86 protein-coding genes and 6 tRNA genes (2 of these 92 only partly in view) are annotated in these 115,343 nt (G+C 37.6%); 66 read left to right on the forward strand and 26 right to left on the reverse strand.

Annotation, left to right across the window (positions count from 1 at the left end; all coding sequences use genetic code 11):
• The 3 genes from FLEMA_RS0106415 to FLEMA_RS67725 form a co-directional block, all read left to right on the forward strand.
• Positions 1–668: the 3' portion of a phosphoribosylaminoimidazolesuccinocarboxamide synthase gene (locus FLEMA_RS0106415; protein WP_026994756.1), read on the forward strand. The gene continues 277 nt to the left of window position 1, outside the view; only the last 668 of its 945 coding nucleotides appear in the window; its start codon lies beyond the left edge, outside the window; its stop codon occupies positions 666–668.
• Between the two features lie 90 nt (positions 669–758).
• Positions 759–1,181 carry a hypothetical protein gene (locus tag FLEMA_RS0106420; RefSeq protein WP_026994757.1) on the forward strand — a complete coding sequence of 141 codons (423 nt, stop codon included), beginning with the start codon at positions 759–761 and terminating at the stop codon, positions 1,179–1,181.
• A gap of 126 nt (positions 1,182–1,307) precedes the next feature.
• Complete coding sequence (locus FLEMA_RS67725) at positions 1,308–2,228, forward strand: ribonuclease Z (protein WP_044170992.1); 921 nt, start codon at positions 1,308–1,310, stop codon at positions 2,226–2,228.
• 6 nt (positions 2,229–2,234) lie between these two features.
• Here FLEMA_RS67725 and FLEMA_RS0106430 read toward each other — a convergent pair whose 3' ends face one another.
• The gene (locus FLEMA_RS0106430) at positions 2,235–4,442 is read right to left on the reverse strand and encodes a T9SS type B sorting domain-containing protein (protein WP_026994758.1); all 2,208 of its coding nucleotides are present in this window, start codon (positions 4,440–4,442) and stop codon (positions 2,235–2,237) included.
• 840 nt (positions 4,443–5,282) lie between these two features.
• Between FLEMA_RS0106430 and gltB the strand changes: the two genes are divergently transcribed.
• Both gltB and FLEMA_RS0106445 read left to right on the forward strand, forming a co-directional pair.
• Complete coding sequence (gene gltB / locus FLEMA_RS0106440) at positions 5,283–9,851, forward strand: glutamate synthase large subunit (protein WP_026994759.1); 4,569 nt, start codon at positions 5,283–5,285, stop codon at positions 9,849–9,851.
• A gap of 110 nt (positions 9,852–9,961) precedes the next feature.
• Positions 9,962–11,452: a glutamate synthase subunit beta gene (locus FLEMA_RS0106445; protein WP_026994760.1), complete on the forward strand. Its 1,491-nt coding sequence runs from the start codon at positions 9,962–9,964 to the stop codon at positions 11,450–11,452.
• 248 nt (positions 11,453–11,700) lie between these two features.
• Here FLEMA_RS0106445 and FLEMA_RS0106450 read toward each other — a convergent pair whose 3' ends face one another.
• Positions 11,701–12,744, reverse strand: coding sequence for an NHL repeat-containing protein (locus tag FLEMA_RS0106450; RefSeq protein WP_026994761.1), 1,044 nt, complete (start codon positions 12,742–12,744; stop codon positions 11,701–11,703).
• Between the two features lie 359 nt (positions 12,745–13,103).
• Between FLEMA_RS0106450 and FLEMA_RS0106455 the strand changes: the two genes are divergently transcribed.
• From FLEMA_RS0106455 to FLEMA_RS0106530, 15 genes are all read left to right on the forward strand, one after another.
• A tRNA-Ser gene (locus tag FLEMA_RS0106455) sits at positions 13,104–13,193 on the forward strand.
• 28 nt (positions 13,194–13,221) lie between these two features.
• Positions 13,222–13,296 (forward strand) — tRNA-Pro (locus tag FLEMA_RS0106460).
• A 79-nt stretch (positions 13,297–13,375) separates the two neighbouring features.
• Positions 13,376–13,449, forward strand: a tRNA-Arg gene (locus FLEMA_RS0106465).
• A 77-nt stretch (positions 13,450–13,526) separates the two neighbouring features.
• Positions 13,527–13,601: transfer RNA gene (locus FLEMA_RS0106470), tRNA-Pro, on the forward strand.
• Between the two features lie 697 nt (positions 13,602–14,298).
• Positions 14,299–15,942 carry a TldD/PmbA family protein gene (locus FLEMA_RS0106480; protein ID WP_026994762.1) on the forward strand — a complete coding sequence of 548 codons (1,644 nt, stop codon included), beginning with the start codon at positions 14,299–14,301 and terminating at the stop codon, positions 15,940–15,942.
• Between the two features lie 21 nt (positions 15,943–15,963).
• Positions 15,964–17,280 (forward strand): TldD/PmbA family protein, encoded by a 1,317-nt coding sequence (locus FLEMA_RS0106485; protein ID WP_026994763.1) that lies wholly within the window; start codon positions 15,964–15,966, stop codon positions 17,278–17,280.
• Between the two features lie 297 nt (positions 17,281–17,577).
• Complete coding sequence (locus tag FLEMA_RS0106490) at positions 17,578–19,218, forward strand: TldD/PmbA family protein (protein WP_026994764.1); 1,641 nt, start codon at positions 17,578–17,580, stop codon at positions 19,216–19,218.
• Between the two features lie 77 nt (positions 19,219–19,295).
• On the forward strand, positions 19,296–20,633 hold the full coding sequence (locus tag FLEMA_RS0106495) for a TldD/PmbA family protein (RefSeq protein WP_026994765.1): 1,338 nt from the start codon (positions 19,296–19,298) through the stop codon (positions 20,631–20,633).
• Positions 20,634–20,831: 198 nt separating this feature from the next.
• A complete protein-coding gene (locus tag FLEMA_RS0106500; protein WP_026994766.1) occupies positions 20,832–21,446 on the forward strand; it encodes a DUF4159 domain-containing protein in 615 nt (204 codons plus the stop codon).
• A gap of 3 nt (positions 21,447–21,449) precedes the next feature.
• Entirely contained in the window at positions 21,450–22,424 is a 975-nt protein-coding gene (locus FLEMA_RS0106505; protein WP_026994767.1) for an AAA family ATPase, read from the forward strand.
• 260 nt (positions 22,425–22,684) lie between these two features.
• Positions 22,685–23,551: a DUF58 domain-containing protein gene (locus FLEMA_RS0106510; protein ID WP_026994768.1), complete on the forward strand. Its 867-nt coding sequence runs from the start codon at positions 22,685–22,687 to the stop codon at positions 23,549–23,551.
• Between the two features lie 84 nt (positions 23,552–23,635).
• Positions 23,636–24,835 (forward strand): BatA domain-containing protein, encoded by a 1,200-nt coding sequence (locus FLEMA_RS0106515; RefSeq protein ID WP_026994769.1) that lies wholly within the window; start codon positions 23,636–23,638, stop codon positions 24,833–24,835.
• Positions 24,832–27,042, forward strand: a complete 2,211-nt coding sequence (locus FLEMA_RS0106520) for a hypothetical protein (protein WP_026994770.1) — start codon at positions 24,832–24,834, stop codon at positions 27,040–27,042. The genes FLEMA_RS0106515 and FLEMA_RS0106520 overlap by 4 nt, the downstream gene beginning before the upstream one ends.
• A 3-nt stretch (positions 27,043–27,045) precedes the next feature.
• Positions 27,046–28,716, forward strand: coding sequence for a hypothetical protein (locus tag FLEMA_RS0106525; protein ID WP_026994771.1), 1,671 nt, complete (start codon positions 27,046–27,048; stop codon positions 28,714–28,716).
• A 182-nt stretch (positions 28,717–28,898) separates the two neighbouring features.
• Positions 28,899–28,982, forward strand: a tRNA-Leu gene (locus FLEMA_RS0106530).
• A 242-nt stretch (positions 28,983–29,224) separates the two neighbouring features.
• Here the strand turns inward: FLEMA_RS0106530 and FLEMA_RS67730 are convergent.
• A complete protein-coding gene (locus FLEMA_RS67730; RefSeq protein WP_044170996.1) occupies positions 29,225–29,842 on the reverse strand; it encodes a 2OG-Fe(II) oxygenase in 618 nt (205 codons plus the stop codon).
• A 92-nt stretch (positions 29,843–29,934) separates the two neighbouring features.
• A complete protein-coding gene (locus FLEMA_RS0106550) occupies positions 29,935–31,452 on the reverse strand; it encodes a malate:quinone oxidoreductase (protein ID WP_026994772.1) in 1,518 nt (505 codons plus the stop codon).
• Between the two features lie 539 nt (positions 31,453–31,991).
• On the opposite strand from FLEMA_RS0106550, the gene FLEMA_RS0106555 reads away from it, so the two are divergent.
• Entirely contained in the window at positions 31,992–32,879 is an 888-nt protein-coding gene (locus FLEMA_RS0106555) for an SMP-30/gluconolactonase/LRE family protein (protein WP_026994773.1), read from the forward strand.
• A gap of 276 nt (positions 32,880–33,155) precedes the next feature.
• On the opposite strand, the gene FLEMA_RS0106560 is transcribed toward FLEMA_RS0106555, so the two are convergent.
• From FLEMA_RS0106560 to FLEMA_RS0106595, 7 genes are all read right to left on the reverse strand, one after another.
• Positions 33,156–34,076: a sugar phosphate isomerase/epimerase family protein gene (locus tag FLEMA_RS0106560; RefSeq protein WP_026994774.1), complete on the reverse strand. Its 921-nt coding sequence runs from the start codon at positions 34,074–34,076 to the stop codon at positions 33,156–33,158.
• Between the two features lie 231 nt (positions 34,077–34,307).
• On the reverse strand, positions 34,308–36,023 hold the full coding sequence (locus FLEMA_RS0106565) for a GMC oxidoreductase (protein ID WP_026994775.1): 1,716 nt from the start codon (positions 36,021–36,023) through the stop codon (positions 34,308–34,310).
• Positions 36,024–36,152: 129 nt separating this feature from the next.
• The gene (locus tag FLEMA_RS67735; RefSeq protein WP_044170998.1) at positions 36,153–37,133 is read right to left on the reverse strand and encodes an alpha/beta hydrolase; all 981 of its coding nucleotides are present in this window, start codon (positions 37,131–37,133) and stop codon (positions 36,153–36,155) included.
• Between the two features lie 257 nt (positions 37,134–37,390).
• Positions 37,391–38,653, reverse strand: a complete 1,263-nt coding sequence (locus tag FLEMA_RS67740; protein ID WP_052353990.1) for a lipoprotein N-acyltransferase Lnb domain-containing protein — start codon at positions 38,651–38,653, stop codon at positions 37,391–37,393.
• A 167-nt stretch (positions 38,654–38,820) separates the two neighbouring features.
• Positions 38,821–39,495 (reverse strand): 16S rRNA (cytidine(1402)-2'-O)-methyltransferase, encoded by a 675-nt coding sequence (rsmI, locus tag FLEMA_RS0106580; protein WP_026994776.1) that lies wholly within the window; start codon positions 39,493–39,495, stop codon positions 38,821–38,823.
• A 28-nt stretch (positions 39,496–39,523) separates the two neighbouring features.
• Positions 39,524–39,763 carry a 4a-hydroxytetrahydrobiopterin dehydratase gene (locus tag FLEMA_RS0106585; protein ID WP_159102657.1) on the reverse strand — a complete coding sequence of 80 codons (240 nt, stop codon included), beginning with the start codon at positions 39,761–39,763 and terminating at the stop codon, positions 39,524–39,526.
• A 186-nt stretch (positions 39,764–39,949) separates the two neighbouring features.
• A tRNA-Ser gene (locus FLEMA_RS0106595) sits at positions 39,950–40,034 on the reverse strand.
• 181 nt (positions 40,035–40,215) lie between these two features.
• On the opposite strand from FLEMA_RS0106595, the gene msrB reads away from it, so the two are divergent.
• From msrB to hemF, 3 genes are all read left to right on the forward strand, one after another.
• The gene (gene msrB / locus FLEMA_RS0106600; RefSeq protein ID WP_044171001.1) at positions 40,216–40,692 is read left to right on the forward strand and encodes a peptide-methionine (R)-S-oxide reductase MsrB; all 477 of its coding nucleotides are present in this window, start codon (positions 40,216–40,218) and stop codon (positions 40,690–40,692) included.
• 160 nt (positions 40,693–40,852) lie between these two features.
• Positions 40,853–43,450 carry a penicillin-binding protein 1A gene (locus FLEMA_RS67745; protein ID WP_044171004.1) on the forward strand — a complete coding sequence of 866 codons (2,598 nt, stop codon included), beginning with the start codon at positions 40,853–40,855 and terminating at the stop codon, positions 43,448–43,450.
• Positions 43,451–43,699: 249 nt separating this feature from the next.
• A complete protein-coding gene (hemF, locus tag FLEMA_RS0106610; protein WP_044174408.1) occupies positions 43,700–44,599 on the forward strand; it encodes an oxygen-dependent coproporphyrinogen oxidase in 900 nt (299 codons plus the stop codon).
• A gap of 122 nt (positions 44,600–44,721) precedes the next feature.
• Here the strand turns inward: hemF and FLEMA_RS0106615 are convergent, their stop codons facing one another.
• The 3 genes from FLEMA_RS0106615 to FLEMA_RS0106625 form a co-directional block, all read right to left on the reverse strand.
• Positions 44,722–45,525: a L,D-transpeptidase family protein gene (locus tag FLEMA_RS0106615; protein WP_052353991.1), complete on the reverse strand. Its 804-nt coding sequence runs from the start codon at positions 45,523–45,525 to the stop codon at positions 44,722–44,724.
• 42 nt (positions 45,526–45,567) lie between these two features.
• On the reverse strand, positions 45,568–45,972 hold the full coding sequence (locus FLEMA_RS0106620) for a hypothetical protein (protein ID WP_026994781.1): 405 nt from the start codon (positions 45,970–45,972) through the stop codon (positions 45,568–45,570).
• Between the two features lie 196 nt (positions 45,973–46,168).
• The gene (locus tag FLEMA_RS0106625) at positions 46,169–47,263 is read right to left on the reverse strand and encodes an o-succinylbenzoate synthase (RefSeq protein WP_026994782.1); all 1,095 of its coding nucleotides are present in this window, start codon (positions 47,261–47,263) and stop codon (positions 46,169–46,171) included.
• A gap of 323 nt (positions 47,264–47,586) precedes the next feature.
• Here FLEMA_RS0106625 and lpxK point away from each other — a divergent pair, with 323 nt between their 5' ends.
• From lpxK to FLEMA_RS0106650, 5 genes are all read left to right on the forward strand, one after another.
• Entirely contained in the window at positions 47,587–48,639 is a 1,053-nt protein-coding gene (gene lpxK / locus FLEMA_RS0106630) for a tetraacyldisaccharide 4'-kinase (RefSeq protein WP_229359365.1), read from the forward strand.
• 82 nt (positions 48,640–48,721) lie between these two features.
• Positions 48,722–50,671 (forward strand): putative porin, encoded by a 1,950-nt coding sequence (locus FLEMA_RS0106635; protein ID WP_052353992.1) that lies wholly within the window; start codon positions 48,722–48,724, stop codon positions 50,669–50,671.
• Positions 50,672–50,932: 261 nt separating this feature from the next.
• Positions 50,933–51,514, forward strand: coding sequence for a MiaE family protein (locus FLEMA_RS0106640; protein ID WP_026994785.1), 582 nt, complete (start codon positions 50,933–50,935; stop codon positions 51,512–51,514).
• 227 nt (positions 51,515–51,741) lie between these two features.
• Positions 51,742–54,756, forward strand: a complete 3,015-nt coding sequence (locus FLEMA_RS0106645; RefSeq protein ID WP_026994786.1) for a PD-(D/E)XK nuclease family protein — start codon at positions 51,742–51,744, stop codon at positions 54,754–54,756.
• Positions 54,757–55,085: 329 nt separating this feature from the next.
• A complete protein-coding gene (locus FLEMA_RS0106650) occupies positions 55,086–56,207 on the forward strand; it encodes a D-TA family PLP-dependent enzyme (RefSeq protein WP_026994787.1) in 1,122 nt (373 codons plus the stop codon).
• A 223-nt stretch (positions 56,208–56,430) separates the two neighbouring features.
• Here FLEMA_RS0106650 and FLEMA_RS67750 read toward each other — a convergent pair whose 3' ends face one another.
• Positions 56,431–56,868: an FKBP-type peptidyl-prolyl cis-trans isomerase gene (locus tag FLEMA_RS67750; RefSeq protein ID WP_044171010.1), complete on the reverse strand. Its 438-nt coding sequence runs from the start codon at positions 56,866–56,868 to the stop codon at positions 56,431–56,433.
• A 345-nt stretch (positions 56,869–57,213) separates the two neighbouring features.
• Here FLEMA_RS67750 and FLEMA_RS0106660 point away from each other — a divergent pair, with 345 nt between their 5' ends.
• The 12 genes from FLEMA_RS0106660 to FLEMA_RS67755 all read left to right on the forward strand — a co-directional run bounded on the left by FLEMA_RS0106660 (position 57,214) and on the right by FLEMA_RS67755 (position 69,299).
• The gene (locus tag FLEMA_RS0106660; protein ID WP_026994788.1) at positions 57,214–58,236 is read left to right on the forward strand and encodes an oxygenase MpaB family protein; all 1,023 of its coding nucleotides are present in this window, start codon (positions 57,214–57,216) and stop codon (positions 58,234–58,236) included.
• 94 nt (positions 58,237–58,330) lie between these two features.
• The gene (locus FLEMA_RS0106665; protein WP_026994789.1) at positions 58,331–58,615 is read left to right on the forward strand and encodes an SCP2 sterol-binding domain-containing protein; all 285 of its coding nucleotides are present in this window, start codon (positions 58,331–58,333) and stop codon (positions 58,613–58,615) included.
• A gap of 103 nt (positions 58,616–58,718) precedes the next feature.
• The gene (mnmE, locus tag FLEMA_RS0106670) at positions 58,719–60,074 is read left to right on the forward strand and encodes a tRNA uridine-5-carboxymethylaminomethyl(34) synthesis GTPase MnmE (protein ID WP_026994790.1); all 1,356 of its coding nucleotides are present in this window, start codon (positions 58,719–58,721) and stop codon (positions 60,072–60,074) included.
• 229 nt (positions 60,075–60,303) lie between these two features.
• The gene (locus FLEMA_RS76515; RefSeq protein ID WP_026994791.1) at positions 60,304–60,855 is read left to right on the forward strand and encodes a helix-turn-helix domain-containing protein; all 552 of its coding nucleotides are present in this window, start codon (positions 60,304–60,306) and stop codon (positions 60,853–60,855) included.
• 26 nt (positions 60,856–60,881) lie between these two features.
• Entirely contained in the window at positions 60,882–62,039 is a 1,158-nt protein-coding gene (locus FLEMA_RS0106680) for a site-specific integrase (protein WP_026994792.1), read from the forward strand.
• A gap of 6 nt (positions 62,040–62,045) precedes the next feature.
• Positions 62,046–62,915 carry a hypothetical protein gene (locus FLEMA_RS0106685; RefSeq protein ID WP_026994793.1) on the forward strand — a complete coding sequence of 290 codons (870 nt, stop codon included), beginning with the start codon at positions 62,046–62,048 and terminating at the stop codon, positions 62,913–62,915.
• A 61-nt stretch (positions 62,916–62,976) separates the two neighbouring features.
• Positions 62,977–63,357: a helix-turn-helix domain-containing protein gene (locus FLEMA_RS0106690; RefSeq protein WP_229359367.1), complete on the forward strand. Its 381-nt coding sequence runs from the start codon at positions 62,977–62,979 to the stop codon at positions 63,355–63,357.
• Complete coding sequence (locus FLEMA_RS0106695; RefSeq protein WP_026994795.1) at positions 63,350–63,718, forward strand: hypothetical protein; 369 nt, start codon at positions 63,350–63,352, stop codon at positions 63,716–63,718. Before FLEMA_RS0106690 ends, FLEMA_RS0106695 begins: the two co-directional genes overlap by 8 nt.
• A 7-nt stretch (positions 63,719–63,725) precedes the next feature.
• Entirely contained in the window at positions 63,726–65,276 is a 1,551-nt protein-coding gene (locus FLEMA_RS0106700) for a DNA primase family protein (protein WP_144080049.1), read from the forward strand.
• Between the two features lie 82 nt (positions 65,277–65,358).
• Positions 65,359–66,420, forward strand: a complete 1,062-nt coding sequence (locus tag FLEMA_RS0106705) for a DUF6371 domain-containing protein (protein WP_026994797.1) — start codon at positions 65,359–65,361, stop codon at positions 66,418–66,420.
• Positions 66,421–66,440: 20 nt separating this feature from the next.
• A complete protein-coding gene (locus tag FLEMA_RS0106710; protein ID WP_026994798.1) occupies positions 66,441–67,031 on the forward strand; it encodes a hypothetical protein in 591 nt (196 codons plus the stop codon).
• 99 nt (positions 67,032–67,130) lie between these two features.
• On the forward strand, positions 67,131–69,299 hold the full coding sequence (locus tag FLEMA_RS67755; RefSeq protein ID WP_052353993.1) for an ATP-dependent helicase: 2,169 nt from the start codon (positions 67,131–67,133) through the stop codon (positions 69,297–69,299).
• Positions 69,300–69,350: 51 nt separating this feature from the next.
• Here FLEMA_RS67755 and FLEMA_RS0106720 read toward each other — a convergent pair whose 3' ends face one another.
• Entirely contained in the window at positions 69,351–69,920 is a 570-nt protein-coding gene (locus FLEMA_RS0106720) for a DUF4468 domain-containing protein (protein WP_026994799.1), read from the reverse strand.
• A 60-nt stretch (positions 69,921–69,980) separates the two neighbouring features.
• A complete protein-coding gene (locus FLEMA_RS0106725; RefSeq protein WP_026994800.1) occupies positions 69,981–70,796 on the reverse strand; it encodes a PH domain-containing protein in 816 nt (271 codons plus the stop codon).
• A gap of 540 nt (positions 70,797–71,336) precedes the next feature.
• Here FLEMA_RS0106725 and FLEMA_RS0106730 point away from each other — a divergent pair.
• The 9 genes from FLEMA_RS0106730 (at position 71,337) to FLEMA_RS0106770 (ending at position 83,349) form a co-directional block, all read left to right on the forward strand.
• Positions 71,337–72,629, forward strand: a complete 1,293-nt coding sequence (locus FLEMA_RS0106730; protein WP_026994801.1) for a hypothetical protein — start codon at positions 71,337–71,339, stop codon at positions 72,627–72,629.
• The gene (locus FLEMA_RS0106735; RefSeq protein ID WP_026994802.1) at positions 72,626–73,312 is read left to right on the forward strand and encodes a hypothetical protein; all 687 of its coding nucleotides are present in this window, start codon (positions 72,626–72,628) and stop codon (positions 73,310–73,312) included. Before FLEMA_RS0106730 ends, FLEMA_RS0106735 begins: the two co-directional genes overlap by 4 nt.
• Positions 73,291–75,018: a hypothetical protein gene (locus tag FLEMA_RS0106740; RefSeq protein ID WP_144080050.1), complete on the forward strand. Its 1,728-nt coding sequence runs from the start codon at positions 73,291–73,293 to the stop codon at positions 75,016–75,018. Before FLEMA_RS0106735 ends, FLEMA_RS0106740 begins: the two co-directional genes overlap by 22 nt.
• A gap of 146 nt (positions 75,019–75,164) precedes the next feature.
• Positions 75,165–76,175, forward strand: a complete 1,011-nt coding sequence (locus FLEMA_RS0106745; RefSeq protein ID WP_026994804.1) for a vWA domain-containing protein — start codon at positions 75,165–75,167, stop codon at positions 76,173–76,175.
• Between the two features lie 16 nt (positions 76,176–76,191).
• Positions 76,192–77,346: a hypothetical protein gene (locus tag FLEMA_RS0106750; RefSeq protein WP_026994805.1), complete on the forward strand. Its 1,155-nt coding sequence runs from the start codon at positions 76,192–76,194 to the stop codon at positions 77,344–77,346.
• Positions 77,347–77,421: 75 nt separating this feature from the next.
• Positions 77,422–78,297, forward strand: a complete 876-nt coding sequence (locus tag FLEMA_RS0106755) for a hypothetical protein (protein ID WP_026994806.1) — start codon at positions 77,422–77,424, stop codon at positions 78,295–78,297.
• On the forward strand, positions 78,294–81,167 hold the full coding sequence (locus FLEMA_RS0106760) for a tetratricopeptide repeat protein (protein WP_026994807.1): 2,874 nt from the start codon (positions 78,294–78,296) through the stop codon (positions 81,165–81,167). Before FLEMA_RS0106755 ends, FLEMA_RS0106760 begins: the two co-directional genes overlap by 4 nt.
• A 4-nt stretch (positions 81,168–81,171) precedes the next feature.
• Positions 81,172–82,302, forward strand: coding sequence for a hypothetical protein (locus FLEMA_RS0106765; protein ID WP_026994808.1), 1,131 nt, complete (start codon positions 81,172–81,174; stop codon positions 82,300–82,302).
• 99 nt (positions 82,303–82,401) lie between these two features.
• Complete coding sequence (locus tag FLEMA_RS0106770; protein ID WP_026994809.1) at positions 82,402–83,349, forward strand: TolB family protein; 948 nt, start codon at positions 82,402–82,404, stop codon at positions 83,347–83,349.
• 400 nt (positions 83,350–83,749) lie between these two features.
• Here the strand turns inward: FLEMA_RS0106770 and FLEMA_RS0106775 are convergent, their stop codons facing one another.
• Positions 83,750–83,944, reverse strand: coding sequence for a hypothetical protein (locus tag FLEMA_RS0106775; RefSeq protein ID WP_026994810.1), 195 nt, complete (start codon positions 83,942–83,944; stop codon positions 83,750–83,752).
• A gap of 331 nt (positions 83,945–84,275) precedes the next feature.
• On the opposite strand from FLEMA_RS0106775, the gene FLEMA_RS0106780 reads away from it, so the two are divergent.
• Positions 84,276–84,848, forward strand: a complete 573-nt coding sequence (locus FLEMA_RS0106780) for an RNA polymerase sigma factor (RefSeq protein WP_026994811.1) — start codon at positions 84,276–84,278, stop codon at positions 84,846–84,848.
• Positions 84,845–85,555, forward strand: a complete 711-nt coding sequence (locus FLEMA_RS75950) for a tetratricopeptide repeat protein (RefSeq protein ID WP_052353994.1) — start codon at positions 84,845–84,847, stop codon at positions 85,553–85,555. Before FLEMA_RS0106780 ends, FLEMA_RS75950 begins: the two co-directional genes overlap by 4 nt.
• Here the strand turns inward: FLEMA_RS75950 and FLEMA_RS0106790 are convergent.
• Positions 85,515–88,133 carry a CHAT domain-containing protein gene (locus FLEMA_RS0106790; RefSeq protein ID WP_026994812.1) on the reverse strand — a complete coding sequence of 873 codons (2,619 nt, stop codon included), beginning with the start codon at positions 88,131–88,133 and terminating at the stop codon, positions 85,515–85,517. The genes FLEMA_RS75950 and FLEMA_RS0106790 overlap by 41 nt on opposite strands.
• Positions 88,134–88,572: 439 nt before the next feature.
• On the opposite strand from FLEMA_RS0106790, the gene FLEMA_RS75955 reads away from it, so the two are divergent.
• A complete protein-coding gene (locus FLEMA_RS75955; protein WP_052353995.1) occupies positions 88,573–89,565 on the forward strand; it encodes a matrixin family metalloprotease in 993 nt (330 codons plus the stop codon).
• 14 nt (positions 89,566–89,579) lie between these two features.
• Here the strand turns inward: FLEMA_RS75955 and FLEMA_RS0106800 are convergent, their stop codons facing one another.
• On the reverse strand, positions 89,580–90,662 hold the full coding sequence (locus FLEMA_RS0106800; protein WP_026994813.1) for a PorP/SprF family type IX secretion system membrane protein: 1,083 nt from the start codon (positions 90,660–90,662) through the stop codon (positions 89,580–89,582).
• A gap of 78 nt (positions 90,663–90,740) precedes the next feature.
• Here FLEMA_RS0106800 and FLEMA_RS0106805 point away from each other — a divergent pair, with 78 nt between their 5' ends.
• The 4 genes from FLEMA_RS0106805 to FLEMA_RS0106825 all read left to right on the forward strand — a co-directional run bounded on the left by FLEMA_RS0106805 (position 90,741) and on the right by FLEMA_RS0106825 (position 97,033).
• Positions 90,741–94,121, forward strand: a complete 3,381-nt coding sequence (locus tag FLEMA_RS0106805) for a PKD domain-containing protein (protein ID WP_159102658.1) — start codon at positions 90,741–90,743, stop codon at positions 94,119–94,121.
• 93 nt (positions 94,122–94,214) lie between these two features.
• Positions 94,215–94,703, forward strand: coding sequence for a hypothetical protein (locus FLEMA_RS75960; RefSeq protein ID WP_026994815.1), 489 nt, complete (start codon positions 94,215–94,217; stop codon positions 94,701–94,703).
• Between the two features lie 254 nt (positions 94,704–94,957).
• Positions 94,958–95,962, forward strand: a complete 1,005-nt coding sequence (locus FLEMA_RS0106820; RefSeq protein ID WP_052353996.1) for a LacI family DNA-binding transcriptional regulator — start codon at positions 94,958–94,960, stop codon at positions 95,960–95,962.
• A gap of 99 nt (positions 95,963–96,061) precedes the next feature.
• Positions 96,062–97,033, forward strand: coding sequence for an aldo/keto reductase (locus tag FLEMA_RS0106825; protein ID WP_026994817.1), 972 nt, complete (start codon positions 96,062–96,064; stop codon positions 97,031–97,033).
• A 239-nt stretch (positions 97,034–97,272) separates the two neighbouring features.
• Here the strand turns inward: FLEMA_RS0106825 and FLEMA_RS0106830 are convergent, their stop codons facing one another.
• Entirely contained in the window at positions 97,273–97,641 is a 369-nt protein-coding gene (locus FLEMA_RS0106830; protein WP_044174426.1) for a DoxX family protein, read from the reverse strand.
• A 90-nt stretch (positions 97,642–97,731) separates the two neighbouring features.
• Here FLEMA_RS0106830 and FLEMA_RS0106835 point away from each other — a divergent pair, with 90 nt between their 5' ends.
• Positions 97,732–98,073 (forward strand): winged helix-turn-helix transcriptional regulator, encoded by a 342-nt coding sequence (locus FLEMA_RS0106835; RefSeq protein ID WP_026994819.1) that lies wholly within the window; start codon positions 97,732–97,734, stop codon positions 98,071–98,073.
• A gap of 111 nt (positions 98,074–98,184) precedes the next feature.
• Here the strand turns inward: FLEMA_RS0106835 and FLEMA_RS0106840 are convergent, their stop codons facing one another.
• The 4 genes from FLEMA_RS0106840 to FLEMA_RS76750 all read right to left on the reverse strand — a co-directional run bounded on the left by FLEMA_RS0106840 (position 98,185) and on the right by FLEMA_RS76750 (position 101,114).
• On the reverse strand, positions 98,185–98,622 hold the full coding sequence (locus FLEMA_RS0106840) for a Fur family transcriptional regulator (RefSeq protein ID WP_310587206.1): 438 nt from the start codon (positions 98,620–98,622) through the stop codon (positions 98,185–98,187).
• A gap of 308 nt (positions 98,623–98,930) precedes the next feature.
• Complete coding sequence (locus FLEMA_RS0106845) at positions 98,931–100,535, reverse strand: PepSY-associated TM helix domain-containing protein (RefSeq protein ID WP_026994821.1); 1,605 nt, start codon at positions 100,533–100,535, stop codon at positions 98,931–98,933.
• Positions 100,532–100,813 carry a hypothetical protein gene (locus tag FLEMA_RS0106850; RefSeq protein ID WP_026994822.1) on the reverse strand — a complete coding sequence of 94 codons (282 nt, stop codon included), beginning with the start codon at positions 100,811–100,813 and terminating at the stop codon, positions 100,532–100,534. The genes FLEMA_RS0106845 and FLEMA_RS0106850 overlap by 4 nt, the downstream gene beginning before the upstream one ends.
• Position 100,814: 1 nt before the next feature.
• Positions 100,815–101,114: a hypothetical protein gene (locus tag FLEMA_RS76750; protein ID WP_144080051.1), complete on the reverse strand. Its 300-nt coding sequence runs from the start codon at positions 101,112–101,114 to the stop codon at positions 100,815–100,817.
• Positions 101,115–101,211: 97 nt separating this feature from the next.
• Between FLEMA_RS76750 and FLEMA_RS0106855 the strand changes: the two genes are divergently transcribed.
• The 6 genes from FLEMA_RS0106855 (at position 101,212) to FLEMA_RS0106880 (ending at position 110,502) form a co-directional block, all read left to right on the forward strand.
• Complete coding sequence (locus tag FLEMA_RS0106855) at positions 101,212–103,536, forward strand: TonB-dependent receptor (RefSeq protein ID WP_044171025.1); 2,325 nt, start codon at positions 101,212–101,214, stop codon at positions 103,534–103,536.
• A 6-nt stretch (positions 103,537–103,542) separates the two neighbouring features.
• A complete protein-coding gene (locus tag FLEMA_RS0106860) occupies positions 103,543–104,850 on the forward strand; it encodes a DUF4374 domain-containing protein (RefSeq protein WP_026994824.1) in 1,308 nt (435 codons plus the stop codon).
• A gap of 389 nt (positions 104,851–105,239) precedes the next feature.
• A complete protein-coding gene (locus FLEMA_RS0106865; protein ID WP_026994825.1) occupies positions 105,240–106,094 on the forward strand; it encodes an ABC transporter permease in 855 nt (284 codons plus the stop codon).
• 7 nt (positions 106,095–106,101) lie between these two features.
• Positions 106,102–107,331 carry an ABC transporter ATP-binding protein gene (locus FLEMA_RS0106870; protein WP_026994826.1) on the forward strand — a complete coding sequence of 410 codons (1,230 nt, stop codon included), beginning with the start codon at positions 106,102–106,104 and terminating at the stop codon, positions 107,329–107,331.
• Positions 107,332–107,342: 11 nt separating this feature from the next.
• A complete protein-coding gene (locus tag FLEMA_RS75965) occupies positions 107,343–109,406 on the forward strand; it encodes a glycosyltransferase (protein WP_052353997.1) in 2,064 nt (687 codons plus the stop codon).
• Positions 109,407–109,506: 100 nt separating this feature from the next.
• Complete coding sequence (locus tag FLEMA_RS0106880; protein WP_026994827.1) at positions 109,507–110,502, forward strand: glycosyltransferase; 996 nt, start codon at positions 109,507–109,509, stop codon at positions 110,500–110,502.
• 95 nt (positions 110,503–110,597) lie between these two features.
• Here the strand turns inward: FLEMA_RS0106880 and FLEMA_RS0106885 are convergent, their stop codons facing one another.
• Positions 110,598–111,305 carry a FadR/GntR family transcriptional regulator gene (locus tag FLEMA_RS0106885; RefSeq protein WP_044171028.1) on the reverse strand — a complete coding sequence of 236 codons (708 nt, stop codon included), beginning with the start codon at positions 111,303–111,305 and terminating at the stop codon, positions 110,598–110,600.
• Between the two features lie 354 nt (positions 111,306–111,659).
• On the opposite strand from FLEMA_RS0106885, the gene FLEMA_RS0106890 reads away from it, so the two are divergent.
• A complete protein-coding gene (locus FLEMA_RS0106890) occupies positions 111,660–114,932 on the forward strand; it encodes a SusC/RagA family TonB-linked outer membrane protein (protein WP_026994829.1) in 3,273 nt (1,090 codons plus the stop codon).
• Between the two features lie 18 nt (positions 114,933–114,950).
• Positions 114,951–115,343, forward strand: partial view of a SusD family outer membrane lipoprotein NanU gene (gene nanU / locus FLEMA_RS0106895; protein WP_044171030.1) — the beginning only. The gene runs 1,143 nt beyond the window's last position; the window shows 393 of its 1,536 coding nt (coding positions 1–393); it begins with the start codon at positions 114,951–114,953; its stop codon lies beyond the right edge, outside the window.

The raw sequence follows: 115,343 nt of genomic DNA on the forward strand, positions 1-115,343 counted from the left end.
CTTTCCCTGTAGAAATGGTAGTAAGAGGCTATTTGGCTGGCCATGCGGCTCGTACGTACAAATCGGGCTTACGCACACTTTGTGGAGTAACTTTGCCAGAGGGATTAAAAGAAAATGATAAATTGCCTCAGCCAATTATTACACCAACCACCAAAGCTCATGAGGGTCACGACGAGGATATTTCTCGTGAAGATATTCTAGCAAAAGGCTTGGTTTCGGAAGAGGATTATGTTCAGCTTGAAAAATATACGCTAGCTCTTTTTGAAAAAGGTACTCAGATGGCAGCCCAACAAGGCTTGATCTTGGTAGATACCAAATACGAATTCGGTAAAATAGATGGCAAAATTGTTTTGATAGACGAAATTCATACGCCAGATTCATCTCGCTATTTTTACCTAGATGGTTATCAAGAACGTCAAGATAACAACGAAGCTCAAAAACAGCTTTCTAAAGAATTTGTAAGAGAATGGCTTATAGCCAATGGTTTCCAAGGAAAAGAAGGACAAACTGTACCTGCGATGTCGCCAGAATGGGTCAATCAGATTTCGGCAAGATATATCGAATTGTTTGAAAAAGTAACGGGTAAAGCATTTGAAAAATCGGAATCAACCAATATTCTGGAAAGAGTAGAACAAAATATTCTAACATTTTTGAACGCCAAAGCATAGTTATTGTCAATACAAAAGTGGAGTTTTGTTGTTGTGGGTTTCCCCGATTAGCTAAACTATCATAAACTTGTATTCATAAAGTAGTATAATATGAATTTCAAAATTGAAAAAAATGAACAGTATGCTCTAGTCGAGCTAAACGAAACGGCTTTAACACAAGACAATTATGCCGATTTGGAAAACTTGGTTCGCCAGTTATTTCGTGCAGGCTATGGCAATATAATTATAAAATTCGATTCTATCGTTGAATTGGATGGACACGGTATTTCTGTGATTCGTAAAGCCAATAAAATATGCTTGAACGAATTGGGATTATTGATTATCGTAACCAAAAACGAGGAAATTGTCGACCAGTTGGATAGAGCCAAAATCGAAGATTTAACAATTATGCCAACCGTCCAAGAGGCTATTGATGCCGTATTCTTGAACGAACTCGAAAATGATTTTCAGTCAGAAGATGAAGATGAGTTTGGTGGAGGTGAGTATGGCGAGTCGTCTGAAGATGACTATTAGGCTATTTTTCGCTAAAAAGTTTCTGAACAAAAAAACCTTATTCGACGTTAGTCTGATAAGGTTTTTTTATATCTTGTGAGTCGGCACAATAATTTTTGTTCATAATACTATTAAAATAAGTATATTTTGAGTTTTCAACTTACCATTTTAGGCACGGGTTCTGCTAATCCTGTTTTGTCTCGGAATCCAACAGCTCATCATTTAATGATTGAGCACGACGGCTATTTGATAGATTGTGGCGAGGGTACACAAATACAGTTGCTTAAATACAAAATTAAGGCTACTCGCATCAAGTATATTTTTATTACACATTTGCATGGCGACCATTTTTTTGGCTTAATTGGCTTGCTTTCAACCCTCAATATGCACCATCGCCTAGAGGACTTATATATTTATGGCCCCGCAGGCTTGGCCGATATTATTACGATACAACTCAAGTATTCTGACACAAGGCTCAACTTTAAAATACATTTTGAAGAAACGCGTTCAAACGAATCCTATATGCTTCTCGAAAATGAACACGTCAAGGTAACAACCATTCCGTTGATTCATCGTGTGCCTTGTTGTGGTTTTTTGATAGAAGAAAAAACTAAACCTCGCAAAATTGTTAAGGAGCTACTACCCGCCGATGTTACTATCGAACAAATCAAACAACTGAAAGAGGGTATAGATGTTTTGGACGACAATGGTAAGGTACTGTATGCTACCAAGCATTATACTACTGCCGCTCCTCAGGCCGATAGCTACGCTTTTTGTTCAGATACACTGTATCATGAAAGTATCATAGATATTGTAAAAGGAGTAAAGCTTTTGTATCATGAGGCTACTTTTTTGCACGAACTAGAAGAACGTGCTGCCGAAACTTTCCATACAACGGCTCATCAGGCTGGACTGATAGCTCAGAAGGCAGGAGTTGGTAAATTATTAATAGGGCATTTTTCGTCGAGATACCGTGATATTACACCATTTTGGACTGAAGTTCAGGCCATTTTCCCCAATGCCGAAGTGGCTGAGGATGGACGTGTAATCGATTTTCGAGATTTTTAAATAGCTTTACCTGAGTAAAGTAATCCACCCTTTAAATTCTTTCTTGGTAAACTTTAATACATAATAGTAGTCGCTGGCAGGGAGGTTCTCGCCATACCACTGAAACAACCTATCGAAAGATTGGTATACCGACTGCCCCCAGCGATTGAAAATTTGGATATATTCAAATTTTTCAAAACAACTGTTTTCGGGCAAATCATCGATAGCAAAATAGTCATTTTTCCCGTCGTTGTTAGGTGTAAAAACATTGGCAGGCTTAAATTCATAGTCCATTATTTTGTTCTTTAATACAACTTCTACTTGTACAGTATCAAATCGTATAGGGCTACACGAATTATCTTCTGTAACAAAGTTGATGGTAAAAGTTTTTGCATCACTATCTTGTAATAAATCGCAGCTTAATTGCCAGCTAAATGGAGCATTGATACTACCGATACCATCTTTATTGGCCCAATTAGCCCCAACAGCACTTAGGCTAAAATTAATTGGCTGAGCATATACCTTAATAGGGTCATTTTCGGGGTCTTTCGACAAAACATCAAAGTTGAGTAAATGCGTTTTTTCGCCATCCAAAATAATTTCTAACTGATTTTTAGGCAAAGTCGTACTAATACTAGGAGCTTTGCTATCGATAGGCAGTGGCTTGAATGCCACAGCAATCGTATCTTGTTGGCTTCGGTTGCATCGGGTATCTGTTACCATAAAATCAACAATATAATCGTCTTTACGAATACTACTACATAAAGGACTCCAAACAAATGGAGAGCTAGCCGAACCTATACCACTAGCTCCTGCAAAGCTCATACCTGCCTGTGCCAAACTAAACCCTCGTCCTATGGCTTCAATCTTGATTTGGTCGTTATCAATATCATTTCCTAATACATTAAATTTCAGCGTAGTATTGATCGTAGCCTCTGCACGGTTTTTACCTAAATCTGTACTAATACTAGGCTTGTTGTTGGTTTGAGGCTCAACAATCACTTTTACGGTTAGGGTATCGATAAGCTGCTGAGGACAGCCATTGTCGGCCGTAATTAATTGAAATACCAAAGGCTTGCCATCAATACTTTCCGAACACGCATCTAAGCAAACCTGTGTTTTGAGGGTATCCTTGCTTGTTTGTACAAAATAGGTATTAGGTATTTTTATCAAATTAGCATCTGTAAAGTTGGTAGCAATCGCCTTGATAGTAAGTTCTGTAGAAGGATTAGGGTCGGTAAAATATAGGTTAAAACATTTATCCTTATTCTCTTTTTTTAGATAAATCGTTTGTGAAGGTTTATAGAAGGCACTTTCTCCTGCTACTTTGACAAAGCTTTGAGGAGCATCGTTTGAAGCACAGTCTACTACCTTCAACTGAAAATCTCGGCGAACAGCTCCTATTTTTTTCCCATTTCGATACTCTTCGGTAAGCACACAAAACACAAATAGCCCTAACTGCCCAGCAGTAACAGTTAAAAGCCCAGTTCTGCGATTAACACTCAGCGGGCGACTTCCAGGTATGGCATTGGTATTGCTATAGCCCGAAGCCCAATTAATAACAGGATAATTACTACTTCCTGTTGGCAAATCTGGTTTGGGAACTTGTGTGGTGCTAAAACCACTCAAAGGAGTTACAAGGCTATACACAAGGCTGTCGCTATCGGCATCGGTAGCACTAAAGTCGAAAGTAAAAGGGCGATTAATACAGATATAGTCACCTTTAAGCTCTTTGAATTTGGGCGAAGAGTTGTCTATCGTAAGCGGAGGAAATTCGAGATAAAACAACGATGATGCCTGAGCAGGATTGACAATATTGGAAATAATATTGTTGCGGCAACACCTATCCCAAACAATGTAGTACCCGTCGGGGTCGTTAAATACGCTGGCCTGTAGTACAATAAGAGTGCTGTATTGAATAAGTCGTGTTCTGAGCGTAGATATACCTCCACATTGAGGATTAGTATAACCAATAAGATTATTGTTGGTTATAGGCATGGTTACATAGCCCATAACCTGATTGTCTTTTTTGCGGAAAAAGCCTAATGTAATGGTATTATCAATAGCGGGTAAATTACCGTTAATATCATCAAAATAAAGGTTTAAGGATACCCTATGTGTATAAGTTCCTTGATTATTGACCCTCTGTAGGTCAATTTCTCCACCAACAATATGCGTAGCTATTGCAGGGTAAGTCCAAAAAGCCAGTAGAATTAGCAGTAGATTTTTTTGCATGTGTTAAAAGGTTGAGCTTTGGCTAAGACGGCAATTGTATGAGGTTAATCTATTGTGATATAGAAGATTATTCGTAAATTTAATACGATTATTACAAGAAACAAATGTAATTAATCATAGGACTACTTGCAGGCTGAAAAGGTTGCTTAGGAATAACAAAAAATTATCAATCTTGATATAACGCCAGTAACAAGTAAATTATTTTATGGGTCACTTCAAATCTTCATCTCAAGCTATACAATTTTAGTAAAATAGCACTAGAGTACTGATTCTACTAGGCCATGCCATAACCTACTAAATGTGGGGCTAAATACCGCTAAAAGAAGAAATATATAGATTTTTTCAAAAAAAAACCGATTCTTTATTTTAAAAATGGCGATGTTAGTTTTTTGTATAAAAAATACTGAAAAAATGATTTTTATGAAAAAACAGGTTTGTTTTTGGTTGTTAAAAGTAGTATATTTTGGTAAATATTCATTTTTAGGTTGTGTTTTTTGACTTTTTTGCAAAAAAAGCCTTTGAGGTTTAAATTGTATCTAACTAAGATTATTTTTTGCAAAATCTTGATTTTATTCAATACAGACGATTATTCGGCAAAATGCTATTTTGTCCAAATATTTTTTTGTATATCTTTGTAAAAGCGAAATAGAGTGGAGTAAATATTGCTAATATCACAAAGAAAGGTCGGAATAAATTATACGTAAAAATTTTGATATTTTCAAATAAACGTAAGTTTTAATTCAAACTTTTCAATAGACTAGGGATAAAAATACCACTAACACAAATAAAGGCTACCTAGACAGGTTAAAATTTTAAACTTAAAAAACAAACCCCATTACCATGACTAACTTTGATAATCAAGGGTTGTATCGCAAGGAATTCGAACATGATGCTTGTGGTATCGGTTTCGTAGCGAACATGAAGGGCAGAAAGTCGCACAAAGTAGTGGCCGATGCTATTCAAATGCTTATTCGCATGGACCACCGTGGAGCTTGCGGCTGCGACCCTAATTCTGGTGACGGTGCTGGTATTCTAGTACAGATTCCTCATGAATTTTTCCTTGAAGAGTGTACAAAACTTGGCATTGATTTGCCGGCTGCCTTAGAATATGGCGTCGGTATGGTTTTCTTTCCAAAAGATAAGACTACTCGTGACGAGTGTAAAGAAATCATTGCCCGAAAAGCCAAGAAGTTAGGTCTGGAAATTTTGGGCTATCGTGTTGTACCATGCGACAATTCGGAAATTCAGGGTGCTGAATCTGGAAATACCGAACCTCAAATGGAACAATTGTTTATCAAACGTCCTGCTGGACTTGAAGAACAGGCTTTTGAACGCAAATTGTACGTATTCCGCCAGTTTGCTGCTAGAGTAATCAACGAAACGGTGAAAGCCGTAGAGGGTAAATTCTATTTTGCTTCACTTTCGGCTCGTACTATCATTTATAAGGGTATGCTCACTACGATGCAAGTACCTGGTTATTTTGATGATTTGCGTCGTGAAGAGTTTACTTCTGCTTTGGCCATTGTTCACTCTCGTTTCTCTACCAATACTTTCCCTGAATGGCGTTTGGCTCAGCCTTTCCGTTACATCGGTCACAATGGCGAAATCAATACCGTAAAAGGAAACTCTTCGTGGATGCAGGCTCAATCGGCATTGTTCCAGTCTGAGTTGTTTACGAAAGAAGAAATGGATATGATTTTGCCTGTTTGCCAATTAGGCCAGTCAGATTCAGCCATTCTCGATAATGCTATCGAATTATTGACGCTTTCGGGGCGTTCATTGCCACACGTAATGATGATGTTGATTCCTGAAGCATGGGATGGCAACGAACAAATCGAAGAATATAAACGTGATTTCTACGAATATCATGCTGCCATGATGGAGCCTTGGGACGGCCCAGCTTCTATTTCATTCACAGATGGTAAAATTATTGGTGCTACCCTCGACCGTAACGGCTTGCGTCCTTCTCGTTTCTGGGTAACCAACGATGATTTTGTAATCATGGCTTCTGAGGCAGGTGTATTGGATATCGACCAGTCGACTGTTATCAAAAAAGGACGTTTACAGCCTGGTAAAATGTTTATTGTAGACATGGAGCAAGGTCGTATTATTCCAGATGAAGAGCTAAAAGAAAAAATCTGTAAGCAACAGCCTTATGGCGAGTGGCTAAGAAACAACAAAATCAAAGTTGAGAATTTGCCAGCTGCAGGAGCCGAATACCGTGTTCCTTTTGAAAGAGAATTGTTGTTGCGTCAGCAAGTATTTGGCTTTACTACCGAAGATTTGCGTGTAGTATTGGCTCAGATGGTTGAAACTGGTAAGGAAGCTTTGGGCTCGATGGGTGTCGATACTCCTTTGGCTATTCTTTCAGACCAAGCTCAGCATTTATCATATTATTTCAAACAGCTTTTTGCACAAGTTACCAACCCCCCAATTGACCCTATTCGCGAGCGTACTGTAATGTCGTTGCTTTCTGATATTGGAGGTTTGAAAAACTTGTTGAAAGAAACACCAGAACATTGTCGTCAGATTGAAATTCGTCAGCCTGTACTGACCAATGCTGAAATAGAAAAAATTCGTTGGATAGACCACCAAAACTTCCAAACGAAATCTATTCATACTACTTTCAGAGCAAACGGTGAAAAAGGACAACTCAAACGTGCCTTAGATAGAATTTGTCAATATTCTGAAGATGCCGTTGACGATGGTTACGCTATCTTGTTGTTGACCGACCGTGGTGTTGATAGCTCTCATGCACCAATTCCTTCATTATTGGCAGTAGCAGCGGTGCATCATCACTTAATTCGCAAAGGCAAAAGAGCACAAGTAGGCTTGATTGTTGAAGCGGGCGATGTTTGGGAAACACACCATTATGCTACCTTAATTGGTTTTGGGGCTTCTGCCGTAAACCCTTATATGGCTTTTGAAACCATTCGTGGTATGAAAGACAAAGGTATTTTGCAGGTAGATTATCCTTATGAAAAATTACAACAAAACTATATCAAAGCTGTTAATGGTGAGTTGTTGAAAATATTCTCGAAAATGGGTATTTCAACGCTTCAATCTTACCAAGGTGCACAAATCTTTGAAATAGTTGGTTTGGCCAAAGAGGTAGTAGATAGATATTTCTCAGGAGCAATTTCTCGTATCGGAGGTATTGATTTGGAAGGTATTCAGAAAGAAGCCCTTATCAAACACCGCAACGGTTATCCTGAATTGCCTGTTCCTAATCCAAAATTAGAAGTAGGTGGGGTGTATCAGTGGAAACACCGTGGAGAGGCTCACTTGTTTAATCCTGAAACCATTCACTTATTACAACAGTCGACCAAAACAAACAACTATCAACTGTTTAAGAAATATTCAAAATTGGTGGATGACCAAACTGAAAAAGCAATGACCCTTCGTGGTTTGTTGAAATTCAAAAAAGGCACACCAGTACCAATTGAAGAAGTAGAACCTGTCGAAAATATCTTCAAACGTTTTGCTACAGGGGCTATGTCATTTGGTTCTATTTCTTACGAAGCTCACACAACTCTTGCTATTGCGATGAACCGCATTGGTGGTAAATCGAATACAGGTGAAGGAGGAGAAGACCCAATTCGTTTTGAAAAAATGGCGAATGGCGATTCAATGAACTCTGCTATCAAGCAAGTGGCTTCGGGTCGTTTTGGTGTAACTGCCAATTATTTGACCAATGCTCAAGAGCTTCAAATCAAAATGGCTCAGGGGGCAAAACCAGGTGAAGGAGGACAATTGCCTGGCCATAAAGTAGATGATTGGATTGGTAAAACTCGTCACTCAACACCAGGTGTTGGGTTGATTTCGCCACCACCACACCATGATATTTATTCAATTGAAGACTTAGCTCAGCTAATCTTCGACTTGAAAAATGCCAACCGTGCTGCACGAATCTCTGTAAAGTTGGTGTCGGAAGCAGGTGTTGGTACAATTGCAGCAGGGGTTGCCAAAGCTCATGCCGACCATATTTTGATTGCTGGACACGATGGAGGTACAGGGGCTTCGCCACTTTCTTCTATTCGTCATGCAGGTTTGCCTTGGGAACTTGGCTTGGCCGAAACTCATCAAACGTTGGTTCGTAACAAATTGCGTGGCCGTGTAACAGTCCAAACGGATGGTCAAATCAAAACTGGCCGTGATTTGGCTATTGCAGCTTTGTTGGGTGCTGAAGAGTGGGGTGTTGCTACAGCAGCATTAGTGACAGCAGGTTGTATTATGATGCGTAAGTGTCACTTAAATACTTGTCCTGTTGGGGTGGCTACTCAAGACCCTCGTTTGCGTGCTATGTATACTGGTAATCCAGACCACGTCGTAAACTTATTCCATTTCTTAGCTCAGGAATTCCGTGAGGTAATGGCTGAGTTGGGCTTCCGTACCGTAAACGAAATGGTTGGTCAGGTTGACCGTCTGGAAATGAAAGATAACGTTAATCACTGGAAATACAAACACTTAGACCTTTCTCCAATTTTGTACAAAGAGCCAATGTCATTGGATGTAGCCTTGTACAAACAAGAAGAACAAGACCACGGTTTGGATGTACAGGTAGACTGGAAATTGTTGGAAATCGCAAAATCAGCGATTGAAAACCAAGAAAAAGTATCGGCTGAGTTAGACGTAATCAACGTAAACCGTACTATTGGTACTATGCTTTCTAACGAAATTACGAAAGTATATGGTGCTAAAGGCTTACCAAACGATACCATCCATATCAAGTTTACAGGTACTGCTGGTCAGTCGTTTGGGGCGTTTTCGGTCAATGGTATTACTTTTGAATTAGAAGGCGATGCCAATGACTATATCGGAAAAGGACTTTGTGGTGCTAAATTGATTGTTTATCCAAACAAAAAAGCACCGTTCAACCCTTCAGAAAACTCGGTAGTAGGTAACGTTTCATTCTATGGAGCTACTTCTGGCGAAGCTTATCTGAGAGGTATGGCAGGCGAACGTTTCTGTGTACGTAACTCTGGTGCTAAAGTGGTAGTAGAAGGTATTGGCGACCACGGTTGCGAATATATGACAGGTGGCTTGGTTGTCGTTCTTGGAGATACTGGCCGTAACTTCGGTGCAGGTATGTCGGGTGGTGTAGCTTATATCTGGAATCAAAAAGGTGATTTTGCTTCAAAACTTAACGGTGAAATGGTAGCTATCGAAGAGTTAACTACCGAAGATGAAAATATCTTGAGATTGTACGTTGAGCAACATTTACAATACACAGATTCTGATGTGGCTAAAAATATTTTAGATAATTGGTCAACAGTATTAGGCCAGTTTGTGAAGGTAATGCCACAAGATTTCAAGAAAGCTTTAGCATCTCGCAATGTAACAGTTGCCGAGGTTCTTGAAAATAAAGATGTTGTGTACAAAGACATTCAAGTTGAAATTGCTCACTAATCTAATTTGAAAATTTGAAAATGTGTTAAAATAAGGTATACCCTTCTTTTGATAGTACTGATTAGGCCATTTTCAAATTTTCAAATCCTCAAATTTTCAAATTAAAAACAATGGGAAAACCAACAGGATTTTTAGAGGTTACAAGAGAAACTCCTAAGAAAAGACCCGTCGCAGAACGTGTCGCTGATTATAAAGAAATTGATATAGATTTACCAGGAGAAAAAGTAAAAGCTCAAGCAAGCCGTTGTATGGACTGTGGTGTGCCTTTTTGTCACAACGGTTGTCCATTAGGCAATATTATCCCTGAATTTAATGATGCGGTTTATGACCAAAACTGGGGATATGCTTATGAAATCTTATCATCTACCAACAATTTTCCAGAGTTTACAGGACGTATTTGTCCAGCACCATGCGAGTCGGCATGTGTATTGGGTATCAATAAACCTCCTGTAGCTATCGAATATATCGAGAAATCGATTATTGAATATGCTTTTGGAAATGGCTTGGTAAAACCTAATATCCCAACCAAAAGAACAGGTAAAAAAGTAGCTATTATTGGCTCTGGCCCTGCTGGATTGGCTTCGGCTGCTCAGCTCAATAAGGCTGGACATACTGTAACGGTATTTGAACGTGCCGACGAAATCGGAGGGTTGCTTCGTTATGGTATTCCTGATTTTAAATTGGAGAAATGGGTAGTTCAACGTCGTGTAGAAGTAATGAAGCAAGAAGGTATTGTTTTCAAAACTTCAACTAACGTTGGTGTTGATATTAAAGCCGATGAATTATTAGAAGACTTCGATACTATCGTTTTGGCGGGTGGTTCTACCGTTCCAAGAACGCTCCCTATTCCTGGAGCTGACTTGAAAGGTGTATATCCTGCTATGGAGTTCTTGTCTCAACAAAATAAGCGTGTTGCTGGTATCGACCGTATCGTTGACCACCGTGGCGTTGCTTATCAAGATGGTGAATTGTATGCTACCGATAAAAACGTAGTGGTAATTGGTGGTGGCGATACAGGTTCTGACTGTGTTGGTACATCTAATCGCCATAAGGCAAAATCTATTACACAAGTAGAGGTAATGCCAATGCCTCCAGCCGAACGTGCTGCTCAAACCCCTTGGCCAAATTGGCCAATGATGTTGCGTACTTCTACATCGCACGAAGAAGGTGCTAACCGTCAATGGTCGATTGCTGTAAAAGAGTTTGTTGGCGACGGTAGTGGTAATTTGAAAGGCATCAAAATTGCTGATATTGTTTTGGAGGTAGTTGATGGCAAAGCCCAACAAACACACCAAAATGAAAGAGAAATCCCTTGTGAATTGGCTTTGATTGCAGCAGGTTTCTTACACCCGCAGCGTGAAGGTCTTTTATCTCAATTAGAAGAAAAAGGACTAGAGTTTGACGAAAGAGGTAATGTAAAAGCCAATAACTACAAAACATCTGTAGATAAAGTGTTTGCAGCAGGCGATATGCGTCGCGGACAGTCATTGGTAGTTTGGGCTATCTCTGAAGGTCGTGAGGCGGCTCGTCAGGCAGATATTTACTTGCAAGGTATTTCAATTTTGGAAGCGAAAGCTGTATCAAGCTTCTCGGTTGTTTAATTGAAACATAAGTTATTCTCAATTTTAGGTAATATTAAAAGAGACTCCTATGGTAGAAATTTAGGGTCTATTCATGCAAAAGGCGTTCGAAATGAGTTTTTCGAACGCCTTTTGTATATTAAATTGTAGCATGACACATCTTTAGCCGCAAAGCATTGTACCTCTACTTGTGAAAATCATATTCAAAAATAATCACTCCACTCATCGCTAAGTCATTATTTACTAGATTTGAGATGACTCATCTTTACTTATTGTGCATTTAGATGAATTGCCTCTGGTGATAAGGTAGAAATGTAGCTTCTTGTAGGAGCGACATTGCCATTATCCGATAATTTAAAAACCTGAATCTTTTTATTAGCTTTTTCAGCTACATAAATCAAGCCCTTGTTGTCTCGGTCGTCAAAGGCAATATCTACAGGGTTGCCCAAGCCTGTATTCGATCCAAAGATTGTTCTTGTTGCTAATACAGAGCTGTTATTTGAAATTTTGGCAACTTCCTCAATAATATAAATACCACCGTCGGTAGCAAAGTTTGTTCCTGTAGCATTTCCAATTTCGGTAACTAACAAAATATCACGTTTCTTCGAGTATGTGATACCATGAAGTCTTGCGGTGACTCCGTTAGTCTGAGAACCATTGATAAAAAATTTGAGGGTAGGAGTAACTGTGCCAGCAGCCAAGCTACTAGGGGTATTAAAAAACTCAATACGCATAGCCGATTTATCAATCAATACCATCAATCGGTTGTTATCTTTATCGAAATGAATACCCCAAGGCTCACCAGTTAATTTCAGTTTTTTCCCTGTAACATTGCCATTAAGAGTCGATGCTTTATCGTACACCCGCAAAGTACTATCGGTATTGTTAGCAACATACAAAATATCGTTTGTTGCATCGTAGGCAAGTTCACGGCCACTCGAAAGGCTAGCATCGGTAATTACAGAAACAGGAAGTGATGCGGCCAAAATACTACTAGCATTGCTATATACCCTGATACTTTTTTGAGCACGACTTACCTGAAAGAGGAGGTTTTTTTCGGGAGAAAAAACAACACCGTTGCCATCGGATGCTCCATTGGCTAGTTCAACCGACGGTGTTAATACTGTAGAATCGGCAGGCGAAAGGAGTTGTAGGTTTTTGGCACCTGCTGTAACTTCAGCATTGGAAACATATAAAACAGATGGAGACTTGGGTGTTGCTGGTGTTGTTGAGTCGCTGTTTTTGTCACATGAACTTAACGAAATAATACCAAAACAAAGTGAAAGGATTGCGTAAGCGTGTTGGTTTTTCATAAAATTGAAGAATTAGAATTGTATGTAAGGTTGAAATTTTGATGATATATACGGCAGTATAGAGTAACTGGATTTTGGGAAGTGAAAGAAATATCAAAACAGGGCTAGACCGTAAACAGCCTAAAAAGCTCTATAATTAGAAATAGGGCATTTTTTAATGAAAAAAACTATAAAAAAAAGGCTATTATAATGGTATTAATAAGTGTCTGTTATTCAGAATAATATGCAATTTGTTGCAAAAAAGTTTCATGTAAATGTGTTTTTTTTTCTTTTTAGACTTGCATCTTAAACAAAAAAAAGCGTACCTTTGCATCACCTAAACACAACAAGGGTATCGGAAGAGATAACCAAAGTGTTAAGGAGAGATGCCTGAGAGGCCGAAAGGAACAGTTTGCTAAACTGTCGTACTGGTAACGGTACCGAGGGTTCGAATCCCTCTCTCTCCGCCACCATCATCGTGGAAAGGTTAAAAAAGTTCGGGGTGTAGCGTAGTCCGGTCATCGCGCCTGGTTTGGGACCAGGAGGTCGCAAGTTCGAATCTTGCCACCCCGACATAATAAAAAGGATTTTGGATTTCGATTTTAGATGATTTGAATTCTAAGGTCACCTTTCCAGAATCCTTTTTTATTACGGTTCCGTAGCTCAGCTGGATAGAGCAACTGCCTTCTAAGCAGTAGGTCACAGGTTCGAATCCTGTCGGAATCACAAATTTGAGGTACTTATAAGTAGTGCCTTTTTAAATCAAAATCTTTTCTACTTACTCCATAGTAATGATAGAAAATCGGGGTGTAGCGTAGTCCGGTCATCGCGCCTGGTTTGGGACCAGGAGGTCGCAAGTTCGAATCTTGCCACCCCGACACAATATGAGGGATTCAATTGCTTGAATCCCTTTTTTATTTTATAGCCATGTTCTAATCAATTGAAGCCCTACTTTATACTTATGGCCCTCAATAAGTATACTCACCAACTTACTCAATAAATAGCTTGGGCTACTGGCTGTCTCTCGATAGCTACAGTATTGAAAGATTTTATCAAAATAGTTTCCTAAAAAATAATGGAGTCCAGAGTTGAGCATTCAAAAGGGGATAACAATACCGTTGTTGAGTATTAGATATTAGGTTTATGAGCCTTATTACATTATCAATAAACCATGTCGCTATTTTAACCAAATCCCCAAATCAGAAATCGCTTCCATGCTGTACTCATATTTAAAGATTAAATAAGATTGTACTTTTCTTCTTTTTATATTATTTTCTTCATTCTTAGCCACAAAATTATCTAATGGCAAAAGTGTTGTTATACAAAATTAATTCCTTCTTAAACTAGAATTAACAGTAGTTTTTTTTGCCATTTTTAGAGAATCCCATAACGAATGTCGATAAAAGTAGGCGTTTTGTCGAATAAGACATACAATATATACCATAATTCACTATTTTTAAGATATGCAGTTGAGGCTATTTTAATACAATAGGTAACAATAGCTCAGTTGTAAGGGTATTTTGACCTTATTCTAAAGTTTAAACGATTATTTAACTTCAATCAACAAACCCTAATATGAAAAGAAGGGATTTTATCCAATTGTCTGGTATGGGCTTGGGAGCCTTAATGGGTAGTTCAATACCTGTTTTGGGAAATGTGGTGCCAGCGGAGCATCTTCTTGAGCCAGGTGCAGATGTGGCTTTCAAAAAGAAAATGGCAGATATTGCCTTAAATGCTGCTAAGTCTCGTGGGGCAACCTACACCGATGTACGCATTGGTCGATATTTACAGCAGTTTTTGTTTACCCGTGAGAATAAAGTACAAAATATTGTTAATGCCGAATCGTACGGTGTAGGTATTAGGGTAATAGCTAATGGTACATGGGGCTTTGCAGCTACTAGCGATGTTACGCCCGAAGGAATTGCCAAATGTGCCGAAACAGCCGTTGCAATTGCCAAAGCCAATGCCAAGATTCAGAAAGAGCCTGTCATTCTTGCTCCACAAAAAGGTGTAGGTGAAGTTACTTGGAAAACACCTATTACCAAAAATGCGTTTGAAGTTCCCGTTCAGCAGAAAATAGATTTATTGATGAATGTCAACAGTGAGGCTATGAAAAATGGTGCTGGCTTTGTAACATCCAATTTGTTTTTGGTGAACGAACAAAAATATTTTGCCTCTTCAGATGGTTCGTATATCGACCAAGATGTACATCGTATTTGGCCAACGTTTACGGTAACAGCGGTAGACAAACAAGCTGGTAAGTTCAAAACCCGCGATGCTATTAGCTCGCCAATGGGTATGGGCTATGAGTACCTCGATGGTTTGGCAAGTGAAAAAATCGCTGCACCTAATGGCCTTGTAGGGTATCGTAACTCGTACGATATGGTCGAAGATGCCGTAATGGCGGCTAAACAAGCCAAAGAAAAATTAACAGCCAAGTCGGTATTGGCAGGTAAATACGACCTCGTACTTGACCCTAATCACTTGGGTCTGACTATCCACGAGTCGGTAGGGCACCCAACCGAGCTTGACCGTGTATTGGGCTATGAGGCCAATTATGCAGGCACTAGCTTTGCAACTTTAGATAAATGGAAATCAAAATCATTTAATTATGGTAGCAAACAAGTTAATATTGTAGCCGACAAAACACAGCCCTATACATTGGGTACAGTGGGCTACGACGACGAAGGCGTGCCATGCAAAGAATGGGATTTGATTAAAGATGGTATTTTGGTAAACTATCAGGCTATTCGCGATCAAGTAAACATTTTGGGCGAAAACGCCTCTCATGGTTGTTGTTATGCCGATAACTGGAACTCTGTGCAGTTTCAGCGTATGCCAAACGTTTCATTACGCCCTGGAAAAGAAAAACTAAGTGTTTTTGATATGATTAAAGGCGTTGAGAAAGGTATTTATATTATCGGTCGTGGCTCGTATTCTATCGACCAACAACGCTATAACTTCCAATTTGGTGGACAGTTGTTCTATGAAATCAAAAATGGACAAATCGTAGGAATGCTCGACGACGTAGCGTATCAGTCTAATACACAGGAGTTTTGGAATTCGTGTGTTCAGATTTGTGATAAAGACGACTACCGTACATTTGGTTCGTTTTTCGATGGAAAAGGCCAGCCTTCGCAGGTAAGTGCTGTTTCGCATGGTAGTGCAACAACACGTTTCAATGGCGTAAATGTCATCAATACTGGAAGAAAAATCTAATTACTCAAAACGACATCAACAATGGCTATATTAACAAAAGAAGAAGCTAAAAAAATCATTGATAAAGTTTTAGCATTTTCGAAAGCAGACGAAACAAGCGTGGCTCTGAATGGTAGTCGCACTGGCAATATTCGTTATGCCCGAAATTCAGTATCTACGAGCGGTGAGTCCTACGACCTTTCATTGGCTGTTACTGCTGTTTTTGGCAAACGTTCGGGTACAGCAACTATCAATGAGTTTGACGATAAATCATTAGAAAAAACAGTAAGAAGAGCTGAAGAAATCGCCAGATTAGCTCCCGAAAACCCTGAATATGTACCGATGTTGGGGCCACAAAAGTATTTGGACACCAACTCGTTTGCTCAAAGTACTGCTAATATCGACCCTGAGTTTCGTGCCAAAGCAGCATTTGAAAGTATCGACCCTTGTGCTAAAAAGAACTTGACGGCAGCAGGTTATATGGAAGACTCTTCGGGTTTTACGGCTATTGGTAATAGTAAAGGGCTTTTTGGCTATAATAAATCTACTTCGGTTGATTTTTCTATTACAGTACGTACCGCCGATGGCTTAGGATCGGGTTATGCCATTCGTGATTTTAACGACGTTTCTAAACTTAGTACTAAATCGGCTACCGAAATTGCTATTCAGAAAGCGATGGCTTCTAGCTCGGCCAAAGCCCTAGAGCCAGGCAAATATACCGTTATCTTAGAACCAGCCGCCTCAATTGATTTGCTCCAAAATATGATGCGTAGCCTTGATGCTCGTAATGCAGACGAAGGCCGTAGTTTCTTGAGCAAAAAAGGAGGAGGAATTCGTTTGGGCGAAAAGTTGTTTGACGAACGAGTAAATATCTATTCAGACCCCGCCAACCCAGAAATTCCTAAAGCAGGTTTTTCAGGCGATGGCCGTCCACAAGAAAAAATCTATTGGGTAGAAAATGGCATAGTAAAAAACCTGACCTATTCAAGGTTTTGGGCCGAAAAAAAAGGCGTAAAAGCAACACCTCCACCACAAGGCTTTATTATGGCTGGTGGAACAGAATCTTTGGCCGACCTTATTAAAGGAACTGAAAAAGGTATTTTAGTAACTCGCTTTTGGTATATTCGTGCTGTAGACCCACAAACATTATTGTTTACTGGACTAACCCGCGATGGTACTTTTTATATCGAGAAAGGCCAAATCAAATATCCAATCAAAAACTTCCGTTTCAACGAAAGTCCCGTAATTATGCTCAATAATCTTGAAGCTATGGGCGTACCAATGCGAATTGGAGGAAGTTTGGTGCCACCACTCAAAATCCGAGACTTTACATTTAGTAGCTTGTCAGATGCTGTTTAAAATCTAATATAACCTATGTGAATGGCCGAATTGCTCTGCCATTCACATAACTAATTCTACCACTCATCAAAATCAGTCTTTTCAAAATACGGCAATCTTCATCAAAATGATAAATTTAGGTATTTGTGAAAAACTGCATCTGTATAAAATTTTCCTGTAGAAAGATTTTTAAAAGAACTTTCTGAGTAGAAACTATCAGTTTTGCTCGGCTTGATAATTATTTTCTATACAAATATTCTATACATTGGTTTTCACAAAAAAACATTTTCTAATTATCAATAATAAACTAAAAAAACCTTGAAAAGAAGAGATTTTATTCAATTGTCAGGTTTGGGTATGGGAGCTATGATGCTACCCAACATTCCGATTGTCGGAAGGCCTGTTTCTCCCGAAGCTCTTTTAGAAGGAGGCGTAGATGTTGCTGTAAAAAAGCGATTGGCCGATGCCGCCCTTAATGCAGCTAAGGCAAAAGGTGCTACTTATACCGATGTACGTATAGGCCGGTATTTGAATCAGTTTGTGGTAACACGCGAAAACAAAGTACAGAATATCATCAATACCGAATCGTATGGTGTGGGTGTTCGTGTAATTGCCAATGGCTGTTGGGGTTTTGCGGCGGTGGTCGATGCCAAAACCGAAGCTGATACTGCCCGCGCTGCCGAAGAAGCCGTTGCTATTGCCAAAGCCAATGCCCGTTTGATGACCCAACCTGTACAGTTGGCTCCGCAAAAAGGATACGGTGAGGTAAGTTGGAAAGCTCCAATCCAAAAAAATGCCTTTGAAGTACCCATTCAAGAAAAAGTAGACCTGTTGCTCGGTGTCAATGATGCTGCTCTCAAAAATGGAGCTAATTATGTCAACTCTGTGATGTTTATGGTAAACGAGCAAAAATATTTTGCCTCGTCCGATGGCTCGTATATCGACCAAGATGTTCACCGTATCTGGCCAATTTTCAACGTAACAGCTATTGACCCCAAAACAGGTAAGTTTGAAACTCGCCGTACATTGAGTGCTCCGATGGGCATGGGTTACGAATATCTTCAAACCAACCCTCAAGATAAAGTAACGGGTATTACCACTCGCTACAACAAAGGGTATGATATGCTCGAAGATATTATTGCTGCCTCAAAACAAGCCAAAGAAAAGCTTACTGCCAAATCGGTTGAGGCGGGTAAATACGACCTTGTACTTGACCCTTCTCACTTGTGGCTTACTATTCATGAGTCGGTAGGACACCCCCTTGAGCTTGACCGTGTGCTGGGGTATGAAGCCAACTTCGCTGGAACGTCTTTTGCCACACTCGATAAATGGCAAAGCAAAAACTTTAACTATGGTAGCAAAGAAGTAAACCTTTTTGCCGATAAAACACAAGTAGGTTCGCTAGGTGCTGTAGGCTGGGACGACGAAGGGGTCAAAACTAAGCAATGGGACTTGGTAAAAGATGGAACACTGGTTAATTATCAGGCTATTCGTGACCAAGTACATATTATTGGTGAAAAAGAATCGCATGGCTGCTGCTATGCCGACAGCTGGTCGTCGGTACAGTTTCAGCGTATGGCCAACGTTTCGCTTGCTCCAGGCAAAGAACGTTTGTCGGTAGATGACATGATTAAAGATGTTAAAAAAGGAATTTATATTGTTGGCGACGGCTCATTTTCAATTGACCAACAACGCTATAACTTCCAATTTGGGGGACAATTGTATTATGAGATTAAAGATGGAAAAATTGTAGGAATGCTCAAAGACGTGGCTTATCAATCTAATACACAAGAGTTTTGGAATTCTTGCGTAAAGGTTTGTGACGAACGTGACTACCGTTTGGGTGGCTCTTTCTTCGATGGAAAAGGCCAACCTTCACAGTCAAGTGCCGTTTCTCATGGTAGTTCTACGGCTCGTTTTAATGGCGTTAACGTAATTAATACTGCCCGTAAGGTGTAAAAGCAATAGGCTTTGGGCTGTAGCTATTGAGTAGCTATGGCACATCAAGCGTACAACCCTTTAATCTCGAATCAACTATGTCAGTAATACTAACAGAAAGTGAAGCTAAAGCCTTATTAAAAAAGGTATTGAGCTATTCAAAAGCCGACGAATGCGAAGTCAATATTTCGGGTGATATTCGTGGCAATATCCGTTACGCTCGTAACGAGGTATCTACAAGTGGGGCTTTAACCAACCAAAACCTAAGTGTACAATCGGCATTTGGCAAAAAAGTAGGCGTTGCTACAGTCGATGAATTTGATGATGCTTCTTTAGAAAAAGTAGTGCGTCGCTCAGAAGAATTAGCAAGACTTGCTCCCGAAAACCCTGAATATATGAGCGTATTAGAACCTCAACAATATATTCAGTCTAACGGCTATTTTGAGTCAACGGCCAGTGTCAATCCCGACAAACGTGCCGAGGCTGTTTATAAAAGTTTGGTATTGTCTCGTGAACAAAAGTTGGTAGCCGCAGGCTTCTTAGAAGACCAAAAGGGCTATTCAGCTATGATGAATTCAAAAGGGCTTTTTGCCTATTATAAAGATACAAGTGTTAACTTTTCGTTGACGGTTCGTACCGAAGACGGCACTGGTTCGGGTTATGTAGCCAAAGGTTATAGCGATTTCAATAAGCTCGATACTGCTGCCGCTACCAAAATTGCTATTCAAAAATCTATCGGTTCAAAAGGAGCAAAGGCTCTTGAACCTGGTAAGTATACCGTGATTCTTGAGCCAACGGCTGCCGCTGTATTATTAGAGAGTATCTATTTTGCTCTTGATGCCCGTAGTGCCGACGAAGGACGTTCGTTCTTTAGTAAGCAAGGAGGCAAAACAAAGCTAGGAGAAAAAATTGTAGACGAAAGAGTTACTATCTTCTCTGACCCAGCTTATCCCGAATTGCCAGCTTCTCCTTGGGCTGGCGATGGCCAAGCCCTAGACAAAAGAATGTGGATAGAAAATGGTGTGGTCAAAAGCCTTGCATATTCTCGTTTTTGGGCAAAAGAAAAAGGTGTAAAGCCTATTCCGTTTCCTAATAACGTAATTATGACGGGGGGAACAGCCTCATTGGAAGAAATGATTAAAAGTACCAAAAGAGGTATTTTGGTCACTAAACTTTGGTATATCCGCCCTGTCGACCCGCAAACTTTGTTACAAACAGGTCTTACTCGTGATGGTACTTTTTATATTGAAGATGGAAAAATTAAATATCCAATCAAAAATTTCCGATTCAACGAAAGCCCAATTATTATGCTTAACAACCTAGAAATGCTGGGCAAAACCGAACGTGTAGTAAGTACCGAATCAAACCGAAATTATATGGTACCGCCAATGAAAATCAGAGAATTTACTTTCTCGTCGCTTTCTGATGCGGTATAGGAAGCTGTAGACTCTAGGCAAATCGGCACAGAGGCACAACGTAATTGATATGTAACAAAGATTAGTACAATCTTGAATAGCATTATTCTATCATATCTCGACAACATTTTGTGCCTCTGTTGTCAAATATATAATACCTGTTTGCCTATTGCTTTTCAACCAAAAAGCTTACAGTCAGTAGCTTATAGCATTAAAAATATGAAACCTTTTACTTTTACCCGAATACAATATACTTCTGGCGATTGGGATACCGACCAGCGAATGCCCTCCAATATTCTTAATTCGCTTGTGGAATATACTACTATACCCATCGATGAAAAAGAAAAAGTAGTATTGTTGAGTAGCAACGAACTTTTCAAAAGTCCTTTTTGCTATTTGAGCGGACATAAATTAGTCGAGTTTTCTGCAAAAGAGCGAGATAATTTCAGAAAATATGTAGAAAATGGAGGTTTTGTGTTTGTTGATGATTGTAATCACGATATAGATGGCCTTTTTGCCAAGTCATTTGAACAAGAAATGGCCAGAACTTTTGGGGCAAAAGCACTGCAAAAAATCCCCAATAATCACCCTATTTACAATTGCTTCTTTCATTTTGAGGGGCCACCAACTACCAGCTTTGAACTCAATGGCTGGGGCGACGACCTCGTGCATGATTACCTCAAAGCTATCATTATCAATGGCCGAATTGGGGTGTTGTATAGCAATAAAGATTATGGCTGTGAGTGGGACTACGACTTCAGAAACAAGCGTTGGCTGGCTGAGGATAATACAAAATTTGGCGTAAATATTATTCATTACGCATTAACTGTTTAGACATTGGAAACGAAGGAACTTACATATTATAAAACATTAGTGGCAAAGTTGCCATTGCTCAAAAAAGAAATAGCCAAGGTAATTGTTGGCCAAGAGGAAGCCATCGACGAAATATTGATTGCTCTTTTGGCTGGAGGACACTGTTTGCTGGAAGGTGTACCAGGGCTAGCCAAAACCTTGATGGTTAAAACTATCTCTGAAGCCCTCGAAATGAAGTTTAAAAGGGTGCAGTTTACTCCCGATTTGATGCCTGGCGATATTGTAGGTACCGAAATTTTGGAAGAAGACCACGAAACTGGTAAGAAATTCTTCAAATTTAATAAAGGCCCTATTTTTGCCAATATCGTTTTGGCCGATGAAATCAACCGTACTCCGCCCAAAACTCAAGCAGCTTTGCTTGAGGCAATGCAGGAATACAAAGTAACTTATGCTGGTACTAACTACGACTTGCCTAAGCCTTTCTTGATTATTGCAACCCAAAACCCTATTGAGCAGGCAGGTACTTATCCATTACCCGAAGCTCAACTCGACCGATTTTTGCTGTATATCCGTCTTGGGTATCCGTCCGAAACCGAAGAGTTACAAGTGTTGAAAAGTACTACAGGGGTAGCTAAACAAGATTTGCAAACTATCATGACCGATAACGATATTATTGATTTGCAAAAACTTACTCGTCAGGTACATATTAGCGAGGAGTTGATTGTCAAAATTAATCATATTGTACGCTCTACTCGTCCTGCTACTACTACATCGAGCTTTGTTAAAGAGTGGTGCGACTGGGGGGCAGGCCCTCGTGCAGGACAGGCCTTGGTGCTTTGTGCTAAAGCTAGAGCGGTATTGAATGAACGCTTTTCGGTATTGCCCGAAGACATCGAAGCTCTTGCTTTCCCTATTCTAAGACATCGTATTGCTCTTAACTTTAGAGCCGATGCCGAGGGTATTACTACCGACGATGTAATTAAGAATTTGTTGAAATAAATACTCGTTTCGATACTTGTACAAAAGTTTAGATGCTATCGGATTGAAGATTATCGTCAAAGTGATTTTATGATTTACTTAGAAAAGAAAAAAAACTCATAAATCCGAAACCCAATAACCAACATCCAAAATTTTTCAATCATTCGTTCACAGCCGTACTAAAATAGTGAATATATATGATTGATATAAAATGTGTTATATAACTCATTCTTAAAAACGAGTAAATATAACAATCGAAGCTCTCAAAATATAAATAAGATATGCCCTTATTATCAAGTGAATTAGTAAAGCTCAATAATCTGCAATTGGCTAGCCGACTGGTTAGCGAGCAGCTTATGTTGGGGGTACATCATAGTAAACGCTTTGGGTATGGTATTGAATTTGAGCAATATCGACATTATGAAATTGGCGACGACCCCAAACGTATTGACTGGAAGCTATATGCCAGAACTCAAAAACACTTAGTACGAGAGTCGTCTACCGAAAGTAATTACCATATCCGCTTTATCTTAGATTTGTCGGGGTCAATGAATTATGCCGAGGGCAATACCAGTCGCCTACAATATTGTAAGATATTGTTAGCTTCATTGGCCTATTTGGGCTATCGGCAAGGGGACATGATGAGCCTGTATGGCCTTCAAAATGGTTCTTTACAAACGTTGGTAGCATCGGGAAAGCAGTCTTTTCAACGTATTTTGTATACCCTCGAAAAAGCCGAAGCTAGTGGCGAATGGCAGAATGCTAGTCCCAAATTTCCTGAATTTCAGCAAAAACAAAAAGAAATTGTTTTTTTCGCCTCCGACCTGCTACAGATAAACAACGAATGGCTCAATTTTATTAAACATTTGGCCAATCCACACCGAGAGGTATTTATCTTTCAACTATTAGGTCAGCAAGAATTACAATTCGATTTAAAAGGCTTTTATCGCTTCAAAGATTTAGAAACAGGTAAAGAAGTAGAACTTCAGGCCGAAAGTATTAAGAACGAAGTGCAAAAAAATGCAGCTTCTTACCTCAAAAATATAGAAGAAGAGTTACGGATTCCGTATGTGTATTTGCTAAGGAACAGCCTGAGCGAACCTATCGCTAATGTCATTAGCGAGTCCTTGAAAAAAAGAAAAGGCTAACCCATGTTTGTACGAAAACTAGGCAATAGGGTAGTACCAACAGGTTTTCGGATTTTCTAACGACCAAATTTTTAAATGTAAAAAATGCTAGAATTACTAAATCCTTTGATGCTATGGGGTGCTTTGGCTATTTCGATACCCATTGTTATACACTTTTGGCATCAAAAAAAAGGAAAGATTATTGCTTGGGCAGCTACTAGCTGGTTGATTGAGAAAAACCTTCAACAAGCCCGAGGACTCCGATTAGACAATTGGGTATTATTGCTATTGAGATGTATTTTGTTGTTGATATTGGCTTTTTATTTAGCAAAGCCTCTAGTAAGCTTTTGGCAAAAAAGTGATACTCCTGCCAAAATACATTTGGTACAGCCTAATGCCCTGATTGTCGATAACTTTAAGTTTGAAATAGAAAATGCCCTGAAAAAAAAGGAAAAGTGCTATTGGCTAAATGCCTCATTAGAGCCTATTCAGGCTATTGGCACTTTGCCTACTCAGCAGGATTTCGATGCCAATATTTTACAGAGTAGCTTGAATAAAGTGTCGAATGTAATTGATAATGAAGAAGTTGAGCTGTATTTTGTCAATAGCAGTGCCTTGGCTAAATTACCTCATATTTATGTGCCTACTCATTTTGAGCTACATTCACTTACCGATTCAACACAAAAAAATAAGAACGCTGTGCTAGCCCTTGCCGATGGCAAAAAGGTATTGGTCGATGCCAATAACCAGCTAAAAGTAAGTACCGAAACCCTTGACAATGCACCAATAGCTCATACGGGGGCGTTGAAAGTTTTATTATTGAATACCAATACTGTAGAAAAACAGAGTATCAAAGCAGCCCTCAATGCCCTAACAAACGTATATCAAATAGCCTTTGATATAACAGAGCAAAATATGCCTAATACGTTGTACGACATGGTATTTGCTGATAAAACAATAGCAAACCCAAGCAAGAATACATGGTATATTTATACCGATACCGACCACCAGAGGCCATTACCAGAACACCATGATGTTTTGGCAATACCAACAAAGCTATTACCCCAAACCTCAGAAATGGTTTTTAATGGGCAGTTGCCAGAATATCTCGGCGAAAAAATCATTGAACATTTTGGTCTTCAAAATACCAGTAATTCACTTAGTCATCAACAGCTCAATACCTTGTTCAAAACACAAACGTATCCTAAAAAAGCTATCAATAGTGGATTTCCTAAAGTCTTATTGTTGGTTTTTATCTTACTGCTAAGTCTTGAACGTTGGATTGCTATTTATAAAAATACATGAATCAACTCAAACAAATTATTGCAAAAGTTAACCTTCAGCTATATCTCATTGCGTTGGTGAGGAGCTTGGCTATTGCAGGTTCTCTTTTTTTTCTGACATTACTTCTTACAAAGTCAACCATCGGGGCTATCATTTTTGCTCTTGTGGGTTTTGCTGGAGCAGCCTTTTGGACACAGCTTTTTCGTCCTAAAAAAAAGGAAGCGGTTCAATTGGTACACCAAAAACTTGGCAATACCGAATACAGTTTGGAACTGTTGAATACCGAATCGCCCAATTTGGCTGAACAGCTTCAACTAGAACGCCTTTTGGCTCATGCCGATTATCGTATGCCTTGGGTTATTACGCCCTCTTTGGGTGTCTATATCGTTGCGTTATTGGCTTCTGTGGGTTTGTATATAAGTTGGCCCAATAGCAGCAGTGTGTCGCAACCACAGGCAGAGGGTTCACTTAGCAAAGGTACTGTGCCAAGTGAAGCAAAAGAACGTATACCTGCTTTTGAGTCGGCAAGTTTGAAGGTTAGCCCGCCTGCATATACCGCATTGACTGTAACCAATACCCAAAACATGAACGTTTCGGCTATTAATGGTTCGGTACTAAAATGGCAATTGAAGTTTTCGGGAAATCAAGGTTTGTCCGTAAAGTTAGTAAACAACCGAGGAGGAGAACTGCCATTTAGACAAGTAGGAGGAGTGTTTGAATATACCGACGAGCTACTCAACTCTGGATTATACGCTTTTAAGGCATATTGGAAAGATTCATTGATTTATCAGTCCGACTATTATCGTTTAGAAGCTGTGCCAGACCTTGCACCCAAAATAGAGCCTACTTCTAAGGAGTTATACAAATTTCATTTGCTAAAAGACCCCAAGAATATTCAGATTTCGGCCAAATTATCCGACGATTTTTTGGTAAGTCAGGCCTTTATTGTAGCTACCTTGGCAAGAGGTTCGGGCGAAAATGTGAAATTTAGAGAGGTTAAATTACCTATTTCTCAAACCAATTTTAAAGAAACAACAGTTACCAAAAATATAGACTTAAAAGCCTTTAATTTTACGCCTGGCGATGAGTTGTATTACTATTGGGCTGCATTTGACAATAAGCGACCAACTCCTAATTATACCAAATCAGATACCTATTTTATTGTTTACAAAGACACCACACAGGCCGAAGAAGCCGATTTGGCCACAATGGCGATGAATATCATGCCTGAGTATTTTAGAAGTCAGCGACAAATTATTATTGATACCGAAAAGCTGATTGCTAAACGTAAAAAACTCTCTGTCAAAGATTTTAATAGTACTTCCAACGAAATTGGTTTTGACCAAAAAGCTCTTCGTTTACGCTATGGGCAGTATTTGGGCGAAGAATTTGAAAATTCTATTGGCAGTGCCAATGCCTTGCCAAGCGAGTCGGAGGGTGGTGGCGACATCTTGAAAGGATTTAGACACGCTCATGACGAAGGTGAACACGACCACGAGGCTGGCGAAAAACATGAAGAAGAACACAATCATTCGCACGGAGGCAATAATGCTACCAACGAAAATAAAGACCCTCTGGCTAGCCTATTAGCTGATTATGTGCATTCGCACGACGATGGCGAAGCCAATACGTTTTATGAGCAATCAACAAGAAGTTTGTTGAAAATGGCTTTAGAACAAATGTGGCAGTCTGAGCTACACTTACGCTTGTACGAGCCTGAAAAAGCTATTCCTTTTGAGAAAAAAGCATTGGAATACCTAAAGTCTGCCCAACAAAAGGCCAGAACTTTTGTGAAAAAAACAAGCTTTGACCCGCCTCCAATCAAAGAAAAAGAAAAACGTCTGACGGGCGAATTAACTAAGTTCAACAACAGTTTTAGCTTTGATAAAAACTATTCTCAACAACAAGTACTCACGCTGATTGAGGAGGTCTTGGGGATTGTCAACAATACCAATGCTAAACTGAATGGAGCTCAAAAGCAAAAAGTATTAGCATTAGGCACTTTACTAAGTAGCAAAATTATCAATAGCGGTTTGTCGAACTGGTCAATTTTGAATGCTTTACAAAAAATTATCAATGATAAAAATCTTTCAAAACAAGAACAGGCTTCGCTTCAAACAAAATTATACCAACTTATTGGCAAAACGCTTCCCAACAAGAAAAGTGCTAATAATCAATCCTATTTAGGCGAAAAGAAACTAGAAAAAGCCTTTTGGAAAAACTTTTAATACATGATATTACAACTTCATATAACAGATATTTTAGCGTCATTTTCGGTATGGGATGGGTTGGTTGTGGCTGGCCTGCTGCTATTACTGGCCATTCAGGTATTAGCACTTTGGCAAAACAAAGCCAACACACAGTCAAGATTTGGTCTCAAAATAGGCTTGAATATTTTGCTTTGGCTAAGTATTGCTATGCTTTTTCTAAATCCAACTTGGCAGCAGTCGGCCGATACCAATCGGGTTTTGCTTGTGAGCAATGGTATTGGTGCCGAAGTTATCAAAAAAGTGAAAGATAGCCTCAAAATAGGCGAAACGTTTTCGCAAAAAGCATTTAATAAAAAGGTTCTCGAAAACCCCACTTTTACTACTCAGCTTGGTAGTGTTTATTTGTTAGGGCAAGATGCCCAACCCGAAATTATCAGTAAACTCAGCCACTTGCCTGTGCATTGGATTCCTTATTTCAGACAAGGCGAGTTGCAGGATATTCGCTGGAATGCTGTCGTTAGAAAAGGCGAAATACAAGAAGTTTCGGGGAAAATAAATTTGTCGGCACCTCAAATAATACGGTTGAAATATGCCAATCAAGTAGTGGATAGCCTGTCATTACCTAAAGGTTTTTCTAATTTTACACTGCGATTTCCTGCATTTTCGATTGGGCAAACTTCCCTTGATTTATTTTTAGACGATACTTTTTTACAGCCAATATCGTATTATTCTCTTAAAAATCAGGCATATAATATTCTATTTGTATTGAGTAATCCCGATTTTGAAAGTAAAACACTTGCCGATTGGTTGGGTCGTAATGGCAATCAAGTACAAACGATTACGACTGTAGCCAAAAATACCCAAAATACAGTTTCGATAAATAAAGTAGGCAAATTTGAGCCAGATATTGTTATTACTGATGCGTCAAATGCAGGCAATGCTTTGGTAAAAAAAGCCTTGAACGATGGTAAAAGTATTTTGTTTATCAACTTTGACGAACCAGAAACGGGTATAAAAAATATTAATCAAAACCTTGCTACAAAATGGCGTTTGAAGAGAACCTCTAACCAAGAAAATAGGGTTATTGCGGGCGATTTAACGGCTCATCCTTATGATTTTGAACCAAGTATTTGGCAAAAAAAAGTGGTAGATTATCCTGTAGCTATTCAGAAAAAAGCGGGGAAAGTAGGTGTTAGTTTGCTCAACGAAACCTTCCCAATGATATTGAGTGGCGACAGTCTGACATATTTTAATATTTGGCAAAGTACTTTACAAGCCTTACTTCCTGCGTCGTCTCGAAACATTATTATTGAAGCTCCTATTTTTAGGGATGTACCTCAAAGATTACAAATCAATACTGCTCAAAACGGGACAAAAACCTTGAAACTTGCCAAAGATACAATTCCAAGTATTGGGTCGGCTATTAATCCTATGTCGTCAAGAGGAGATTATATCTTTAGAATAGGGGGGTGGCAAACTTTTCAGGATACCTTGTCGGTATATGTAGAAGAACAAGAGGGCTCGATTGGGCTGTCAAAACGTCTACAACCGTATTTGGAGGGAAATTTCTTGAAAAAAAATACAGTTTTTGAAAAAAATAATAATACCCTTTGGTACACCCCACCAGAATGGGCTTGGTATATCATTATTGTACTCATTCTTACTGCGTTATGGATAGAACCTAAGTTGTAAAAACAAGCCATTTGTTAAAAAAACAGCTTGTTTTAGAACTGTTATTAGCATAACAATAAAAGATTTTAGCAAGGAATTTTGAAAACTGATTTGTGAAATAGAAATAAAAGCACTACTTTTGCATCACGAAACACGAACAAAAGCGTTCAAGTAAATCACAAGAAAGATTTTGTAGTGCAAATGCCCAGATGGCGGAATTGGTAGACGCGCTGGTCTCAAACACCTGTGCCTTCATTGGCATGCCGGTTCGACTCCGGCTCTGGGTACGCCTAAAAGCGAAACGAAAGTTTCGCTTTTTTTTTGGCCTTTACTATTGATAACCCCAAAATGAGTCACACATTTTGATGATTTTGTCCACTAATAATCCTTCTTATTAGCTTTCTTTTCTTTTTTCTCTGCTTTTTTTTCTTTGGGCGTTTTTAACGGTTCTTTCTTGTCCGTTTTTTTTGCATCTTGACTTTTGGCCATGTTGTTGATTGTTGGGGAAAATAAATGAATAATAGGAATCTTAACTATGGTTTAGAAACCACCCTGTAATGCTTAAACGCTCAGCATGAGTTTGGGTAACCTCGTGGTCGAGTTTGTCGCTCTCAAAGCAAACCATACGGCCTGCTAGTGGAGCAATAGAAATAGACTCTTCCATACCATTTTGTTGGGTATAAATAACAAGGTTTCCGCCATGTTCTGGAATCCAATCGGTATTGAGGTAATAAATCACTGATAAAATACGTCCTTTTTGGGCTTGGAAGGAGTCTCTATGGCGGCGGTAAAACTTGCCTGTAGCATATTTAGCAAAATGTACTTCCGAACTTTTGATGCCCAAATAACAAGTTTGGTTAAGATAATTGATAAAAGCTTGGTTATGCTGTAGAAGAACTCTTTCGGCCGAATCCTGTGTAGAGTTTTCTAGCCAAAGAATTTCGTCTCCTCTAATCAGCGAAGATTTGTGTACTTCGCTTTGTTTACCAATTCCAGCTTCTTTGAAGCTTCCAGCCTCATAACGGGCTGAAAATGCATTGAGGAGTAATAGTACCTCATTTGAAGTCAAAAAATTATCGCATACTGCATAGCCATTGGCTAAAATGCCTTCAATAAGTAGTTCAAATTGTTGTTCTTGGGTACTCATTAACTCAAAAAAAACCTTGTAAGTCTTGCTGACTTACAAGGTTTTTTGGGTTTTCGTAAATATAAGCAATAAATTGACTTAATCTAGTACTTTTATGCAATTTGAGCAGATTGTAAGCCCAAAACATCATTAGTCCATGCGTTAAGTTGTTGGAACAACGCTTGATTTTGAACCAACGATTGTCCGAAAGATGGAATCATGGTTTTAATTTTTGCTTGCCATTCTTCACTTTCAAACTCTTCTTTGAAACAACGTTGAAGCAATTGTAGCATAATATCAACAGCTGTAGAAGCACCAGGCGAAGCACCCAACAAAGCTGCAATAGAGCCATCGGATGCGGCTACGATTTCAGTACCAAATTCTAATACACCACCTTCTTCGGGGTCTTTTTTGATAACCTGTACACGTTGTCCTGCTACCAGTAGTTCCCAGTCGGCCATAGAAGCATTAGGGAAGTATTCTTTCAAAGCCTCTAATCTATCTTCTGGCGATTGAATAACTTGTTCTATTAGGTATTTAGTAAGGTCAAAATTATGAATACCAGCCTGAACCATAGGAATGATATTGCTAAATTTGATAGAAGCAGGAAGGTCGAGCAACGAACCCTCTTTCAAGAAGCGAGTAGTAAATCCTGCATAAGGGCCAAAAAGAAGCTCTTTTTTGCCATCAATCATACGAGAGTCGAGGTGTGGTACCGACATTGGGGGTGCTCCAACGGCAGCTTTACCATATACCTTGGCATTGTGACGCTCAATAATATCAGGGTTGTTACACTTGAGCCACTGCCCACTTACAGGGAAGCCCCCAAAACCTTTTCCTTCTTCGATATTTGATTTTTCAAGTAATGGTAAAGCACCACCACCAGCACCAACAAACACAAAACTTGTATAAATCTTTTTCTTATTTCTCTTTTTAGTAGCGAGGTTATCAAGCGTAATACACCAGTTGCCGTCTTCCAATTGTTTGAGGTCGGTAACTTCGTGTCTAAGTCTGATTTTTACGTTATCAAGCGATTTCAAGTGGTTGAAAAGCATACGAGTAAGATTACCAAAATTTACATCCGTACCAGCGTCGGTGTAAGTTGCAGCAACAGGCTCATTGCTATCTCTACCTTCCATAACCAAAGGAATCCAGTTTTTGATTTCTTCTGGATTTTCGGTATAACTCATGTCTTTAAAAACATGATACTGAGTCAAAACCTCATGGCGTTTTTTGAGATAAGCAACGTTTGCTTCGCCATGAACAAAGCTCATGTGTGGCACAGATTGAATAAAGTCATCAGGAGATAAGATGTTATTTTCAACCAAATATGCCCAAAACTGACGTGAAACCTGAAAGGAATCATAAATTTTTAGTGCCTTTGAACCGTCAACGCTACCATCGGGCTTTTGCGGGGTGTAGTTGAGTTCGCATAACGCCGCGTGTCCAGTTCCTGCATTATTCCATGCTTCAGAACTTTCGCCTGCAATTAAGTCTAAACGTTCAAAAATTGTAATTTTTAGGTCTGGTTGCAATTCTTTCAAAAGCATACCTAAAGTGGCACTCATGACACCTGCCCCAATCAAAACAACATCTGAATAGTTGGCAGCATTCTTAAATTTCTTACGCATTTCTCACAAAAAATCTTGGCTTGTTAGTTATATTTTTATCAACTGAAATAAGTAACATACTTTAAAACTCAAAATTGCACAATTCCTTCCATATATTAATTGTTTTCTCAATCAGTTTATATATTTTCTTGGTTTGTGTATAAAAAAATATACCTCAAAATGTATTATAACCTCAATATTATGTATAGTCTATTAGCAGATATATTTTTTAATATTTTACGCAAAAAACAGTAATATAACTATTCTAAGAAAAAAATTACACAAATAGTGTCGTAAATAGTATGAAATAGCTTGATTTCCAGTTTTTTATAGCCATAATTACGACTATTTTAGGTATGCTCTTACCTCAAAAATTAGAGTAAATAAAAGCTTGTTTGTTTAATCTATCCATCAAAATATTATATTCGATAATTTATTGTTATTTATGCCTATAAATCCCTATTAAATGCCCACAATGCAATGCTCAATGCAGGCGTTTTGTAGATACTTAGCAAAAAGACCTTTATTTTGTTCATTTATTTAATAACCTTAAAACGCTCATGAAGTTTCGATATACTGCCGATTTGTTCTTAGACTCAGACTGTTTATTAGGTGAAGGCCCTCTGTGGGATGCCCAACATAAGGTATTTTATTGGGTTGATATAGAAGGTAGAAATGTTCACTCATTCCATTTTGAAACGGCCATTTATACTTTTTGGTCTGTGCCAAAACGAGTAGGAGCTGTTACATTGACTAATCATGCCAATATGCTTTTGATGGGGTTACAAGGAAAATTGGCTGGACTAAATACCGCCACAGGACTTGTACAGGAATGGGCTACTATTGACCACCTAAAACCACAAAATAGATGCAACGATGGTCAAGTAGATGCTGCTGGACGACTTTGGATTGGTACAATGCAGGTCGATAATCAAAAAAATGAAGGTTCGTTATTTTGTGTATCGTCAGATATGAAGCCTCTTGTAAAACTTACAGGCTTGGGGATTTCAAATGGCATAGCATGGTCGCTAGATAACAAGACGATGTATTTTATCGATTCGCTTGATAAAAATATTAAAGCTTTCGACTTTGACCTTGCCAGTAGCAATATTACAAACCAACGAGTAATCTTTACCACTCATAACGACAGCGAAGTACCCGACGGAATGTGTGTTGATGCAGAAGGAATGCTTTGGGTAGCTTTTTGGGATGGCTTTCGTGTAGCCCGAATCAATCCATTAACGGGTGAAGAATTGGCCGAAATACACGTGCCAGTGCCACAGGTAACCTCATGTGCGTTTGGAGGCGACAATCTCGACCTCTTGCTTATTACTACAGCCAAAGTTGGTCTTTCAGAAGAAGCCCTACAGGCATATCCATTGAGTGGAAGCATATTTTCTTGTAATGTTGGGGTAAAAGGACTACTACCTTATGTGTTTGAGAAGTGAGGGAGATATGTTGAAAATAAAACTGTTTAAACGGTTGTAATTAATGAAACTCTTCGCCAGTTAATTAGGAATATACCAAAGAGGAGAGTAGGCTATCGAATATTTATAGCCAAGCCTGCAAATGCTTTTATCTCAAAAAATCTGACAGATTAAACGGTTTAATGTAATATATGACACAGAGTTACAAATAGTATCTTTAAGAAAATCATGTGTAACCCTGTGTCATAAAATAGCCATGTATGTTGCTAATGTTAATAAAACTGATCGGCCTATATTTTACGCTAAAAACTGTTTTAAATAATTTCTTGCTGTTAAAATAGCTTTTTCAACGTCTGCTGTTGAGCCTTCGTAGGCTTTGTCTTCAACCTCAATAACCACAGGGCCTCGGTAGCGAACATCGTTGAGGGCAGAGAAAAACTTGCCCCAATTAATATCGCCTAAGCCCGGTAATTTTGGTGAGTGGTATTCGAGTGGGTTGGCCATAATACCTACTCGGTTGAGTTTTTCTTGATAAACTTTGGCATCCTTTAGGTGAATATGATGCAGGCGTTCTTTGTAATCATAGATAGGACGTGTATAGTCCATTTGTTGCCATAACAAATGTGATGGATCGTAGTTGAGGCCAAGTGTAGCCGATGGAATAATGTTGAACATTTTATCCCAAATTACAGGCGTTGTAGCCAAGTTTTTGCCTCCTGGCCATTCGTCGTCGGTAAAGAACATTGGGCAGTTTTCGATACCAATTTTTACGCCTAAACTTTCTGCTAAAAGTACGATTTCTGGCCATGTTTCTTGGTATTTATCCAAATTGTAGGCAATATTTTTGGAAGGGTCACGGCCAATAAATGTATTGACCACAGGAATCTCTAACTGAGCCGCCGCACGAATGATTTTTTTGATATGTTCTACATAAAACTGTGCTTGTTGGGTATTGGGGTCGAGGGGGTTGGGGTAATACCCTAAGGCCGAAATATAAATACCTTTTTGTTGTACATAATTTTGGATATAGGCTACTTTTTCGGTAGTTAGGTTTTCAACGTCGATATGAGTTACACCTGCATAACGTCGAGCATCGGCATTGCCCGATGGCCAGCACATGATTTCAATACACTTAAATCCATTATCGGCCACAAAGTCGACCGCTTGTTCAAAAGTATGTTCGGCTAAAATAGCACTTACTAAACCTAATTCTAACATCGTTTTTGAGTTGAAATGTTGTATAAATCTTTACAAAAAATGGGGTAATTTCTGCTAAAATACACCTTTTGAATCATACAGTCAATGTAATATATTGCAGATTAGTAAATAAAAATTCGTAGTGCGGATGATTGAAAAAATTTAGAATTAGGCTCATTCCTCTTTTGTATAAGTACCATAAAGCTATTTTAACGATATTCTACACTACTCAATAAAAGTATTGGGGGGTATTTATAAATCTTTTCGTTTTAGGGCATCGGTAGCATATTTTACTGCACGGGCTGTTAGTGCCATAAATGTTAGCGAAGGGTTTTGATTACCAACCGAAGTCATACACGCTCCGTCGGTAACGAATACATTTTTACAGTGATGTAATTGATTATGAGCATTGAGCAATGATGTTTTGGCATCTTTTCCCATTCTAACACCGCCCATTTCGTGAATATCAAGCCCCGGTGCTTGTTTGCTGTCGGTCATATAAATATTCTTACAGCCTGCTTTTGTGAGGATTTCGCTAGCCTGTTCATGAAAATCTTTCATCATTTTAAGGTCATTGTTATCGTCGTAGCCAATCGACGTAATTAGTTGTGGAATCCCCCAGGCATCTTGCTGGGTACTAGACAACCTAACATGGTTTTTTTCTTGCGGTACAGTTTCGCCCTGCATCATAATAAATACGCCCCAAGGCCCAACTTCGGAGGACTCTCTCTTAAAGTCGGCACCAAAAGAGTCATCGTAAGTTTTTCGTCCCCAGCTACCCCTCGATGCCGAAAAGGCTACCATATAACCACGTAGAAAGTCTGTTTCTTGTTGACGGACATTTCTGAAAGAAGGCATAAAAGCCGAAGTAGGTCGACGGCCAAGGTAGTATTCATTTTCAAAGCCCTCGTAGGTAGCTCCGCCCGAACCTCGATAATTGTGAAATGCAATATATTTGCCCAGCATACCGCTGTCGTTGCCCAAGCCTTGAGGGAAACGATGCGAGGTAGAATTAAGTAAAATTAGATTAGAATTAAGGCAAGCGGCATTCACAAAGATAATTTTGGCATAAAACTCCATCATTTCTTTGGTATTGGTGTCTATTACACGAACTCCCGTTGCCTTGCCTTTTTGTTCATCATAAATAATAGAATGTACAACCGAAAATGGGCGCAGGGTCATATTGCCAGTTTGGGCTGCCCAAGGTAACGTCGACGAATTAGCACTAAAATAACCTCCATAAGGACAGCCCCGATAGCACAGATGTCGGGCTTGGCATTGTCCTCGGCCCTGTTGCAAATGAATAGGCTTTGGTTGAGTCAAATGAGCACATCGTCCAATAATTACTTGGCGGTCTTGATAATGTTGTTTTACACTTTGTTGAATATGTTTTTCCAAGCAGTTGAGTTCCCAGGCTGGCAAAAATTCGCCGTCGGGGAGGTTGTATGCACCATCTTTATTACCACTAATACCTACAAACCTTTCTACTTTGCTATACCAAGGGGCTAAATCCTGATAGCGAATAGGCCAATCTACCGCAAAGCCGTCACGAGCAGGAGCTTCAAATTCAAAATTACTCCAACGCTGGGTTTGGCGAGCCCAAATCAAAGATTTACCGCCAACCTGATAGCCTCTAATCCAATCAAAAGGTTTTTCTTGAATATAAGGGTGTTCTTTATCTTTAACAAAAAACTGTGCCGTGGCTTCGTCATAAGCATAACAACGTTTGGCGATAGGGTTTTCTTGAAGTTCGGCCAAAGGAGTACGCCCATGGTGTGGCAAGTCCCAAGGATTAGCCATAGCCGTAGGGTAGTCTTCTATGTGCTTTACGTCTCGGCCACGTTCCAATACCAAGGTTTTTAGGCCAGCTTCGCACAATTCTTTGGCGGCCCAGCCGCCACTAATACCCGAGCCAATCACAATGGCATCGTAGGTCATTTTCTTTTGGGCTTCTCCATTCAGATACATAGTTTGTTTGTTGTTTTATGATGAAAATTGGGAGGTTTTGGGAGAAAAATAAAAAAGCATTAACTCTCATGGAAAATTAATGCTTTTCTAGGTATCTGCTTGTGGCTTTGTACGGTATTGGGAATAAATCTATTCTAAAAAGCCTTTGATATGAGCCGTCATCTTGGCCGATTCGCAGGAAGTAGCCATGTGTCCACAGTCGCCAGTAAGTTCTACAATAGGAGCATTCAACAATTGTCCCAGTTTGATAGCGGCTATTGGGTTTACCATGTGGTCTTGTGTGGCTACCACCACCATCACTTTTGCTTTAATAATTTTGCGAACGTCTTCGGGTGCTTTTCCTTGAAAAATATCGTGATTAATCATGGCTCTAAGCTGACAAGCCCAATCGTAGGCATTACTTTTGAGGGCATCCTCTTCAAGTTTGGTCAAATATGCAGGGTATTCGTCTGTGGGTGTATGTTCTGCACGGTAAGTAGGTGTCCATAAATTGAGCTGATGCAGGGCATTCACCGATTTCATAGATTCATTGGAGTATTGCCCTCTTTCCAAGATATTGAGCTGTAAATTCCAGAAAAGTTTGTCATAGGCACTTTGTTTTGGACTACCGATAATAGGAATTACTTTGTCCATAAAATCAGGAAAACTGACCATCCATTGAAAAGATTGCATACCGCCCATCGAAATACCCGTTACGGCATAAAGATGATTAATTTTTAGGTATTCTCTTACCAGTTTGTATTCTGTATTGACCATATCTCGAATACTAATAAGGGGGAAGTTCTGGTTTTTTTGAGCAGTACTATTAGAAGGAGACGAAGACACGCCATTGCCAAGGGCATCTACCACAATCACAAAATATTTGGTACTATCGGCAAAGCTATCGGGGTTTGCCACAAATCCTTTTTGCTGGCTAGTACCTGTAAACCACGTTGGTACAAGCACTGCATTGGATTTATTGGCGTTTAGTTTGCCAAAAGTTCTAAAGCCTATTTTGGCATCTTTTAGAATTTGTCCATTTTCCAGACGGTAATCACCAATGCGATAAAATTGTTGCTGAGCAAAGGTAGCCTGAGCCATTAGAAGCAACAGAATAAGTAATTTTTTCATAGAAGGGTTAAGATTATTTTGTTTTTGCAAAAGTAAAAAAAGCCTTAAAATAACGTATATAAATAGGCGTAAATAAGTGGTTGTGCTGTATAATAAATGATAAGTTTATTGTTAAGTTGTTTGTTATCAGTGTTTTGGTTGATTTTGAGGTTTTTTAAAAGCATTTCTGTCGACTAAAGTATTATTTCTGATATTTACACAAAAAAGGGATTAAGGAAAAATTCCCCAATCCCTAAAAACTAATTAAGGTTTTATAATTATTCGTTTTCGTAATTGATAACCTGCATTTTTCGGCCTTTAATCACCTTACGGAATTTCGTTACGGTCATTCTATGTTCACGTTCAAAACCTACATGGTACATGGCTCTGATAAACAAAGGTAAAACCAACAAAACTAATTCTATCATGTATTGGGCTACAAACACAATACTCAAGGCCAAAGTGACACCCGTAATAATAAAATAGTACACATACCAAGTTTCGCCATTTTTCTCACGTAGCCTAAAAATAAGCGGTAAATGCCAAGGCAAAGCCCATAGTAAATTTTTGTTGTTGGTAGTAACACCATGGTCGGTACCAAACCAAAGGAATACCAATATCCAGCCTATAAAGCCCACTATACTAAATAGTGTTTTGTCGAGCCAGTAGCCTTTTTGGCGTTTTTTCCAATGACGATAGGTCATAAAACTAACGTAACCGAGCAAGACGAGAAAAAAGAACTTAGGCGTTAGGAAAAACAAAGGTGTTTGGGGTTCTTCGGGCAAAACAGGAAACAGCTGTGATTCGGTATCTACAATATAACGCAGTACGCCATGGGTCATTCTTTTGGCTGAGGCCATATTGCGTCTTAAATTTTCGGGTAAATAATTAGATTCAAATTGAGTTGTACGCTCGTCGGCATCCGAGCCAAGGGCAATATTCATTGCTACAGCCGCCCAACGCATATTACCATCGTACAAGCACTTGTTCATCCACTGCCTAAAAGTGGTGTCGCTCATGGTTCTTATATTGCCAAAGTGAATGCTGTCGGTACAGGCAATAACAACGGCATCACGCACCCTTGTGGCACAGTTATCAGTAAAGAACTTATAAAGGTAGTTACGCTTATTGGGGTCGTCGTAAGTGCGAGAAAGAGAGTCAAAAATAATTTGTTTTTGGGGCAAAGCCAAGTCCAATACCTGTTCGGTCATACCTCGGTTGGCCTGCTGATAATAGGCAATATAATCCGAAAGCCTAGCATAGCCCATTTTGTAAGGGAGTCGCCCTAATACAAATTTACCGTAAAAATTGGGTGTGTCAAAGTCATAAATCCCCCAGTTATAAGCCCTATCGATACCATTGGATGGGTCATAAATCCACAGTAATGAATGTCCAAAAATATCATTTAGTTCTTTACCGGGTTTTACTGTAATAACACTTACTTTGGTACTTTCAGACAGCTTCTGAGCCGAGGCCGAGCAACGGGCTGTCCAAACCAGTAAACAAATAAGCAATAATTTTAGATTGTTGAGGTTTTTCATGTAGTTTGAGGGTTTTCTATTGAATAAAGCAAAACGAATTTTCAGAAAACAGTCAGGTTGTGTTGATGAATTACGGGCAAAGAATAACCTGATTTTCACCTAGATTTGTCCAATTTTCAGAACAAATCATGCGTATTTGGTTGATAATACTCGAAAATAAGCAAAATTTATGCTTTCCCCGCAATAACCAGTACAATTTCTCCTTTAATAGTAGTTGGATTAGCTTGATAATGCTGGACAACTTCTTGTAAAGTACCACGGATATTTTCTTCAAAAACCTTTGTTAACTCACGAGATACACAAGCCTGTCGTTCAGGGCCAAGGTATTCGGCCAGCTGTTCGAGCGTTTTGATAAGCCGGTGTGGCGACTCATAGAATATCATGGTTCGTTCTTCTTCTTGTAGGTTGGTTAATCGAGTTTGGCGGCCTTTTTTATGAGGTAAAAAGCCCTCGAAAGTAAATCTGTCGGCAGGTAAGCCCGAGTTGACCAAGGCGGGTACAAAAGCCGTTGCCCCTGGCAGGCATTCTACTTCTAATCCTAATTTAAGGCATTCTCTTACCAGTAGAAAACCCGGATCGGAAATAGCAGGCGTTCCAGCGTCGGAAATAAGAGCTAAATTTTTACCTTCTTTCAGCATCTTGATAATACCAGCAGTACTATGATGCTCGTTGTGGGCATGATGAGCAAACAATGGTTTGGAAATACCCAAATGTTTAAGCAACATTCCCGAGTTGCGAGTGTCTTCTGCCAAAATACCATCAACCGATTGTAATACTTTAATGGCACGGAGTGTAATATCGTCAAGATTCCCGATGGGAGTAGGAACAAGGTATAATTTCATGATTGGGGGATTTACTGAATAATAAAACCTAGCTCAATAGAGCATCAATGGCTTTGGCTAAGGTATAATCTTTTTCTGTAATAGTATTGCCAGCGTCGTGAGTTGTCAGTTCTATATTGACAGTATTCCATACATTCGACCACCAAGGATGATGGTTATGCTGTTCTGCCAAGAAAGCCACACGAGTCATAAAAGCAAAAGCTTCCGAGAAATCACGGAATTGGAATGTTTTTTTCAAAGTATTTTTTTCTTCTAACCACATAGCCAAAGAGAGGTTATTTTGTGAATTTAAACATCAGTAATACCCACAAAAGCATTCCAGCAAAAGTAGAGGCATTCATGCAAATATACAATAACTCAAGAACAGATAAAAGTTTGGGAAGATTATTGGCTATGTGCAAAGCCCACAATGAACGAACATAAAAAAAGCTCATCCGCAGGATGAGCTTTTGTGTAGAGAGTGAGGGATTCGAACCCCCGGACCTGTTACAGTCAACAGTTTTCAAGACTGCCGCAATCGACCACTCTGCCAACTCTCTTTGTGATTGATGATGCAAAATTAGTGTTTTTTGCCTTGCTGTCCAAATTCGATTTCATAAAAAATGAATAAAAAGTGTCGTCTGAATTGCCAATGATTGATTTTCAAATAGATAAGTTTGAAAAAAAATACGTTTTTTTTTGTTTTGTAGTTATTAAATAAACAAAAACCTCATTTTTGATATGATAAAGCAATTGATATTGGGTATTTTTATCGGACTCTCTTGCGTTTCTTGTGATTCATATTCACAAAAAGGAGCTCCTCACAAGTTTGAAGTAGTGAAGTCGGATGCTGAATGGCGAAAACAGCTAAGTCCAGAGGAATATTATGTAACCCGTAAAAAGGGGACGGAAAGGGCTTTTACAGGACAATACTGGGATAACCATCAAGAGGGGATTTATCAATGTGTAGGATGTAACCTCAATTTGTTTGGTTCTGAAACCAAATTTGAGTCTGGAACGGGCTGGCCTTCTTTCTGGAATCCTATTGCTGCCAAAAATATACTTATCGGAACTGATAATAGCGATGGAATGGTACGTGATGAGGTAATGTGTGCCCGATGTGGTGCCCATTTAGGACATGTGTTTGACGATGGCCCCAAGCCTACAGGAAAACGCTATTGCCTGAATTCGGCAGCTTTATTCTTTGTGAAAAAGTAAAGCATAAAATGGGTAGGCTGTGCCTCTGAGCAATAAATACCTGAAAGATTGACTTATGGATTTCTTTATATCGAGCGACTTAATTCTGCCTTGCCCAAACTTGGAAGTATTAGTACTTTTATTGTAACTTGTCATTCGTTTTTCCCTGACAAGTAAGTATATGATGAACAAAATAAGTCAATTCTTTAATAATCTTGGAGTTAAGTTGCTTCATGGACTATGGTCGGTTGCTGATAAGCTTTTGGTGAAGCTATTGGGCGAGCCCAAAGTAGCCTCATTCTACAAACAACTTGATGCCTTCAAAGCGAAGTATTTTGATACAAAAGAGGAGGTATTGGCTTCAATTGGTATTGATAAAGAGGCTCAGTATTATCTGCAAATCAAAAAACTTTGGAGAGCTTTTGCTTGGACTGTCTTTGTTGGGGTATTTTACCTCGTAACAATCGAAACCAACTTTTTGTGGCTTACTGGCGAAATGCCTTCTGTTGGCGAGTTACAAAATCCGAAGCTTTCACAATCTTCTGAAATCTATTCTGCCGATGGGGTATTATTAGGTAAGTTTTTTCAAGAAAACCGTACTCCTATCAAAAATTTTAACGAAATCTCTCCGTATTTAGTAAAAGCTTTGGTAGCTACTGAAGATGCCCGTTTTTATGAACACTCAGGCATTGATTTTAGGGCTATGTTTGGGGTGGCTGTAGGTATATTGCAAGGTGGCGAACGTGGTGGTGGTAGTACAATTACACAACAGCTTGCCAAAAACCTATTCAAAACCCGAAAGAAAGAGGGCGTAGCCAAAAAGGGCTTGTTGGGCTTTGTACCTGGGGTTAACAAGCTTATTATCAAAACCAAAGAATGGCTTACTGCTATTAAGCTAGAAAGATATTATACCAAAGACGAGATTATTCTTTGGTATCTGAATACCGTTGATTTTGGAAGTAACTCTTATGGTATTAAAGTAGCTGCCAAAAGGTATTTTAATACCTCAACCGACAGCCTCAATATTCAGGAAGCAGCGGTTTTGATTGGTATGCAAAAAGCTACAACTACTTATAATCCAATTCGTTATCGCAATAAGCCTCTCGAAGAAAACAAATCTTGGAAAAGAAGAAATGTGGTGCTTTCGCAGATGGTAAAATATGGCTATTTGCCAAAGGCCAAATACGATTCGTTGGCCTTATTACCAATTGTTTTGAAAGAACACGAAGAATCGCCTTACGATGGTACGGGTAATTATTTTAAAGTGGCCGTTGCTAAGTATTTGAACGAATGGGCCGCCAAAAATGAAATAGAGCTAGATTTATATCGTGATGGGCTAAAAATTATAACTACTATCGACTCCCGTCTACAAACTTATGCAGAAGATGCCGTCTCGGAAGGAATGAGAAGTATTCAGAAAACTTTCGATGGCCACTGGGCTGGTAAAAACCCTTGGGTTGATGAAAAGGGTGTAGAGATTCCGGGTTTTATCGATACCGTTGCCAAACGAACAGAATACTATAAATCATTGGTGAAAAAATATCCAGACAATCAAGATTCTGTGTGGTATTATATGAAAAAAGTAAAACGCAAAATGTGGGTATATGCCCGAAATGGCGTTGGCGAAGAGCAAATGGAAATGACTCCTTACGATTCTATCCAGTATTATAAGAAATTTTTACAGGCTGGTATGATGACAATGGACCCTTTTACAGGCCATATTAAAGCATGGGTTGGGGGACTTGATTTTAAATATTTTAAATATGACCACGTAAAACAAGGTAAACGCCAACCCGGTTCGACATTTAAACCGTTTGTATATACAGCCGCAATAGATGGCCCCAAAGATTTATCCCCTTGTTATGAAATGCGTGACGAACCTTTTGAGCTTGAAGTGGAAGAAAAAGGTGAAATTAAGATTTGGCGGCCAAACAATGCCGATGGACATTTTAGTTATGCTACTATGCCTATTAAAAGGGCTTTGGCCAAGTCTATCAACTCAATTACAGCCAAATTGACCAACGAAGTGGGGCCTGATACAGTTATGTATTATGCCAAACAAATGGGTATTACAAGCCCACTGAGTCCTGTGGCTTCAATAGGTTTGGGTTCTTTCGATGTATCGTTGTATGAAATGGTGGGTGCTTATTCGGCATTTATCAATGAGGGTATTCATGCCGAACCACTTTTGGTATCTGAAATTCAAGACCAAAATGGTAATGTTATTCAGCATTTTGATCCCGAATCGAGAAGGGTAATTAAAAAAGAATCGGCATTGCTGATGCGAAATATGCTAGAAGGTACAATCTATGAAGGTGGTACAGGTAGTAGTTTGTTGTGGGGCGATGGGGCAAAATTATTGCCAGAAAAAAACCGTTATCAACCAGCTTTTGCGGGTAAAACGGGTACAACATCCAATCACTCGGATGGGTGGTTTATGGGAATGACCAACAATCTTGTAACGGGCGTATGGGTAGGGGGCGACGACCGCTCTATTCACTTCCGAACGGGGGCATTGGGCGAGGGCTCTAAAACTGCTATGCCATTGTATAGGCGATTTATGCTTAAAATTAAGGCCGACCCCGATTTGGAACAGTATCACCCAACTCCTTTCGAGAAACTCGACCAGAAAAAGTTTACCAAGCAGTTTAGCTGTACAGGCTATTATGGCCCAGCTCGTTCTGATTCTACTTCTAGGGATAGTACTGGAGTAAGCTCAGATTCGATTGCAGCACCTGTTTATAATAATGAATCTCGACCAGATTCAACACTTCGATAAAAAGAAGTGTACCTCAATGTTAGTAGTGTGTGAATGATTGAGAAATGTCAGATATTTGATTTCGGAACAACCAGACTTATTCTATTTTGTAAAAAGAGGATAGGGCTATTTTAACACTATTCCAAAATCAGAAATCCTCAATTCGATATAATATTTAACTTTCATACACTTCTAAGATAGTAGCACATTGTTGCTGGAATTGATATTCAACATCACTCGTTGGCCAATGGCTCATTTACTCAATTACTTATGATAACTAAAGCGGAAATAAAAACCTATTTTGAGGGATTACAAGACCAAATTTGTGCCTCACTGGAACAAGCCGACGGAAAGGCTACATTTAGAGAAGACCTGTGGCATCGTGAAGCTGGTGGAGGTGGGCGAAGTCGTGTAATTCAGGAGGGAAATGTCATTGAAAAAGGTGGCGTGATGTTTTCGGCTGTTTGGGGTGGCTTGCATGAAAAAATGCTTGCCTCAATGGGCCTTACCGAAAAGGTAGATTTTTTTGCTACTGGCGTATCTATCGTAATTCACCCAATTAGCCCAATGGTACCTATTATTCACATGAATGTTAGGTATTTTGAGATGTCGAATGGAGCATTTTGGTTTGGTGGTGGTATCGACCTTACACCACACTATATTGTTGATGAAGATGCCCGATGGTTTCATCAGCAACTTAAAAATGCTTGTGACAAACACGACTTTAGCTATTATCCTAAGTTTAAAACTTGGGCCGATGACTATTTCTTCAATACTCATCGCAATGAAACTCGGGGTATTGGAGGTATTTTCTTTGACTATCAGAAAACAGATGATACTCGTACCAAAGACCAACTATTCAATTTTGTAAAAGAAATAGGCGAGTCGTTTGCTCCGATTTATACCTATTTTATGGAAAAGAATAAGGATATTCCTTTTACCGAAAAAGAAAAAACCTTTCAATTATTACGTCGTGGGCGTTATGTCGAGTTCAATTTGGTGCATGACCGAGGTACTAAGTTTGGCTTAGAAACCAACGGCCGTACCGAGTCGATTTTGATGAGTATGCCCCCAATGGCACAATGGGTATACGATTATCAGGCTGTTGAGGGTTCGGAAGAAGAACGTACACTTGGCCTCTTGAAAAAAGGTATCGACTGGCTTGAATAATAAATAAGCGTTGTTGCACTTTGTGAGGAGCTTATTCTTTACGAAGTGCAGCAGAATGCCAATACAAAGTTTTTCTATTACTAGCTCCTCATTATTGCCATCTCGTCTTTATTCACTGAGTTTTACGGATAATAATAAGCCCCTTGCCGATTTATAGCAAAAGGTATTAAAGCCTGATTTTTTTCAAAATAATCATACCTAGGTTTGAGCTTTGCCCAAAACTGAATCATTGCTTTTACATCAAGTGTTTTGCCGTTGAGCCACGGCCGCCAATATTCTATGTATTCCGAGCTTTGAGCATATTGTTGTAATCCCTCAAAATCGGTGTTAGATAGCCTTGTTGGGAAAATATCTACAGGGATGTTGGTTTGACCAGCATTACGAGCTTCTATGGCCAAGATATATACTTCTCTGATTTTGTCGTCGGTAATAGGCAAGCAACCCGATGTAACGGTAGTACCATGAATAAAAATATCAGAGCCTAGCTTGGGTTTAAACCCTAAAATTTTATCAGATTCATTGGGGTAATTGAGTCCCAAAGAAAGATAGAAGTTGCTTAAAGGATTGAAGCGATTGATATGATAAAAACCTTCAGGAATTTGCATATCACCTTCTTTACGTTTGGGGCCGAGGTTGCCACAATACCCCGCAATAGGATAGGTAATTAACAACTGAAAAGAAGTATCCTGCTGATTTTTGCCCCATATTTCAAGCATACGTTCCTTCTTAAAAGCCCTAAAATATAGGTTTAGCTGATTGGGAGTAATGTGGGAGTTGGCCAATAAAGCAAAAACCGCTTGCGACTTTTCGTCATAAGCGGTTTTTACACGGTCATATTTCAGTTGTAATCCTTTGAAGTCGTCCTTCATAAATGATGTAAAAAAGAATAAGATAATAAAGCCCAAAGTGGTTTTAGGTAAACGCATGGTATCTTATTTTAAAATAAACAATGAAATATTTTAAGCCATTTAGATAGCTTTCCAAACGATTTTTTTCTGTTTCCCAACAATAAACACAATACGTGTTGGGCTAGGAAGCAATACCAAACGAGCGTTAGCAGCAGGGTCTTCAACATATTCTACTTCTACGCCAGCATCTCGTCCGATTTCGATACCGCCATCTTTGGCTACAACAAATTTCTTGGCAAGATACGCAGTAGGCAATAATACGTCTGATTCTGGGCAATATTCGTCGTGTACGTCTTTTAAAATTCCTTCGAGATAATCGCCGTATTCGTCGTTGAAATCATCTTCCAAATCATGAAGCTCTTCTTCAACATCATCATAAGCGGCGTGGTCATAACCCATTTGGCTGAGTTCTACTCTTTTTTCAAACAGGGCTAATAATGCTTCGTCTAATTTTTGCAAATCCATTGTTGGGAATGTTTCTTGTTTCGAGTTTAGTATGAAGGCCTTTTGCTATTGGGCAAAGCCTTCTCTTTTCGTTGCTACGCGATAAATTGGTTCGTGTTGCAAAATTCATTTTACAAAAATAACAAAACACTGTAAACCAATTAGCATGAATCCGAAACTTTTCACAGATATTCCTTCGACGCAGGAATGACCTACCCTAAACCAGAAAGTTCAATACTGATAAATCCCATTGGCTGTCAGGACGATACAATATTTGCCCTTTGTCGATACTCAATGGCGAAGGAATATTATTGTGGTACAATCGTCCAGTACCCAATCCTTGTGGTAGTGGGTTTGAAAATTCGGCTGTAAATTGTGTGATAGCATTGAGCCCAACATTCGACTCCAGTGCCGAGGTCATCCACCAGCCTATTTTGAGGCGATTGGCATTTTCAATCCATTCCCGGCATTGCTGAAAGCCACCTACCAACGAGGGTTTTAGAATAATGAATTGAGGCATGATTTTTTTGAGCAACTTATACTTATCAGGATATTCTATCATACCGATAAGCTCTTCGTCGAGGGCAATAGGGATGGGGGTAGTTTGGCAAAGCTCGGCCATGGCATCGGTATTGCCGTGGCGAATGGGCTGTTCGATAGAGTGCAAATCGTACTCGGCAAGCTTTTTGAGTTTTTCTAGGGCTTCGTTCACGCCAAAGGCTCCGTTGGCATCTACCCTTAGGGTTATTTCGTTTTTAGAAAAATGTTGTCTGATATAAGCCAAAAGCTGGCATTCTTTTTCAAAATCAATAGCACCTACTTTCATTTTGATAGTATTGTAGCCACTGGCAAGCTTTTCATCGATTTGCCTCAACATAAAATCTTTATCACCCATCCAAATCAGGCCATTAATATTGATATTGCGTTGTGCCTGATGAAAGGCGTTATTGAAAATAATGCGTTTGCCACCATTGAGCAGGTCGAGCATGGCTGTTTCAAAACCAAAAACAATAGAAGGAAAAGACTTATCTAAAACTTGATCAAGAATAATGTTAAGATTCCAAGAAAAAACCTCTAATTCAATGGTATTAAAATATTCACAAATACTCAGTAGTTGTAATTCAAAGTCGGGGCGGTCGTCGATACTCAAGCCTTTGAGCGGGGCACACTCGCCCAAGCCAAAAACACTAGGGTTTTCGGTATCGAATATCTTGATAAAGTAGCTATCTTTCTGCGTAAGTACGCCACGAGAAGTTCCTGCCTCGAACTTAAAATTGAGCGTATGTTTGGAAAAAACCGCTTTAAGACTCATTGTTGATATTTAAAAAAGGATGCAAGTAAAAGTGCTAAACTCCGTTTGTATGATGATTATGAAAAAAAGCAAATATGGCTCTGTGCCAATATTGCTAGGTAATTGCAATAAGGTATTATTCTTTTTTAAGAGGCTGACACTAAGTTTTTTACCTAAAAGCAAACCTATCTGCCGACGTTAAAGTTTCTTAAAAGGGAGGTGAAATTAGTAAAAAGTCGTAACTCTTTTAGAATTTTGTTGGGTAAAAGATTAATTTTTTATCGAACGGGTACTATTTTGTACAAAGGATTTCTGTTTCTAGAACTATTCAAAAACTCATTTTTGTGACAAATCAATTGTTAACATATATTTTATGGCCTTTTTCGCTAATATATGGCCTTGTTACCGATATTCGTAATTTTTTTTATGATAATGGTTATCAGAAAAGTCGAAAATTTGCTTTGCCTATTATTAATGTAGGAAATCTGACTGTTGGAGGTACTGGCAAAAGCCCTCATGTAGAATACCTGATTCGGCTGCTGTCCGACACCTTGGAGGTAACCACCCTGAGCCGAGGCTATGGGCGTAAAACCAAGGGCTTTATCAGAGCCAACGAGCAAGTAAATGCCTCTGTAATTGGCGATGAACCTATGCAGTTTTATGCCAAATTCAAAAACAAAATTCAAGTAACTGTGGGCGAAAAAAGGGTAGAAGCTGTTGAACAAATTTTGCAAGGGCCCAAGCCCGATGTGATTATCTTGGACGATGCCTATCAGCACCGAGCTATTCAGGCTTCAATAAACATTGTACTGATGGATTACCATCGGCCCATATATCAAGATTACCCTTTTCCAGCGGGGCGTTTGCGTGAGCGACGAGTAGGACTAAAACGAGCCGATATTATTGTCGTTGCTAAATGCCCAGAAGGGTTGTCGCAGGCCAACCAAAATATGATTGTAGAACAACTCAAACCTTATAAACTTGCTCAGACACCTGTGTTTTTTACTGCTATAGCCTACAGCAAGCCCATTCTGTGTGTGGGTGGTGTAGATGGCAATATCCCCAACGATTTGCTATTGGTATCGGGAATTGCCAAACCTGAGCTTTTTGAACAATATGCCCAAACGTATTTTCAGGTACACGAGCATATCGCTTTTGGCGACCACCATGCTTACACTTCGCAAGATATAGACGTTTTGTTGGCCAAATGTGATAAAATAAAGGCCAATACCAAAGGCATTCTAATGACTGAAAAAGATATGGTAAAAATAAAACCGCTACTAATGGGATTGGGTGAAAAACAGGCTCTTTTTTATTATTTGCCAATAGAGATTTTTTTCCTGAATCATCAGGCCGAAACCTTTAACCAGATCATCTTGAAGCATTGTAAGCCCTGATTTGAGCTTAAATTTGAAAAGAACCTTATCTTTTCTCACAACTATTTTATAGATACTTCATTTAATGGCTTAATTTTGCATTGTGAAAATTAAACAATATATACTTCTCGTTTTGGGACTCTTGTTGGCAGGTGGTCTTTTTGCTCAGAGTTCAACAAGTGGATTTCCAACTTCAGGCACTGGAACCAATAGTGGGTTTCCACAGGCTACTCAACCCAAAAATACCAATAAAAAAGGTGGCTTGGACGATTCTACCAAGGTGATTTATGGGCCTACTTCTACTAAATATTTTTTGGAAGAAGACCTTTTCAACAATCGCAAGAAACTATATACTATCGATACCTCTTTGGCAGGTTTCCATAATTACAATTACCTTCAACGTTATGGCAATGTATTTCAGGATTTGGGTAACTTGGCTACGGCGGTGCGCCCGCTTTATTACCAAACACCCGAGCAGTCGGGTACAATGCTGGGCTACAGTGCCTATGAGTTGTATGCCATAAAACCCAAAGACGTTCGCTATTATAATACCAAATCGCCTTTCTCGAATATTTATTATGTTACTGGTGGAGGCGGACAAGATATACTAGAGTTTGATTTTAATCGAAATGTAGATTCGCTCTGGAATGTAGGCTTGTCGTTGCACCGTATGACTTCCACAAGGCAGTTGGTAGCTAGCACTACCAGTACCTCTACCGAAAATGCTATTGGGCATTGGGAATTTATGTTGCATACCAATTATCAGACCAAAAACAAAAAATACAGTTTGTTGGCATATATCAATCGTTTTGACCATAATATCAAAGACGATGGCGGTGTGCTTACCCGAGGTGTAAGTTATGATTCGCTACTGAGGTACTCCGACAACAGTGCTATTTTGGCAAATGCTGCAAGCCGTGACGAATGGAATAATATTCACTTGTATCATGAGTATGTAGGGTATAAAGCATTTCAGATTTTTCAGGTTTTAGATTACCAAAGCCGAAAAACACAGTTTTCGGATAAAGCCTATTCGTCGAGTTTGGATTTAGGGTTTTATAAAAAAAGCTATTTAGCTACTCCTACTACCACCGACTCGTTGTACAATGGTAATACCTACCAGATTTTTGAGCATAAATCGGGAATAAAGGGTTTTTATCGTGGATTCAATTACCGTTTGCATTTGCGTCAACGATTCTTTAGTTATGAAAACCTGTTGAATCAATACAAAATTTCACGCAATGAAAACTTTTTGGGAATTTGGCTCAATCAGTATTTTAAAGATAGCACACGAGCTTTTGGTGAGTTAGAATACCTAGTGGCGGGAGGCTACAAGTTCAACTTTGAGTTTCAAGGAAAATGGCTTCGTGTAGGACTATTTAGTGTCAATTCGTCGCCTACATTGGTACAGCAGTATGTTTACAACAACTCTTTTCAGTGGAATAACTCAGGTAGTACAGCCCTAAGCAATGTACAATCCGAGAATATTTATGCAACGGCCGATTCAAAGTTGGGAAATTTGGTACTAAGCCCAAGTTTGAATATCCAGCGAATAGCCAATTATGTATATTTTGATACCGCCGCCGTAGTAAAGCAAGCTAGCGAGAATATCTTGATTTATAAAGCAGGACTAGGAATATCGTTTCATAAAGGTAAGTTTTCGACTGTCAATCAAATCTACCTAACTACTACTTCAGGGCCTGATTTGATTAGAATGCCCAAGATATTTATCAATTCTCGCTTGGCATTCGACCTTCTGTATGCCAAAGTATTGTTTATTCAGACAGGGGTTGAGTTACATTACAAATCAAGCTATTATGGCGATGCCTTTATGCCAGCCATTCAGCAGTTTCATTTACAAGACTCCCAACAATTGCCAGGCTATATGCAAGCCGATATTTTTGCCGATATGCGTATCAATCGTGTAAGGGTATTTTTTAAGTTGTCGCACGCCAACCACGGTTTTACGGGCAACGGCTATTACGCCTCACCAGGTTTTGCGGGTATGGGGCGTACCTTTGGGTTTGGGGTACGATGGCTTTTGTTTGACTAAGCTTGGATTGGAACTGATCGGATAGGTTTTATGAGCTAATAGAAAAATGCAAAAGCATATTTTGACTAATAAACGAGGAGATTAAAATTAGTTTGAAAAATAGTAAAAATGATATTTTGATTCTCAATCTACTACTTTGATGAAGTAAGTAATCGTGCTAAATAAGCTTGATAGTATGAATAACTATTGGGTTTTTAGTCAAATAGTAGGTATTAAATCTTAGTAATTTTACTTGTTGTAACGTATTAAATTGTATTTTTTATGTTAGGATTAAAATTACCCACCGATCCACGATGGGTGAATATTGCCGAAAAAAATATTGCAGAAATACTTATCGACCATGCTTATTGCGAACAAAAGGCCGCTTCGTCTTGTATTTCGCTAATTATCCAATATCCCGAAAAAGAAAAACTTCGGGATGTGCTGATGCCTGTGGTATCGGAGGAATGGGCTCATTTTAGAATGGTTATCAGGGAACTAGACAAAAGAGGGCTAGCTTTGGGCAAACCCCGAAAAGATGAATATGTGATTCAGTTGTATGAAAAAACCAGAAAAGGGGGGTCGGTTGAGCAGCAGTTGGGCGAACGCCTTTTTATGAATGCCCTTATTGAGGCACGCAGTTGCGAACGCTTCAGACTTCTTTCACAAGAAATATCGGACGAGTCGTTGCGTAGTTTTTATCATGAACTGATGATTTCGGAGGCTGGCCATTATGTTAATTTTATTGACCTCGCCAAAGAATATCTCCCTGCCGAATATGTAAAACAACGCTGGAACGAGTGGCTCGAAATTGAAGCCCAAATTATTCAAGGGTTAGCAATTCGGGGCGATAGAGTGCATTAGTATTTGGGCCTTATTGCTAGCCGTTGAGTTGTTGTAATACATAAGTAAGTCTAACTGCTAGCACTGTTTAATCTTATTTTATAAAATAGGTTTCAAATATCTGCTTGGCTAGCCAACAAATTTGCGTATTACACAAACAGCTTCAAGTATAACCTAAAAATATCAATGGCTCAGCAAAAAACTGTATACTAAACATTCCCCTAATCACTCATTTACTACTCCTCAACATGGAAACCTTTCTTGAAAAAGCTGCTGAACATATTTTTAGAAAACATACTACACAACAACTCAGTGGTATTTGTATTGTTATACCTTCACGTCGTGGGGTTTTGTATTTCAAACAGGCTTTGGCCAATCAGGCAAATGCCCCTTTTTTAGCACCCGATGTATTGGCTATCGACGACTTTGTGATGTTTACGACAGGTCTTAAACAAATAGACCCTGTGTCGTTGTTGTTCGAGCTATACGATGTTTTTAAAGAAATCGACCCTCAGGTTGTTTTTGAGCGGTTTATGACTTGGGCACCAACCTTGCTCAATGATTTTGATAAAATAGACCAATATTTAGTAGACCCCAAAAAGCTATTTGGCTTTATGACCGAAGCCAAGGCTTTGGAACGCTGGAAAATGCAATTGGGCGAGTCGCAACGCGATAAACTCAAGTCTACCGACCGAACAGATAAGTATTTTAAGCTATTTGAAAATATTTATGAGGTTTATCAAAAACTTCAAATTCGCTTACGAGAAAAAGGGTTGGTTTATCGAGGAATGGCCTATCGTGAGCTTGCCGAGCATATTCCAGCTTATATGCTTGATAATCCGCTTCACAAAAAATATTATTTTGTAGGTTTCAATGCCCTGAGTAATGCCGAGGAAAAAATTATCAGAACCTTGCTGAAACGCAAAGATGGCGATGATTTTTTTGCCGAAACACTCTGGGATTCCGATACGTATTATTTGCTAAATAAAGACCAAAAAGCAGGAAACTGGCTCAGAAGTTATAAGTCGGGCGATGGCCTGCCCGACAATCTCCCTTTGTTCAACAACGAATGGAATTGGTCGGAGGATGCTCTGCTTAAAGGACACAAAAATATCCAGATTATTGGTGTGGCCAACGCCAGTATGCAAGCCAAAATAGCGGGTGAGTTATATACCCAGTGGTCGCAAAAGGATAAAACTGCTCACCAAAAGCCAACGCCAACAGCAATTGTACTGGGCGATGAAAACCTACTTGTTCCAGTAATGAACTCCTTAGGTAGCGACATCACCAATCTGAACATTACGATGGGGCTTTCGCTAAAAAGCTCGATGCTTTTTACGCTAATCGATGCTATGTTCGAGATGCAACGCAATTTGGTGGAATTTAAAAATGCAGAAGGTGAAGCTATCAGAATTCCGAAGTTTTCGTACCGACAGGTGGTAAGGGTACTCAACCACCCGTTTATTAGAAGATACGAAACCCTGAATTATCCCGAACAAGCCCCCCCCCAAGAGCAAGATATAACAGAGGAGGTCATCAATCCGATTCGTCAAACCTTGCGTGAAATCACTTCGCTGAATAAGGTATTTTTGAGCTCGAAGGAATTGCTAGAAATGGGAAAAGGAGATAAGCTTTTCAATATCATTTTCCGCTACTGGAATCAAAAACCCAAAGAGGCCGTCAAGCAGTTTTATGAACTGATAGATGTATTGCGAGAAGTGTATCGAGAACGCCAAGATGCTGTCGAAACAGAATATCTGTATCAGTTTTACCTGATATTACAACGAATGGAAATGATTTTGGCCGAAAGAGGCGATTCGGTAACTATCAAAAGTTTTAAAACATTTCTTTTTGAATTAATTAAACAAACCAAAATCCCATTTGAATCTGAAACCGACCAAACATTACAGATCATGGGTATGCTCGAAACTCGTACCTTAGACTTTGAAAGGCTGATTATATTGTCGGTAAACGAGGGGATTTTGCCCCAAGGTAAACGCCAAAATACCTTGATTCCTTATGAGGCTTTGTCAGACCCTCAGTTTAATTTACCTACACATAATCATGCCGATGCCGTTATGGCGTATCACTTTTTTAGGCTTTTGCAGCGAGCCAAAGAGGTGGTTTTGGTACATGTGTTGCCTTCCGATACTTATGGGGCAGGCGAGAAGAGCCGTTTTATTTTGCAGTTAGAACACGAGCTAAAACACCTGAATAAAAACCTCACTATTACCGAAAATAATATTCAGTTTGAGGTAAATATCCCAACCGAACAACAAGAAACAGGTTTGTCGATTACCAAAACCGACGATATTGTTACATTGCTCCAAAACGATATCGCCGAGCGAGGTATTTATCCTTCGCACCTCAATCAGTATATCGATTGCTCGATGAAGTACTATTTTAATCGAGTAGCAGGTATTGCTCAAGAAGAAGAGGTTGCCGAAAAACTGGCATCGGATAGCTTTGGCAACTGGATTCACAAAACCTTAGAGAATATCGATAAAGAGTTTACTGAAAAAGGAGGAATTATTCAAAAACAAGAAATGGAAAGGGTGTATCAAAACTTGAATAGCTATTTGAAAACAGCTTTTGAGCAAACTAACCCTGGCCTAAGAATGACCGAAGGTATGAACTATATTTTGTACCAAGTGGGGGAGACAATTGTAAGAAAATTCTTGAAATTTCAGTTAGAAAACGAGCCTTACCCTGTAGAACTTTTAGATGCCGAAAAAACCTTAAAAGTAGCTTTGTCTGTAGAGGTGGAAGGCAAGGCGATTCCTTTGAAAATTGCAGGCCGAATCGACCGTATTGATAGAATTCATGGAAAAACAATACGGGTAATTGACTATAAAACTGGAATGGTAAAAGCTGAAGAGCTGACGATAAAATCAGAAGATTTGGACGAAAAATTACTTTTAGATAGTAAAAATGGGAAGCTTCGCCAGTTGTGGTTATACAAATATATGGTACTCAAACGGATGCTTTCGGAAAGAGGATTGACTATTCGAGGAAAAAAACTATTGCCTCACGACAACAAAGTTGTTTCTGGAATATATTCGTTTAGAAATGTAGAAGAAGGCTTACTAGAACAAGATTTACACTTTGCTGAAGATGAGTCGCTAGAACAGTTTTTAGTGGCCTCCGAACACCAAATTGCCAGATTTGTCAAAATGTTGCTCGACCCCAATCAGCCTTTTGTTAGAACAGAAGACCGTGAGATTTGTAAGCTATGTGATTTTGTAAGAATTTGTGGGCGGTAAGCAGATGTGCTTGCCGGTTGTTGCAACAAAACAATTCATTGTTTACCCTATAAACCCTGTGGAGGTCAAAACTTCGCAGGGTTTTTTATGAATATCCCAATCGCCAAAAAAATGCTATTGCCTGAAAATCAATTACTAAAATAAGGTATTGTTCTAAAATTCTGTCTATTTATCTTTTCTGTCTGACTAATAATCAGTAATTTAATACTGCTAAAAACAAGTCGAAATGGATATTTGTCATATCCATTTCATAGGCAATTTTTGATACTTTAACCGTTATACCTTTAGTCCGTTACAATTAATTCTACTTACTTTAACCCTTCAAAACCATGAATTCAAAGGCACAGCTAAACGGCTACCCGATTAATCAGGCAGAATACATAGATTCTCCTGCATTACTGATTTTTCCTGCACTGGTTCAGGCTAATATTGATGCTTTGAAAAGCCTATCAAAAAATACTGATAATTTACGGCCACATATCAAAACCAATAAATCGCCAGAAGCTGTAAAAATGATGATAGATTCGGGGATTCAGAAATTCAAGTGTGCCACCATTGCCGAAGCCGAAATGCTTGCTACTGTTGGGGTAAAAGACATTCTACTAGCATACCAGCCTACTGGCCCCAAGCTGTTGAGGTATTTGGCCTTGCTCAAACAATATCCTGATATAAAATGGGCCTGCTTGGTCGATAGTATTCATACTGCTGAGTATATCAATGCCGTTGCGGCTCAATACGACCAACAACTTTTGGTATACCTAGACATCAATGTAGGTATGAACCGAACGGGAATTTTGCCCAATAAGGCTTCGTTTGAACTGTTTTTGTATTGCTCAACGCTTTCGCACCTTCAACCCATAGGGCTACATGCTTATGATGGCCATATTCGACAAAAAGATTTGGTAGAAAGACGAGTAGCATGTGAAAAAGCCTTTGCCTTAGTATTTGCGTTGAAAAATAGCCTTGCAAACCTTGGGCTAGGTACTATTACTATTGTAGCGGGGGGTACGCCAACTTTTCCGATTCATGCCCAGCGAGACGATGTTGAATGTAGCCCCGGTACGTTTATTTATTGGGACAAAGGGTATCAAATGTCATATCCCGAACAGTTGTTTACACCTGCGGCTATTTTGCTTACTAGAGTTGTTTCGGTGATAGATGCCCACCATTTTTGTGTGGATTTAGGACATAAATCAGTGGCTTCCGAAAACGAACTGACCTCTCGTGTATTTTTTCCAGCAATGCCCAAAATTACCTTTGTTTCACAAAGTGAAGAACACCTCGTTTTGCATTACAAAAATCATGGTATGGAAGTGGGCTGTATTATGTATGGTATTCCCTACCATATTTGTCCGACCGTTGCCCTATACGAGCGAGCCGCTATTATTGAAGATGGCCAATGGGTAGGAGAGTGGCATCATACGGCACGCGATAGGAAAATAACCTATTAGTATTCTTTACCAGAATTTAGTCGAGAACAAATACTTATATGAGTTTTAGCTGTCGGATATTTGCTTTCAGAATGATGAGGTGTATTTCCTTAAAACCATCAGTCCAGTAGCTATCTCTAACAGATGTCCTAATACAAAGAAAGACCAGCCCTAAAGACTGGTCTTTCAATTATAAAAACAACTTACAATGAAACAGATACCCCTCTATGGGTAATTTCACGGTTTAGTTGGTTTTTAGCAATTCAACATCAAAAATCAGAGTAGCTCCCCCCGGAATATCAGCACCAGCACCACGCTCGCCATAAGCCAAGTTGTAAGGAATAAAAAATCTATACTTGCTACCTGTCGGCATCAACTGCACGCCTTCTGTCCAGCCCGGAATAACCTGATACAAACCAAAGCTAATAGGCTCGTTACGCAACACACTGCTATCAAACACCACACCGTCGATAGTAGTACCATGATAGTGTGTCAAAACTTTCGCTCGTGGGCCACTTGGTTTTGGGCCATCGCCTTGTACCAATACCTCATATTGCAAGCCGCTAGCTGTTTCGGTAACTTCTGGTCTTTTTTTGTTTTCTTCTAAAAATGCCTTACCTCTAGCAATCTCGTTTTGCAAAATTTCACGTAGTTGCGACTGTTGTCTTTCAAAAATATTCATCTTAAATAAAATATGGATTTGTAAATGATGTTGTAAAGTTAAGCAATGCCTTACATTGGTTATATTAAAATAGGAACAATTTGCCTTTTGAATAGATTCCCGGTAAGTTGAAAACAAATTTTTAGACAAGAGGTTATCTGTAATATAAGGTATTAGTAGCAAATCAATAATGGTATGAATTTCGGAGGTCGGATATTTGATTTATGAGTTCTATTTCAAGGGTATTCAGGCAGCAATCCTCAATAGTACTACGATGTTTGTATATTTCAAATAAAGTACAGGGATTATTGTTTGAAAACTAATACACTAATTCCTCTGTCATTTTGTCTAAACAAAAACCTTATTATGATAAAATCTCCCAAACCGTCTCGTTTTTTTACCAATGATTTGATGGATAAATACCGAAAAACGGCTGATTTTGAAGCCGATACTTGGGTACAAGCCTATTTTGAGGAAGTTCAAATAACAGGTCTACGAGAGCTATTTAAGTGGCTTAGCTCTAGTGACTTATCATGGAATACACAGGCCGACAAAGTAAAAGCTTTTTTTCAAGAACATCATACAATACCCCTGTTGGCAAATTCCCAACAAATGCAGAGAGGTTTGGCATTTGCCCAAGCCAATCAAGAAGATATAGCCTTATTGTTAGGCTGTTTGTCGTTGCCCTATTGTTATGCGGGTGCCGACGGTGCAAGGGTTTTGTGGATGTCGGAGCGGATTAGAAAAGACACCCGAAAACGCTTGGAAGAAACAGGCGAATTTGTTTTTGGTGTTTTGAATCCTCAAGAATGGGAGGTGTTTTTTACCAAAACTATTTCCCAATATCACCTGCCCAACGCTCTTATCCGAATTATCAAAGTAAGGTTGATGCACGCAGTAATTCGCTTTTTTACGATACATTATCAAACGTGGCGTAGCGATTTGTGGGGAAAACCCGTTAATCAAGAAGATATGGCGGGTACAAATCTCGCTTTTAGTTATATGGTATTGGTAGGAATGCGAAAAAATGGAAACCCACCTAGCGATGAAGATGCCGAAGCCTATTTGCACCTTTGGAATGTTATTAATAATTGGATGGGAGTAAGCCAAGACCTTTTGCCTCAAAATACCAGAGAAGCTTTTGTATTAAGCAAAATTATAGCCAAACGACAGTTTAAACGCTCGGAAGAAGGAATAGGGCTAACCAAGGCTTTGATAGAAGCCTTAGAGAGTTTTATCGAAAATCCATTGCTCAAAAGTGTACCAACGGCATTTATGCGTTTTTTGCTAGGCGACGATACTGCCAACCTGTTAGAAGTACCAGCTTTGCCATTTCAAAAACGCCTAGTACAGTTTATTCCCGTAAAACAGCTATTTCCCAAACGCTAAATAATGACTAACTTTTTGAGATAATATTGGCAAATTATCAGAAAAATTTGTATGCTTGCATAATATTTTATTAAACATCATATCTCCAAAACAGATGAATCTTTCAGAATTAACCGAAAAAGTCTCGACCCTAGCAGCACAGAAAGGAGGCGTAGGCTCTTCTATTAAATTTGCCACCGATGCAGGAAATATCTTCATCGCTTCAGACGGAAAAGTGACTAACGACGATACCAATGCCGATTGTACTATTAAAGTTAGCCTAAGCGATTTATTAGCTTTGATGAAAGGCGAACTAAACCCCATGACAGCCATGATGTTTGGTAAAATCAAAATCTCGGGCGATATGGGCGTAGCCATGAAACTACAGTCGTTGTTTTAAAGAATAAAAGATTGGTTAATCGTTAATGATATGATAAGAAACCAAGTATGCTTAACTTTGTGTTGCTTTATCTAAAAAGCTATTAACGATTAACCAACAACCAATGAATCAAGATACGATTTGTGCTTTAGCCACTGCTCAGGGCGTGGGTGCGATAGCTGTCATCAGAATTTCTGGCCCACAAACTATCGAGATTGTCAATAAGATATTTAAAGGAAAAAATCTACATAAACAAAATTCTCATACCATTCATTTTGGTACTATTCGTGACCAAGACCTTATTGTTGATGAGGTTTTGATTTCGCTTTTCCGCACGCCATCTTCTTATACTCGTGAAGATACCATCGAAATATCGTGTCATGGCTCTGATTATATTATTCAGAGAATTATCAAATTATTACTAAAAAATGGAGCTAGATTGGCCAACCCAGGCGAGTTTACCCAGCGTGCATTTTTGAATGGACAGCTCGACTTGGCACAAGCCGAAGCCGTAGCCGATTTGATTGCCTCCGATTCGGAAGCATCGCACCAAACAGCCATTAATCAAATTCGAGGAGGGTTTTCTAAGCAAATAGCCCAGCTTCGAGAGTCGCTTATTCATTTTGCATCGCTTATCGAGCTTGAACTAGATTTTGGCGAGGAGGACGTTGAATTTGCCGACCGTGACGATTTACGTCAATTAATCCACAAAATACAAAGTGTATTAGTGCCATTGATTGATAGCTTTGAGATGGGAAATGTTATCAAAAACGGTGTACCAACCGTAATTGTAGGCAAGCCCAATGCTGGAAAATCAACACTGCTCAACCGATTGTTGAACGAAGAAAAAGCGATTGTTTCGGACATTGCAGGCACAACCCGTGACGTTATAGAAGACGAACTACTAATAGAAGGGATTCGTTTTAGGTTGATAGATACAGCAGGTTTGCGTAAAACAAGCGATACCATCGAGGCCATAGGTGTTGAGCGAACCCTCCAGCAAATGGAAAAAGCCAGTTTGATTCTATATTTGTTTGATGCCTCAGAAGTAACATTGACCGAAATAGAAGGGCAAATAGCCGAGTTTAATGCTCCTTATATGCTAATTGGCAATAAAGTTGACAAGCTTTCGAGCGAAGAGAAATCCCGTTTTGAGAGTCAATATCCTGGTATTATCTGGATTTCGGCATCCGAAAATCAAAATATTGATGCCTTGAAAAATACTTTGGTAAGAAAAGTAAAAACCAAAGAAATTAAATCGGGCGATACCGTTGTCACCAACTTACGCCATTACCAACATCTTTTACAAACCAACGAATCGCTGAGTAACGTACTAGAAGGACTCGCCCACAGTATCACAGGTGATTTTCTGGCTCAGGATATTCGTTTTGCCCTCCATCACCTAGGCGAAATTACAGGGCAGATTACGACAGATGATTTATTGGCTAATATATTTTCTAAGTTTTGTATTGGCAAGTAACACCACAAAGCAAATCATAAATAACATAAAGTAAGTATTACAAAGCTCTGATTTTCAGGGCTTTTTTATTTTGTTGTCTATCGTTACTTTGTTTTGTTTATAGTATTTTTACACTATTTTTGTACCTTATTTGTACCTCGTTTATGGAGGAGGCGTTAATTTGATAATTTCGCCATTTTTTTGCACTTAATTGCACTTAAATAAACTTGTTTATACTAAATGATACAAAATGAGTACTAATATTAGGATACAAAGAGTTTGCCAGTATTGCGGTACTACTTTTACCGCCAAAACTACTACCACGGCATACTGTTCTCACAAGTGTAATAGTAGGGCTTACAAGGAAAAAGTCAAAGAGAAGAAGATAGAGAAGAGCAATAAAGAAACCCTAGAAGTAAAAGTAAAACCAATTGAGGTTTTGAAAGCTAAGGAGTTTTTAACAGTCAAGGAAGTTGCAAGCCTCCTCAATTGTTCTGTGCGTTCTGCTTACTACTACATAGAAACAGGCAAAATCAAGGCAGTGAATTTAGGGCAAAGAGTTACTAGGGTTAGGAGAGTAGATATTGATAAGTTATTCGAATCTACTGAAGCCCAACCAGAGGAAAAGAAAGAACAATATTTTGAGCTATCGGAGTGCTACACGATTTCTGAGACCTTGGAAAAATTTAATATTTCAGAAAAAGCCTTGTATGAGGTTATCAAAAGAAACAATATACCTAAAATCAAGCAGGGGAAGTTTTCATACATTCCAAAATCAATAATCGAATCAGTATTGAGTTAAACCCTAAACTATAAATAAATACACCAATGGCTATTAAAGTGACAGTTCGACAAAAAGTTATATCAAAAGGACGAAAGAGTTTATACTTAGACTATTACCCAGAAGTTATAGACTTCCAGACGGGCAAAAAGACTAGAAGGGAGTTTTTAAGTAGATATATTATTGAAAACCCTAAAAATGCACTTGAAAAAGAGCAGAATAGAGAATCATTGTTATTTGCAGGACAGATAAGAGCGTCCCGTGAAAACTATTACAACAAACCTGAAATCTATAGCGAGCAAGAAAAAGAGGTTTTGAAATACAAAGAAATAGGAGAGAGAAACTTTGTAGAATACTTTAAATCTTTAGCAAAAAAGCGTGCGGGGTCTAATTATGACAACTGGTTATCTGCATACAGACACCTACATGATTTTACAGGAGGTATATTGACGTTTTCTAATCTGAATGAAAGCTTTTGTGATTCTTTCAGAGAGTATCTTTTATCGACCAAAAGGAGAGGTAACTCTAAGTTATTATTGTCTCAAAACTCTGCTCTCTCATACTACACCAAATTTAAAACAGCATTGAACCAAGCCTTTAGAGATAGGTTATTGAAAGAAGATATTAGCAAACGAATAAAACCTATAAAAGATAAAGACACCCAGAGACAGTTTTTAACGATTGAAGAACTACAAATACTTGCAGTTACTCCATGTGAACCTGAGATACTAAAAAGAGCGTCCTTGTTTTCGGCACTCACTGGATTACGATTTTCTGATATTGAGAAACTAACGTGGAGTGAAATTAAAAATAGTGAAAATGGTTATTCCATTGAATTTGTACAGAAGAAAACGAAGGAGATAGAATATTTGCCTATTTCAGAACAAGCCTTTAGTTTTTTGGGAGAGTTAAAACACGACAATGGTAAAATTTTTGAAGGGTTAAAATACTCTGTCACTACTAATAGAAGTATCCAGAAATGGATAGATAAAGCCAATATCAAAAAGAATATAACCTTCCATTGTTTTAGACACACGTTTGCAACACTTCAATTAACAAACGGAACGGATATTTATACTGTGTCTAAGCTCCTAGGACATAGAAATTTAAGTACAACCCAAATCTACGCAAAGGTTGTGGATGAGAAGAAAAGAGAGGCAACAAATAAGATAAAATTGATATTCAACTCTGACAAAAACTATTAAAAGAAAATGAAAAGTGAACTTGAAAGAATAAAATGCAACTTCGATGCTTCAATCAATCATTTAGATGAATTTTACACGTTAATTAACTCAATAAATCTAAGTTCTCAAACAAACCTAAAATTTGAACTCTATCAAAAGAGTGTTAAAGATTTAAACCTCTATTTACGATTATACTTAATGCAAGATTTTAAAATTGATAAAATTGTATCGGGTGCAAAGTTATATTTGGATTTAATAGAGTTAAAGAGATTTTATGCTTACGCAAAGGATTTTATTAAGGTTAAACAGAGACAACTAGAGCAATTAGTTGAACAGTGTAATAGTACAATTAGGAAGGAGTTAAATATTGAGTTTGAGAAATTATTTTTTGAAAACTTTACAATAGGTATTGCATACTTTCCCAAAATAGGCTCTACCCCAAATAATGATTTTGTATATGATTTGGTATTAGGTATCAAAAAATATTTCCGTGAATTTGAAAAAGAAATCGACAACATAAAATCAATCTATGAAAATGATACTTTTTCTTCAGGTGAAGTAAAAGACAAAACGTCCCAAGAAGTTATTATTGAATCTCTCACTAATATTGACACAAAGGGATGGGAGTATGTCTTTGTGTCTGAAAAGGATTTCAATAAGTTTACATATTTACTTACTCTATTTTTTGAAAATAAGCTTGATTCTATCCCTGAAATAACAATACCCCTAACGAGAAACTGCAAAACTAGATTAGGAAGGGTGTTAGGGGAAATACACAAAAAATTATGTGATGATACACAATTATCCAAGGATAAAAAATATTTTGAACTAATAAGAATATTAAGCCACTTTCGTGATGAACATGAACATGAATTATATAAAAAATTAACGAGATAAAATTAAGAAAATTAATAAACCGCAAATACCACCTTTTTTGCCGTAAATGCCATACCTAACATTGCAAAAGAAAAACAAAAATTCTTTTAAAATGGGAAATATATTAACTTTTGATGAGCTACCTCAAGCAGTGGCAATATTAACCAAAGAAATTGGTGAGCTAAAAAAACTTTTACTTGAAAATCAACTGCATCTAAATCCTACTCAGGAGGAACAGCCTTTGGATATTCATGAAACTGCAAAGTTTCTAAATCTGTCTGTTCCTACCATCTATTCGAAGGTGTCTAAACGAGAACTTCCAGCATTGAAGCAAGGGAAGAAACTACACTTTCTTAAGTCTGAATTATTTGAGTACCTAAAGCGTGGTCGTAAAAAGACAAACGAAGAAATAGCAGAGGAGGCTTCAGCTTATACCAAAAAGAAAGGAGGAAAAAATGGATAAACGTTTGTTGTCAACCGTTCAATATAATCCCCTGGCAAATAACAGTATTGCTGAAATAAGAAGGATTACCAACGCAATAGAGAACAGTTGGGGTGTTTCGCTTTTTGAGTTCAAAAAAGATAGAACAAGAATGCAACTTTACGACCATGCTTTGAAGTGTGTAACTACCACAAATAAAGCACTTTGTACGGCTCTCGAAATCCCAGTAGAATCTGCCTGTAGGTTCAAAAGAATGCTTGAGGATGAGGGTAAATTGACTGCCTCTGATTATGCAGTTAAATGTCCAATAACAGGAAGTTTTGCACACCTTATCAGTACCAATACATTAGAATTTAGCCGATTGAGAGCCTCCTCTCAATAAGAAAAAAATGAGAAAAACTGAAATTTTAGTTGAGCATGAGAATTTGATAAATCCTCAAGCCATGATAAATCATGTCTATAGTTTAAAAAATAGCTTAGATAAAAGTGTTCCTAAACATACGGAACTACTCACAAGGTTATTAGAACAAATCGAACAGATAGATTTTACAAACATAGCTTTTCCAGAGATAGGGATTCTAAAAGAACAACTTAAATCAGAGAATGTAAAACAAGAAGAAGTCAAGGAGATAGGACGAAAAATAGAAAAGACAAAGCTAGGAAATAGACACTATTTAATCATCTCAATTGACGAAATTTTGAAAATTGCAGATAAGAGCAATTGGAGTATGTGTAAAAAGCATGATTTTATTTATTTGTATAATGGTCACTTTTGGTCTGAAGTTGATAAAGATACCTTTCAGAGGTTTTTAGGGGAAGCATCCCAAAAACTAGGAGTACAAGCTTATACTTCAAAGCATTATCAGTTTAGAGAGCAATTGTTTAAACAGTTTTTATCTACCGCTGTTTTGCCTGTTCCTCCTCTTATTGAAGATAGAGTACTTATAAATCTTAAAAACGGAACATTTGAAATTGAGCTACATAAAACCCAGTTGAGAAATTTTAAAAGTGAAGATTTTTTAACGTATCAATTACCTTTTGTTTTTGATAAAAATGCTAATGCTCCACTGTTCACCCAGTATTTAAACAAGGTATTACCAGATATTAAACGGCAACATATTCTAGCTGAGTTTATGGGTTATGTCTTTCTGAAAAATGGTAATAGCGAGCTAAAGGAGGAGAAAGCACTTATTTTGTATGGTTCTGGTGCAAATGGGAAAAGTGTATTTTTTGAAGTAATAAATGCTCTATTAGGGCATGACAACGTAAGTAGTTATTCATTGCAGAGTCTTACAGATGAAAATGGTTACTATAGGGCTAAGATTGCCAATAAATTAGTCAACTATGCTAGTGAGATAAATGGAAAACTAGAAGCCTCAGTTTTTAAACAGTTGGTATCAGGTGAACCCGTGGAGGCTCGTTTGCCTTATGGTCAACCATTCATGTTGAGGCAATATGCTAAATTGATATTTAACTGTAATGAACTCCCCAAAGATGTTGAGCAAACGAGTGCATACTTCAGACGCTTTCTAATTATTCCGTTCGATGTGACTATACCAGAGAACGAACAGGACAAACAATTACATCAGAAAATAATTGCTTCAGAGCTATCTGGGGTATTTAATTGGATTCTCGAAGGGTTACAAAGATTGTTGAAGCAAAAGAAATTTACCAGTTGTGAAGCAGTTGAAAGAATGGTAGAACAATACAGAATAGATAGTGATACCGTTTTATCTTATCTAGCAGATTCTAACTATAAGCCTTCGCTTTGTAAAACACTTGGACTGACAGAGTCTTTTAATGATTATAAAAATTATTGTTACGAAGGAGGCTTTATGCCATGTTCAATAAGAGAATATTCTTCAAGGCTGAAAAAAGCAAAGTATAGTGTAGTGCGAAAGACAGAGGGGAATGTGATTTATATTGAAAAAAAAGATTAGTTCTAAGCTACATTTAGTGCATTTAGTACATTGATAGTAATGTACAAGATGTAGATAATGTAACTATAAAATAAACATTTTTATGAACACTTCATTTCGTTTTGTACTAGATAGGAGTAGCAAAAAGTTTAAATGTAATAAATGTGGTAATAAAAGCTTGGTTAGATACATTGATACTAATACAGGGGCGTTTCTACCCATTGAATACGGTAGATGTGATAAAGAAACACGCTGTTCCTATCATTTTAATCCCTATAAAGAAGGCTATTTAAAACAGGTTGAGGGTTCTGACCAAATCAAGATTATTAATCGACAAACTCCAGTTAACCCTCTAATACCCCTGAGAGAGAAAAAAACAATTTTGTTTGATTGGGATACCTTTTTGAGTACCCTGAATTCAAAAGGATATTCCGAAAATACATTTGTTCAAAACTTGCTTTTAAATGTACCTTTTCCGTTTGAAGTGGAGGACTTAAGAAATGTTATCCAACTTTATAAGTTAGGGACTATCATAAGTGGAAACAGAAAAGGTGCAATTACATTTCCTTTTATTGATATAGAGGGAGGAGTGAGAGCGATTCAAGTAAAGCAATTTGATAAGCTCAATCATACAATCAATGGAGGTACAGACTTTTTACACTCCATGATACAAAGAGAATGTGATTATAAAAAGTATGAGTATCCCGAATGGCTTAATGGTTACTTACAGCAAGAAAGAAAAGTTAGTTGTTTATTTGGGGAGCATTTACTTAGAATGTTCCCAGAAAATCCAGTTGCTTTGGTAGAAGCTCCCAAGACGGCTATTTATGGAGCTTTATACTTTGGATTACCTTGTAGTTTTCATGATTTGATTTGGTTAGCAGTCTATAACAAAAGTAGCTTTTCTATTGAGAAACTAAGTGTACTACAGAGGAGGAAGGTTTTAGTATTTCCCGATTTGTCAGAGCATAGTAATACATTTAAAGAGTGGAGGGATAAAGCTGAAATTATCCAAAATAAATACCCTTCTATCAATTTTATCTTTTCTGATTTACTTGAAAAAGGCTCAAATGATATTGATAGGAACAGAGGACTGGATTTAGCAGATTATTTAATACAATATGATTGGAGGGTTTTTAGAGGATTTAGTTCTAATCTTCCTTAATAATTTAGGTTTCCCAGAAAATGCCCAAATATGCAACATTCCCATTATTAATTGATAGTAGCGTGTTTCTAAGTATCACTAAGCTAAAGAAAACAGGGTATTTAGAACCATTTTCTTGTAAGTCAGGGGTAATCACTTGGTATAGAAAAGAACAGCCTATCATGAGTGCATCCTTTATGGTTGATACCGTCGAGTTCCCTAGTTATATCAAAGTGTCTTTTGATTATAATAATGAACCAAGAACCTATAAAATTACACTGAAGCCTAGAGAGTCCAATTTAGGGAAAGGGGAGTACTATTACTTTATTTGTCCGTATTCAGGTAAGCAATGTAGAAAGCTATACATTCAAGACGGTAAAATATTACACCGAACTTGTTTGAAAGGTGCTATGTATAATCTTCAGGTTAGAAGTAAAAAAGAAAGATTCATTGACACTAAATTTGGGGCTTATTTTGAGCGTGAACATATTTTATCCCAATCCCGACAAAAGTATCTAAAGAGGCATTATAAAGGGGAAATAACCAAGAGATATGCAAAGATTTTAGAGTGCTTCGAACAAGCTAGTTTAATCACTGAGTATGAGTATGAGCAACTGGTAATAATGTTGTAGAAATGATTGTACCATTGAGACTATTTTTTACTCTAAATTCTAGGCTATTTCTTATATTTGACCCTCAAAATAAATCGCTTATTCTACTATGCAACCACTATGGAACACCTCAAAGGCTTAAATACACAACAATTACAGGCAGTAAAAGAAACAGAAGGATATGTTCGTGTAATTGCAGGAGCAGGCTCTGGAAAGACCAAAACTTTAGTGTCTAGGTATGTTCATTTGGTAAAAGACTTAGGCGTGAACCCTTCAAATATTTTGTGTGTGACTTTTACAAACAATGCTTCTCGTGAAATGAGAAATCGGATAAAAGCGCAACTTGAAGGGTTAAATCTCTCAGAAGGTTACATAACTACCTATCATGGGTTTTGTGTGAAGGTTCTTCGAGAAGATATTTATAAACTTCAGATTCCGCAAAGTTTTACTATTCTTGATTCTGAAGACCAAAAAACTATTTTAAGACAGATTTACGAAGAGCTAAATATCACTTCAAGGGAATACACATTTAAAGATATTATTAGGAGAATCTCAGAGAGAAAGCAAGATATTAGCTATATTGAGGAGTACTTTAGTGTTGACTCTGCCAATCATTATGAAGATAGTTTAAGCTCAAATGATTCTTTACTTGATACTATTTTTAAAAGATACCTTTTTAAGCAACTAAGAAACTTTTCCCTTGATTTTGATGATTTGATGAACTTTACCATCTATCTGTTCATGAGATACGAGGAGTTATTGAAAAAATGGCAAAAAAGGCTTCAGTATATTCAGGTAGATGAGGTGCAAGATAGTTCGGCTAAACAATTTATGTTTGTTCAGCTTTTAGCTAATTATCATAAAAACTTATTCGTAGTAGGTGACCCAGACCAGACAATTTATGAGTGGAGAGGAGCAAAACCTGAATTATTAGTAGAGTTTGATAAATTATTTAAGGATTCAAAAACTATCATATTAAATCAAAACTACAGGTCAACACCCCAAATTCTTAAGGTTAGCAACTCCATTATAAAGAATAATACCCTTAGAGTTGAAAAAGAAATGGTCACGCAACTTCCAGATGGAAAAGAAGTTGTTTATTATCATGCACAAAGCAACTTGGACGAAAGTAAATGGATAGTAAATGAAATTTTGAGGAGGAGCAAAGAAAAGAACTGTTCATTTAATGATTTTACTATTCTTTACCGTTCTAGCTACCTGACAAGGGTATTAGAGCAAGCACTGATAATGGAGAATATACCCTACTCTATACATGGAGGAATAAGATTTTTTGAAAGAAAAGAAATCAAAGATATTATTGCTTATTTACGTCTTATAGCCTTTAATGATAATACTGCCTTTTTACGGATTGTAAATGTTCCTTCGAGAAAGTTGGGTAAAAAGTTTGTTACTGATATTGTACGTCTATCAGAGGAAGCAAACCAGCCAATATTTAGTACGCTTGAACAAAACCTCTCCAAGTTTAAGCAAAAGGGTGCAAAAGAATTTGTTGAGCTTATACAAGGGTTACGAAGATTGAAAACTTCAAAAGGACTTTCAGATTTTGTAAAATACCTTTTTGATAAGTCTGGACTTTCACTACTTTATCGAAATGATGGAGATTATGAGAGGCTTGAGAATATAGCAGAGTTTCAAAACTCACTCATTACTATTGAAAAGACCTCCGATGAGGTTGTTGAGCTTGAAGATTACCTTCAAGAAATTAGTTTATACAATGAGATGAGTAAAGACGAAGAGCAGAAGCACAATAAAGTAAAATTAATGACAATCCATTCAGCCAAAGGACTTGAGTTTAAGAACGTTTTTCTATGCGGCTTTATAGATGGAGTGTTACCGAGTCAACGTGCAATAAATGATAGAGGAGTGAGAGCGCTTGAGGAGGAAAGACGTTTGACCTATGTTGCTATGACTAGAGCAATGGAATCACTTTATATTTCAGATTATGAGGGCTATAATTATACTAATGATTCCGAGAATCAACCCTCAAGATTTTATTTTGAGATAGATAACAGCCTTTTAAAAAGAGAAGGTTACATTAATTCTCCAGTTTTTGACACTAAGAATATAACATCTCTCAATAAAAGACTGTTACCAGATACTCCTAAATCTATTCTTAGAGTAGGAGATTTTGTATTTCATATCCGTTGGAATAAAGGTCAAGTTATTGACGTAGATAAATCTTCAAGAATTTATCAAATCCTTTTCCCTGAGTTCAATATTATAAGAAATATTCACTTTGATTTTGATGGGATAGAGCCTTTTAAGTAAAAAAATATCCACAATATCGACAGATTTTAGCCTGAATATTTACCTTCATTGCTACCAATCTTTAGATTCTGCCTCTGATTTTTTACTCATTCCATTTTTTAATGATACTATCAGGGATTTAATATTTGAGTTGATTTCTTCACATAATCTATCTAAATCTTTTTTTCTGTAGCTTCCAAATCCTCCAGATTCCTTAGTGTTTCTATTTATTTGACCAACAGAAGGAGTCAAGGTAGAAGAGGTTGCGATTGCATCACCCTCATGATAAAAGTCTGAAACAACGTATTTATATCGCCCATTCTTACAATAGATTGAAATAATGTAACTAACATACCCCCAAGTTCTTTCACCCATTATTCGTGCGTGTGTTCTTATTTTAGCTTTTCCCGTAATAGAGTAATTGTCATTATCAGTATTTTGTATTACATCTTTTGAAGAGTTATACGTTTTAGCAAACCAAAGCTTACTTCTACTAAATAACTCACTTGCAGAAACAGAGTCAACTCTAATAACCTCCGTATAAGTCACATTACCACTTGAGGGGTCAATTGGTAAGATGGACACTTGTGCCAAAGAATCGAGACTCAAAATGATTAAGAATAGGGTAATTAATTTTCTCATGGGTAAAGTTTATTATTATTATTTGAAGCTTTTGTAACTGAATAATTCAATCCATTAAAATCAATAAAAATTATGTCCGCAATATCGACAAATTTTAGCTTGCAGTTTTACAGTTTCCGCACACATTGGGCAAGTTTTTTCTTCAATTTTTAAAGGAGTACTTTGTTTAGTGTTTTGAGCCCCCTCAATACCCTTGTATTCATAGGTAACAGTTAAAACTCCTTCAGGCTTAACGATTAACATATACAGAAACACAAGAAAACCAATAATAACAAAGCATAGTATTGTAGCAATTACAAATGAAGCACATCCCCACTGCCCAACAGTGTAACTTTGTGTGGTGGGAAAATACCCTTCTTGAGCCATTAAAATTGCATCTTTTCGAAAGTTCGAATTAGCTATATCTTCATTACCATTATACGACTTAACAACTATTTTTTGCATGGGTTCAACTTTTGATTTGGTGTTTGTGTAATTTACTTTAGAACTTGCATTAATTTGAGCTTGAACCCAATCTACAAACTTTTTCCCTCCGAATATTGCTACATTCTCTATTAACTCCGTTCCATCATTGGTAATTATCTCGATATTACCCCATGTGATTTGTGAAGTAAAGGTTATTTGTTTTATGTCTCCAATCTTTATTTGATTAACATTTATCCCTTCATGAAGATTGTTTTCGACTATTACTATACGTTTTAGATTTGCAAGCATAAGGCTTGTTCTTTTTCGATAAATTCCTTTTACCATTTGAACTGGCAACTCATCAGGGAATAATATTTTAGACAAGACTCGAACTTCATTTTGTAAATCTTCAAATCCTTTTCTTCCTAATAACTCAAGTGCTTTTTCTCGTAAAATTTCAGGTGATGACATATTTTAAATAGTATTTGTTATGTGATATTTGACTTGAAGTTAATAATTTACAAAATCAAATCATATCTTTTATAAAAGTTCAAATGGAATCTTTTAGAGTAATAGTTTTTGTTTTATTATTGGTGAACAAAAGTTGTTCCAATGAAGTTGGTTAAATCTTATCTTGTGCAAAAATTACTATTCAATATCACTTCGTAACTTATTCACCTCTGATAATATAGAACCAACTAATATTTTGCGTTATTTTGTGATAATTCTACGGATTTTGTACCCTATTTGTACCTTTTATTCGTAAGTAATTGATAATCAGGTTTGGTTACTTTCTGTATTGGCAAGTAACAGCACAAAGCAAATCATAAATAACATAAAGTAAGTATTACAAAGCTCTGATTTTCAGGGCTTTTTTTGTTCTTATTTTATACAATCCTGTGTAGTATTACTGAGATTGTATTCTATGCACTTGACCTGAAATCTGTTTAAATAGCTTTCTCTGTAACTTTTGAGGCGTGTGTGGGAATATAAAAAAAACTTGGAAAGGATATGACGACAATTAATACTGAAACTGTTTATATACAAGAATTACTAAGTTCAATTCAATTAAGGTATAAAGAAGAGGGAATAATTGATGTACATAAGGTTGGACAAATAAAAAATAAGCTTGGTCAGAAACTCTTGAAGTATGCTAAAGAACAAACAAAATGGTCTGAGAAGCATAAAGATGCACTGAATCCCATGACAAAAGGGGATATCGAGGATATCATTAATACTTGTTTTAATAATTTTATTTTAGCACATATCAATTATAACTATCTCGACGAAGATGCGTTGTCTTCTATCAAGAGCTTTATAAAATTATATGGACAGGAAGAAATTTATAGAATACAACTTTTTGATTATCTACAGTTAAGTTTTAAGAAAAAGAAAAATACAGTTGAACATCTAAAAACAGAACAAAATATTAGGGCTAGTATTATGCCATTAGTGAGCCATATTTTAACCCATAATGGTAAAAAAGATACACCACGAAATGGTTTTTCTGATAATTCTCAGGTTGTAGATTTGCTAACAGAGTCTATTTACCAATACTATATCCACGAATCGCTTGGCAATCCTAGTAATATTCTACAGCTAAAATCGCTAGAGAAAATGATAACGAATATTAATCAGTTATATCTGATAAAATATTCCTCAGAAAGCAGAGCTGTAGCCCAAGTCTTCAATGAAATAGAGAGGGGTTTAAATAAGAAATTTGGGTATTTGGTTACGACTTATAAAGAGCTTGAGGTGGAATGTCTAAAAACTCTGATTGTAGATTCGTTGTTGGATTTCAAAAAAAAAGCAAACAAAAAATCATTCGTTTTACGAACCAGTATAGAGGGTTTTTGCTATAGTATTCTTAATATAAAAATTAAAGAGGAACTGAGAAAAAAGAACGATGATAAAAAAAAACAGATGAGCGTTTTTGAAAAAGCAAAATACCCCCTAAGAAACGACATAAGTATTGCCGAAGTGTATTTGTTTGTGCAGGATGGGCTCGATGCCATCAAGCATAGTCATAATGGCAAGGCTAGACAATTGCTGTTTGGAGGAGGAAGAAATTCTATCTTCACCATGATTATACGTGAAGCATTGCTAAACAATATTCCTAAAGACTATGTGCATTTGCCTTCTTTAGAATATAATAGCGAAACTACTGAGGCTCAGCAAAGAGCCGATTGTAAAAGACTATTGATTAAATGGATGAAAGAACAAGTCGTAGATGTTCAAAGTGATTGGTATTCAAGGGCTTCGGCTATTATTCAATTTATTTGTCAAAAAGAGAATATACTATGAAAGAACACCAGAAAGATAACTTTGAACTCATCGAAGGCTTGTTGAATAATACTTTGAAAGGAGAGGAACTGAACGAAACTTTGACTAGGCTTCGAGATGACCATGACTTTTATGTTGACTTTCAGCTTTGGGTTAATCTTGATGAATGGATAATAGGCCTTCCTGAACATGAGCTTGCCACTGCTTTGGCAGAGCCACAAAAAACCGAAACCTCACGCTTAGGTAATATAGTGAAATACTGGAAACGTGTCAGTAGTATTAAACCAAATATTTCTACTGTTCTTTCCGTAGCGGCTAGTCTATTTATTGTTGTGGGGTGCATAGTTACCTATTATAAATTTTTCTCGAAAGTAGAGACAATCACCGTAGGAAATATTAAATACCGTGAAATAGGAAATGATATGAAAGGGCATGGGGCTTTTGACCAAGGAGGTAAATCTGACAAAATACCTTTTAAGTTAAAGCCATTTGCAGTACAGGCTGATTTTCAGCTTGATACAACCTATATGTTTCAATATGAGCCTGAATTTAAGTTGGTGTTTAAAGCTCCATTTGTCAATAAAGAGTTTGGAAAGGGTTTTAGGCTTGAATATAATTATAATACCCAAAAATATACATTGTTTACAGGTAGTAATACTTATATCCTACAACAAACCTCAGAATGGAAAAAATTAGCAAAATAAGAATTTTTTTAATGCTTTGTTTGATACTTGGTAGTATAAAGACTTTAGCTCAAAGGCATGAGGCTTGTGCATGCGGTGATATAATTGGTAAAGTTTTAGATGAACAGCACGCATTTATCAGTGGTCGAGATATTGAAGCATGGATAAACAATCGCTTTTTGCCATTATATAACCAAATGGAATTGAAAAGAAAAGGAAGTGTGTTTCCTTATAAAGCTATCAATATCCTGTCTGTTGATTGTGTAAGTGAATATGGGGCAGTAGCCAAAAAATGTGAAAAAGAAAAAATGTTGTTTAAGGGTAATCCTTTTTTGATTATCTACGATAACGATTTTATACAAGAAATACATCAGCAAGATGCTCTTACGGTTTTGTTTGTTTTGGGGCATGAGTTGGGGCATTTAATAGCAGACCACTATCATACTACTGTACCCAAAGATAAGGACTTTGAAAAGTATCTGAAACAACTCGGAGAGAGCAATATACCCATAAAAAAAGAAGATGAAGCAAAAGTAATGACAATTCGTGACAAACAGATAGAAGAACTTACAGCAGATGCTTATGCAGTGTGGTTTTTAAGGAGTTATTATGAACAACACAAACAAGACCTTGCTACTGCACAGGCATTTCATCCAACCAAAATTTCAAATGTATTTTCATATATCGAAAAATTATACCCTAATAAATGTGAAGGGAGTGTGATGCACCCAAGTTGTAAACAACGATCGTATTTTGTAAAAAAAATTAACCAACCTCAAAATTGGAATGATATAATTCAGTTCAAAAAACATCCTAGAGGCTTTGCTTCGGAGTATTTTGACTCAACTTTTGCTATTCTTTCGCAGGAAGAAGCCAAAGCCATGGGCGTTGTGGCAGTTAGGTTTAAAGAAAAATCTAAGGGAGATTCGCTTCGTAGGATAGGCGAATTACTTTTAAACAAGGAAGATTTACTAGATGCGAATAAATTTCTCCACCAAGCCGCCGATATTTACTATAAGCTAGTCTTTACAGATGATTTTAATGAAGTACTACAAAAAATTGAACAGTTAGAAAAGGTACTGTCTATTCGGTCTTTTACAAGTTTATCTCTAACAGCAGGAGGAGGACAAGTACAGCCATCTCTAAAATCAAATGATATGCCCGTAAACACTACAATAGCTAAGCTTGGATATGTGGGTTTTAGAATAGGTCGATACAGTTATAACAGTCGGTTGGGCTTTGAGATAGACTTTAAATATAATATCAAACCACTACAATTTGATACCTATCAACAAACCAAAGAGGCCATCGAACGATTTAGTATGAGCTGGGTAGCTATCAATCCTAGCATAAATTATCGGCTTGTAGAATTGGAACATAAAAATAAAATCAGGGCTATTATATTAGGACTGGGGGGACTCTGGCAAAATCCCGTGGGCTTTAAATATGAAAATTTTATAGCTCCAGAAAACCAAACAATCTCAGTTCAATTAAAAGATTCATGGGGACTTTCGGCATCGCTAGGATATGAGTTTTTGCACCGACGCATCAATAATAAGGTAACTATATGGAAAATTGGGCTAACCGCTAATTATCAACCTTTGCTGTTTGAAAATGAGTATTTAACCAGAACAAATGCCACAGCTGCTTATTGGATTTTTGGGGTCGAGACATCGTTTGGGTTATTCCCTCCATTTTTTATTAGAAGAAAAATGTATGCTAATTGATAACACTTTTGTGCAATGTACTGCCTAAAAAGGCTCAGGTTACAGATATTTTTAACTTTATCAAAACTTTTTGTTTTATAGTGTAACTTTTCTACTCTGTACAGGAATATCAATATGAGTTAGTATCTAATCTAAAATGTATTGATATGAAAACAATACCGTACCGTTTATTGGCCCTATTGATTGGCTTAGGTGTACTTTCAAGTTGTTTGCGTACCATAGAACTTCCCGTATTAGGAGATGCCTCTGGTACTGTAATTAGAGTAGGAAAACCCGTGCTGTCGGGTAACAAACAGACTTTCACGATTGATGTTCACGTAGTAGATGCCTCTGGCAATTATGTAAATGCCTTGGGGAAAGACAACTTCTCTATTAAAGATACTACCACAAACCCTTACGGTATTACTTATTCATTGATAGATGTAAAGGCTGGAAACAAAACCGCATATAAGGGAGATTATAGTGCGTTCCTTCTACTCGACCAAAGTGGTAGTACAAATACTACCGACTATGAAAATTTGCGTATCAAAGCAAGCCAAATATTTCTGGATGCCCTCGGAAAAAATGACAAAGTAGCATTGGCAAGTTTTACTGATAGCGATGATTACTATTATCCTTATGCTACTAGCTACACTCATTTACATGGTGGTTTTACCAATAATGGGACTTCGCTATACCCTTCATTAGACTCTCTCGTGGGTATCATTCCGAAGGCAGGTACACCGCTGTATTCTTCTATATTATGGAGCTTAAAGTATACTAGTGATAATGCTCCTTCTGCCAATAAAGCCCTGATTGTGTTTACTGATGGCCAAAGTGGAGATTGGAATTTAAAAGTTGAAGCAGAAACGTTATCGCTCTCAAAAAATATTCCTGTATTTACCGTTGGGCTAAGTAATGGCGTGAATGTTAGCGAACTAAATGACCTAGCTCTGAATACTGGTGGTAGCTTTATGTGGGCCAAAGATGCAAAACAACTTATTAGTTATTTTGGCACATTAGGTAATTTACTTAGAGGCAATGCCGATTTTTATACACTTACATTTGAGGCCACGTCCAAGAATAGTTTCCCTACCTATGGAAATATTCTTTATCTACAGGTGAAGTTACCCAATGGCAAGAAATTTTTACTCCCTTACGTGATTAAGTTTGAATAGCTCACAAAAAATAATTATGAAAAAATCTCGACTATTTTGCTTGCTTAGTGTATTCTACATTCTTTCGGGGGGCTATCTCTGGGCTCAAGACATAATTTATCTAAAAGATAATACCAAGATAGAATGTAATATTCAAGAGGCCACTCCCGAAAAAATTAAATATAAAAAGCTAGATAACCTTTCTGGCCCCAACTATTCTGTCAAAATTGAAAATGTTGTTTTGTTAATTGCGGCCAATGGAAATTATATGACCAAATTAGAGCTGGACAATTCATCAATTGACCCCAATGTACTTACAGAAAAGTTTACCGAAAGCCTTTCTAATGCCCCTATGGAACAAGATGTTATTTTTACAAAAACAGGTTTTCAAAAAGGCAATATCACTCAAGACGCAGACCCAATCGTATTCTTGAGTCTCTCTGGAACTTCCATGACTATCCCATTGTCGGAGGTTGTTGCTATTTTATCATTTGTAGGGAAGCATAGGGTTTTGACCAATGCTACTGAAGCAGCAGAGATAATGGATAAATACAAACTTCAGCTAGCTCAAATGACTCCCCAAAAAGAGAAGGACAAAGACTGGGAAGGAAGGCCTGTTACAGGTAATGATGTGGCTGTCACTAAAGTAGGAGGAAAGTTAGATGATATAGAAATGGGCGAACTAGGGCGTGTGTCTTTTGAAGAATATAGCCAAAGGGCTATCGAAAAAGTTACACGTTTTACCAATTACATTAAAATCCTAGCTAGCAAATCAGTTGATTTTCAGGAGTCTAATAAGGCAATAAAAGGAGCTGTTGAACTTTTTTTGAATGAAAATGCCAAAGTACAGGTCAGCTCTATTCATAAAGTTGATAAAAAAACCTATAAAATAAGGGATTACCTGAATCGGGTAAAGCTTGTAAAGTACGATAATGTGGAGGTCGAGTATTCAAATATCCAGTACGTTGGAAAACTACGAAAAGGAGCTAATGGATATTACTACGGGATTGTTTCGTTTGAACAAAAATTTAAAGGTTACAAAGATGGAAAACTTGTTTATGAGGATAGAACAGTAAAAAATCAAACTGTAGTTATTAAGGTTTTGAGCGATAACAAAGAAGGTAAAAAGAATATTCTGTGGGATGTCTTTTTGTATGATGTAGGTGTTATTAGTACCTCAAAAAATGAATAGTAGGCAATTTATATCTGGTTGCTGGATATTCCCAAATATATAATTAATCGCTATAGTGTTCTCTATGTGAAAATCATGAAAAGTCTTTATATCATTATAAGCGTATTTTTCTTTTTCTCTAGCTTTAGTCAGGCTAGACTTGATAAAAAGCGTATTAGCAATAAGTCTTTGTTATATGACCGTCAGGCTGAACTTCGCTTTGCTTTACAAGTCAAAACAATTGATGAGTTTATGGAAAGGTTTAACTATGCCGAAAATACCTTGGTTAAGCAATATCTGGACTTAACAAGGCCAGAAGCTAAGCCCAATCGTGTCAAGATGTTGAGGTCGTTGTTCGAGGCCAAAGCCATTATTTCTGATTCGCTCAAAAAGGTTTTTGTAAATACCGTTTGTGATAGCCTAAATCCGCAGTATTTGAACTTTTTTGGCTCTGAATGGTATGCCCAAGCTCAATGTTTGTTTACCCAAGGAGCGCAAAAGCGGTACATAGGCTTGATTCTAAAAGTGAATAGAACGCCGAATGGAGGAAGCAAATGGGTAATAGCAGGTGCAGAAGAATATGCTGAATCAAAGAGACCTATAAGCTTTTATGAAAAAACAGGAAAGGACTCCGAGAGTGGTCTAAATCCTTATAGTCACGTGCTTAATTTTACTGAATTGGAAGATGCGTTCAATGATATAAAAAGTATTAATGCGTATTTGGACGAGGGTTTTTTGACCGAGAAAACACAACCAATTTTGGATGCTATACTAAGCAAAAAGCTTGTTTTTAGAGATGTTCAAGATATTACTTATCATTTTTTACAAATAGAAGGCTGGATTTTTACTGTTCAAAATTACAAACGAATGACTCGGCAGTCTGGTTGGCTAATTAGCCAGCTTCAAACAGCAGATCAATTTGAAAAAGATTTTTATAAAAGAGCTGTTCTTTATTTATCCTTGAATCAATGAAAATAGTTTTTACTTTTTGGGCTCTATGCTGTTGTCTGAGTAGTACTTACGCTCAGGGAGATACGCTATTGAGAAGAATCACAATAAGCGATGCTTCAAAAATCAAATTCAATGCCGAACAAGTTCTAAACGAATACAGGGATTTATTGAACGGAATATCTTTTAGCGAAATAGAACAAAAGGCCGTTGAGGATATGATGACTAGAAGTTATGCTGGAAATATAAATAAGATATTCTATAATAAAGATATTATTGTTGAAGATGACCTAGACCAATCCTCAACCAGCAATGGCCTTAATAAAAAAACAATTGAAAGATATTTGAAAGACTTTGATTTGTTTTATACAAAAGCAGACTCCAATACCGTAGATTTTGAGAACTACCGTATATCTAATGTAAAGCAAACTCAGGAATATATCTATATCAAAATATACTTTACACAAAAGTTTAGTAGTATTAATCGGCAAAATAATAAGAGATACCCCGTTTTGGAGCGAACTGCCGAGCTTAGGGCTGAAAAGTTTGGTAAAAAATGGGTTGTTAGCATATTACGTATAGGCTATAATGTTAGCCCTAAAACAGCGGAAGAACAGTACCTCAATGATGCTGTATTACAACCCGATGAGGAGTCGGTAATGAGCGGAGATACTTCGCTGACAGCCCGAGAAACACTCGAGAAAGTTACTATTGATAGGCTGCGTGAGGAATTTAGAAAAGAACAGGCTCTAAAAGAAATAGAGGTGAAAAAGTTGATTGATGAAGCCGATAAAGCATTGGGACAAGAGGATTTGAAAAATGCCAGACTGCTTTTTACGAAAGCACATGAGTTAATGCCTATGGTAGAAACACGGCATATCAGTCGTCAGCTTCGTAGAATTACTGAAATCCAAGAGGAACTCCTTTTACGCCCTGAAAAATTAGCCAAAGATGCGATTCAAAAAGCCAAAAATGCAGAGAGGCTACGCAAATATACCGAAGCCAAAGCTTTGTATGAGCAAGCTCTTTCGCATAAATCAGATATTGATTCATTATCAAAGCGGATAGCAAGTATTAATCTGATTATTAGAGCCTTAGCTGCTGTAGAGGCTAAGGTTAAAGACGGCCGATTTAAAGAGGCTGCTAATGAGTGTGCCTCCCAGCTGAGCGAACTAAAAAAGCAGGAGGATAAAGGCGTGTTTAATAATCAATTATATTCAGATTTATTGGTTTGGCAAAGTATTGCTTTTCTAAAACAAGGTGATAGTAAAAATGCTAAAGCACGACTACTAAAGGCAATCGAAAAAGATGCCAACAATTCGGATGCTTTTCGACAACGAGGTTTGCTCTCGTATGAAAGTAAACAATATACCGAAGCCCTAGCTGATTTTACAGTATACCTTTCCTTCGATAGCAATAATATTACAGCCCTCACAGATTTGGCTCGTTGCTATTTGGCAGTTCATGATACACTACGAGGAATTAAATATTTTGACGAAATATTGTTATTGAATGATTCTAACAATGATATACTTTTTGAAAAAGCATTAGCATGGCATAATTGGACAAAACATCGTGAAGCTATCAATACTTTTACTAAAGTATATGCAAAGAATTATAAACCTGCTAGTTCCCTTTTTTACAGAGGGTTAAACTATGAGAAGCTTAATGATATAGCAAAAGCTTCTTCAGATTTTAAAAAGGCAGTGCAATTTGGGCTTTCAAAAGAACAGCTCGCCCAAATAGTACAGATAGCAGAAAGGTACTTTGAAAACGGACGTTATTTTTATGAAAAACGACAGTTTTTGGCAGCTCTCGACTATTTTAACAACTCGCTACTACTGTGGGAGCAGTCATTTAATGTTTGGTACTTAAAGGGGCTTTCGCATATAGAAATAGAGCAATATCCCGAAGCTCAGAATGCTTTGTCAAAGGCTATTGCACTTGAGCCAAATCGAGAATTGGCATGGCTCAATAGGGGCTTAGCCAAGTTTTTGGACGAAAACTATGATGATGCTATCGTCGATTTTGATGCTACCCTAAAATTGTCAAATCAAGTATATCAGGCTGCTATATACAAAGGCGACTCCTACAATGCTCTTGAGCGGTATTCATTAGCCGTAGAATCGTACACAGCTGCTTTGGGGGGGGCTTGGACACGGCAGTCTGAGCATTATCCAGCCTTATCCATTGTGTATTCAAAAAGAGCTAAAGCTTATGTCAATCAAAAGAATTATGATGCTGCTTTAGCTGACTTTCGAGAATGTTTGCGGTTTAATCGAAATAATGCAGAAGGGTATTATTTAAGAGGACAAGCCTATTTTAGCAAAAATGAAATAGGTAATGCTATCGACGATTTTAATAAGGCTCTTGAGTTGGGTTTCGACAAAGGCAAATGTTTGTTTGCAATCGCAGAGGCTTATAGAATTAATGGAAAGTTTGCTCAAGCTATCAGTAGCTATACGGAAGCCCTTAAGCGAGAAGAATGGGATGAAAACCGCAGCGATGCCTATAGATTTCGTGCATTTTGTTTGTTGAAGGAAAAACGATATAGCGAGGCCATCAATGATTATGAAGCTTTTCAAAATGTAAAATCGGGAATCATCGATGATGAAACAAAAACCGAAATGGCAATAGCATATATCAAAGAAAATAAAAGCGACTATGCCAAACCTCTTCTCGAATCGGTACTAAAGCATAAGCCAAGTTATGTTGAGGCTCTTTTTACAATGGGGTATTATCATTATGTATCAGGCAATACCGATGAGGCCCAAAAGTATTTTGAAAGGGTTGCCCAGCAAGGAACTAAAAGAAAGAGCCTTACCAGTACTATCGTAAAGCCTCTCTGGGAGAATACATCACTCAAACAGTTTATTGAAAATATAATTAGATGAAACCATGAAAAAAAATATCCTACTAATCCTGATTGGTTGCTTAGTGAGTCTTGGTACTCTAGCTCAAACCAAAAAAACAGACCAGATTGTTAAACTTGATAATTCTGTAATAGAGGTTATCATTGATGAGGTTTCTGAAGATGAAATTCTCTATAAACTTCCCAATAACCCACGTGGGCCTATTCAGAAAGTCAAAAAAGCTGAAGTTCTGAAGCTCGTATATGCATCAGGTACGGTCGAAGAAATTAATACATTACAGCCTACCGCCAAGGCTGATAAAATTATACGAAAAGATGGACGGGTTATTCAGGGTAAAATAGTGTCGGTAAGTCCAGGAAAAGTAGAATATAAAAGTTTAGATACCAATGACCCATCTGTATATATGGTTTCAGGGGCTGATGTAACTAAACTCGAATATGCCGATGGAACAACAAGGGAATTGTTGGAAAAAAATAAAAAAACTAAAGCTATCCTAAAGAAAAATGTAACATTTGAGCAACAGGTAGCTCAGCATAGTGTTGTTGCTAAGCCTCGTCGGCTACTCGACTTGCCAAAGTTTGTGTTTGGCATTGGTGTCGACGGACTTTACGTACTCGAACCTCTTAGTAAGCAATGGGTAGCTAGTGGCGATAGTACAGGTATACAACAGGGTGTTGGATTTAGTGTCAATACCGACATCCATCTTACCAAAGGTATTGCTTTGAGCTTATTGACAGGCTATCATCAATGGCAGGTTCAACGAAACTATACCCTCAAAGATCTGGCCACACAGGCCAAAAGCACACAGTATTCTACTGTCGATAAGTTTGGTATAATACCTCTGCAAGCAGGCTTGAAATTATATTTAGCCAAAGGTTTTTATATTAATCCTAATGCGTCGTTCAATTTAATTACCACAACGTTTACAAATAAAGATGGAGATATTCCTAATCCAAATGGAGTAGGAGCTACTACCTCATCACTGAGTAAAGTTGGGTATGGTGGCAATTTGGGTTTTGAAGTATATAAGCTTCCATTTGTAATTGATTTTTCGGCTCGTTTTCAAGTTGTCAATGCAGAAAGCTTCAGGAATATCGGAGAACCACTCTATTATGCTGGGCTTCGACTAGGAATTGGTTTTGCCGTTGACAAATAGAAAAGCATTCGTGTTTGTAATTTATTATTTAAGAATAGTTTATGTGAATTAAAAACCCCAACGCATAGACATACTTCTCTTTTATGGGGATTAAAAACGATGAAAAAAAACATTCAACTTCTTAGAATTACGCTATTGTGTTTAGTGTCTTATGTAGGAATAGCACAAATCCCAACAGCACCAGGAACGACAGGTAATGCTGACAACCTAACTCGTGAAACCTCCGAGCCTACTCAAGAACTATTTGCAAGAGTAAGCCCAGATGGGAAATATTTATTATATAATGCCTTAGAAATAAGCTATTCGCTGAGTCTTACCAATGGCCGTATAGATCAAAAAACGAATAAGAAATATCGTATCGTCAAAAAAGAAATAGGCAAACCTATTACCAACCCCTTAGCCGACAATGCGGCATATCCAACTTGGATGCCCGATAATTCTGGAATAATATTTAGTTATATCAAACCCGAACGACCAGTTATTGTACGCTCAGATATTAATGGTGTTGGCCTAAACTATGTTTCGGCGGGTGCAATGGGAGAAGACGACGCCGAACCCATTGTAACAAAAGATAATGCCAAAATCTTATTTACAACCATTATGGGGCATAGCCGTATGATTTGTTCGATGGATACCAAAGGCGGCAATTATTCAGTTATAGGCGAAGGAAGTCATATTAGTTTAAATCCTGTCGATAATAGCAAGATTATCTATAATATGAAAGTAGGTAAGTTTATTCAGGTATTTACAATGGATATAAAAACTGGCCAAAAAACCCAGCTAACCACAGGAGAATATAACAATCGTGATGCTGCGTTTTCGAGAGATGGCAAATATATAGCCTTTGCAAGCAACAGGGAAAACCCCAAGAAGGAGAATAAACATATTTTTGTAATGAAAGTAGACGGTACTGATTTAATCCAAATTACTCAAGGCGAAACAGATGAAAGTGACCCTGCGTGGGGAGTTGACAATACGCTTTTTTTCAGCTCAAATGCCGAAAAGAATTATAATATCTGGAAAGCCAAAGTGAAATTTGGCAAATAATGATTGATTTTTTTAAGTTCTAAAAAAAAGGCTGATTGTTATAGACCATTTTATAATATGTTATTGAAATAACCCAGCTATTTAAAACTCAAATGAGGTTAATGTAAAAGTAAATAGGACTACCCTTTACAGGCAGATTAATTACCTAGTTAATGGTTTCTACACCTTTATAGATTCAAGTAGCACCTATCTACTCCCAACGATTCTATTATCAATGAAAGCACCTTAAAGGTATTTGCTTCATCTTGGTTTAAGCTATATTTTTCCAAACAGATTCTTAAAATAAAGAAAGTTTAAACAGTTTTTTCACAAAGGCTTTATTTTCTATTTATATTTGACCAAAAAAAAACTACTAGAGCAAAGCTCTAGTAGTTTTGAAATAAGACTAATCTTCTCTTGTTTATCTTGGGCCAGTACCTCCACCTGAAGATGGTAACGTTGGGGGTGTCAAATCATTAGAGCCCTTTACCAACAGTGTGTCTGTTTTTACTTTTAGGGTTGTTATTTGAGTGCTTGGTTGAGGTTCCAATACATCATTTTGGCAAGAGGTTAAACCGATAGTTGCCAATACCATTAATACCAATAAAGCTTTCATGTGTTTAGTGTTTAAATGTTCCATGGAGCTATTCCATGGTCAAGCAAAAGCACTTGACACACTTATATGTTTTTAGAATAACTGGATGTGAGTTGTTATAGAATGTTACAGCAAAATTTATTGCTATACCTATATTTTTTTAGAAAATCCTACACAGGATTTTCTAAAAAAATGTAACGTTTTAATAGCCAGAAGGAATTAAAGTTAGAATACAGCTAATCTGCTTATTGAGAATTGTTTAAAAAATTAAAAAGGTTATTCAATTATATATTAGTTGCCATATTCAACACAATCATTTGTAATTTTACTGAACCTTCAAGCTTAAAATGTTATGAGTCAAACTTTTAATGTGCATGAGATACTAAGAATCATTAATCATGGAGACAACAGAGAGCTAGATCAAGTGGTAACTTATTTGTATCGGAACTTTAGGGCCAAAGTTGCATCGCAGGTATTTATGGAAAGAGGAACTTATGAAGATGGGAAAGACATCTTTGAAGAAACCTTGATAACTTTCCTTGAAAATTGTAGAACAGGAACATTTACAGCGAGGTCGCATCGGGAATTAGAGGTGTATATTAAAAAAATCGCTCACAATAAGTGGCTAAAACATTGTGAGTCAAAAAATCGCCGAATAGAAAGAGAGCAAAAATACACTAAACTTAGCGATGGAAAGGATGCCAGTACTCCTTTGGCAATAATGGTTGACAACGAAGATAAAAACAAGGCTATTACGATATTTAAAAAGCTAGATGAAATCTGTCAGAAAATTTTGATAGCTTTCTACATTGATGGCTTAAGCTTGGACGAGATAGCCCAAAAGTATGAGCTTGGTACTGCAGAGGCAGTTAAATTACGTAAATTTAGATGTGTAAAAAAACTTAGAGAACTATTATTACAATGAAACTAGATAATGAATACGATAGATTTGATGCGATTGAACGTTTTTGTAAAGGAGTATTAACTTCTTCTGAAAATGAAATATTTATCAATGCTCTACACGATGACTCAACGCTTTTGCAAGAAGTAAATGAGTATAAAAACCTATTAGAAGTTATGAGAAAAGCAAATCTTGAAAATCAAATCAAAACAACTTTAGCTCGACTAGAAGCAGAAGAGCCTATTACTACCTTAGCCAATGAGGGTAATATTAATACAATGTCGCAACGAAAAGGTATCATTATTAAGTATATAGGGGCTTTGGCAGCAGCTTGTGTTATATTTATATTGTATGTTTCTTTGGCCACTGTGCAATTGCCCGGAACCGAAAATGACCTTAATGTTGTACGTGATATAGACCCTACCGTACTAAACCCTATACAGAAATCGGCTTATGATCATTTTTATACAGGACAATTGCATATTGCCGATGGCCAGTTTGAAGCAGCCGTATTAAATTTTAAAGAAGTCCTTAATACACCCAATTTAAGAAAATACTTTGCAGAGGCAACTCAATGGCATTTGGTAATAGCCTATTTTAAAAGTGGCAATATTAAGGAAGCCGAAAAGCTTTATGATACTTTAACTTCTTGCTCTGATTGTGTTTATCATGTAAGTATGCTAAATCGTTCTAAGATTTGGTGGCAAATATTTTGGGCCAAAGTATTTTAAATTTCTTTGTTCGAGCTAGTAAATAGGCCAATATCAGTATAAAAAGAATAATGCCAATACCCCAAAAACTCTGATGCTTTGGTGGATATATAGCTTCAGCACTACCACTTAAGATTAGATTAGCCCAGAAAAAGGGATGGTTTAAATCACCAAATTGTTCCGATTGAATAAAGTCTATTTTTGCTTTTTGAAGAGCTAAGTCTTTAGGAATTCCTTCATTGATGTATTCAAAAAAAATATTACTAATGAAGTCACTTGACCGGTCGTGGGCTTGCCATTGTGCTGCAACAACGGCATGTGCTCCTGCTCGTACAAACGCATAAGATAACGACATAACTCCTTCATGATTTTCAAGATGCCCTGTTCCACTTTTACACGAAGCTAGCATTACGAGCTTATATCGAGTAAGGGGTAATCCTAATGCTTCGTAGAAGCCTAATTTAGAGGCTGTTTTGTCGGCGAGAGGATATAAAAAAAGATAAGATTTTTTACTTTGGAGTGTATCGCTAACAGAGTGAGTTACCAAATTTAGTACATTATAATAGGGGAGTTTTGTCATCAGTTGTGCTTTGGTAGCAGCTCGATCGTTTAGCCATAATTGCCCCTCAGCTGGTTTAATGATTCTTGAACGAAGAGCCTTAAAGGTGTCTTGCTCAATAATATGGGTTTGTGTAAAAGGAGTAGCTGTAAGGATTCGATTAGAGGATAAGGCTTCTCTAGGAGTTGAAGAAATAAAGTTTTGTCCTGAATAAGTATAGCTTATAGCATAGTGCCTAATCAAGTAATCAGATATGATTTTTCCTGTTTCGAGTGTCTCAAATGGCAAATAATTAAGGATACCTTCTCTTGCTAATACCAGTCTTTGGGTATTGTGGAGGTTCCGCTCTATTGGTTTCAATAGCCAATCATAAAGTTGGATAGCTTCTTTCTGGCCATTATACTCGTTCCATTGAGGATTAATATTGAGTTTAGGAAGAAAAGAGCGAAGCGTATTAGCTAAACTATTATCCTGTAGAGATAGCTTTTTTACTTGTATCAAATCTGATTTAATCAAAAATATATACAATAAATTAGGCGACCTCAACGAGTAGCTAATAAACGCCGTATTTTGGGGCAATTTTTGTTTAATATCAGTCGCTAGTGATTGATTATCAAAAGATAGCACTGACCCTACAGGAGATAATTTCGCAATTTTATTGTTTAGGCTTGTTAGTTGTAGCTCCTTTTCCAGTAATAACGTTTTAATGCTGTCGAGCTTACTTTTACTATTATCTTGCCATAAAGACTGTTTGAGTTCTGCAATAAAATGGTTGATTGTTTTCTGCTGTTGCACAAGGCTACTTGTTTCCTTAGAGGGTTGTATTTTATTGACATAATCGTTTAGGGCAATAGCTCTGGTGCTTTCGATAATACTGAATAATAAATTTGCTTTATCATCGGTTGGATTGGTCTGGTAAAAATGATATGCAACATCTATTGCTTCGTCAAATATAGATGTACTTATAGAAGTAAAGGTGGATTTATCTTCTTCATAATCAATGCCTTGCCTGTAGTTTTCGGCTATGAGTATAGCTAAATGATAGGTTTTGGTACTTAGTCTTAATGTTGAGATTTGCTTAGTTTGTTGATAATATTTGTACAATAATTGAGCCTTTAGGGCAAGTAACTGGAACAAGGTATTATTGCCAAGAATAATCTGCGATAAAGCAGGGTTTTGACTTATATTGTCTGAAGAAAAGTCGAGTACTATGGCCGATAAACCTTTTTGAGTCCAATTTAAGGCTTCAATTATATCTTTACTTTTAGAGGAATTATTGGCCATTACAGCGTAACATTTGGCTAGGTATACCCCTTTTGTTATGTGACGGGATGCATAGATACCAATAGCCTTCCTAAGAAAGTAATTACTTTCTTTATAATTTGTACTATATGATTTGAGTTGAGCTATTTGCAAGTAGAGTTTTGTTTCAAATTGAATATCTGTTTGATTGTTTGGCTTATTTTTGTAAATCTCAATAGCTTGTTTAAAATAAGATTCAGCCAGTTCTGGTTTACCCCTCTTAAAAGCATTCCATCCTATAGATGCCAAAATTTGTAATTTATTGAAAGTGCCAAAACCTCTTCTCTGAATTTCTTTGTATATTTTGTATGCTTTATCGTATTCAGTCATGTAGTCATAAACGTTCGCCAGATGATTGAGTATAATTAATTCATAGTCGTCTAAATGATATTTTATACATGCAATTCTAGCTTTTTCTAAACAATTGATAGCTTTTGAATACTGAGCCAACTCTCGGTAATGCACGCCTTGATTTCCCCAATAACTAGTATAAAAATTGGGAAATTCTGTTTCAATAGAAGGTTCTTTATTCAATAAATCATTAGCTTGTTCAAAATAAAAGCTAGAAGAATCATTTACCATGAGTTGTGAATAACTCGCAATCATATAAGTGTAAATGAGAAATTTAAAACTAGGCTTTAGCGATGGTGATTTCTGTAAATACATAAGCCCCTCCCTTCCTAGGGTATTTACCTTCTCTAGGGCTTCAATATTTCCGATGCTATAAGTATCATTCATTTTTTGAAGAAGATCTTGTATTTTCTTCTCTGCTTGTTTTGATACTTTCGGCTTAGAATCAACGGTGGCTGTCCTTTCTTTGGCACAGATAAAAAATGTCTTCGAAAAAAATATATACGTCAATAGTAACTTTATACAAGTTGGCAGAAATTTCATACGGTTAAGATAGACTTATTTGTGAATGTGTGTTAGTACTGACAGATTTTTCTTCAATATAGATGGAAGCAAGAATTTGTATTGTCTTAGTAATTAACAATTTAATAAAATTGGAAGTCAAATCAAACATTTGTTTGTTTAGTGTATAAACAAAGGGGATGAATTAATAAAAAAATAATAAATGGTGATTCTACAGGGTTCTATTATTGCTATACGATACGGAAATATTCAATAAAGATTTGATGAATAAGGTCAATTTATAATATTTTTAAAACAAGAATTTATGAAAAATAAGCTACTTTATTATGTATGTATTTCGAGTATAGTATGGTTGGTGGGCTGTGAACAAGAGCTAGAAAAAGCTACACCAGTGGCCTTAATTAGTGTGCAGCACCGTTCGGATGTTATCCAGCCTTCTAATAACTGTGTATTCAAATATAAATTAGCGAATATATATGGTGGCATGGATAATCAAGCTCAGCAAAATGCTATTACGCAAGCCGTAGGGTTATGGCAACATCTCAATAAAAATATTCAATTTGTGTCATTTTTAGTAGAAGACAGATGTGATATTTTGGTGAAATACGTAGCCGCTGGCACGATTAGTACGCAGACAGAATTAAATACAAGTGGGTTTGTAAAATTTCCTTTGATAGGTAAAAGTATTGCTCGCTTAGTGAATGGCCGATATGAAATTCTTTTAGACAGTACGCATAAATGGACAAAGGAAACCTTAGCCAAGGCTGTGGCTTATCATGTAGGTTATATGTTGGGTATGCCACCTTCAAAAGAACCAAATTCTGTGATGTATCCTTATTTATCGAGTAGTAGGCTTGGGAGTAATAATAATGATTCTCTATCCATTAATTTATTATATCCCAAGCCTTGTAGGAATGCCGACTTCCGCTATTTGCCAATAACTACACAAGTAAAGGATACAACCTTAGTGAAATTATTACTTGATAAAAAAGGTACGATTAAAGTGACTGCTTCTGGACAAATTTATGTGGGACTATGGCTTGGGTATTCTACACCCGATGGAATAGATAAAGGGTTATTCAATTTCCCGATTATAGGGTATAATACAATCCCAGGGTTTAATCATGCCGTTTTGATGTATAAATTAAATTATGAAAATGAATGGCACTCTTGTGGACATAGTTGCGAAATTCCAGTTGATAATGTAGGCGAATACATTGAATTACTATTTGATATAAATTCCAATGCCAAACAAGATGACGTAGGAGCATATAGTGTGAATTTAGATTATAAGTAAGCATACAAATCACATTACCAAGGCTTGAAGAGTGTCCGTTTGGTACATTGAGGTAAATGGCGGTCGCCTGCTTTAGTACCCTTAAAGTTGACATAGCCAAAACTTAACCATAAAGAAAGCTCGATTGTACCACCACTTCGCCAGCTTAATGACGACACCGTTACATCGTAGCTAATTCCTAGCCTAAATTTTTCTTGCTCATACCCCATCAAAACAACGATGGCATCTTGCTGGGGTATATCTTTATAAGTCCGTAACGGAATCCCTCTGTACCAAAGTCCAAGTACAATAGGAGTGTACCTTGTGGTTATTCCTAGGTCGAGCATCATACTTTGTCCTTGGCTTCGGAAATATCCAGTAAAGCCAAGGGTACTTTCATCTTCCGTATCTTGATACCACCATGGAAGATTTATGGGCATTTTGTAGGAGGCGTGTACACCAAGATGAGGAAGCGGTAAAGAATAGTTGACACCTTTTAGTAATTTATCAAAATGATGTAAGGCTACACCCATTTGAAACCCTCTCATATTTACATTGTAAACGCTACCTTGTCGACTGTTTTGGTGAGCCTCATACAATAAACCAAGAGAAAAGTCAAAAAAGTTTTGGGTAAAACGCCCACTGCTGTTAGCTAAGGGGTCTAGGCTAGTATTGGCAATGCCAGTGGCAGAATATTGGTCGATAAACTTTAGCCCATCTGTTGTAAAAGACCTATTGATATATGAAGCTTTTAAACCTGCCGTAAATCCACTTAATTCTCCTCCAACTCGGTATGACATTAATCCAGAGCCAGTTGACTGTCTGAAGTTTTCAGATTCTTGTTCTAACATCACTTGCATTCCTAGCGAAAGGCGTTTTTCATCATCAATATTGGCATCGTAAGAAGCGGAGGTAGTTTGGTAAATAAACCCAAGTCCAAGCCATTGTTTTCTAAAATTCGATATAAAACGCGACCCCTTGGTATGTCCCGTAAATGCAGGATTATATACCAGAGGGTTATTATGAAATTGTGAAAACTGTGGGTCTTGAGCCAAACAAGTATGAATACATACAAGAATCAAGGAAATGAAAGTGATGATATTTTTTGGATGATTCATGTAACAATAGCTTGAATGTTGGGAATTTAAGTTGATTTATAATCAATATTCCCGCTCACAATCTATATGTTACTAGCTATGAAAAATATAATTTTGGTTTTGATACTTCTATTTGTACCAATGTTACTTAAAGGACAAAATAGAGCAGATTTTGAAATTTGTGGAAAAGATGGCTGTACGGGTCTAATATGTATTTCGCCAACAGATACATTATATGATGTTAAAATCAATATTAAATTACCAACATCGTGTACCGTGACAAAGTTTGAAGTGGATTGGGGAGATGGAACCATAGAAAGCTTTACAATGCCTACCAATCTCGAAAAACCCCATACCTATAATCTTAAAAGTTTTTTAAAATCATGTTTTGTCGATACCAAACCGTTTAAAATTTTTGTTACACCCAACTGTATCAATACGGATAAAGGACAAACATTAACTTTTAATAAAAAACCAACAGCGGCAATTGGATTATTGCAAGATGCCTGCGAAGGTAAGCCCATTAACCTTCAAAACAACTCTTGTCCTGCCAACTCAAGTGATATTACCTATCTGTGGGATTTAGGAAATGGTCAAACCAGTACAAGTTTTCAACCAATAATTAGTGCTGCTAATGTAAATAGTTCTCCCTATAAAGTAAAACTTACTGTAAATTCTAATTTATGTGGTTCTAGCTCAGCAGACATAAGTATTCCTGTCAAGAAATTCCCAGTTGCCAACTACAAGACTACTGGCTATACCGTATCAAATCAAGATACAGTAGTTTGTTTGTCTAATGGCGGTATTTTAACATTAGACGGTACTGTGTCAATAGATGAATCTCGGTATTTTTGGGAAATAACAGGTGGAACATACACTTTTCTTGACAATACAAATCGAAATTCTCCAATAATCAAGATCCAACTTAAAGAAACCAAAAATTATAGTATTAGCCTAAAAGCCATTAATGATTGTGGCGAATCTCAACCCTTAGTATGTGTACACAGGGTGGTTGACTCTCCTAATCTATCTATAACTCAACAGCCCGACGTTTGTACTCCTATCAAGTACAAAATTCCTAATTTTATTACAGGAGCCACTTATACACTTAATGGAAACCCTATTAGAGAAAATGAGGAGATAGATATTCCTCTGTCTAATACTCCTAATGTTGTGGTAGGAACATTGAGTAATATGTGTGGACAACAAGTGGTACGCGATACCTTTTATGTGTCGGCACCTCAAGTAGCAAGAATTCTATCTTTTCGTGATACCACCGTGTGTGCTGGCTCGCCAGTATTGGCACTAACCACGAATGTTCAAACGGGGGCTTGGGCAGGACAATTTATAGTTAATAGAAACCAATTTTCTCCTTCAACAGTGGGTACTTATCTTCTTACCTATACCAATGGTAGTGGATCCTGTGCTAGTTCAGACCAAGCCAAGGTTACTGTTGTAGGTGTAAATATTACAACGCAAGATGTTAGTGTATGTCAAGGCCAACCATTTGTCGTATTGAAAGGCACACCCATAACAGGCGTATGGTCTACAGCAAGTTGTCCTAGTTGTACTATAAAAAATGATACTCTTTTTTTAACAGGAGGTATCAGCTCAAATCTTCAAATGGTATATAAGGTTACTGAAAATGGTTGTTCTTTCGAAAAAAAAGCTGTAGTTACCATTGGCAGTGCCAAGGCTGATTTTTCCATAAATGGTACATGCCTAGGGCAACCAATAACAGTTGCGAATTTGTCAACAGGTACAAACACGTATCGGTGGTTTTTAAATGGAGTTATGATTTCAACCGACCCAACCCCCAACCTTTCCAATATTGTGTCAGGAGTCAATACTGTAGTATTTGAAGTTACTTCTGGTACTTGTAAAGACGAGCTTACTAAGCAATTTAGGGTAGTAGCACCGCCCAGTAGTGCTGATTTTTCTACAAATGTAGCAGAAGGTTGTGGGCCTCTGGATATTGTGTTTACTCCTTCAGGAATCGCCAATAGCGATGTTAATTATGATTGGGACTTTGGCAATGGCAATACTAGCTCCTTGTTTCAGCCAACAATACAAACATTTACCAATCAAAGTTCGTCGCCAAAAAAATATAAAGTTATTTTCAAGGCTTCAAATACTTGTGGTACTATAAATACCGAAAAAGAAATAACCCTAAAACCGATTCCTATTGCCAAGATAGGGGTAGATTCTACTGTAGTACGCTGTTCTCCCGCCAATATTTTATTTTCGAACCGCTCAAAAGGAAATAATAGCGATATATCTTGGGATTGGGGAGATGGTAAAGTAGAGCATTCCATCGCCGATACATTGAGACATTTGTTTGCGGCAACAGACACTATCAAAACTTATGTTGTAAAATTATCTGTTAAAAATGATTGTGCTGTTAGCCAAGATACCGTTGCTATAAAAGTATACCCCAATACTGTAATTCCATTATTCTCTATGAGCCAAAGTATTGTTTGTCCAAACGATACCATTTTGTTTTTGGATAGCACAAAGCCAATTCCTGATAAATGGGTATGGAAATTTGGCGATGGTACAGGGCCAGTGATGGCAAGCAATCCTAAGCATATCTTTTTACAACCCAACCAAACTTTTACCATAACACTGATTGCTTATACGCAGTGCGGGTATGATTCTGTACAAAGGCAAATCAAAACCAGAGACATACCTAAGGGCGACTTCAATGTTCCTAGGCTAATGTGTGTAGGGGCACCTGTTGTATTTAATAATTTGAGTGATATTAATCTATATTCGGCTAAGTGGAATTTTGGAGATAACTCGTCTATTGATTCTATTAATTTTTCGCCAAAACATCAATATACCTCTGGAGGAGACAAAACGGTTATAATGTCATTAATTGACTACAGAACAAGGTGCAAAAATGATATTGTTAAACGAATTTATATAAGCCCCAAGGTAAAAGCTAGTTTTGAGCTAGTGAGTGATTCTATCGCCTGTTCGCCAGCAACTATACGTTTTATCAATAAGTCGCTTAATGCAAATACTTACTCTTGGCGATTTAGTGATGGTCGGTCTTCTGAAGCTGAGTCGCCAGAGATAAATTTTACGGCAGGACATTACGAGGCATATCTTCAGGCTTCCCTCAATGGTGTCTGTCAGGATTCTACTTCTGCTGTTACGTTTGTTGTAGATTCTTGTAAGGTTTTCTTTCCAGAGGTATTTACGCCTAATAATGATGGCATCGGCGACAGATATACCATTTTTGGTACAGGAATAAAAATAATCAAATCTTTAATTATTAGAAATAAATGGGGGGAAGTCGTTTTTAAAAATGAAAATTTCTTGCCCAATATTACTGCCTATGGATGGGACGGATATTACCTCGGAAATCCAGCCCCCAATGGTATTTATGTGTATGAGGTCGAGCTTGAGCTTTATGGAAAACCTCCCGAAAAAATGCCTATTGGATATATTAATCTCATGAGAAAGTACGAATAGTCTTTAGCTTACAGTAACCAAACGGAGTTGACTGGGAATATAAAGATAAAAAACTAATAGTTCCTCAATTATTACCAAACAAATTCTTTTATTATGAAAAAAAATATTATCAAAATCGCAATCGTTGTATTTCTCTCTATTGCAGGTAAACAAGCTAATGCACAGTATGTTACAAAAGGTGTCAAGCTGTTTGATTTAGGTATTCAACCTCCAAAATATGGTACACTCTTTACTGCGAACGCCAGATTTGGGGTAGCCGACAATATTGCTGTAGGGCCTCAATTAGAGTATTATTCATCAGATTTCAGCTCTAGTTGGGGCTTATTTGCTAGAGGCGAATACCATTTTGGCCAAGCCTTAAATTTACCCGAAAACGCAAGTGTTTATGTAGGAGCAACATTAGGAAAGTTTCTTGAAACTGGAGCTGAAATATTTGGCACAGGCTTAATTGGTGGGTCATATTTATTTAATGATAAAATAGGAGCTCATGCTGGAGTACGTTTTGGCCTTATTAATGCAAGCGGTTATAATTCAGGTTTTGGTACATTTAATTTTGGCGTTTCCTTTAGAATAGCTGAATAAATACTAAAAGTAAGCTTCGTATTGCTATTGCTGATTATTATAAATATGGTTTGTTTTTAGTATTCAGGGGGGGATTTTACCCCCTGAAATATTCATTAGTATTTGCTCCAAAGCATAGAAAAAAAGGAATATTTGAATGATTGTTGGGTTATCGAAGTTATTTTATGGGGTATCAAAAGAAATGCTTGCTTTCAGAAGGCTTTGTTTGATAATAACTTCGGTATATTCACGAGAAAAATACAAATATTAATGCTTTGAAGTCTAAAATTAATATACAAACCATTGCCAAAGCCTTAGGTGTTTCGACCAGTACGGTGTCGAAGGCCCTCAACGATAGCTACGAAATTAGTCAGGAAACCAAGGAACGGATATTGGCTTTTGCACAACAATACGGCTATTCGCCCAATCCTTATGCTAGTAGTCTTAGAAGTAAAAAAAGTAAAACAATAGGGGTTGTCATTCCTGAAGTAGGCAATAGCTTTTTTGCTGCCGTTATAAAGGGTATTGAATCGGTGGCTCGGAAAAAAGGGTATCATGTGTTAATTTATTTGTCTAATGAAAGCTTTGCGAAAGAACAGATTATCCTCAATGAATTTCAGAGTGGTAGGGTAGATGGCATATTGATGTCACTGGCACTCGAAACCAATGCCTTTGGGCATGTCGAAAAGCTGATGGAAAAAGGTATTCCAACGGTTTTTTTTGACAGAACCCCCTATTCTATTATTGCCTCGAAAGTAGTGACCAACGATTTTGAATTGGGCTATCATGCTACACAACATTTGCTCAATAAAGGGTGTCAGAAAATTGCCTATTTGCTACATCGGCATCATCAAGGACATAGCCATCAGCGTATGGAGGGCTTTAGGCAGGCTTTGGCAGATACTCAAATACAGTTGTTACCTTCGCAGCTTATTTATTGTGATTCCAATGTCGACAATATATCAATTACTTCGGCTCTGCAGCAGGGCAGATTCGATGGCCTTATTGTTTCGGCCGAAGAACTGGTTACGCCTTTGTATCAAGTTTGTAAAAAACAACAAATTAGTATTCCTCAACAACTAAAGGTTTTGTCGTTTTGTGATTTTCCTTTGGCTACCGTCTTAACGCCTACGCTTACTACTATCAAGCACCCAGCCTTTCAAATGGGCGAAACCGCAGCCTCAACATTATTTAAGCAAATAGATAAACCCCAAGGGCTTACCAATGAAGTAATTGTGCTAAGGTCAGAAATTATTGAGCGTGAATCTACTCAAGGATAGCAATAACGAAATCGTTTTCGTAAATAAACTAGACCTATTGCCGTTGATACTATCATAAAATGCGTCAAATTTGATGAGAAATCAAAAACAATAAAGACCATGAATTATAGAAAATTTGGAAGAACAGGCTGGGATGTTAGCGAAATTGGCTACGGTATGTGGGGAATGGCTGGCTGGACTGGCTCGGAAGAAAAAGAAATCAACGAAGCCCTAGATAAGGCTATCGAATTGGGTTGTAACTTTTTTGATACTGCTTGGGCGTATGGCGATGGCCTTAGTGAAGAGATTTTGAATAAGGTACTTAAACGACACCAAGAACGTAGGCTGTATGTAGCTACTAAAATTCCACCCAAAAATCGTACTTGGCCGTCAAAACCCCATTTTAGTTTAGAGGAGGTTTTTCCTTCCAACTATATTATTGAATATACCGAAAAAAGCTTGAAAAATTTGGGTGTCGAAACCATTGATTTACAACAGTTTCATGTTTGGGAAGACGCTTGGGCTAATCAAGACGAATGGAAAGAAACCATTACCAAACTCACTAAAGAAGGGAAGGTGCGTTCATGGGGTGTTAGTGTAAACCGCTGGGAGCCAGACAATTGTTTGGAAACACTCAAGACCGATTTGATAGATGCCGTTCAGGTAATTTATAATATTTTTGACCAGTCGCCCGAAGATAATTTGTTGCCGCTGTGTCGTGAAAAAAATATTGGTGTTATTGCTCGTGTGCCTTTTGATGAAGGTACATTAACAGGCACATTAACGAAGGAAACGGTTTTTCCTGCCGATGACTGGCGTTCAACGTATTTTGTGCCAGAAAACCTCCACAGTAGTGTTGACCATGCCGATGCTTTGCGTCCTTTGATTCCTGCCAATATGACTATGGCCGAAATGGCTCTACGCTTTATTTTGGCTAATCGCGATATTGCCACTACTATACCTGGAATGCGTAAAATCAAGAATGTAATTTCTAATATGGGTACTAGCGATGGGCAAACGCTTTCGGATCAACTGATTAAAACCCTCAAAACTCACCGTTGGGACAGGCAGCCTACTGAATGGAGTCAGTAGTTTTTTGCGTATAGATATAATAGTGCGTTTTCAAATAGTACGCTGTAGATGTGTGTTGTACTTTTTGAAGAAATACAACAAATGAGTGAGTTAGTATTAGAATTGTGCAAAGGCTTTTGACAATGGGATGCTAGATATTTGAGATAAAATATTAGCCGTATTGGATGAATAATACAGCTAATCCCGAAATTGTCAAGTTCTCGGTACAAATCATAGCTAACTCACTATTTGTTATATACCTAAGCTGTAGCTTTGGTTTTGTGTAAGTAAATATTGGATACAATCAAAATCACCAATAAAACCAATGGTGTAACAACCGCCGACGAAGCATCGCCACTTTGGAAATGGGCAATACTAGCCGAAATAAAAGTAATTCCAAAGCCTGCATAAGCCCATTCTTTGACCCTGAGGGGTACTTGAGGAATAAGCAAAGCGAATGCTCCGAGGGCTTTGGCAATTCCGAGCTCTACCCGAAAATAATCAGCAAATCCTAGGTGCTTAAACCCTGCTGCTACTTGTGGGTCGGTAAAATACGCAAATACACTAAAAAACATCATTAGCCCAATAATGGCTGTAGTAACCCAATAAATAATCTTGTCTTTTTTCATAAATATGTTGATTTGTTTACTACAAATGTAATTATATTTGCTTTCCATAATATAGCAGTTACCTAAAGGTAAGCAATAGAAAAGCGTACTATGCAAAAAAGAAACCACAAAGAATGTGCTTCGGCGTTGATTCCTGTGCAAGATGCACTCGACGTAATTAGTGGCAAGTGGAAATTACTTATTCTGATTTCGATTGGGTCGGGCAATAACCGATTTAGGCTCATCGAGCGAAGTATTCCGAGGTTGACATCGAAAGTATTAGCCAAGGAGTTGAAGGATTTGGAAGAACATCAACTCATCAAAAGAACTGTTCACGACGAATCGCCCGTGGTAGTAGAATATACTACTACCGAATATTCAGAATCGCTTCAAAGTGTTATTTTGGCTTTGCAGGAATGGGGCCTCCAACACCGCCGACAGATTATTGGGTAATAGTATTAAGTCAAGGTATGGGCAGCCAAAGGGGTATGGTATTTTTGGGTAATTTTTAACTGTCAAGACTTCAGCTTATGTTGTACCCATTTAGTATTTATGCCTTTGGGCTTATTTCTTCTCCTCATTTTTACGGTGAATACAATTCTCTTTTAAGCATTTGCTATAAAATGTTAAAGAGTGATAAAGTACTTCGCACTGAAATGTGTCATTTATCAGATTTTGGATTACCTGAATTCGTGGGTCACAAAACTCGGTAACTAACTGGCATTCAATACATACCAGGTGGTCGTGTTGGCGGCGACCATAAGCCTTTTCGTATCTCGATGATATTTTGTTGCCAAATTGATGCTTCTTAATTAGTTGACACTCAACCAGTATGTCGAGTGTATTATAAATCGTGGCTCTACTAACGTGAAAGTTTTTTGATTTTATCGAAAAAAATAACTCTTCAGCCTCAAAATGGTCATCACGATTATAAATTTCTTCTAAAATGGTAAAACGTTCGTTTGTTTTGCGTAGTCCTTTTATTTCTAAATATTGTGTCAACTGTTTTTTAACAAGCTGGAAACTAGATTGCTCCATCATTATAATGCGTCTGTATGGTATAATACTACTTTATTTTTGGCTATTGATTGTAATTAAGTAAGAGTGCAAAGTTTGCTTATAACTTAAATAAGTAATTAGCTAAAGGCAATCTTACTTAATTCAACGTATGCTATTCTCTGTGCTAAAAAATAAGGATGTTCTCAATAGCTAGTACTATTCACTTTGTGGATGAATAATATTATACAAATTTAGACTAATTCTAAATAATAAACAAGTTATTTAGAATTATTATAGATAATGCGGCATTTCTATAAAATTTCGCTAATTTTTTCGGGCGTTATGGGTGTTTTTAGGTTGGGTAAAGGCTTGAAAAAATAAGGAATAGCCAAGGTTAACATAAAAAGCCCAAGCAACAACCAAAAAATATCCGTTGCAAAAATAGAATAGGCTTGTTGCTGAAAAGACACCCAAAACCATTGTTTGGTGACCATTCCATTTACCAACGGTACAGCCAAAGCCAATATTCCACCTATACCAAGATACCAATGGGTCATCTTGGTTTCTTCTTTGGCTACTAGTAAGCCTGTTGTTCCTAATATAAGCCACGATCCAAAGAAAACGCTATCTACCCAAAACTTATGATTGTTGGCTGGTACAAGAAGCTCTGCACAAAAAAGTACTGCAATCGCAGGTAATAAACTCAGGCAAATAGCCAAATAGTACATCGTAACCCGATGATGAAAATACTTTTGTTGGGGCGTATAATTTTTGTTTTTTCGGGCTTCTTTCCAGAGCAATATGCCACTAATAATCACAAAACATGTAAATAGAGCCATTAAAAAATACACCGTTTTTGCCACCAAACCCCCATACGTAGCAAAATGTAGCGTATGTATACCTTCCACTACCGACTGGGCGTAAGTTTTGTTTTGGTTAGGAATAATTTTTAAAATATTTTCTCCATTTTTTAGTCGATACCCAAGCCAAGCATGGCTGTTAAAAGCCGTTTTATCGGTGTCTTTCATCGTAAAACTCATACTGGCATCATCTCGTCCTAGATGCTTGAATGTGAGGTAAAGCGGTTGATAGTTTTTGAAAGAAGCTAGTGTGCTGCTAAAAGTTGTGTTGATTTTGTCGACATGGTTTATTTTAGGTGAATTTTTATCGGCCGAAATAGTTTGAATAGGATTGACAATGGCAAATACTTTTTCTTGGTCGCCACCATACAATACCATTACGGCAGGTAACAATACCAATATCGTCAACATATAAAATGTACCTGTTACGGCATACATTAGTTGAAAAGGGAAACCCAATAAACCAAAAACCGTATGGGCGTTAGTCCAAAGTTGCTTTAGAGAACCTCGCAGGGTAAAGCCCCAAAACTTGGTGAAAATATTTCGCCAATGAATTAGCAGTCCTGTAATACTAGCAAACATAAAAAACAAAGCCACCAGTCCAGCTATATACCTACCTACTATAGGTATTTGGTCAAGAAAATGAAGCCTGTAGAGCGTTTCGCCAATCGTTGAGCTAGGAATATCTTCTATTGCTCCCGAAAAGGGATTAATCGTTACATGAAAATGTTGTTCTTGGCCACCTTTAGCAGCCAAATGCCCAAAAAGCCTAATCGTGTACGTTTCCTGAGTAGGCAATTGTAGGGTAATATCGTCGTCGATGTCAAAAGTAGGTTTGGCTTTTTTTACCGATTGCAAAATTGCTTCTATATTGATGGGCGTACTGGTTTGGTATCGGAGGGAAGGATTTTCCCATAAATAAAACTCGTCTCTAAAAATCGTGAACGCTCCTGCCAAAAAAATCACATACAGCAAAGCACTAATCACTATACCCGATACTGTATGTGTATGAAAAAATATGTTGTAGGCTCGATTGCCCAATCCTTTTAGCTTCATTTGAATAAATAGATTAGTATTGAAAATAAAAAGGTTATTCCAAGGTAAATACCAAGTATTTTCCAGCCATTTCGTGCCAAAAAACTAAGAAGCATCAAACCTATCCATACCAAAAACAACGAGATAGTAGAGGTAAGCATTACGATTTCTTGCTGGTGAGTAACAACACTAAGCAAAAGATGAAAACTAGCCGAAACCAAATAACCGCCTAGAATAGCCGCTGTGATTTTGACAGCACGCTGCCCTGACGAACTTAAATACTCCTTTTTTGCTGGCATCTTAAATAAATGAAATGATAAATAATACATGAATCACAACGAGAAAAGCGACAAAATACCTTGATGAAAGGTGCATCAAGAAAGGAATCAAACAGCACAAAAAAGGAAATACCAAGGCGTTGAGTAATTGCCCTATCACGAATCCCCATTCGGCATAATTAAAATAGATAGCTAATGCAAAAAATACCCCCGACAAAACCTTCGGAATATGATTAAAAAAGGAATGATAGGGTACTGGAAAATACTTGGACTTAGAATAGTACAAGACTACACTAATGGCTGAAAGATATATACTGCTCATAATTATTTTTTTACAAATATTATATTTATTTAGACTAGTTACAAATAATATTTTACTTTTGTGCCAATTATCTCAAAATCTTAATCAGAAGCACAAAATGATGAAATATTTTTTACTACTAATAGGGCTATTGTACGTCTGTAGGATTCATGGACAAAATCATACTTTGATAGGAACAATAGAAAATACTAAATCTGAAAAACTTTCTTTTGTAAGTATTTCTTTAAAAAATACAAAGTACGCCTCGGTAAGTAACCAAGATGGCAAGTTTAAAATAGAGCGTATTCCTGCAGGGCAATACGTACTAGTAGTAAGCCTGATTGGCCACAAAACCATCGAAGAACGCATTGTTATTGAAGGAATATCGACTACCAAAAATATCATTTTGGCAGAAGACACTAAGGAGCTAGACGAGGTAGTAATTACTTCAGAAAAGGTATCGAGGGTTCAAGAACAAAAGGCTATTGCCATAAAAAGTGTAGATATCAAAGACGTTATTACCCATAATACTTTACTAACAGATATTGCCGACAGAATTGCGGGTGTTCGTATTCGTCGTTCGAGTAGCTTGGGCGAAAAATCGGACGTATCTATCAACGGTATGCGAGGAAACGCTATCCGAATTTATATTGATGGCCTGCCAATGGAATTTATGTATCCCAACTTTGATGTGTCGACATTACCGCTAAGTAATATCAAACGAATGGATGTGTTTAAAGGGGTATTACCTGTCGATGTAGGTACAGATGCCATGGGTGGAGCTATCAATATTGTTACCGACCAGCCTAAGCAGTCGCACCTAAGGGCATCGTATAGTATTGGTTCTTTTCATACCCATTTGGCTGATTTTGAATTAGGTTATGCTCTCAAAAACAACTTTTTTATCAATGTAAATGGGGCATATAATTTTTCAAAAAATGATTATAGCATGAAAGCCTTGGTATATGAGGAAAACAAAGTGAAAACCATAACCCGTTTTCATGATGCTTATCGGATGTACTTTGGGGGTATCAATTTTGGCGTTCATAGCAAAAAGTGGGCAGATGAATTGAGGTTTACACTCAACTATTCTACAGGCTACAAAGAACTTCAGAATGGGGCCAGAATTACAACTACTGCCATTGGTCAAGCCCAATACGATGCTATCAATTATTCGTTGTCGGTAAAATATAACAAAGCTTTGATGAACGAAAGGTTCAATATTAGCACTATTGCCAACTATAGTTATCAAGCTCTCGACTTTGTTGATACTACTTCTAAGGTATATAGCTGGAGTGGTAAAGTAGTGGGTCGAAGAAGCCAAGGTGAGTATACAGGAGCAAGCAACAATACCACCAACTACAATAATTTTATCAACCGATTGGTACTAACCTACCAGCTCAATCCAGCTCATAAGTTATTGTTTTCAAACCTTTACGGACGGCAGCAACTTACTGGCGAAGACTACCTGCTTGGCAAAGAGGAAAGAGATTATTTGGCCATTCCTCAGTACCTCACCAAAAATATAGCGGGCTTACAATACGATGGCAAATGGCTCGACCGCCTTACCTTGTCGGTAGCTGCCAAACGTTTTGATTATTTTTTGAAAGGTGCCGAAAACAATACTTTCGAGATTATAAATACCCAAGGTGGATTTTGGAGCTGGAATGCAGGTTTGAAATACGAGATTTCGGACGAGCTATTTGTGAGGGGTTCTTATGAAAGAGGTTATTTAATACCGTTATTTCAACAATTTGTAGGTAACGGTGCCGACATTGTACGTAATACCGACCTTCTTCCCGAAAGTAGCGATAATATCAACCTTGGCATTAGTGCTACAAAGCAGTTAGATACCGATTGGCGTATCAATACCAATATCAATGGTTTTTGGCGTGAACAATACGATATTATTTTCTTGGGAAATGGTATCGTAAAACGCTACGAAAATGCTGACCAAGTAAATACTTATGGGGTAGAAGGTGACATAAGTGTTCGCTTTAAAAAAATGTGGACTTGGAGAAGCAATTTTACAGCTCTTCGCAAAACATTTTCAGCTATCAAAGACCCCCGAAATGCCTTCCTAGTGGGCAGTACTTTTCCTAATAACCCTACGCTTTTTGGTAATACCGAATTGGAGTGGCTCAAAGAAAACCTACTCAAGCCCAACGACAAACTACGACTCTATGTTTTCTATCAATATGTAGCTCCTTTCAATCATATCTTGATAGGCAAAAATGATAATATCAATACTTCGCCCGACTCGTTTGTACCTACCCAACAACGGGTAGACTTAGGGGCTTCATACCGCTTTGCCAAACAGGCACTAACGCTGGCATTCAATGTCAACAATATCTTTAATGCCGAATTATACGACAACTTCCTTGTACCACGAGCGGGTATCAATTTTAACTTAAAGTGCATTTTTGAAATTAATAAATTATAATACATTATGAAAAAATATACATGCTTAGCCCTATTGATGGGGGCTATGGTTTTTACTTCATGCAAAAAAAGCGAGGTAGCACTAGAAGAAGAATCTCTTTATAAAGAGAGTGGGTATTTGGTGTCGTCGGTCAATGAAACTACCAATGGGTACTCATATTATGCTGGCTTTTTTGATGTATTGCCTGGCAGTACGTCGTTCGATATGACTACCAAATCAACCTATAATTATTTCTATTCTCGGGCAAGTTGGAAAAACTTTATCTTTGGTTCGTCGTTAAAAGCCGATAAAACCATCACAAAAATAGCCGTATCTAAAACAGGTCAGTTGACCGAAGTGGCCAGTTTACCTTTGCTAGATTTTGTTAATAATATACAAATTATTAACGACAATTTGGCTGTATATACTACTTGGGGTAGCAAGTTTGTAGGGCTATTTAACCCCACTACTATGGAAAAGCTGGGCGAAATAGATATGTCCAAGGCAAAGTCTATTGCTGCCAATATCCGTAATTATTATGCCTATGTGGTATATCGAAAGCAAGACAACCGCCTTTTTCTTGCCCTAATGACCGATAGCGACAAAACTAGTGCCTATTACGATGCCACCGATATTTATGTAGAAGTCGTAAACCTCACTACCAAGCAGTGGGAAAAAACCACTACATTTACCAATGCAACCTATCCAATTTCGAGAGGTAACGAAGCTCCAATTATCGACGAAGATGGTAATATCTATGTGTTTACTCAAGGTTCTTATGGCTTAGATGGGCAAATGGGGCCAAATGCCGCCAAGTATTCTCGCCCACAGATTCTTAAAATACCAGCAGGCTCAACCGACTTTGACCCTACCTATTCGTTCAATCCTGTAGATGCTCTCGGTCAACAAAATTTGTTGGTACAACTTATGTTAGGAGCTATTTACGATGCCAACGGTATTGCCTATTCATGTATTTCGGCTCAGTCCGAATCTGCTAGGATTTTGGAGTTGGTACAAAAATACGCCCAAGGCAAAATCACCGAAACTGAGTTTTATGAACTACGCAATGCTATTTTTTATAGCCCCAATCAGCGTTGGGTAAAACTAGACCTCAAAGCCAAAACTGTAAATGTTATTGCCGATATTCCTTTTACGGCAGGCTTTGGGTATCCTAATGCTTACAAATACGATGGAAAATTGTATTTTCAATATAATTCAGTAGCCGACAAAACGTCGGGTTATTATGAATATACGCCATCTACGGGCAAAGCCACCAAAGTGGTAAGTATATCTAATGGGGGCATTGTTTCCGAGTTAATTAAACTCAGCAAATAACCATCTAATATTTTTGTAATCAGTCATTCAACCTCATCAATAGGTAATAAATCGCCTATTAATGAGGTTTTTATTTTTAAGTAATTGTATTTTAGCGGCTTGTATTTTTGATAAATCTGTTAGATTGAAGTTTTTAGTGCTGAATACCAATTTATATGCTAAAATAGAATAAAAAAGGAGATAATAGCAGAAAAAAAATAGAGCTTGTTGTATTACTCCTCAAAAATGTACATCTTTATTACGAGCATTCTGTATAAGTAAACAATTGAGCCAATTGTAGGTTTAAAATAAAATAATAGACTCAATAATTAGCTTTTATTTGTACAAATGTCGAGATACTTTTTTGACAATAAAGTAACGAATGGCTGATTCGTACCTTAACTTATTTTATGAGCAACAACAATACTGAATGGGAATGGGAAATTTCATCACGCCAAAAATGGTTTGATATAGACTGGAAAGGAATTTTCGATAATTGGGAATTGATTTTGGGGTTTGTGAAAAGGGATATTCTTAGTACACAGCACCAAACTGTCTTGGGGTGGTTTTGGATAATCCTTCAGCCATTGCTTACTACTTTGGTGTACTTGGTTATTTTTGGCAATATCATCAAAATCTCTACCGATGGCTCTCCGCCATTGTTATTTTATTTGTCGGGAAATATGCTTTGGGGCTATTTTTCAGATTGCCTTTTTGGAGGAATGTTTACCTTCAAAACCAACGCCCATATATTTGGTAAAATATATTTTCCCCGATTACTTATTCCGATAAGTAATATTATTACTCAAACATTCCGCCTATCTATTAATCTCATCTTCTTTGTAGCCATTTTGCTGTACTTTCATTTAGATGGGCAGGTGGCTAGTTTTGCCTATGATTTATGGAAAATACCTTTTTTATTAATAGGAATAGCCGCCTATGCACTAGGCTGGGGTTTGATTATCAGTGTGTTAACGGCGAAGTATAAAGATTTAGAAAATTTGGTGCATTTTATTTTAAGGCTTTATATGTTTGCCTCGCCCATATTTTACCCTAGCTCGATAGTCGCCGACGACTTCAAGCTCATATATTCACTCAACCCATTAGCACCCCTTATCGAAAGTTTTCGGGCTGTTTATAATCACCAGACCGTGCTTTGGGGCTTGCCACTTTTTTGGATAACCACAGGTTCGATTGTTTTGGTACTGAGCGTAGGCTTGATATTATTTAGTAAAAGAGAACGTAAGATTATGGATTTTATCTAGCTATCAGATGGGAAAAAAAGTATTACAATTAGAGCAAGTATCCAAGCAATTTCCCTTAGGTACTTTGGGGGCAAAAACGATTAAACAAGATATATTATCATGGTTTGGCCAATGGAAAGGTAACAAAAAATCAACAGAAATGTTGCCTCAGGGGTATTTTTGGGCTTTACAAGATGTGTCATTCGAGGTAGAACAAGGCGACGTAATGGGTATTATAGGTCGAAATGGCTCTGGTAAATCGACCTTAATGAAAATTATTTCTAAGATATTACTACCCACATCGGGCGTTATTAGAGGCAATGGCAAAATATCAAGCTTGTTAGAAATAGGAACAGGCTTCAATGGCGAGTTGTCGGGCAAAGAGAATATCTTTTTGAATGGACAAATTTTGGGTATGAAAAAAAGAGAAATTCAGGCTAAATTGGATGAAATAGTCGCTTTTTCGGGCGTTGAGCCATTTATTGATATGCCCGTAAAACGCTATTCGAGTGGAATGTACGTACGATTGGCCTTTGCTGTGGCGGCTCATTTAGATGCCGAAACCCTGATTGTCGACGAAGTGCTATCGGTTGGGGATTTTGACTTTCAGAAAAAATGTATGGCCAAAATGCGTGAACTGACTCAGCAAACGGGCAAAACGATTTTGCTCATCAGCCACGATATGCAGTCGCTAAGAAGCTTGTGTAACAAAGCGGTGTATTTAGACAAAGGTACTGTTGCAGATGTAGGTACGGCCAACAAGGTAATTACTAACTACCTTTGGGCCGAAAAAATAGAATATCTACAACAAAAATATTATGAAAAGGACAATGCCCCAGGCAATGAAAGCCTCAGAATCAAGAAAATAGAGCTGATACCTGCCAACATTGAAAATGAGGTTATTTATAATGATACAGCATTATATTTTGAAATAGATTATTGGTGTTTAAAACCATCGATTACTATCTTAGTGAAGATATTCGTTTTTAGCTATTCGGGCGAGTGTATTTTAGAAATTAGCTCGCCAGCTCATCAATGCGACAATCGCCTTTATCAACTATCTTGCTATTTTCCCGAATCTATTTTGAGTGCAGGTTCTTATTATTTTTCTATCTATTTTTTTGACGAATCTTTTGTTAAAATCTGGGATATGGATGCCTGTTTGTCAATCAATCTTGCTCAACGACAAAAATATGTTTTTAATGATATTCCTCAAGGATATATCAGACCCCAATTTGAAATAACCATCAAATCTTAGCTTTCAATTGTATGGGCAATACTGCGTATAAAATTATCCACTTTGATTTATCCAATAAACTTACGTTACCTAATCCTGCAGAGGGAAAGCGTTGGTACTATGTGTTTTGGTACAAAAATGTGCCTTTAGGGCATATTTGGTTACAAAAAAAAGATATTCCAGCGTTGGTTAGCGATTGGGAAATACAAGTGCTAAAAGCTATAGCCAAATCCATTTATTACTATTTTGTGATAGAAAATGACTCAGACTATGAGGCCATTCTTCAGGCTTTTTCCCAAAATCCTACATGGCTATTGACCAAAGCCAACGCCCAATTTCTAAAAGCCATAACACCGCCAGCCGCTACAGGCGAGGCTGTTTCGGTAGTAATTTGTACCCGAAATAGAACACGTGCCTTAGCCTCATGTCTGGAAAGTTTACTTGCATCGGGCGATGATAATTTTGAGATTGTAGTAGTTGATAATGCCCCTTCCGACAGCCAAACGGCAGAACTGGTATACCAGAAATTCCCGACGGTAGTATATGTACATGAGCCCCGCAAAGGCTTGGATATTGCCCGAAATACAGGTGCTAAAACGGCCTCTAAGCCTATTATTGCCTATACCGACGACGATGTGATTATTCCCAAAGATTGGATTTCAAAAGTTAGAAGCTGCTTTGATACCCCAACTACCATGGCCGTAACGGGTTTGGTAATACCCTATGTACTCAATACCGAATCGCAATATATTTTTGAACGCTACTGGGGTTTTAATAAAGGATATATTCCACAGGTATTTGACCATCGTTATTTCAAAGAACGAGTAGACGAGGGCGTGCCTGTATGGGACATTGGGGCAGGAGCTAACATGGCTTTTCGCAAAGATATTTTTGATTTAGTAGGCTTTTTTGACGAACGTCTCGACGTAGGAGCATCGGGTTGTAGCGGCGATTCCGAATTTTGGTATAAAATTTTGGCTGAAGGCTGGAACTGCGTGTATTTTCCACATTTGTATGCCTTTCACCAACACCGAGAAAGCAATGCCGACCTCAAAAAGCAAATATTTGCCTATATGCGAGGTAATGTAAGCTCGATTTTGGTGCAATATGAAAAATATCATCACGAAGGCAACCTCAAGCGTATTCAAGAAAGTTTACCTACTTATTACAAAAAAAGAATCAAAGAATGGTTTAAGGGGCATTGGGGCAACCAAAATAAATACCTTTTTACCGAGATACGAGGCTGCTTTTCTGGGAAAAAATTTTATGAACAACATCAAAATACGCCACCTTATAGCCAGCAAGACAACTTTAAACCCTTAGAGTTTGATACGCTTCCTGAGTATCCACTGGTATCGGTAATTATTCCTTGCTATAACCAAGGGCAATACCTCAAAGATGCCATAAAAAGTATAGAAGAACAATCGTATCAGAATTACGAAATCATTGTTGTCGACGATGCTTCTACCGACGACACCAAGGCTGTTTGTCAGGAATTTAGTCGGGTGAAATATGTATATGCTTATCGTGTAGGTGTTGCAGTAGCCCGAAATATTGGCGTGAGTTATGCCCAAGGGCATACCTTGATGTTTTTGGATGCCGACGATTTTTTGTATCCCAACGCCCTCGAAATCAATTTATATTATCTACAGCAATACCCTCAAACGGCATTTGTATATGGAGGTTATCATTTGGTTGATGAAGCAAAAGAAATAACCGCTCACCCTAAGCCAAATCCTCAACAAGCCGATATTTATACGGCCTTGTTGATGGGCAATTGTATTGCAATGGGTGGCACAGTGATGTTTAGACGAGCTTTGTTTTTTCGTTATCATTTTGATTTTCGCCTAAAAGTTTGCGAAGATTATGACATATACCTAAAAATAGCCAGAGATTATCCTTGTATGGGACACAAAAATATTGTGGCGGCTTACAGAATGCACGAGTCGAATGTGTCAAAAAATACGGCAACGATGCTCGAAACGGTATTAGATATACTCAATCAACAAGAACGTATGCTGAGAAGCTCCCAAGAAAAAGAAGCCCTTGCTATAGGTAAAGATAATTGGGGCAAATATTACCAAATACAGCACTAAGTAATTGAGCAGAAGGGTATTAATCAATTGCCATGAAGAGCTTGTTGTGTTGCTTATGGCACTAAAAATATATCTAAGTAATCTCTGAAACACATGTAAAATGAATAATCTTGAAAGAACACCACAAACACCACCTCAGATAGAGCCTTTACTTCATCAAGAAAACAGGCCATTTATTTCAGTAATGATACCAACCTTCAATTGTATCCATTACCTCGAAAATACGCTAAATAGTGTACTTTCTCAGGATTTTGACCTTGGTATGCTACAAATTGAAGTTATCGACGACCATTCTACCGATGGCGATGTTGAAGCTTTGGTAAAGCGAGTGGGTGGGGGCAAGGTAAGATTTTTTCAACAGGCTCGGAATGTAGGTAGTTTGCGAAACTTTGAAACGTGTATCAATCGTGCTAAAGGCGAGTGGGTACATATTTTGCATGGCGACGACCAAGTTTTACAAGGTTTTTATCAAGAAATAACAAGCCTTATCAAAGGCTTTCCGCAAGCGTCGGCTGTTTTTACCGATTATTGGTATATGGACAACAGCGGTAAATATTTACACCATTTACCTCCGCTTTTGCCTCAGCGGGGTATTTTACCCAATTGGTTAGAAACAATTGCACAGGGCCAGCGAATTCAGCCTCCTGCTATTTTGGTAAAAAGAGCCGTTTATGAAGATTTAGGGAGCTTTTTTGGTGTTCATTATGGTGAAGACTGGGAAATGTGGGTACGTATTGCATCGAAATATGAATTTGCTTATTCGCCCAATTATTTGGCAATGTATCGTATTCATACTACTAATATTACAAGTCGTTCGTTTTTGTCGTCACAAGATATTAAGGATATTATCAAGGTAATTGATTTAATCCAACCGTATTTGCCACTGGAAAAAAGGGCGATGTACAAAAGGAATGCTCTGAAAAATTATGCACAGTATTTTGCTAAGGTTTCTAATAAAATTTATCATGATTACAAAAATCCTAAAGCCGCTCGACATCATGCTTTTAAGAGTTTTATGATGCACCAAAACACAGAAACATTGAAGTATCTGGTGAAAATATTAATAAAAGGTTTGGTGCGGTATAAGGTGAAATAATAAATGAAGTTTTACCTCTTAGCTGGCGAATTTATTTGCCAACGAAGAGGTAAACTATTTCTTTTAAGCATAGAAGCAGTTGATATAAATACCATTTAGGCAAAAAGTCTCGCAAAATGGTTTTCTAGGTGGTTTCTCATGCCATTGCGGAAAAGTTCTGGCGAACCATTCTCGAGAATATCCACTAAGCCTTTGTGTGAGACAAACTTCCGATGAGGCAAATCCTTTTTTAGTAGTCCGCTGTTGTGGACGTAATCAAAGATAGGGAGTAACATTTTCTGGAAACTTTTGAGGGTTTTGTTGCCAGTAATTTCATAAAGTTTTCCGTGAAAATTGATTTCGTGTTCGATATTGAACAAATGTGACTCGCTCGAACTAGGTTCATTTTTGACAATTTCCTTCAACTCATCAATATCCTTTTGTGTAATTTTTTGAAAAATCAAATCAGCCATTCCAATTTCCAAGACCAAACGTAGTTCAAAAATTTCACGCAAAGTATCCTCATCCAGAATATAAGGATTCATGCTTTTGCTCATGATACCTACAATGTCTGGGCTTGTAATAACCGAACCTTTTTTCTTCTTAGACTCTATAAGCCCCATAGTACGTAAACGAGCTATTGCTTCGCGAATGACAGTTCTACTCACGCCCAAAAGCTCTACCAATTCCACTTCTTTTGGTATTACATCGCCTACTTTTAGTTTTCGGTTTTGGAGTAATTCTACCAAATTGGCTTCTACTTTATCTACTAATGAGCTATTCTCTACAGCGATAAAGCTATCGCTAAAATCTTCATTTGTCATATTATGTATTACTTATTTTTATAAAAGTAGTATAATCTATTGAATTTGTAAAGCAAAAAGTTTGAAAATTCTATTTTAAAGCCATTTAATGAGTATTTTATTATTTTGTCTAACATGAAGGCTAATGGTTTTCTATAAACGCCCTATTTATGATAAATGATTAGTCAAATTTGTCATATAAGTATTACATGTTAATTATAAAAATACTTATAAATAAGCTTAAAGGGCTCATTTTAATAAGTATTTACTACTAAAGTAAAATATTTTATAAAAATTTTACTAAAAAATTGGAAAAGTAGTTTGTCATTCTATATCTTTGTTATGTCATACATAATACATTAACTAAACTATATTATGAAAAACATTTATCAGCGAGTGGGTTTACTCATGATTTGCATTCTATGGACATTTGTTTCATGGGGGCAAAGCAAAAAAGTGAGCGGAAAAATTACCGCCTTAGAAAATGGCGAGGCCTTACCAGGTGTTTCGATTCTCTTAAAAGGAAAAACACAAGGTGCTAGTACCAATGAAAAAGGCGAGTTTAGTCTTGCGGCAACTGAGGGAGATATTTTGGTGATTAGCTATGTGGGATATATCAAGGAGGAAATCAAAATAGGAACTGCAACCAATTTGAGCATTCAGTTGCGTTCGGATGTAACGTCGTTAGGAGAAGTCGTGGTAGTAGGTTATGGCACACAATCGAGACGAAATATTACGAGTTCGATTGGAAAGCTTGAAAAAGACATACTCGCTAATGCCCCAAGAGCTAACCTTGGAACAGCTTTACAAGGGTCTTTGGCAGGCTTACAAGTCATCAACCGTTCGGGAACGCCAGGTGCAGCACCTACGATTTTGTTGCGTGGGGGCGCTTCAATCAATAGCCCAGGAGCGCCGTTGGTTGTAGTTGATGGTGTTATCAGAGCACTCAACGACATTGCTCCAGACGATATTGAATCGATGGAACTATTGAAAGATGCTGCCTCAACGGCCATTTATGGAGCAAGAGCCAACAATGGGGTAATTTTGATTACAACCAAACAAGGAAAAGCAGGTGTTGCAAGAGTGAATTACAAGTTTACCTTGGGTTACAACCAAAATCGACAAGGATATAAGTACATGAATGCTCGTGATTATATCTATTACAATCGTTTGGGAAATTTGAACTCAGGTAGAACATTAGCTCAAGTTAATGCCACTCGTGGGTATGGTCTATTGACGGACGCCGCCAACTTAGGATTATTTGATATTCGTGCCAATACGCCTGCCAATGCTGGTTTGCTAGCGCAAGGTTGGCAATCGATGGACGACCCCTACGGCGGTTCGATTTTGTATAAAGACCATGGTGGTGAAATTGAGAATTTGATTTTTAGAAATACCTATACCCAAGACCATTACCTGAGCGTAGAAGGTGGCAATGATAAAGGAAAGTACTTTGCTAGTTTTGATTATTACAATGAACAAGGAGTAATTGTTGGTTCTGACTACAAGCGCTACACAGGGAATTTGAATGGCTCTTACAAAGTAAGACCAAATTTAGAAATTTCGACGGGAGCAACGTTTTCGACTTCGTCTCAAATCGGAACGCTTAGTTCTGAAGCGAATACGTTGTACAGAAGTTTAGCCATTTGGCCAACGATGAATCCTTGGTTAGATTCTTTGAAAACCCAGCCAAACCCTGGCAATGGAGTTACAGATGGAAATCCGCTATATTGGTTACAGAAAACAAAGCGTGAAAATGAGGTAAATCGTATTACAGTTAATGCTTCGGCGAAGTATGATATTACCAAAGATTTGTACTTGAAGGTATCAGGTAATGCGTATTTGTTTGAGTCGCTGAACAACTCATTTAGTTTGGCTACTCAAAACTATACAAACTTATATACCAACCCTGTGTCGTATAGCAATACCACCAGAAATTCATCGTCGCTATTCTCGCGTTCGTTTCAGCAGCAATACAATGCGATTTTGAATTACCAGAAAAATCTGGGAGATAAACATCATTTGACTGCCATGATTGGTACGGAATATTTCAAACAAAAAACGTTTGAAATGCAAGTTCTAGGTCAGAATGCACCGACTGATGACATTGAAACTGCTAATGCATCGACCACTTTTGCTGCTGGAAGTAATTATTCTTACAAAGATGAATATCGTATTTTCTCACAATTTGGTCGTTTAAACTATGATTTTGATGAGCGCTATTTGTTGAATTTTGTTGTAAGAAGAGATGGTATTTCGAGTTTGGCTTCGGATAATCGATTTGGTATTTTTCCGGGAATGTCGGCAGGTTGGAATTTGCATAAAGAGGAGTTTTTTAAAAATAGTAGTTTGAGTGATTACGTGAGTTCAGTAAAACCAAGATTTAGTTACGGAGTAAACGGTAACGTGGCAGGTATTGGAAACTATGAGGTACAAGGTGTTTATGGTTCTCAAGGAAATTATAATACCAATTTGGGATTTTTGAGCACAAGCATTATTAACACTGGCTTGCGCTGGGAGAAAAGTACTACTTTGGACGTTGGGGTAGACGTTGGTTTACTCAAAAATCGTATCAGTCTGATGGTGGATTATTATGACCGTCGTACCAGTGATTTGTTAACCAATTTAACACTACCAAGTTATACGGGATACAGCTCGGTGCGTACCAATTTGGGCACTTTCCAAAATACAGGTTTAGAATTAACCTTAAATGCTACAATTCTACAAAAACCAAATGGATTAGTTTGGAATGTTGGTGGTAATGTTTCGTTCGTTGCCAACAAAATTTTACAACTTCCATACAACGGTAATGAAAATAATCGACAAGGAGGATTGCAAGTGTATGACCCTGCACAAGGAAAAGTTGTTTGGGTGGGAGGTTTGCAAGAAGGACAACCATTGGGAGCTATTTATGGATACAAACAGGTTTCTATTTTCAAAAATGATGAAGAAGTAGCTCGTATTGCAGGTAATAGAGTTGATAATGTCGCAGGAATTGGTGGTCCATCGACAACGATGACCAATAAAATCACTCCAGGAGATGTCAATTGGCTCGATGTAGATAACAACAATATCATCGACTCTCGCGACCAAGTGTATTTGGGAAATGTTAATCCGAATGTCATTGGAGGATTTACGTCTACCTTGTCTTACAAACGCTTTTCGCTCTTTACCAGATTTGATTTTGCTTTAGGGCATACGATTTATAATGACCTTGTGGCTCGTACATTGGGTAACTATCAGGGTACTTTCAACTATCTCGAATTGCAGAAAAATGCTTGGTCACCAACCAATACTGATACTGATATTCCAAAAGTGTATTATGCCGACCAAGTTGGTGCACCAGCAGGAAAGAAAAACTATACAAGAGCTAACAACGCTGGAGCGGTTTTGAATGGAAACAATTCAAGATTTTATGAAAAAGGAGATTACTTAGCTTGTCGTGAAATTACGCTTTCTTATGATTTGTCAAAAAGTACCATAGTGAATAAACTATTCTCACAAGCTCGTATTTACGCCAACTTCAATAATCTTTTCTATATCACTAAGTTTAGCGGTCCTTCACCAGAGCCAGCTTCGGGAGGAATCTATTCGGGTACGTATCCAACACCAAGAACTGTTGTGATGGGAGTACAAGTGTCATTTTAATATTAAAGAAACCGATTTATGAAAAAGATATTTAAGATAACCTTTTTAGGAATAGCGATAGGTTTGGGAATGACCGCTTGTAATACAAGTCTCGACCTAGCACCTATCAGTAGCATCAGTGATGCCAATTACTGGAAAACAGCCGACCAATTCGACGCTTTTGTTTCGGGAGTTCATTCAAGACTGAGAAGTCATAATGCCAATATTCAAGCATTGGGCGAAATGCGTTCGGATATATTTGGTACTGAGGCTAATAGCGCCAGTACCTTCACGGGTGAGGCCACACAAGGCTTAGAAAGAATGTGGCAACATACCCTCGATTTAGACAATTCAGGTGTAAGCAATTTTGGAGGATTTTATACCAATATTGTACAGTTAAATTTATTGATTAGTAAGTTAAATACGACCAAT

This window comes from Flectobacillus major DSM 103, assembly GCF_000427405.1.
Classification (GTDB): Bacteria; Bacteroidota; Bacteroidia; order Cytophagales; family Spirosomataceae; genus Flectobacillus; species Flectobacillus major.

Bases quoted from the DNA above. Each gene is read 5' to 3' on its own strand.
- FLEMA_RS0106420 (WP_026994757.1), top strand. From the start codon at position 759: ATGAATTTCAAAATTGAAAAAAATGAACAGTATGCTCTAGTCGAGCTA.
- FLEMA_RS0106430 (WP_026994758.1), bottom strand. From the start codon at position 4,442: ATGCAAAAAAATCTACTGCTAATTCTACTGGCTTTTTGGACTTACCCT.
- gltB (WP_026994759.1), top strand. From the start codon at position 5,283: ATGACTAACTTTGATAATCAAGGGTTGTATCGCAAGGAATTCGAACAT.
- FLEMA_RS0106445 (WP_026994760.1), top strand. From the start codon at position 9,962: ATGGGAAAACCAACAGGATTTTTAGAGGTTACAAGAGAAACTCCTAAG.
- FLEMA_RS0106450 (WP_026994761.1), bottom strand. From the start codon at position 12,744: ATGAAAAACCAACACGCTTACGCAATCCTTTCACTTTGTTTTGGTATT.
- FLEMA_RS0106480 (WP_026994762.1), top strand. From the start codon at position 14,299: ATGAAAAGAAGGGATTTTATCCAATTGTCTGGTATGGGCTTGGGAGCC.
- FLEMA_RS0106485 (WP_026994763.1), top strand. From the start codon at position 15,964: ATGGCTATATTAACAAAAGAAGAAGCTAAAAAAATCATTGATAAAGTT.
- FLEMA_RS0106495 (WP_026994765.1), top strand. From the start codon at position 19,296: ATGTCAGTAATACTAACAGAAAGTGAAGCTAAAGCCTTATTAAAAAAG.
- FLEMA_RS0106500 (WP_026994766.1), top strand. From the start codon at position 20,832: ATGAAACCTTTTACTTTTACCCGAATACAATATACTTCTGGCGATTGG.
- FLEMA_RS0106510 (WP_026994768.1), top strand. From the start codon at position 22,685: ATGCCCTTATTATCAAGTGAATTAGTAAAGCTCAATAATCTGCAATTG.
- FLEMA_RS0106515 (WP_026994769.1), top strand. From the start codon at position 23,636: ATGCTAGAATTACTAAATCCTTTGATGCTATGGGGTGCTTTGGCTATT.
- FLEMA_RS0106520 (WP_026994770.1), top strand. From the start codon at position 24,832: ATGAATCAACTCAAACAAATTATTGCAAAAGTTAACCTTCAGCTATAT.
- FLEMA_RS0106525 (WP_026994771.1), top strand. From the start codon at position 27,046: ATGATATTACAACTTCATATAACAGATATTTTAGCGTCATTTTCGGTA.
- FLEMA_RS67730 (WP_044170996.1), bottom strand. From the start codon at position 29,842: ATGAGTACCCAAGAACAACAATTTGAACTACTTATTGAAGGCATTTTA.
- FLEMA_RS0106550 (WP_026994772.1), bottom strand. From the start codon at position 31,452: ATGCGTAAGAAATTTAAGAATGCTGCCAACTATTCAGATGTTGTTTTG.
- FLEMA_RS0106555 (WP_026994773.1), top strand. From the start codon at position 31,992: ATGAAGTTTCGATATACTGCCGATTTGTTCTTAGACTCAGACTGTTTA.
- FLEMA_RS0106560 (WP_026994774.1), bottom strand. From the start codon at position 34,076: ATGTTAGAATTAGGTTTAGTAAGTGCTATTTTAGCCGAACATACTTTT.
- FLEMA_RS0106565 (WP_026994775.1), bottom strand. From the start codon at position 36,023: ATGTATCTGAATGGAGAAGCCCAAAAGAAAATGACCTACGATGCCATT.
- FLEMA_RS67735 (WP_044170998.1), bottom strand. From the start codon at position 37,133: ATGAAAAAATTACTTATTCTGTTGCTTCTAATGGCTCAGGCTACCTTT.
- FLEMA_RS67740 (WP_052353990.1), bottom strand. From the start codon at position 38,653: ATGAAAAACCTCAACAATCTAAAATTATTGCTTATTTGTTTACTGGTT.
- rsmI (WP_026994776.1), bottom strand. From the start codon at position 39,495: ATGAAATTATACCTTGTTCCTACTCCCATCGGGAATCTTGACGATATT.
- msrB (WP_044171001.1), top strand. From the start codon at position 40,216: ATGATAAAGCAATTGATATTGGGTATTTTTATCGGACTCTCTTGCGTT.
- FLEMA_RS67745 (WP_044171004.1), top strand. From the start codon at position 40,853: ATGATGAACAAAATAAGTCAATTCTTTAATAATCTTGGAGTTAAGTTG.
- hemF (WP_044174408.1), top strand. From the start codon at position 43,700: ATGATAACTAAAGCGGAAATAAAAACCTATTTTGAGGGATTACAAGAC.
- FLEMA_RS0106615 (WP_052353991.1), bottom strand. From the start codon at position 45,525: ATGCGTTTACCTAAAACCACTTTGGGCTTTATTATCTTATTCTTTTTT.
- FLEMA_RS0106620 (WP_026994781.1), bottom strand. From the start codon at position 45,972: ATGGATTTGCAAAAATTAGACGAAGCATTATTAGCCCTGTTTGAAAAA.
- FLEMA_RS0106625 (WP_026994782.1), bottom strand. From the start codon at position 47,263: ATGAGTCTTAAAGCGGTTTTTTCCAAACATACGCTCAATTTTAAGTTC.
- FLEMA_RS0106640 (WP_026994785.1), top strand. From the start codon at position 50,933: ATGTTAGGATTAAAATTACCCACCGATCCACGATGGGTGAATATTGCC.
- FLEMA_RS0106645 (WP_026994786.1), top strand. From the start codon at position 51,742: ATGGAAACCTTTCTTGAAAAAGCTGCTGAACATATTTTTAGAAAACAT.
- FLEMA_RS0106650 (WP_026994787.1), top strand. From the start codon at position 55,086: ATGAATTCAAAGGCACAGCTAAACGGCTACCCGATTAATCAGGCAGAA.
- FLEMA_RS67750 (WP_044171010.1), bottom strand. From the start codon at position 56,868: ATGAATATTTTTGAAAGACAACAGTCGCAACTACGTGAAATTTTGCAA.
- FLEMA_RS0106660 (WP_026994788.1), top strand. From the start codon at position 57,214: ATGATAAAATCTCCCAAACCGTCTCGTTTTTTTACCAATGATTTGATG.
- FLEMA_RS0106665 (WP_026994789.1), top strand. From the start codon at position 58,331: ATGAATCTTTCAGAATTAACCGAAAAAGTCTCGACCCTAGCAGCACAG.
- mnmE (WP_026994790.1), top strand. From the start codon at position 58,719: ATGAATCAAGATACGATTTGTGCTTTAGCCACTGCTCAGGGCGTGGGT.
- FLEMA_RS76515 (WP_026994791.1), top strand. From the start codon at position 60,304: ATGAGTACTAATATTAGGATACAAAGAGTTTGCCAGTATTGCGGTACT.
- FLEMA_RS0106680 (WP_026994792.1), top strand. From the start codon at position 60,882: ATGGCTATTAAAGTGACAGTTCGACAAAAAGTTATATCAAAAGGACGA.
- FLEMA_RS0106685 (WP_026994793.1), top strand. From the start codon at position 62,046: ATGAAAAGTGAACTTGAAAGAATAAAATGCAACTTCGATGCTTCAATC.
- FLEMA_RS0106695 (WP_026994795.1), top strand. From the start codon at position 63,350: ATGGATAAACGTTTGTTGTCAACCGTTCAATATAATCCCCTGGCAAAT.
- FLEMA_RS0106700 (WP_144080049.1), top strand. From the start codon at position 63,726: ATGAGAAAAACTGAAATTTTAGTTGAGCATGAGAATTTGATAAATCCT.
- FLEMA_RS0106705 (WP_026994797.1), top strand. From the start codon at position 65,359: ATGAACACTTCATTTCGTTTTGTACTAGATAGGAGTAGCAAAAAGTTT.
- FLEMA_RS0106710 (WP_026994798.1), top strand. From the start codon at position 66,441: ATGCCCAAATATGCAACATTCCCATTATTAATTGATAGTAGCGTGTTT.
- FLEMA_RS67755 (WP_052353993.1), top strand. From the start codon at position 67,131: ATGGAACACCTCAAAGGCTTAAATACACAACAATTACAGGCAGTAAAA.
- FLEMA_RS0106720 (WP_026994799.1), bottom strand. From the start codon at position 69,920: ATGAGAAAATTAATTACCCTATTCTTAATCATTTTGAGTCTCGATTCT.
- FLEMA_RS0106725 (WP_026994800.1), bottom strand. From the start codon at position 70,796: ATGTCATCACCTGAAATTTTACGAGAAAAAGCACTTGAGTTATTAGGA.
- FLEMA_RS0106730 (WP_026994801.1), top strand. From the start codon at position 71,337: ATGACGACAATTAATACTGAAACTGTTTATATACAAGAATTACTAAGT.
- FLEMA_RS0106735 (WP_026994802.1), top strand. From the start codon at position 72,626: ATGAAAGAACACCAGAAAGATAACTTTGAACTCATCGAAGGCTTGTTG.
- FLEMA_RS0106740 (WP_144080050.1), top strand. From the start codon at position 73,291: ATGGAAAAAATTAGCAAAATAAGAATTTTTTTAATGCTTTGTTTGATA.
- FLEMA_RS0106745 (WP_026994804.1), top strand. From the start codon at position 75,165: ATGAAAACAATACCGTACCGTTTATTGGCCCTATTGATTGGCTTAGGT.
- FLEMA_RS0106750 (WP_026994805.1), top strand. From the start codon at position 76,192: ATGAAAAAATCTCGACTATTTTGCTTGCTTAGTGTATTCTACATTCTT.
- FLEMA_RS0106755 (WP_026994806.1), top strand. From the start codon at position 77,422: ATGAAAAGTCTTTATATCATTATAAGCGTATTTTTCTTTTTCTCTAGC.
- FLEMA_RS0106760 (WP_026994807.1), top strand. From the start codon at position 78,294: ATGAAAATAGTTTTTACTTTTTGGGCTCTATGCTGTTGTCTGAGTAGT.
- FLEMA_RS0106765 (WP_026994808.1), top strand. From the start codon at position 81,172: ATGAAAAAAAATATCCTACTAATCCTGATTGGTTGCTTAGTGAGTCTT.
- FLEMA_RS0106770 (WP_026994809.1), top strand. From the start codon at position 82,402: ATGAAAAAAAACATTCAACTTCTTAGAATTACGCTATTGTGTTTAGTG.
- FLEMA_RS0106775 (WP_026994810.1), bottom strand. From the start codon at position 83,944: ATGAAAGCTTTATTGGTATTAATGGTATTGGCAACTATCGGTTTAACC.
- FLEMA_RS0106780 (WP_026994811.1), top strand. From the start codon at position 84,276: ATGAGTCAAACTTTTAATGTGCATGAGATACTAAGAATCATTAATCAT.
- FLEMA_RS75950 (WP_052353994.1), top strand. From the start codon at position 84,845: ATGAAACTAGATAATGAATACGATAGATTTGATGCGATTGAACGTTTT.
- FLEMA_RS0106790 (WP_026994812.1), bottom strand. From the start codon at position 88,133: ATGAATGATACTTATAGCATCGGAAATATTGAAGCCCTAGAGAAGGTA.
- FLEMA_RS75955 (WP_052353995.1), top strand. From the start codon at position 88,573: ATGAAAAATAAGCTACTTTATTATGTATGTATTTCGAGTATAGTATGG.
- FLEMA_RS0106800 (WP_026994813.1), bottom strand. From the start codon at position 90,662: ATGAATCATCCAAAAAATATCATCACTTTCATTTCCTTGATTCTTGTA.
- FLEMA_RS0106805 (WP_159102658.1), top strand. From the start codon at position 90,741: ATGAAAAATATAATTTTGGTTTTGATACTTCTATTTGTACCAATGTTA.
- FLEMA_RS75960 (WP_026994815.1), top strand. From the start codon at position 94,215: ATGAAAAAAAATATTATCAAAATCGCAATCGTTGTATTTCTCTCTATT.
- FLEMA_RS0106825 (WP_026994817.1), top strand. From the start codon at position 96,062: ATGAATTATAGAAAATTTGGAAGAACAGGCTGGGATGTTAGCGAAATT.
- FLEMA_RS0106830 (WP_044174426.1), bottom strand. From the start codon at position 97,641: ATGAAAAAAGACAAGATTATTTATTGGGTTACTACAGCCATTATTGGG.
- FLEMA_RS0106835 (WP_026994819.1), top strand. From the start codon at position 97,732: ATGCAAAAAAGAAACCACAAAGAATGTGCTTCGGCGTTGATTCCTGTG.
- FLEMA_RS0106845 (WP_026994821.1), bottom strand. From the start codon at position 100,535: ATGAAGCTAAAAGGATTGGGCAATCGAGCCTACAACATATTTTTTCAT.
- FLEMA_RS0106850 (WP_026994822.1), bottom strand. From the start codon at position 100,813: ATGCCAGCAAAAAAGGAGTATTTAAGTTCGTCAGGGCAGCGTGCTGTC.
- FLEMA_RS76750 (WP_144080051.1), bottom strand. From the start codon at position 101,114: ATGAGCAGTATATATCTTTCAGCCATTAGTGTAGTCTTGTACTATTCT.
- FLEMA_RS0106855 (WP_044171025.1), top strand. From the start codon at position 101,212: ATGATGAAATATTTTTTACTACTAATAGGGCTATTGTACGTCTGTAGG.
- FLEMA_RS0106860 (WP_026994824.1), top strand. From the start codon at position 103,543: ATGAAAAAATATACATGCTTAGCCCTATTGATGGGGGCTATGGTTTTT.
- FLEMA_RS0106865 (WP_026994825.1), top strand. From the start codon at position 105,240: ATGAGCAACAACAATACTGAATGGGAATGGGAAATTTCATCACGCCAA.
- FLEMA_RS0106870 (WP_026994826.1), top strand. From the start codon at position 106,102: ATGGGAAAAAAAGTATTACAATTAGAGCAAGTATCCAAGCAATTTCCC.
- FLEMA_RS75965 (WP_052353997.1), top strand. From the start codon at position 107,343: ATGGGCAATACTGCGTATAAAATTATCCACTTTGATTTATCCAATAAA.
- FLEMA_RS0106880 (WP_026994827.1), top strand. From the start codon at position 109,507: ATGAATAATCTTGAAAGAACACCACAAACACCACCTCAGATAGAGCCT.
- FLEMA_RS0106885 (WP_044171028.1), bottom strand. From the start codon at position 111,305: ATGACAAATGAAGATTTTAGCGATAGCTTTATCGCTGTAGAGAATAGC.
- FLEMA_RS0106890 (WP_026994829.1), top strand. From the start codon at position 111,660: ATGAAAAACATTTATCAGCGAGTGGGTTTACTCATGATTTGCATTCTA.